Origin of the sequence: Streptomyces sp. NPDC101166 (assembly GCF_044768125.1) — a bacterium.
Taxonomy (GTDB): domain Bacteria; phylum Actinomycetota; class Actinomycetes; order Streptomycetales; family Streptomycetaceae; genus Streptomyces.
Map to the genome: position 1 here is coordinate 1 of NZ_JBIWPF010000001.1, position 113,392 is coordinate 113,392.

Below are 113,392 nucleotides of genomic sequence, written 5' to 3' on the forward strand. Positions count from 1 at the left end.
TGGAACAGCTCCCATAACTCGTCCGGCACCAGCCGCTCAACTATCCCCACCACGGCCGACAGCCTACCCAGGCAACCAAATGAGATGACGTCTTAAGCGGCAAGCCGGCCGCAATTGTTCCGCCGGGATTCAGCCTGTCGGCCAGTACGGGAGATCAGCGTGCCGGACCTGGTATCCGCCCTTCGTGACCGGGGCGAACGGGGCCGGTGCCAGGCAGGAGTTCACCTCGTCCCTATGCGCCTCGGAGCCGGGAGTCCAATTCACCCCGCCGTCCCAGGAGAAGCCCACCCGGTCGCGTGACACTTTTCCGGGCCTGTCCTCGCCACCGTCTTGGACACTGACTCCCAGCCGCATGCCCACCCAGTCCGGGCCACCGGCGCTCACCTCGGTGATGACGGCGGTCAGGGTTGCGGTGCCGGGTGCGGTCACCAGGCAGTCGACCGTGCCGGTGGCCGTGGCCGTCCTGCCCTCCCCGGGTGCGTAGTGGGAGATCCTTACCGTCCCGTAGGCGTCGGTCGGTAACCCACTGGCCGATTGAGGGATCGGCCTGCTGTAGGGAGCGGCATGTGCTTCCACCGTGATCGAACGGATGTGGTCATCGTCCAGATACGGCAGCCGGAACTCGGCGGTCCCGGTCACGCTCGCGTGCAGCGGCCGTTGTGCCGACTTCCCGGCCGCCGTCGCGCCGGTGACGCCGGTGGCGCAGACCGCCAAGGCGGCCGCAGCCGCCATGGATGCGGCCTTGCGTGTCGGGAAAAGTGACCGCACGGGTTTCATGGAGCCTCCAATATTCGTGTCGTGCAGGGGAGGTCTCCCCCGCTCGCATTGATCCTCGGCTTCACACGGTCGCCAGGTCGTCGGTCCTGAGAAGCAACTGCCCGGCGCGTGTGTGGTCCTGTGGTCGAACTCGGTTTCAGGGGGAAGGCCGATGCTCGCGCAGCGGCCGCGAGGTCTGCCAGCAGCTGATTTGCGCCCGATCAGCGACAGCCGCGACGACGGACGTAGGGCTGTAGGCCGGTCCGGGCGCGGGCCCAGGTCTCCGTCGGATCGAACGCGTCCGAGCGCCAGGTGGTGGAGGTCAGGGCACCTCTCCCCCGGTACGCGCGCATGATCTCGACGTGTGGCGGCCAGGCGACGAACCGTTGCAAGGCAGTCTCGTCGCGCCAGACAGCCACGGCACCGCAGCGACGGGCGGTGGGGCGCGCCCAGAGCCACATCCCGTACGCCCCTTCCAGCTCTGGCCAGCCCGTCGCGAGTCTGCGGGCCGCGCGGTGGATCCCGGGCAGGTCCGTGACCCTGTCGAGCCTGAAGTCGGTGACGCTGACCAGGACGGGGCCCCGGCGGTCGTGGTCCGGCCCGGGTATCCATGGCGACCTCAACATATTCGTAAGCATGCGCTTACGATCTACTTGAGCATACGATTTGTCAACGGGCTACTTTCATCCACATGAACGCAGCTCCCGGGAACGCGTCCCGCCTTGACCTAGCCGCGATGGTCGTCCCCCTGGGCCGTGCTCTGATGGCCGCTGAACAGCCGGTCCTCGACGCCCACGGTCTGACCATGTGGGCGTACGCGGTGCTTTCCTACCTCGATGAGACGCCGCTGCGCACCCAAGCCGCACTGGCCGAGGCCATCCATGCTGACAAGACCCGGATCATCGCCGTACTCGACGACCTGGAGTCCCGCGGGCTGCTGACCCGTCGGCTCGACCCCAAGGATCGCCGGGTGCGCCTGCTCTCCCTCACGTCCGAGGGCCGCCAGCTCCGGGACCTCGTCCAAGCCGCCGTCCAGAACCGCGAGGAACGCATGCTCGGACAGATTCCAGCCGCTGACAGGGAGACATTCCTGCGGAGCCTGCGCACACTGTACGAGGTGAGCCAGAGCCGTCCAGGTCGCTGAACGGCACCTCACCCCTACCGCCCAGGTGAAACCGGCCGGGCTCCTTTCCGGCTGCGAGGGCGTCCTGACGCGTCGGACGGCTGCCGTGCTGGTCCAGCCGGATGTCTTGGTGGAAGTTGACGTCGACGTCGCACGCGACAGCGCCGGACGGTTACGGCGAGGTCCTCGGACTCGCCGGCCTTCGTCGGTTCATGGGCCATCCGGTGATTCTCCGCTCGCCCACTGACAACGGCCGTAGGCATCATCAGGGCGTATGACCGGGACTCTCCTGCGGTGATCCGCTCCAGCCCGGTGACCTTGGCAAGGGCATGTCACTGCCTGTTCTCTATCCGCTCGCGTGGTCGGGCAGGTTCGAACGGGGGCCTGGTTCGGGTGAGTTGTCCGGGTCGGGTGCATGAGGGAAGGGCCTCTTGGTAGCTCGCGGATGTCGAGTCCAGCGAGAAGCAAGAGGCCCTGTTGTCGAAGTGTCGCGTGGTCGTGGGCGCCGAGTCCAGTTCGTCCACTCGTGGGTGTGACTGCCTCGCCCACAGGTTCGGGAACGCGGTCGACCGGCCGCAGCGCCGGCCCCGATACGGCTCGGACATGAGCGATGCCGAGTGGGCCTCGGTGAGGGACCTTCTGCCGGTGCCGGGCTGGCTTTCGGGCCGCGGCGGGCGTCCGGAGGGCTACTGCCACCGGCAGATGATCGACGCAGTGCGCTACCTCGTCGACAACGGCATCAAGTGGCGGGCAATGCCCGCGGACTTCCCGCCCTGGCCGCGCGTCTACGCCTTCTTCGCCCGCTGGCGGGACGCGGGACTGGTCACCGAGCTGCACGACCGGCTGCGGGAAGCCGTCCGCGCCGGCGAAGGCCGCAGCGCCGAGCCGAGCGCGGGGGTCGTGGACTCGCAGTCGGTGAAGGCAGACGCCACCGTCGCCTTCGGCTCACGGTGCTTCGACGCGGGCAAGAAGATCAACGGTCGTAAGCGGCACCTGCTCACCGACACGCTCGGACTTCTCCTGGCCGTGCTGGTCACATCGGCGTCCGCGACTGATCGGGACGGCGCCCGGTCCCTTCTGCCAGCGGCGGCCGGCCGCTTCCGGCGGCTGGCCCCGGTCTGGGCCGATGGCGGCTACACCGGGCACCTCACCGACTGGACCAGCCAGCACCTCGGCCTCGTCCTCGACATCGTCCGCCGCAGTGAGGACGTCCGGGGCTTCCAGCCACTGCCCCGCCGCTGGGTCGTCGAGCGGTCCTTTGCGTGGTTTCTGCGCAGCCGCCGCCTGGTCAGGGACTACGAACGCCGCACCGACACGAGCGAATCCGTCATCCGCTGGTCGATGATCGCCCTGATGAGCCGCCGCCTGGCCGCACGATCTCGTCGGCCTGCAGTCCTGACGGCAGGGTGAACCTCCTGGGCTTGGTCTCCACCAGCCAGCCCCTTTCCACCAGCCTCTTCAGCCGTGCTCTCGCGCCCTCGACGCGTGAGGCCGAGGCACTGTCCCAGCCAAGCACCACGGCCGCCCGCCGGGCCCTCAGCCCGTCGTTCCCGGCCTCGGCCGCGGCTGCCATCACCGCCTGGTAGTCCACCGACAGGTCTTCGACCCCGGCCGCGTTCTGGCGATGCGGCACCGCACGGCGCGGGCCCACCGGCGTCCTCGGCGACGGGCCAACGACTGTCTCGGCTGGCTGTTCCTCCTCGGCGAGCGCTTCCAGATACTGCTCGAGGCCGATCGTCCGAAGCCTGAGAACCTCCTCGGCATCCGCCAAGTCTGCCCGCACCCGCTTCAGTTCCGCTTCGAGCTCATCCACCCGCACGGCAGCAGCCCTCCGCCGCGTTTCCAGGACCGCCCGCATCGACGGCATCCGCCACCCCCACCGACTCGATCGGGCCTGGTCGGGTCCTGCCACAGCTATGTCGCCGCCCTGGGCAGGCTGGTTCCGCGGCTACGGGGCCAGGAGTTCACCGAGGACGAGCGCGAGACCGTCCGAAGGGGCATCGCGAAGGTGAGGGCGGCGGCCGACTGGCTGGAATCGGCGGTCGACCACGGCGAGTTCACCCTGGACGAGCAGCTCGTCCAGCTCCTCAAGGGCGAGTAGCCGTGCCCCGCGCGGCACGGCCGCTCGCGGAGCACTACGGCGACCTGGTCCGCGCCTCGCCGATCGAGGCCCGTCCCACCGGGCATCACGGGCACGCTCGATCCGCACCTGGCCCGCTGCCCCGACGACGAATGGGACCAACTCGCCGTCGCCCAGCTCACCGGGGCCCGCGCCCCCCTCGCCCAGCTCACCAAATAGCCGGTTCCCGCCGGCCCGATCCCTTCTACCGAGCCCGACATGCCCACCGCCACGCGCCGCCGCTATCCCTCCAACACCACCACCGCCGAATGGGCCCTGCTCGAACCGCGAGACACCTCGCGGTGGACACGAAGGGCTTCCCCGTCATGATCTTGGTGACGCCCGCCTACATGACCGACCGGAACGCCGCCCGCGAACTGCTCTGGCGGCTGCGTCTGACGCATCCGCAGATCACGCAGGTCTGGGCCGACTCCGCCTCCGCCGGCCAGCTCGTCGACTGGGCCCGCGACTTCCTCCACATCACCCTCAAGACCGTCCACCGGCCCAAGGGCGCCAAGGGCTTCGTCGTCCTCCCATGTCGCTGACGTGTCGAGCGCACGATCGGCTGGACTATGCGGGCCCGCCGCAACGCAAGGGACTACGAACGGCTCCCGCAGCACAGTGAGGCACATCTGCCCTGGTCGCTCATCACGTTGATGACCAGGCGCCTCACCCGCAAAGGCCCCCGCACGGACAGCTGGACGAAGAAGACCCCGGCCACCACCGGCTGACCCCGGGGCCCGGCAGGGCGCACCGTGTCACTCAGCGTCGTCCTGAAGAAGCGGACTTAACGCCCTCTCAGACCACGCAGAACTCGTTACCCTCCGGATCTGCCATCACCACGTGATCCGGCCTGCCCTGCAACTCGTCCTCGCGGACCACAGTCGCACCCGCAGCGGTCAACCGCTCGACTGCCTTGACCACACGCGGCCAGCGCACCTCCCACGGCGTTTCACGGCCACCACCGACTTGCACGTCGAGGTGCAACCGGTTCTTCACCAACTTCGGCTCCGGCACCTTCATGAAGGACAAAGTGGGGCCTACGCCGTCCGGATCCAAGAGATACGCCCCGTCATCCCACTCGTCCTCCGGAACGCCATGGTGCGAGAGCCAGTCCTCCCAACTCCCGAACCCTGCGGGCGCGGGCTTCTCCGCATAGCCCAATGCCAGCGCCCAGAACGCGGCCAGCCTGGACGGGTACGCGCAGTCGATCGTCAAGGTCCACTTGGTCGCCATGAGCCCTCCCCAATCTGATGAACGGATCGTACCGGGCACCTCTGACACCCCCGGCCCGCAACTTCGCGCGTGCCCCCGTGGGTTGACGAACGGCGGCACGGCACACCGAGGAAGACCCTCCGCTTCCCGGTTCAAAAACACCTCCACCACAGCGGAGGCGATCCTCCTCCCACCATCAGCCACGGGGGAAAAGGACGCCTCATAGACTCCCTGACCGGTCCAACTCCGGTGCATGAAAACGACGTCGCCTTCGGCGAAGACGTTCCACTTCTCATCCATGTCCCGGGCTCGACATCCGCGCCGGATCCGGTCCCAGCCCTCGTCAGTCCAGACACGATCCGGCAACTGAGACACCGGCCCTGGGCGCGCTGATCGGGTGGAGGCGTCGGAACAACTCTCGTGTGAGCGGGGCATCGGCAGTCATGACGTGATCCTATGGATGCACCACTCCAACAGGACGGCGGCTTACTTCCAACTGGGCAGAGGCCGAACCTCAGCCATCTTCGGACGCGTCCGCAGCTTCCTGAACAGCGACCTTGCCAGGCAGCTACACCGCTACGGATAACCGCAGGGACTTCGCCCGAGGCAAGCCGGCCGCCTTGATCCTGCCTTCCGACCTGCGGCGGGCACGTTCGTCGCATTCGGCCATCAGCAGTTCGGTGAGGAAGCCGCGGTAGGTCATCTGGTCCTTCATCGCCCGGTCGGCGATGTCGGAGAACTCGTTGCTCGTACGGCTTCCCCCCAGGACCTGATCGACGCTTAGGGCCTGTTGCGAAAGTGGCGCGGTCACCCGAAGGGCGGCCACGCGGCAGGCGCCGCTTCGTATCAGGCTCCGGAGGACCGCTGTCCCTGGGAGCCGTGGGCCGCGAGCGGAAGACTGCGCAGCGACAGTGCGCTCGGCGCTGGCAGCGCTCCGTGGGCCGCCTCGGCGCGGAACGACTGGAGCAAGTACGCCACCAGACGCCGGGACGCGGCACGGTCATCCGGCAATGCGGTGACCAGACCGCAGTGGGACAACAGGGCCACGGCAAAGTCGGAGGGGTGGAAGTCGGCCCGCAGCACGCCCGCCGCCTGAGCCCTGCGGACCAGGGTCATGAAGTCCCGCTCGGCCTGTTCCCGTACCCGCGCGTGTTCTCGCGTGCTGTCCGGAAAGGCCGCGACGAACGCGGCCGGGAAGCCCCGTTCCTCCCGTTGTAGTTCGCAGACCGTCTCGACCAGTCGCTGGAAGCCCTGCCACGGATCGGGGTCGGCCAGCGCCTCGGTGAGCGCCCGAGCGCAGGTGTCCATCTGGTGCGCGAACGCGGCCCGCACCAGTGCGTCCCGCGTCGGGAAACGCCGGTACAGCGTCGCCACGCCGACCCCCGCCCGCCGGGCCACGGTCGCCATGGGCGCGTCGATGCCGTGCTCGGCGAAGACCACGCGGGCAGCCGAAAGGATGCGCCGCCGGTTGCGCCGGGCGTCCGCCCGCAGACTGTCCTGCCCCGCGATCCGAGAGGATTCCCCCACCGCTGTCTCTCACCTCCGGTCAAATGGACGATCTCGTCCGCTTGCCAGCCTACGCTCGGCGCCACGATCCCCCGCACGACCACTGGTGGCGAAGGTGAGAACGCAACGATGGACGACCGCACGATGAAAGCCGTACTGTTCGACCGCTTCGGCGGCCCCGAGGTGCTGTATGTGGGCCGGGTGCCACGTCCCGGACCGGCACCCGGCGAGGTCCTCGTGCGCGTGCGCGCGTTCAGCGTGAACGGCGGCGAACTGGCGGCCCGTTCCGGTCGGGCCCGCCTCATCACCGGCCGGAAGTTCCCGCAGCGCATCGGGCTGGACTTCACTGGCGAGATCGCCGCACTCGGCACCGGCGGGACCGGCCTAGCGGTCGGCGACCAGGTGTGGGGCGTCCTGGGCCGCAGCTCCGGATTCGGCAGCGCCGCCGAGTACGTGACGGTACGGCCCGAGCGGCTCGGCCGGGTCCCGGACGGACTGGACCTCGTAGCCGCTGCCGCGCTGCCGGTGGCCACCACGGCCGTCACGGCCCTCCGCGACAAGGCCGCACTGCGCCCCGGCGAACGGCTGCTTGTACGGGGCGCGGCGGGCGGCGTCGGCAACGCCGCCGTCCAGCTGGGACAGGCGTACGGTGCCGAGGTCACGGCCCTGGCCCGCGCTGCCAACCTCGACTTCGTCCGTACGCTCGGTGCCCACCACGCCGTCGACCACCGGACCGTGTCCCCTGCGGAACTGGGGCTGTTCGACGTGGTCCTCGACACGGCGGGCACCGACCTGCGTACCGTACGGCGGATGCTGAAGCCGGGCGGACGCATGGTCACCATCGCCTTCGACCTGACGCGGCCCGCCGCCTCGCTGGGCTACATCGCGGCCAGCGCCGTCCACGGACGCGGCCGGGTGCGCTTCTTCAGCGGCAACCCCGAACGTGCGCTCTTCGACGACCTCGCCCGCCAGGTGACAGAGGGGAAGCTGCGGCCGGCGGTGGACACGGTCTTCCCGCTGGAAGAGACAGCGGCCGCACACCGGGCGCTGGAGGCGGGCGGGGTGCAGGGCAAGTACGTGGTCAGGGTCGACTAGGGTTTGTTGGAAAGGTGCTGGTCACAGCCACTCGTTGAGGACTGCGACCAACACGGTCGCCTCGTAGCGGACGGCGAGCTTGTCGTATCTCGTGGCCACGGCCCGGTGGCGCTTGAGGCGGTTGATCCCGCACTCGACGACATGCCGCTCGCTGTAGTCGGTTTTGTCGAACTTCGGCGGCCGACCGCCTCGGGCACCGAGTTTCTGGCGGTTGCGGACGCGGTCGGCGGGGACCGGGATGGTCGCCTTGATCCCGCGTCTGCGCAGGTAGGCCCGGTTGCGGCGGGAGTCGTACGCTTTGTCGGCCCGCACCCGGTCCGGCCGCCTGCGGGGCCTGCCCGGACCAAGGCGGGGTACCCGGATGGCTTCCAGGACCGGCTCGAATTGCGGCGAGTCACCCCGCTGGCCGGCTGTGACCACGACGCTCAGCGGCTTCTGCCCCTGCTCGACGGCAAGGCGGATCTTGGTGGTCAGGCCGCCTCGGGAACGTCCGAGAGCATGGTCGGCCGGCTCAACGGCAATGCCGCCGGGCGGTTCCTTTTGCAGATCCCCTTTTTCGAGGCCCCGGCGGCGTGCTGGTGGGCCCGGCAGACGGTGGGGTCGATATTCACGTCCCAGGTGATCAGGCCCTTCGCGTCCGCCTGAGCTTGGAGCTGAGTGACGATCCTGGCCCAGGTGCCATCGCGCTGCCAGCGCCGGAACAGGTCGTAGACCCGTTCCCAGGGCCCGTAGCGTTCCGGCACATCACGCCAGGGAGCACCGGTACGGGTCCGCCACCGGATGCCGTCTATCAGCTGCCGTCGCGTCCACACCGGCGGACGGCCCGGCTTGATGCCCTGCGGCAACAACGGCTCAAGCCGGGCCCACTGTCCATTCGTCAGATCACCACGCCATACAGGGCGTGATCATCCACGGCCAAGATCCACTTTCGCAACAGGCCCCAGTGCTCCAGCTTTGGATTGTGATCTTGATCGGGGCAGCCAGGCCGTGGGACCGTCGTTCGAACGGTGGCACGACGTCTGGCCCAGCCGCTTTGCCTGATCGGTGACTCGTCACTCCGAGCCGTAGTACATCAGGAGGAACTCCTCCATCGCCGCGTCAACGCCGGCGCGGTCACCGGTAGCGAGCAGGTCGAGCAGCAGACCGCGGACGGTGGCGAGTCCCAGCCTGGCCCGGTTCCGGGCCGCGTCAGGCTCCGCCCCCGCACCGACCTCGGCGGCTACGAGCGGCTCCAGCCAGTCCGTCACCAGCCCTTCGAGGACCGGGGCGGCCTCGGGGCGGCCGCGCAGCGCATGCCCGCAGATTTCGAAGAAGAGCCGCTCCTGACCGGCCAGCCGAGGGTCCGTCAGTTGTCGCCACAGCATCCGCGCGACATCGGCGGGCGAGTGACCGGGCTCCAGGCGGAGCCGGGACAGCACATCGCGCTGGCGCCGCTCCGACGTCCGGACGATCTCAACGAGCAAGCGTTCCTTGGAACCGAAGTAGTGGATCAGCATGCGGTGACTGACACCGATCGCGGCGCCCAGCCCGCGCAGGCTCAGGTCCGCTATGCCGTGTGCCGCAACGTGGTCGACAGCCGCGTCCACCAGTTGTGCGCGCCGATCCCCATGCGCTCCTTGCTCGGCCTCGCCCTCAGGGTGCGAGTCATCCATGGTGTCCACGTCACGACTGTACCAATCGGTACATGCCGCATGTACCGTGTGGTACATGAAGCCTGTCACCGTGTCGATCGACGTACCTCAGACTCCCGAGCAGGTCTACGGCTTCCTCGACGTCATGGCCCACCACGAGCGGTTCACCGACCACTACCTGACCAACTGGCGCTACAGCGGCCCCGCCCGGGGCGTCGGATCGTGCGCCACCGTCACCGCCGCGCTGAGCGGCACGAAGACCGATGTCACTATCAAGGTCATCGAGGCCGATGCGCCGCGGCGCATCGTCGAACACAACGTCAGCGCGGCCGGCCGGCGACTGGCTCACGGCACCTACGCCATCGAACCGCTGCGAACCGGTGGGACCCACATCTCGTTCACGTACACGTGGGTGCGCGCCCCTCTCGCCGACCGGCTGCTGGCCCCAGTCGTGCGGCCCACGATGCGGCACGCCAACCGCACGGTCATGCGACGCCTTGCCATCGAGTTGGCTCGCCACGTGTCCGCCGCCGAATCCTGACGGCTGTATCTGCCGCCCCTTCTCCTCAGCGCCGGACTGGCACCCACGGGGCCCTGCCCTCGGGCACAGACTCCTGTAAATGGCACTGCGTCCCCCTTTCGCGTCGCCGAGTTGGAGAACACCGACCTGCCCGACTCTGGCGCCCGCGGGATCGTGTGCGTGGACGCCTTCGGCGGTGCCGCCGACCGCAACGCAGCACTGCGTGAACTGGGACGTGCTCTGGTTCCGGGCGGCCGGCTGGTGATGGCCCGGCCGCGCGACTTGGCACCGCCCCGGCCTGGAAGGAGCAGGCCCGCGCCGCCGGCCTCACGATCGAGCACGTCGACGAGCGGCCCGCCGAACCCGCGCTGTGTTCGTTCAGCAGGCGGCCGAGACAGAGACAAGCAGGTGGTGAGCCCCGGTGCCCGTGGGATGGTCTACAAGATCCGGACCGGAGCCTCCTGGCGGGACCTGCCGGAACGCTACGGACCGCGGAAGACGGTCTACACCCGCTTCCGCCGCTACGCCCTGGACGGCTTGCTCACCCGAGCTCATCGCGCAGATCCAGGCTCGCGCGGACCCGGCCGGGACATCGACTGGCTCGTCCAGATCGACTTCACCATCGTCCGCGCCCGCCAGCACGCCGCCGCGACGGGACGAAAGGGGGGATCCACCGGCCGGACGAATCGGACGATCACGCCCTCGGCCGATCCCGAGGAGGACTGACCACCAAAATCCACCTCGCCTGCGACTGCCGCGGCCGTCCCCTCGCCGTCCTGCTGACCCCAGGCCAACGCCACGACAGCACCTGTGAACGCCCCCTGCTGGAACGCATCCGCGTCCCGCGAACCGGCCTCGGCCGCCCCGCTGCAGACCCGACCAGATCGTGCCGACAAGGCCTACAGCTCCCGCGGCTTCCGCGCCTACCTGCGCAGGCGCGGCATCGCGCGCACGATCCCGGAGAAGAACGACCAGCAGCGACACCGCCGCAACCGCGGCCGCCACGGAGGCAGGCCACCGGCATTTCGACCGGCACATCTACCGTCGGCGCAACGTCGTCGAACGCTGCTTCAACCAGCTCAAAGGCTTCCGCGGCATCGCCACCAGATACGACAAGACCGCCACCTCCTACGAGGCAGCGGTCAGTCTCGCGTCATTCCTACTCTGGGCAAGATCCGTTTGGAAACGGACCCTAGTTGCCGCCGCGGTTCAGCCAGGCGCGGACTGCGCCGCCGTCGTAAACCACCAGATAGTCGGCCTTGCCGTCGCCGCTGATGTCGGCGAACTGAACATACTTGCGCGGGTAGTTGGAGGCGTGGGCCCAGTCGTAGCGGGCCTGGAAGCTGCCGTTGCCCCCGCCACCGCGGTTGAGGAAGGCATGCACCGCGCCCTCCACGCCGACCTGAAGGTAGTCGGCCTGGCCATCACCGTCGGCATCGGCGAACCGGACGGCTTCCAGCGATGAGCCCCGGGTGCCACCGGCCCAGTCGAGCCACAGCCGCCAGGCCGGCGGCTGTGGTCCGCTGCCGACCTGCCCGCTGTTGGGATCCCACATGTTCCGGTACACGTGGACCGCGCCCTGCGCGCTGACCCGCAGGATGTCGTCGCGCCCGTCCCCGGTGACGTCCGCGAAGCGGAGGTTGTCCCGGTTGAACGACTCCTCGTCGAAGGCGGTCCCCGCGTAGACGAACCTGAGTCTGTCGCCCGGCCCGCGGAAGTTGATGTAGGCCCGTACCTTGCTGTCGGAACTGACTACCAGGTAGTCGTCGCGTCCGTCCCCGTTGAGGTCGGCGAACCGTACTTGGTCCGCATCGACGCCGTCTTCCGGGGCGTAGTCCCCCACGTCCACCCAATGGGGGTGTCCGGGTGTGCCGACGGTGTTCACCGACGCGCGGAAGCTGCCGTCCTGACGGACCTGCAGGTAATCGGCCCGCTGGTCGCCATTGAGCTCGGTGATGATCGTGCGGCCTATGGTGTCGCCGTATCCGGGGGCGATCACGCCCAGCTTGCGCCATCCCGAGCCGAGAGCCGTCTCGCCGGACCCTATGGGAGAGTCCCCAGGGTCCGACGAACCGACGGGAGAGTCAGCGGGATCGCAGTCGTCAGGCCCTTCCTCGGGCAGCGGGGTCTGAAGCCAGCCCTTGGCGTTCGCCGCCAGTACGGCGCCGTACCAGGCATCGGCCATCTTGGCGTATCCGGCGTCCGTCGGGTGTGCGTCGTTCTGCAGTCCGTCACTGATCAGCACCCGCTTCATGTCCACCAGGAGCACGTGCCTTCCCTCGCCCTGCAGGTCCCGCACCATGCCGGGCAGCGCCGCGTTGTACGCGTCGATGCGTGGCTGCAGCCCGGCCTTGCCGGTTGGGATGAGCTGTGCGACCAGCACCGTCGCACGTGGTGAGTCCGCCAACGCCTCGTTGATCAGCTTCTTGAGCCGGGTCGGGGCGGACGACAGTTGGTAGTTCTGGTTCATGTCGTTGGTGCCGGCGTGCAGGGTGATCACGTTCGGCTGGTACCGCGGGACGCTGCAATAGGCGAAGGCACCGATCTCGTCGATCCGGTCGCCCGGGTGGCCCTCGTTGTCGCGGTCGCTCATCGAGCCGGCCTTCACCGTCCCGACGAAGTCGACGCTGCTCGCACTGTTCTTCAGGTGGTCGTACAACTCGTCGCGGTATCCGTTCCCGTCGGAGCTTTCCACGCCGTAGGTGATCGAGTCTCCGAGCGGCATCACCCGCAGCGGGGTACGCAGCCCACCCCAGTCCCTCATCGTTTCATTGAGGAGATCCTCCAGCTCCTCGAGCTGGTGACCCAGCCCGTCCGCCTCCTCGGCGATCCCGTTGCCGAACCAGGAGCCGAGCCAGGGCACTCTGCCCCTGATCCAGGTGCCGACTCTCTTGATGGCATCGGCGAGATTCGCCTTCGCCCACGGGGCGATCCACTTCTCCCACACGACGCCGCCGGCCAGTCCGATCAGCCCGGCGATGATGATCTCGCTGGTCGCCTTGGGGGTGCCCAGGGTGTTGTTCAACACGTTCGTCATGAGCGCCCCCATGACGCCGGTGATCGCCCCCTGGATGGGAGTGCACACGACCGGGATGGTGGCGGCACCCACCCCGGTGGCCGTCAGAATCGAGATGCAGATCGCCCTGACCCCGTATCCCGTGGTCCAGGCGATCAGCCCGGCGGCTACGGTCTTCCAGGACCACGAAGTGGTGATCTCCCCGGCCGGAACACTGACGACCAGCCCGGCGTCGTCGGAGGCCAGGTCCACCGTGCCGTCGAAGTTCGGCCACTGCGAGGTGTCGAAGGCGGTTCCGCTCACCTGACCGTCCACGAGCGCCTGCTTGACCGCGGGGCCCAGTCCGCCGTGCTCCCTGATGTCCGCCTGCATCTCCGGCACCATGTCCCGCAGCATGGCGGGCTCCACGCCGAGGTCCGACGCGTTCAGGGTGAAAGTCAGGTCCCGGTCCGCCGCTGACGCCGGGGACGTCAGGCCCGGTAAGAGCGTCACCACCACGGACATGATCAAGACCAACAGGCCAGTCGTCCTTCGAGTGTTCACGCACACCTCCAGATGTGGAGGTTGATCGTTTCCGGCCCAGATGAGTCCGGCATGAACCGCGCGTAAACGGCCGCAGGCATCACACGCACCCTGCTTCAGGTCACGCAGCCCGCCTCCTCGAAGAATCGCTCACGGTCGTCCTCAACGCCGCGGTGGCCGCCATCGCCCGCTCCCGCTCACCGGCCGGGGCATCGTGCTCGTGCCCCAGGGCACGAAGTTCCCCATCACTCCCAACCAGGGCGACGAGGAAGACGACCTGATCGAGGTCCTGATGACGGTCGCCGTGACCGCCGCCAAGGAACCCGACTCAGCAGCGGCCACCGTCCCGATCCTCCTGGAAGTCCTGGCCGACCAGATCCGCAACATCAAGCGGCTGACGTTCGAATCCGACTTGGACCCCCTCGCCATCCAATTGCGCGAGGAGGCCACCCATGCTGTGGGCGCCTTCTCCGGAGATACGGAACGTGTCTGCCGACCGCGCTGGCGGTGTTGCGCCCAGCGGACGGCAGGCGGTGCCGCCAGGCCCGTCAGGGCGAACATAGCACCCACGACGTACCAGCCCGGGCGACCCCAGGTGATGCAGAGCGCGATGAACAGTCCAGGCCCGAGGGCCTCGGCGAGTCCGGCGCCCAGGCAGCGTCTTGTCGATCACGTCTCGAGCCAGATGAGTGTGCTGGCCAGGGTGAGGGCGGCGAGGTAGCGGCTGGGCTGTTTGTCGTAGCGGGTGGCGATGCCGCGCCACTGTTTGAGCCGGTGGAAGCAGCGTTCGACGCCGTTGCGGCGTCGGTAGACGGCTCTGTCGAAGCCGCAGGGCCGTTCGCGGCGCCGTCGTCGGCCCGCGCGAGTTGGTCGACGCGCTCCCAAATGGTCGCAGGGCATTTCATGCGGCTGCCAATGGACCGGACTTGAGGTTCACGAGCGCCCATTGACGGGCGTAGTGAGAACCACCCTTGCAGCGATCATTGCCGGGATGGCGGGGCAGCGGCAGGCTCGAGCTGAGCATCGCCACTGGCGTCGCCAACTGCGCCGGGATGCTTATGCCGCCTTCACAATCAAAGCTGATGGGGGTTCATGGGGCGCTGAGGGGTATCGAAGCCGAGTTGGCCAGACCCGGCCATGATCTTGACGGGCCGCGCGGTGCTCTGGACGAAACCCGCAGATCGATTCGAGAGGATCTGGCCGATGCCCGGACTGCCGTCGAGCTCGAAGGCCCGGAGGAACTGGCTCGTATGGCAGGCGAGTTGACCACGTCGCTGTCAGCCTGCGCAACAGCGATCCAGGCGAGAACGCTTGGCCGAGAGGGCAGAGACGCGCTTGGGGCGAACGAGTCCCATCGCATCCGGCGTTTCCTCAACCATGCGTCGAACAAGCTAGAGCAGTTTGTGAGCCATGCCCGCAAGGCCATCGACGTGTGGGCGGGGGATGCGCCCAGAGGGGGAAGGTCGCTGCCGCGCTGAAGAGGAGTACCGAGCACAGACGCTGCGGGCGGCCCAGGAGCAGGCGAACGACCATGCAGCCCTTGCCCGAAGCTTCTCCATCGTGTCGGCGAGCTCCTCGGCGGTCTCGTGGCAGTTGTCGACCTCGAAGAACAGCAGCGGCACTTGGTCCTGCGGGGCGGTGAGGGCGATGTCGGCCTGGGCTCCGCGTGCGGGGGGTCCCCTTTGTCCGCGGTGTGACCGTGGCGGGTAGCGGACGTGGTTCAAGGAGAAATGCGGCGGTGGTCGGGGCGGTAGCAGAGGTGGACAAGGGGCATGGTCGGGTTCGTGGTCGGGCCGACCCCGGCTGGACAAGGGGGCCGGGTTTGGCCCTTGCGGTCCAGATGTGACTTCGATCGACAGGTGACCCCGCGCCCTCGGGCGTCGACGAGGTCGGCGGGTTGTGAGGATCTGTAGTTGGTTCCCGCGCGGATCGATAGGTGGCTCTGGCGAGCGAGTCCCTGGTGCGGGTCGTTCCGGCCCGACGTTCGGTGGCGGCGTGATCTATTGCAGGTCGATTTTGCTGCCACGCGCCCTACTTGGTTCCGCTCGGCTGTTCGCCGGCGGAGTGCGAGCGTCGATGGGCTGCGACTCGTTCGCGGGTTGCGCATCGGCGGGAGCAGTAGCGGCGTTCCGGGCCGCTGCCCTGGCTGATGAAAACGTTCTGGCAGCTGGGTGATGCGCAAGTCCTGCCGGGCGGGCGCTGGCGGTCCCAGACGAGGACGGTCAGAGCCATGCACGACGAAGCGAGGAGCCAGTCATCCCAGGGCGCGTTGTCGTCGTGATCGAGGTGAGGATGCCAGGGGGTGCTGCCGCCGTGCGAGGTCAGGCGGAGCGGTCCGGTGTGTTTTTGCAGGAGGCGGTTGAGAGTGACTGCGGCGTCATCGGCATGCTCCGCGGCGAAGACTTGCCGCAGCAGGGCGGCGGCTGCACGCATCCCCGCGACATCGCGGGAAGTGAGGTCGATGGGGTCTGTCTCACCGTAGGTGCGGAGCACGTCGGCGACCTCGGCCGGGTCTGGGCAGTCGTCAGCGAGAGCGTTGATCAGGGCGGCGGTGCGCCGCGCCGTGGTCAGCACGGAGTGCCGGGTGGACCAGTCGTCACTGTTGAAGGACACCAGTGGAATGTAACGCATCTTGCTGATTTTTACGTTAGCTCCGTAACGTCTTGCCAATGAGAGAGCGTTACTTACTCCCCTTCTACTTCTCTGGAGCCGTGGCGGCACGTGCCGGGGACGAGATGTCAGGACCGGCGCTGATGCTGGCAGGGTTCGCCCTGGCCGGATCGACCACCGACGCGTCGGCGCTGCTCGCGGGAATAACGATCTCCGCCGCGGTAGGCGGGCCGGTGCTCGGGGTGCTCCTCGACAGGGCAGCACGGCCGGGACGATTGCTGGCTGGGGCGCTCGTCATGTATGCGGCGGGGGTGGGGGCGATTCTCGTGGGTCTCAGCCGGTTGCCGTTCACTGTCACCGTCCTGATCGCCGTGGTGACGGGGCTGCTGGGGCCGGCCCTCTCCGGCGGATGGACATCCCAACTGCCCCGAGTGGTGCATGGCGACCGCCTGCTTCGGGCGAACGCGTTCGACTCCATGACGTTCAGCGTGGCGAGTCTGGCCGGTCCGGCTCTCGCCGGAGGCATGGCAGAGATGCTTGGAGCCTCTACGGCCGTGGTGGTCTCCGCAATGCTCATCACCCTCGCGCTGCCCGCCGCGTGGATGCTGCCCACCCGTCCCGGCCGGGTTCGGGGCGCTCAGACAACTCCGGTGATCAGCGACCTGGTTGCCGGAATGCGGATCATCCTCGGGAAGCCGGCCTTGGCCCGAGCGACCCTCACTTCGGTCATCACCTGTATCGCTCAGGGCATGCTGACGGCGTGCGTCCCGCTCCTGGGCGAGCGTGTTCTGGGTGGGGCCGGCCACGGCGCGATGCTGCTCTCCTGCACGGCGGTCTCCGCACTGGTGGCCAACGCTGTACTCGCCCGGTTCCCGCGTTCGGTCGCCCCCGACACGATCCTCTGGGCCAGTGCTCTCGTCCAGGCTGTGGCGCTGGCACTGGCAACATGGAGTCAACCCGTCGTGCTCATCATGGCCGTAGCCATAGTGGGGATCGGTGAAGGTCCTCAACTGGCCGCGTTGTTCGCCGTCCGTCACCGGGAGGCCCCGGAACGCCTGCGCGGCCAGATCTTCACCACCGGCGCCAGCCTGAAGATCACCGGATTCGCCTTGGGGACCGCGGTTGCCGGACCGGTCGTGGTGTGGTCCCTTCCAGGCGCTTTGGCGCTCGCAGCGGGTGTGGCGGCCCTCGCGGGGCTGGCATTCTTCACGATTCCGTCGGCCGGCACGGCCAGCCCTAAACGATCGCTCGACCTTCGATGACAACGCTCAACCTCCGCTGTGACAGGTCACGGCAACCAGGTGTCAGCTCGCGTCCTCGCGGCTTCCTCCGGCTCGGAAGGGTCTCGGGAGGGCGGACATCATCTGGGTGCGGAGGGACGCCGTGGTTACGTTCGCGCTGCACCACTCCGGGCTGCTCTTGTCGGGCCGGCCCTGCGCGCGCCGACGCAGGTCAGCAGGTCTGAGGGGTGTCGCTGTCCTGATCGGCCGGGTGGAGCAGTTCGATGACGCGTTCCTCGTACCGGACACGGGCCGGGGAGAAGTCGTACGGCATCTTGCCGACGGCCTCCAGTGTGCTCATCGTCGCCTCGGCTTCTTCCTCGCCGGCGTGCTCGTCGTGCTGGTCCAGGAGGTCGTCGAGGGCCTCGTCCAAGCCGGATCTTTCGATGGTGGCTCCCAAGGCGGTCTCATGAGCACACCGCTGGGCGGCCAGGTCTTCGATGCGGGGGTCGTCGGGAGACATGGCGTCGTCCAGGGCCGCCTCGGCCTCGACCAGGCGGTCCTCCTCGGCCCGCAGCTCGGGGTGGGTGGCGAGGACGATGAACCGGTCGGCCTGGACGGCGGCGCCCACCGGGCCGAAGGTGCGCTCCGTGACCAGAAGGGTTTCGAGATCGGCCGGGCGCAGGGCTCCGGGCGGCAGATCGCGCAGGCGGCCGCTGACCAGCGGTGAGAGCAGGCCCAGGGGGCTGCCCACCTCGCGGAGACGGTGCACCGCGGCCCGCTGGGCTTCGAGGGCGGCCGCCTTGGAGGCGAGGGACTCCTCCAGCCGGGCCAGGGACTGCTCGATGCCGGTGGCGCCCTGCTCGATGCCGGTGGCGCCCTGCTCGATGCCGGTGGCGCCCACAAAGCCGGCCCGGATGTCGTCCAGGGAGATACCCGCATCAGCCATCTTGCGGATCCACAGCAGGCGGATCATGTCGTCGTATCCGTAGCGGCGGCGGTCGTCGCTGCCGCGTTCCGGTTCGGCGAGGAGCCCGATGGCGTGGTAGTGGCGTATGGCGCGGGGTGTGGTCCCGGCGAACGCGGCGGCATCGCCGATCTTGACCCGGCGGGGAATCAGAGGAAGGGGCATGCGAGGGAACCTCTCATTGTCGTGCTCGCCGCCTACTGGACCACATGCCGCTACGGCACATGCAAACCCCTCTGCCGTGGGCGTGCCGGTCGCTCCCGCACCAACGTCTCGGAGGGGCAGATTCGGGAACGGAGCAGGGGTACGGGATTCAGTCAACGAGTGCCGACAGGGCGGCGGCGTCCCTGGTCGCAGGTGAGTGGTGATCCGGCCGTCGGGCAGTTTCCGCAGCCAGTCGCGGTCGGCCAGCCTGAGCTGCTTCCCGCGCAACCGCTCCAGCCTGGCCCGCACGCTGACGTCCGCCCCAAGCACCTCGCCCACCTGCCGAGCCATGACCGGCCCGGCAGCCTCCCGCACGATGGGCGGCGTGCGGAACTGGACGAACTCAAAGAACAGCTGGCCAACCAGCTGGCGGATCGTACGGATCGCCGCACGGGCAGAGAAAACGTCCCAGATGAGCAGATTCGGGAGTGATCCGCTCCAGCAGCTCCGGATCCATACACCGGATCGCAGAAGGCCGTCCGCCCGCCGCGAGCAGGAATCGGGAAGGCGCCCTCGGTGTTCCCTGCACGTGAGGCAGAATCCTGCCATGCCCAGTCCAACCGCCAACGGGACGCCCATCCGGGTCCTGATCGCCGACGACCAGGAGATGGTCCGCACCGGGTTCCGCTTCTTCCTCGAGGCCCAGCCCGACATCACCGTGGTCGCTGAGGCCGCCGACGGCGAGGACGCGGTGGCGCTGGCCCGGCGGGAGCGACCGGACGTGTGTCTGCTGGACATCCGGATGCCGAGACTGGACGGGTTGGAGGCGACTCGGCTGCTTGCTGGGCCCGACGTGGCCGACCCCATGCGGGTGGTCGTGGTGACCACCTTCGACCTCGACGAGTACGTGTACGGCGCGCTGCGCGGCGGCGCGTGCGGGTTCCTGCTGAAGGATTCAGGGCCGACGCTCCTCGCTGAGGCGGTCCGTGCCGCCGCGGCCGGTGACTCGCTGGTCTCCCCGTCGGTCACGGTCCGCCTCCTCAAGCACATCACCGCTCCGCAGGCCGCCTCCGCCGCCCGGGCGAAGCCGGCGGCCCCGAACGGGGAAGACCTCACGGACCGCGAACTCGATGTCGTCCGCCTGGTCGCCCTCGGCCGCACGAACGCCGAGATCGCCGCCGAGTTGTACGTCTCCCTGTCCACGGTCAAGACACACCTGTCCAGCGTCCAGCTCAGACTGGCCGTCCGGAACCGGGTCGAGATCGCGGCCTGGGCCTGGAAGAACGGGTACGCGCAACCCGGCGCATGAGACGCCGGTACGATGCGTGCCGACTCTCTGAGGGCAAGGGTTCGGTGGCGTTCTCCGCCTCGTACAACGCCGACCAAGGCAGGCTCGCCGCGGTCGGGGACCCGCTGCCGGCCGCGGCAACGGTGGTCGTGGCGCGCGAGACCACGCCGGGCGTGGGGGCCGCGGCTTCGTAGCCGCTCCAGCCGGTGCGGTCGACGGTGACGTTGACGTTACTGCCGAACGTCGAGGGCACGTGCTGGATGACGGTGTCGACGGAGCCGGAGGTGCCGTCGACCACGCGGATCTCGGATCCCACGAGGCGTTCGGGCAGATCGGGCTGCATCTGGAACAGCCCGATCCCACGAGGCGTTCGGGCAGATCGGGCTGCATCTGGAACAGCCAGTGCCAGTACCCGGAGGCGGGCGAGGCGTCCAGGCGACGGAGCACCTCCCGGGCGGGCACGATGTCGAGTACGGCCAGCCGCTCCACCTGCTCCGGGCGGTCCAGGGCCCAGCGGTGCCCCACCCGGGCACCGCGGTCACCCGTCGTGGGCTTGTCGCTCAGGCCGCAGCCGCGCGGGTCGGGTGCCACGACGGTGTGGTCGGCGACGAGACCCGCCGGCACCGGACGTCAGCACTGGAAGGTCTGGGGCCAGCCGTGGAGCAGAACGAGAAGAGGGGCGGATCCCGCTCGGACAACGTGCAGGCGGACCCCGTCCACCTGTGTCACGCCGGTCTTCACTGTCGGCTGTCCCACTGCTGCTCTCCCTCGACCTGACCGGCCCTCGAGGGAGAGCGGCGCATCGGCATGGGTACCCGTCAGATGGTGGCGAGGTTGTTGAGAAGTTGGCCGAGCTCTGCTGGCGCCTGTATGTGGCCCAGGTGTCCCTGACCGGCAAACTCGTGTACTTCAGCATGAGCGACGCGCTGACGGATGTCGTCGAATGACGTTCCGTACGGGGCTGTTCCGCGGTTGCACTGGCCGATGATCAGGTCGACTTGATCTGCCTGTTGTGCCATCACATCTGGAGGCGGCGCCGCGTTCAGCGCACCGAGCTCTGCGTACAGCGGTCCGCTCAGGCGACGCAAGGCCGCCCAACCGTGACCATCGGCCCGAAGCTCCTCGACATGCGCCGCGGAGAAACCGGAGATCTGCCGATTGACGATCTCGACGCTGCGGTCCCTGTCCGCTGTCTCCTCTGCGGCCCTCAAGGCCGGCAGTGCATGACGGCCGAACGGTCGCATCACCGGCTCGTAGGCGATCACCTGGCGCATCGGACGCTCGTTGGAAGACAGCAACGCGATAACGCCGCCGTAGCTCCAACCGAAGAGCGCCCTCGCGCTGTTGAACTCGTCCAGGACCACGCCAAGGTCCTCGACCTCTGTTCGCAGGGAGTATGAACGGGTCAACGGCCCCGAGGGAGCGCGACCTCGGCGGTTTACGACTGCCACCGAGGGCCAGGCGTCGATGGCGCCCGCAACGCGGCGCCACGTGTGCGCATCGCTCATCACTCCCGGGACGACGACGAGGCCAGGAGCATCCGGCTCCCCGTACACATCGACCGTGACCCAACTGTCCCCGGCGACTGGCAACTTCTTCTGGATCGTTCGCTTCATTAATTTATTATGGAGCGAACGATCTATAATGCAAACGTGACCGAACGTAACCGTGGACGACCACGAGCCTTCGACCGCGACCGCGCGGTCCTCGACGCCGCTCGCCTCTTCTGGCGACGGGGCTACTCCGGCACCTCGACCCGCGCCCTGACCGCCGCCCTCGGGCTCTCCACCTCCAGCCTGTACGCCGCCTTCGGCAGCAAGGCCGGACTGTTCGAGGAAACCGTGCGGACCTATGCCGAGCGGTACCGCGTGATCTACGAGCAGGCTGTGACCGAGGAGGATCTCCGGGTCGTCATAGAACGCATCCTCATCGGCTCGGTCCACGAGTTCACCCAGCCCAGCGACACGCATCCCGGGTGTCTCATCGCCAGCGCCGTCATGACCGACAGCACGAGCACTCTCGATACCAGCGCCTACATCGCCGAACTCCACCGCTCGAACGAGCAGGCGCTCTTGCGGCGCATTGAACGGGCAATCCAAGAGGGCGACCTGGCCGCCGGAACCAGTGCAGTCGTACTGACCGGGTTCGTCCAGGCCCTTTGGCACGGACTGTCCGTACGATCCACCCTCGGCACGGCTCGTGAGGACCTGATCGAGGCAGCACAGCTTGCCCACCAGCTGATCTGCCAACAACTCGGGCCACCAATGTCCTGACCCGCAACATCTAACCCTCTCAGCCGGTCAACCCAGCCGCGCCGGCGCTGATCGCCCAAGACGCCGTCGATCTGCTCGTGTCCGCCGGGATCCGGCGCGTACGCGTCCGCGGCGCGGGCAGGTGCCTGGCGCGACCGCGCTCGGTTCACTCGGCGGGCCTCATACGAAATGCCGGGCCGGGGATGCTCTCGATGTCCTCCGCCTGCACGGCGTGACCCTGTTCGCAGCGGATCTGGGCGTCGACGTGCGCGCCGCATCCACGGTGCCGCGACAGTATGGCCGGGCCCTCGGGGTCGGCGCGGTAGCGGTCACCCCACTGCAGGAGCCCCATCACGGCCGGGACCAGGTCCATCCCCTTGGGCGTGATCACATACTTCGGCCGGCTCCGCGAGCCTGGCTCCTTGTAGGTCTCGGCGGCCAGGATCCCTTCCTCCACAAGCATCTTGAGGCGCGCCGCGAGGAGGTTGCGAGGACAGCCCAGGACGCGTTCGAACTCACTGAAACGGGACGAGCCGTACCAGACCTCGCGCAGGATCAGGATCGTCCACTTCTCCCCCACGACCTCAAGGGTCCTGGCGATCGAGCAGTTCGACGTGTCCCGGTCGAGACGGGGGTCCTTGTCGGCGTCCTGAAGCGTTTCGGTCCTCGCATCCATGCAGCGATACTAGCCTCACCTGAGTTTACTTTTCTATACTCAGACCGTAGCGTCATGACCAGCAGCTCCCCCGGCCGCATGAGAGAAACGGGCGCGCAGGGGGGCTGGCCGAATCACATCGGCACCGAGACACCCACGCAGAAAGGGCGGCCGGCATGAAGGCATTCGTCGTCGAGAAGTACGGCAAGGGCGGCGCGCGCGCCGCAGAGGTGCCCGAGCCCACCGTCGGGGACCGCGACGTCCTGGTCAGAGTGAGCGCCGCCAGCGTCAACCCGCTGGACAAGATGGTCCGCGACGGGGAGTTCAAGCAGCTCCTGAAGTACAAGACCCCGTTCGTGCTCGGCCACGACGTGGCCGGCGTCGTGACCCGGGTCGGCTCCGCCGTGCACGGCATCGAAGTCGGCGACGAGGTCTACGCCCGCCCGCGCGACCTGCGGGTGGGCGGCTTCGCGGAGTTCATCGCGATCGACGTGGACGATGTCGCGCCCAAGCCGGCCTCCCTCACCCTGAAGGAGGCGGCCGCGGTGCCGCTGGTGGCCCTGGCCGCCTGGCAGATCCTCGTCGAGCGCGCCCAGGTGAAGCCGGGCCAGAAGGTGCTCATCCACGCCGGCGCCGGCGGCCTCGGATCGACGGTGATCCAGCTCGCCAAGCACCTCGGAGCCACCGTGGCGACGACCACCGGCACCGCGACCGAGGGACTGGTCAGGAGCCTCGGCGCCGACGTCGTCGTCGACTACACCAAGGAGGACTTCTCGAAGCTGCTGTCCGGCTACGACCTGGTGCTGGACTCCGTGGGCGGAGCGAACCTCGAGAAGTCGCTGACCGTGCTCAAGCCCGGCGGCCTGGCCATCAGTGTCGTCGGCCCGCCGGACGCCGCCTTCGCCAAGCAGCTCGGCGCCCCTTCCCTTCTGGGCCTGGTCATGAACGCGCTCAGCCGTAAGATCCGCAAGCAGGCCAAGGCGCTGGGAGTGCGCTACCAGTTCTTCTTCATGCAGGCCAACGGCTCGCAGCTGCGCAAGCTCGGCGCCCTCTACGAAAGCGGGAAGCTCCGGCCCGTCATCGACAGCACCTTCCCGTTCGACCGGACGCTCGAGGCGATGGCGCACGTCGAGCAGGGCCGCACCAAGGCCGGCAAGGTCGTGGTCTCGATGGAGCCCCACAACGACTGAGCCCGCGCCGGTCGCAGACCCTCTGTCCGGCGCGGTCATGGGGACGACGCCGACGGCGATCCGATGATGACCAGGTCACGAAGAGCCGCCGCTGTTGGTGTTCCCGCGCCCCTCCGCTGGTTCCGGCCGACCTCGCCCACCAGGGTGGCGGCCCCTCGCTGACCTCGGGCATCAAGCGCGGGCCCCTGCAGGAACTCACCCTCAACGAGGAGACCGTCGACCGGGCACCGGTCGAAGGCTGCGTTCCGCATCGGCCGAATGGCTGAGTCGGCGGCGGGACGGGCTTGTCGGTTCGAGGCTCTTGATCCTCCTTTCTCAGGCGGCTTCTCCCTGCAAGTCGTCCTCGGAGCTGACGCAGTGCCATACCTGAGGATGACCAGGTCTGTTCCGCCATCAGCTTCGGGGGGTCGGTACTTCGGCTGATCCGGAGGGAGCGGTGCGGACCGGACGATGAAGGAGTCCACAGCCCGGTGCGGGTCGCAAGCGCGCCGGGCTGTCCGCGCCCTTGATCGGAGCAAGACCTCGTGACCGCTTCGCCGCCCGTTCCCAGCACTCCCCCCGTCGCTGCCCGCGCCACCGAGCTGTCCAAGGTCTACGGGCAGGGTGATACCCGGGTTGTCGCCCTTGACCGGGTCAGTGTCGGCTTCGGGCGGTCGCAGTTCACCGCGATCATGGGACCCTCCGGGTCCGGCAAGTCCACGCTGATGCACTGCGTAGCCGGACTGGACAGCTTCTCCTCCGGCTCCGTCCGCGTCGGCGACATCGAGCTGGGAGCTCTGACGGACAGGCAGCTCACCAAGCTCCGCCGGGACAAGGTCGGCTTCGTCTTCCAGGCGTTCAATCTGCTGCCGACCCTCACCGCGCTCGAGAACATCACGCTCCCGATGGACATCGCGGGCCGGACCCCGGACAAGGAGTGGCTGGACAGCGTCATCCAGATGGTCGGCCTGTCGGGCCGGCTGACTCACCGCCCCGCCCAGCTCTCGGGCGGCCAGCAGCAGCGTGTGGCCGTGGCCAGGGCGCTCGCGTCCAAGCCGGACATCGTCTTCGGGGACGAGCCGACCGGGAACCTGGACTCGCGTGCGGGTGGGGAGGTCCTGGGGTTCCTGCGTGACTCCGTACGGACGTCGGGTCAGACCGTCGTCATGGTCACCCATGACCCGGTCGCCGCATCCTACGCGGACCGTGTCGTCTTCCTCGCTGACGGGCGGATCGTCGACGAGGTGTACGAGCCCACCGCGGACGGGGTCCTCGACCTCATGAAGTCCTTCGACGCCCCCAGGTTCCGGACGAGCTGAGCCGTTCCAGCCGAGCTGGACCGCACCGAGTCGTACGAACCGCCACGCGCCCTGACCGATCCCCGTCTACCCCTCCCTCACCTCGTCAGGACCACACCACCATGTTCCGCACAGCCCTGCGCAACGTCCTCGCGCACAAGAGCAGACTGCTGATGACCGTGCTCGCCGTCATGCTCGGCGTCGCGTTCGTCTCCGGCACTCTGATCTTCAACGACACCCTCAGCGACGGCTACCGCGACCAGACGGCCAAGAGCTACGCCCACGTGGACGTCGAGGTCCGCGCATCCGGCCCCTCCGACCAAGTCCCCGGCATCAGCGGGAAGGCGCTGAACGAGATCGCCCGACTCGACAGGGTCGCCGGAGCCGCCGGACGTGTCGGCGGGATCGCCGGCGTCGCAGACAAGGACGGCGCGCTCATCGGCACTGGCACGCCCGGCATGGGCGCCAACTTCGCGCCCGGGAAGGACGGCGAGGACCCGCTCTACGTGTTCACCAAGGGCAGCGGCCCCAGCCGCCCCGGCCAGGTCGCGCTCGACGAGGACACCGCCGAGAAGGGCGGCTACGAGGTCGGCGACACGGTGCGTGTCGCCTTCAGGGGGCCGGCGAAGACCTACGAGCTCTCAGGCGTCTTCACCACCGACGACACCTGGGTGGCCCTCGGCGACAGCCTGGCGCTGTTCGACACGCCGACCGCTCAGCGGCTCTTCCTCCAGCCCGGCTACTACGAGTACGTCACCGTCACCGCCGCCCCCGGCACGTCGAGCACCGAACTCGCCGCCACCCTGGGGAAGCTGCTTCCGGACGACACGGACGTCAAGACGGGGCAGCAACTCGCCGACGAGAGGGCCAAGGGAGGCGCGAGCGACGCGTCGACACTCAGTGCGATCCTGCTCGCCTTCGCCGCCGTCGCGCTCTTCGTCAGCGTCTTCCTGATCGCCAACACCTTCACCATGCTCGCCGCGCAGCGTACTCGCGAGCTCGCTCTGCTGCGCGCGGTCGGTGCCTCCCGCAGGCAGGTCACCCGATCCGTACTGATCGAAGCGATGGCTGTCGGCACCGTCGGCGCCGCCGGCGGGCTTGGACTCGGCGCCGCCCTGGCCGCCGTGGCACGTTCCACGGTCGGTGTCTTCGGCGCGAAGAACCCGGACGGTCCGCTGGTCGTCACGGCGACGACCGTCCTGGTCGCAGTTGTCGTCGGTGTCCTGGTCACCATGCTGGCCGCCTGGCTGCCGGCCCGCCGCGCCGCGAAGATCCCGCCGGTCGCGGCGATCGGCAGCGCACACCTGCCGGCCACCACCAGGTCCCTGCTGGTACGGAACCTGTTCGGCACGATCGTCACGCTGGGCGGCGCGGCGGTCGTGGTCGCGGGCGCCGGGGCCGGCGGCTCCCTCGGCAAAGGGCTCGTCGGGCTCGGTGCCGTCCTCGTGGTGACTGGTGTCCTCGTGCTGATCCCGTTGCTGTCCCGGCCCGTGATCACGGTCGTACAGCCGCTGCTGCGGGCCGGCTTCGGGGTCTCCGGCAAGCTCGCGGGCCAGAACGCCGTACGCAGCCCGCGCCGTACCGGTGCCACCGCATCCGCGCTGGCCATCGGCCTCACGCTGGTCAGCGCCATGACCGTGCTCGTCACCACCGTCGGCCAGTCCACGGACAAGGTGACGACGGACATCGTCAAGGCGGACTACATGGTCAGGGACAGCGGCGCGGGCCTGGACACCTCGGCGGCCGCCGCGCTGCGCAAGGTCCCCGGCGTCACTGCGGCGTCGGAGGAACAGCAGACCTGGATGCAACTCGACGGCATCCAGGAGGATGTTTCCGCCGTCACCCCGGCGGACTTCGACAAGGCCATCAGCCTCCCGGTCGTCTCAGGCTCGCAGGGCACGCTCGAGAAGGGGCAGGTCGCCGTCGCCGATGACGAAGCGCGGGCCCACGGCTGGAAGGTGGGTGACACCCTGCCGGCGATCTACGGGGACTCCGACAAAAGCCGCAAGCTGACCGTCGGAGCCGTCTTCGAGTCCAACGAAGTCGTCCTGCCGGTCGTCGTCTCCGCGGATGTGATCGATCCGAACTCCGCCTCCACGACTCTCTCGAAGGTCTACCTGAAGACGGATGGCAGCACGCTCGAGAAGGCACTCGCCGACGCCCTCGCCGGGCGCCCGGGGATCAAGATCGATGACCGGCAGGCCATCCGCGACGAGTTCAGCGGAGCCTTCGGCACCGTGCTGAACGTGTTGTACGCACTGCTGGCGATCTCCCTGGTCATCGCGGTGCTGGGAGTCGTGAACACTCTCGCGATGTCGGTCTTCGAGCGGCAGCGGGAGGTCGGCATGCTGCGTGCCGTCGGGCTCGACCGGCGGGGCGTGACGCGGATGATCCAGCTGGAGGCCGTGGTCATCTCCCTCTTCGGCGCGGCGATGGGCATCGCGGTCGGAACCTTCCTGGGCTGGGCCGTCGGCGACATCGTGAAGGCGGACATCCCCGGATACGCGCTGGTGCTGCCGTGGGACCGGTTCGGGCTCTTCCTGGTCCTGGCAGCGCTGGTCGGCCTGCTGGCCGCCATGTGGCCCGCCCGCAGCGCGGCCCGGCTGGACATGCTCACCGCCATCAAGACCGAGTAGCCGAAACGGGTCGCCGTACGGCCGTGGCACACCGTGCCTGCGGCCGTGCCGTCATGGGCAGGGATGGACCTGTTCATCCGGTTCGACTCGGCTCTCCGGCAGGGCGCGCCGGCCGCCTCCGGGTCACTGCGCTCGTCTCATGGCGGGGAAATGGGCCACGACCTCCCAGCCGTGGTCCTTGCGTGGGCTGGTGTGCAGTGTGCCGCCGAGAGCGGTGACGCGTTCGGTGAGGCCGACGATGCCGAAGCCTCCGCCGCGGGCGGCGTAGGGCATCGGGGAGCCTCCGCGGCCGTTGTCGCGCACCGTCACGTGCAGGGTGCCGTCGGTGTGAGCGAGGGCGACGGTGACCTCGGTGGCGTCGGAGGCGTGGCGGCGTACGTTCGTCAGGGCCTCCTGGACGACGCGGTAGGCGGCGGCCTGCACTTCGTGGGGCAGGTTCCGGGGCACTGAGGCATCGCCGTGCAGTTCGGCCTTCGGACCAGCCGGACCACCGAACCCGTCGACCAGGTCTGCGAGTGTTGTCAGGTCACCCACCGGGCGGTTCTCGCCTGGCTCGAGGCGGGCCGTCTCCTGTGGGCCACTGCGCAGGAGACCGACGGTCACGCGCATGGAGTCGAGCGCCTGGGTCGCAGCCTGCTCGATTCCGGCGAGAACCGGGTCCAGCCGACCGGGTTCGGTGGCGGCCATCATGCGGGCCATCTGTGTCTGGACCAGGATGCCGGTGACATGGTGGGCGACGAAGTCGTGCAGGTCGGCCGCCATGGCAAGGCGTTCGGCGCGGCGGGTCTCGGCGACCGCGAGGCCGCGTCTGTGGTCCAGGGTGCGCAGGTAGCCGCCGAGGCCGGCGAAAACGCCGGCCAGCAGCGCCAACGGCGGCGCGAACAGCAACGCGTCTTCCCTTGCGATGACACCGTGGAAGCGCAGCGGCACCACAACGGTCGCCCCGCCTGTGAGGACGGCACACAGCAGCGCCCACCGTGGTGAGCAGGCACGGACGGCGATCAGCAACAGGCAGAGCAGGAAGGCCACTTCACCGGGGCCGAGTGTCCGCACGCGCTCGGTCGTCGCGGCCACGGCGGTCAAGGCCAGGGAGACGCCCGCTGGAACCGCGGTCCGCAGTTGGGGGGTGAGCCAGGCGGGTCGCCGGGCGGGGGGCAGGAGGACGGCCGTGAGGCCGAGCGACAGGAGCAGGAGCACCGGCCAGAGGGTCTTGCCGTTGGCGACGGCGATGAGCACGTCCGCGGCGGCCAGCAGGACCAGCGCGGTGACGCCCGTCGCACGCAGATAGCCCTGCCGACGGGGCCGCGTCGTGGGGATGTCGTCCGTCGCAGGCAGGAGGTTCACATCGGTCACCGTAGAGAGGAGCGGTCAGTTGCGCCCCGGCCGGTCGGCCGGGGCGGACGGCAGGCGCGGGACCGCTTCGCCGGCGGTCCTCGCGCCTGGTCGTCACACAGGTGTGAGCTGTCAGTTGATCCGGACGATCTTCCAGAGCTGGTCGTCGAGGCCGGCGCTGCCCCACTGGACGACGGCTGCCCCGTTGGCGGTGGAGGACTGGGCGACGCCGGCGACGAGGGTGCTGTTCACGTTCCGGAGTTTGTAGTAGCCGCCGCCCGCGTCGGTGAGGGTCCACTTCTGGGAGTCGGCGTTTGAGGCGGTGTTCTGGACGACGGCCGCTCCCGCTGTGGTGGAGGAGTTCTGGATGGCGAGGTTGAGGTTGCTCTTGACGTTCTTGATGTTCCAGGCGCCGCTGCCCGCGGACTGGAAGCTGAAGAGCTGGCAGGCGCAGGCCGTGTTCTGCCACTGGCCTACGGCGGTGCCGGCGGTGGTGGAACCGTTCGGGATGTCGAGGTACTTGCCGCTGTTCTTGTTCACCAGGACGTACTGGCCGGTGCCCAGGGGTGGCAGGGCGGTCTGGGTGAGGTTCCAGCGCTGGCAGGCGCAGGTGGTGGTGTCCCACTGGACGGCGGTGGTTCCGACGGTGGTGGAGGCGCCGGGTATTTCGAGGAACTTGCCGCTGATGCGGTTGGTGATGCTGTACCCGCCGGCCGGGTGGGGCGCGACGGCCCATTCGTGGTCGGGGGTGCCGTTGTCATCCCACTGCAGGACGGTGGCGCCGTCGGCGGTGGACTGGCTCTGGACGCCGAGGACCTTGCCGCTGGCGACGTTGAAGATCTTGAAGTAGCCCGAGGACTGCTGCTCGAAGCGCCACTGCTGGTCGGTGGAGGTGGTGGGGTTCTGCTGGGTGGCGGTGGTGCCGTTGGTGGTGGAGCCGCCGACGATCGTGAGGTTCAGGGCGCTGTTCGCGTTGGTCATGGTGTGAGTGGCACCATCGGAGACGCCGCCGCCCAGGTCGATCGTGCTGTAGGTGACCGGGTTGGAGAGGTTGCTGCCTCCGCGTCCGGCGCTGAGGATCAGCAGACTGTGCCCGTCGGGAAGGGCCGTCATGCCGCGGCTGTAGCCGCCGACCACGTTGGCGCTGATGCGCGTCCAGGTGTTCGCGGCGCCGTTCTGCGTGTTGATGAACAGGTCCTCGGCGCTGTTGGCGCTGAGGGCGAGCGTTCCGTCGGCGCCTCCTGTGGGCAGCCAGGTCAGGTAAGGGGCGCTCTGGGGCACCACGCCGTCCGTCGTCCGCAGCGGGATGCCGGTGACCGAGCCGAACGCCTCCGGGTCGGAGGAGATCTTGTAGTAGACGGAGAAGTTGCCCTCGGGAGCGCCGCCGTACTCGTACGACAGGACGTACTTGCCGTTCGGCAGCTTCGCGACGGTCGGCATACCCGGACGGTTGCTGAAGGTGGGCATCGCCACGTCGTCCACGACGGGGCCCCAGGTACGGGCGTCCGTGGAGACCTGGTGCACGATCTTCTGGCCGTGGCCGGGGTCTCGCTGGTCGGAGTAGTAGACGATCAACTTGCCCCCGGAGACCAGGAAGAACGGCTCCCAGACCGGAGTGTTCCCGTTGGTGTCCCAGGCGGCGCCACCGGTGGCGATGTTGCTGACGAAGCTCCAGGTCTGCCCGCGGTCGGTGCTGGCGTACAGATCGATCTTGGTCGCCGACCGGTCGGAGGGTACGGAGTCACCAGCGGCCAGGATGGTTCCCGCCGGGAAGTCACCTATGGCGGTGGGTAGTTCGAACAGCTCGGGCTGCCAGCGCATGCCCCAGCCGTTCTGCGTGTCGGCGACATCGGAGATCTTGCTCCAGGAGTTGCCGTTGTCGCTGGAGCGGTAGACCGGGAAGACGGGCGTGCCGTTGGTGTACTGCTCGAACGTGGCGAGCAGGCTGCCATTGGCCGACCCGTTGTGCTGCAGGCGCAGCACCCGCGGATACAGCGAACCGGGCGAAGGCGCACCCGACGGCGGGGTGTACATCGTCTGCGAGGGACGCGAGAGGGCCTGCGCCCGCCCCGCGGCCGGCAGCATCATCGTCGCCGCGGCGACGATCAGTGCAAGGAACAGGAGGGTTGTGCGGCGGGAACGCTGAGCGGCGCCGGATCTGGCGCCCGACAGTACAGGGGACATGTGCGGCTCTCAGGACGGAGGAGGGATGGGAGGGGCCGTGCCCGCCGCCCGGGATGAAACCGGGTAGGCGGCGGCGAGCCCGGGGCGCGCGTCCACCGCGCAGGAGGAGCCGCGGCGTACGGCACGGGAATCGGACCGGTCCGCCTCTCGGGTGGGACGACCGGTGCGATGGGCGGAGTTGTGCCCGGGGCGCGATGGGTTCCCTGCTGCCGGGGGCTCTCAGGTGGTGCGCCCGACCGCCTTGTCGGGGTGCGACGGCGGAGGCGCGGTCGAGCCGCGGACGATGAGTTCGATCGGTGGGTCGCTCGCCTGCGGCAGGTCGGTGTCGGGTTTGTCGATCGCGTGCACGAGAAGACGGATGCCTTCCCGGGCCGCGGCCTCGAAGGGCTGGCGCACGGTGGTCAGCGGAGGTGAGACGTAGGCGAAGACCGGGTTGCCGTCGAAGCCGACGACACTGATGTCCTGCGGCACCCGGCGCCCGGCTTCCCGCAGGGCCTGGATGAGGCCGATGGCCATCTCGTCGCCCGCGGCGAAGACAGCGGTCACGGACCTGTCCGCGGCCAGCGCCTGGCCCACGGCATGGCCGGAGGCGGCCGACCAGTCACCGTTGAGCAGCGGCGGCTCGTGCGCGCCCCGCTCCGCGAGCGCCGCCCGCCATCCCTCGATGCGGTCCTTGGTGGCGTACCAGCGCCGCGGGCCGGCGAGATGATGAACGGTGGGGTGTCCCAGGTCCAGCAGATGTTCGGTGGCCGCCCGCGCCAGCTCGTGCGCGCCCACACCCACGGTCACGGTGCGGGTGGCGGTGAAGGCCGGCGGCGCCCCGAGGAAGAGGACAGGGACGTCGACGCGGACGCCGACATCACCCTCCACGATGGGTTCGGAGACGACGACGCCGTCCACCCCTTGTTCGAGCAGTGACTCCACCGCCCCCGCGATACCCGCGGGGTCGCCGTCGGGCGTGTAGACCACGCGGAGCGCGTAGCCCGCGTCGCGCACGGCCCGCTCGATCTGCACGAGCAGCGAAGCGGTCCCGTATCCGGCGGTGCCCAGGGCGACCACGCCGATGGAGCCGGTACGCCCGGAGGCCAGTGTTCTGGCCGCCTGGTTGAGCCGGTAGCCGAGTTCCTCGGCGGCCGTGAGGACCTTTGTGCGCGCCTCCTCGGAGACATAGGGCTCGTTGTTGAGAACGCGGGAGACCGTCTTGCGCGACACCCCGGCCAGGTGAGCGACGTCCGCGCTGCGCGGCACGGAGGAGCCCTCGCTCCGTCCCACCACTGCTGTCATGAGGTCTCCCGACGGCCGTGCTCTGCATTGAAGGAGGTCAACTGTATGACCACGCGGTCTGACCGCGTGGTCATGTCTACGTAGGCGACGGCTGTACGTCAAGGGTTCCCGCAGCATCGATTGCGGTGGACGGCGACGGATCCGATGGCGGGCGTCTGTCGGCGACGAGTTGCGCGGCCACCTTGAGGAGGTCACACCTGTCGGGCAGAAGTGCAGCTCAAACGGTATATGCCCGGTCACACGTCCGCTCATGGAAAGAGGCCGTGACACCCGCCCGAGGGTGGGCCGGCCGCCCTGCCGACATGTGCGGCCGACCCTCAGCCCGGATCCAAGGGTCTTGACATCAGCTCCACGGAGCATTCAGTCTTCCTCGCAACCACCGGTCGCTTTTGTTTGATCGTGTTGAGTCCTGGTCGCGTGGACGACCGCTTCCCCGTCACATCCCCTCGGGTCGACGTGCCGTCCGGGCACGGCCGCCCTGTTCAGGAGCCGAAATGCACTCTTCCTCCCTCGGTCGGCCCATGCCTGCTGCCAGCCGTCGCACAGTCCTGCGCGGTATCGGTGGCGCAGCCGTCCTCGGCGCCGGCATCCCCTTGCTCAGCGCCTGCGGCGGCAGCGGTACGGCCGCCGACCCGAAGACCGTCAGCCTCGGGTCGAACGCGTCCGACGCGGTGCCCAAGCAGGCCTTCGCCGAGATCTACGCGGCGTTCACGAAGCAGTCCGGAATCACGGTCGACGTGAACACCAAGGACCACAACACGTTCCAGGAGCAGATCAACTCCTACCTCCAGGGCACCCCGGACGACGTGTTCAACTGGTTCGCCGGCTACCGCATGCAGTTCTTCGCCGCCAAGGGCCTGGCCTCCCCGATCGACGACGTGTGGCAGAAGATCGGCGGCAATTTCCCCGAGGCGATGAAGGCGCTCAGCAAGGGCGCGGACGGCAAGTACTACTTCGTGCCGATCTCCACGTCCCTCTGGGGCGTCTTCTACCGCAAGAGCGTCTTCGAGAAGTACGGCTACGAGGTCCCCACCACCTGGGACCAGCTCGTCGCGCTGTGCAAGCAGATGAAGAAGGACGGCCTCGTCCCGTTCGCCTTCGGCGACAAGGACGCCTGGCCCGCGCTCGGCACCTTCGACCAGATCAACTTCCGCACCAACGGCTACGACTTCCACGTCGAGCTGATGGCCGGCAAGGAGTCCTGGACGGACGCCAAGGTCCGCACCGCCTTCGACCACTGGGCCGAGATCCTCCCGTACCACCACGAGGGCGCGGTCGGCCGCACCTGGCAGGACGCGGCTCAGACGCTGATCTCGAAGAAGGCGGGCATGTACCTGTTCGGCAGCTTCGTGGCCCAGCAGTTCACGAACAAGGCCGACCTGGACGACCTCGACTTCTTCCCCTTCCCGGAGATCGACTCCGCGTACGGGCAGGACACCGTCGAGGCGCCGACCGACGGTTTCATGCTCTCCAAGGCCCCGAAGAACAAGCCCGGCGCGCTCAAGCTCCTGGAGTTCCTGGGCACCCCGGAGGCCGAGCAGATCTACCTGAAGTCCGACCCGAGCCTGGTCGCGGCGTCCGACAAGGCGGACACTTCCTCGTACACCGCGCTGCAGAAGAAGGCGTACGCGACGATCTCCGGCGCCAAGCACCTCACCCAGTTCATGGACCGCGACAGCCGCCCGGACTTCACCTCCACGGTGATGCAGCCCGCCCTGCAGAAGTTCGTCCGCGACCCCAAGGGCGTCGACAGCCTGCTGGCGTCGATCGAGCGCCAGAAGAAGACGATCTTCGCGTCCGCATGACCGTCACAAGGAACACCGGTACCGGGACCGGCGCCACCAGAACCCCGGGGACGGCCGCATTGCCGCCCTCGGGCAACCCGAAGAACGTGACCGCGCATCAGACCAAGCGGCTCCGGAAACCCCTGGGCCACCGCCGGCTGCTCACCCGACGGGACCGCGTCACGCTCGGCCTGATGGCCGGGGTGCCGACGATCCTGCACGTCATGCTCGTCTGGCTCACGGCGCTCGCCTCGATCGCGCTGGCCTTCACCACCTGGGACGGCATCGGCTTCGACTCCATCAGATGGGTCGGTCTGGACAACTTCCGGGAGCTGTTCACCAGCAACCCGCAGTTCTGGCCGGCCGTCGAGCACAACGTCGTCTGGTTCGTCGTGCTGATCCTGATCCCGACGCCGCTGGGCCTGTTCCTGGCCGTGCAGTTGGACAAGAAGATCCGGTTCAGCAAGGTGTACCAGACCGCGTTCTTCCTGCCCGTCGTACTGTCTATGGCTGTCATCGGGTTCGTCTGGCAGCTCGTCTACAACCCGGACACCGGGCTGATCAACAGCATCATCGGTGCGAACGAGCCCGGCCACTACATCGACTGGATCGGTGACCCGGACCTCAACCTGTGGTCCGTCCTCATCGCCGCGTCGTGGCGCCACACCGGCTACATGATGATCCTCTACCTGGCGGGCCTGAAGGGTGTCGACCCGGCCCTGCGGGAGGCGTCCTCGCTGGACGGCGCCAACGAGTGGCAGACGTTCAGGAACGTCACCTTCCCCACCCTGCGCCCCACCAACACCGTCGTCCTGGTCGTCACCATCATCGAGGCGCTGCGCGCCTTCGACTTGGTCTTCGTCTTCAACAAGGGCGCCGCGGGCACGGAACTGCTGTCGATCCTGGTCACCGACAACATCATCGGCGAGTCCAGCCGGATCGGGTACGGCTCGGCGATTGCGGTGGTCCTGCTGGTGATCTCGCTTGCCGTGATCGTCCCGTACCTGATCGCGACCTTCCGGAAGGAGCGGCGCGCATGAGCACCGTGAGCGCGCTCGGAAAGCAGCGCACCCCCGTCCGCCCCGCCCGGATCCTGCTGCATGTCTTCCTCGCCGGCGCCGCGCTGGCCTGGCTCGCGCCCCTGCTGTGGGCGATGTACGCGGCGATGCGGCCGTATGCCGAGACCAGCGCCAAGGGCTATGTGTCCTGGCCCGACAAGCTGAGCCTCGACAATTTCACCAACGCTTTCCAGCAGTCGGACATGCTGCACTACTTCGGGAACACCCTGCTGGTGGCGATCCCAGCGGTGCTGCTGACGCTGTTCCTGTCGTCGTGTGTGGCCTTCTACGTCAGCCGCTTCGACTTCCGGGTCAACCTCTTCCTGCTCCTGGTGTTCACGGCCGGCAACCTGCTCCCGCAGCAGGTCATCATCACTCCGCTGTACCGGCTCTACCTGCTGGTCGACCTGCCCGGCATCACCATGAGCGGCAAGTTGTACGACTCGGCGCTGGGCCTCGTGCTGATCCATGTGGCGTTCCAGTCCGGGTTCTGCGCGTTCGTGCTGAGCAACTACATGCGCTCGCTGCCGCACGAGCTGACCGAGGCCGCGCTCGTCGACGGCGCCTCGGTGTGGCGCCTGTACTGGCAGATCGTGCTGCCGCTGTGCAAGCCGGCGATGGCCGCCCTGGCCACATTGCTGTCCATCTGGATCTACAACGACTTCTTCTGGGCCATCGTCCTGATCTCCACCGGCGAGAACATGCCGATCACCTCGGCGCTGAACAATCTCTCCGGCCAGTACTTCACTGATCCCAATCTGGTCGCCGCCGGCGCCCTGCTCACCGCGATCCCCACCCTGATCGTCTACTTCGTGCTCCAGCGCCAGTTCGTCAGCGGCCTCACGCTGGGCGCCAACAAGGGCTGAAACACGCCTTCCTGTCGTCCCCACACCTTCCGGAGTACCGCCAGTGACCACCGAACGCCGTCTCCGCCTGCCCGGCATCGCCTACGGCGGCGACTACAACCCCGAACAGTGGCCCGAGGAGGTGTGGGCCGAGGACATGGCCCTGATGCGCGAGGCCGGGGTGACCATGGTCAGCGTCGGCATCTTCTCGTGGGCCCTGTTGGAGCCCGCGGAGGGCGTCCACGACTTCTCCCGCATGGACAAGATCCTGGATCTCCTCCACGAGCACGGCATCGCCGCCGACCTCGCCACCCCGACGGCCTGCCCGCCCGCCTGGTTCTTCCGGGCCCACCCGGAGGCACTGCCGGTCGACCGCGACGGCCGCACGCTGTCGTACGGCAGCCGCCAGACGTTCTGCCCGTCCAGCCTCGCCTACCGCACCGCGGCCCTGCGCATCGCGGGCGCGCTGGCCGAGCGGTACGCCGAGCACCCGGCCGTGGCGATGTGGCACGTTCACAACGAGTACGGCTGCCACAACGCGGAATGCTTCTGCGACACCAGCGCGGCCGCCTTCCGGCGCTGGCTGAAGGCGAAGTACGGCAACGACCTGAACGCGCTCAACGACGCCTGGGGCACCACCTTCTGGAGCCAGTGGTACTACGACTGGGAGGAGGTCATCCCGCCCCGTGCCACCGGCGCCGACCCCAACCCCGCCCACCGGCTGGACTGGCGCCGCTTCTGCTCGGACGAACTGCTGTCGCTCTTCACCGCCGAACGCGACGTGCTCCGCCGCGCCGCCCCTGGCCTCCCCGCCACCACCAACTTCATGGTGATGCACAACTTCGACGCCGTGGACTACTGGCGCTGGGCTCCCGAGCTGGACATCGTCTCCAACGACCACTACCTGCTCGCCACCGACCCGGAGTCGGAGACCGACATCGCGCTCTGCGGCGACCTGGTCCGCTCCCTGGCCGACGGGCGGCCCTGGCTTCTGATGGAACACTCCACCGGAGCCATCAACTGGCAGCCCGTCAACCGGGCCAAGCGGCCAGGTGAGATGCGCCGCAATGCGCTCGCCCATGTCGCGCACGGCGCCGACGGCATCGCCTACTTCCAGTGGCGCGCCGCGAAGGCGGGCGCCGAGCAGTGGCACTCGGCGATGCTGCCGCACGCGGGCACCGACAGCCAGATCTGGCAGGACGTCGTACAGCTAGGCGCCGATCTGCGGGCCCTCGCCGAAGTGGGCGGCAGCACCAGCCCCGCCAGGGTGGCCATCGTCTGGGACTGGGACGCCCGCTGGGCCATGGAGCTGCCCTCCCAGCCCAGCAGCGAACTCCGCTTCCAGGACCTGGTGAGGGACTGGTACACACCGCTGTGGAAGGCCGGCGTGGCGGTCGACTTCGTACGTCCCGACAGCCCGGAACTCGACCGCTACCAGCTCGTCCTCGCCCCCAGCCTGTACCTGGTCGGCGACACGGGCGCGACCAGCCTGGCGGCGTTCGTCGAGCACGGCGGCACCCTCGCAGTGGGCTTCCACAGCGGTGCGGTGGACGAGAACTGCCACGTACGCCTGGGCGGTTACCCGGGCGCCTTCCGGAAGGTCCTCGGCGTCCACGGCGACGAGCTGTTCCCCCTGCTGCCGGGACAGACGGTCGGCCTGGCCGGCCAGGTCCCGCAGCACGCGACCGCCGACCTGTGGACCGAGCGCCTCCGGCTCACCGGGGCGGAGGCCGTCGCCACGTACGCCGACGGACCGCTGGCCGGCGTCCCGGCCGTCACCCGCCACGCGTACGGCGACGGCACCGCCTGGTACCTCGCCACCCACCCGGACACCACCACCCTGGCCGCCGTCCTGGAGCGTGTCTGCCTCGAGGCGGGGGTGCGTCCGGAGCATGAAGTGCCGGCCGGCATCGAGGTGGTCCGGCGGCGGGGCGCCGAGGCCGACTACCTCTTCCTGATCGACCACGCCGGCCACGGGGCCGAGATCCCCGCCGAAGGGGTCGAACTCCTCACCGGCAAACCGGTCGCGGGCTCCGTCACCGTCCCCGAAGGAGGCGTCGCAGTCGTCCGTGAGGCGACGTCCGGGGCGAGTGGTGGGTGAGGTGGGCGGGGCGGCGCACTCACGGCGCCGCCCGTCTAATGCGGGAAGCTGCGGGGTGGGCGAGTGACTATGGATTCGCGGAACTCGGCGATTCTGGAGTGCACTTGGCGCATCAGATGGGTGTCCTCGATCCGATCCAGGTAGAGGCAGCGGGCTGCCAGGCCTGGAAGGTCGAAGGCGAAGTACAGGGACATCAGCGGGTTCACGAACAACTCGCTGTCCCGGGTGCGGTCGGTGAACCGTACGTCACCGAACGAGCCACGCACGGCAGCCGCGATGGAACCGTTCACGATGCTGGGGTGCTCCGGGGTGTGGCGCTGAGCGTGTGCCACCGCCTCGAGGTAGAGCGCGCCCTCACGGGTGGCGCGCGGTATCGAGAACGCACCGAGGTACGCGCCGTCGCGCTCCAGCGCGGCGATGTTCTCCAGTACCTGCACATGGTTGACGCCGTGATAAGCGTCCACACCGAAGCCGACCGACACGACGAGCCGGGTCGGTATGTCGTTCAGCGCGGCCAGCGCCGCCACGCTGGTCAGGTCTTCCTCCGGAGTGCCGAGCCCGGCTTCGTCACCGCGCATCAGAATGTCCGTACCGCCGTCGACCAGCACCACGGCGTCGACGCGGTGCAGATCGATCAGTGCTTGGTAGGCGGCGCGCAGCGGTCGTACCCCGGTCTGGGGAAAGGCGTACACGGTGGACGGGTATCCGTGCCGGCTCAGCCACTGAGCGAGGGTCCGCTCGGGGAAGTATCGCTGGTGCACAGCGGAGTCGGGAGTGACGGCGGCCAGGTCCGGGGCGATCCAGTCCTCGAGCGGGAGGCCGTCGAGTGCGCTGAAGGAGAGGTTCGCGAGGTGCACCTGCTTGCCCTGATGCAGGAGGGAGAGAGCCAGCGGCAGCCCGGAGTAGATGTCGAAGCCGCCTCCCGCGCCCGCGACGAGGATGCGTTCGGCATCGGCGAGCCGGGTGAAGAGCGGGTTGGAGTAGAGGGACGTCATGACCATGATTGTCCGTGGACCCGGCCCCGGGCGCTCCCGAGTTATCGCCGCGACGACGGAGCCAGGGCCACGTCGACAGCAACTGGCAGGAGGGGGCGGTCAGGGCCTGAGCCGGTCAGGTGGTGACCCAGTAGGTGCGTGTGTTGGTGAACTCGCGGATGCCGGCGGCGGCCAGTTCGCGGCCGTAGCCGCTGCGCTTGGTGCCGCCGAAGGGCAGGCGTGGGTCGGAGGCGACGATCGCGTTGACGAAGGCCGCGCCGCTGGTGATCCGGCGGGCGAGGGCGACGCCGCGGCCGGGGTCTGATGTCCATACGCTCAGGCCGAGTCCGTAGGCGGTGGCGTTCGCGAGCCGTACGGCGGCCTCGTCGTTCCGGGCGACGGTGATGGCGGCGAGCGGGCCGAAGGTCTCCTCGTCGAAGGCCGGCATGCCCGGGCCGGTGTCCGCCAGGACGGTCGGCTGGTAGAAGTAGCCGTCGCCGGGGAGCGGTTTGCCTCCGGTCAGCAGGCGGGCGCCGGCGGCGGCGGACTCCTCGACCTGCCGATGGATCGCCGCCCGCAGGTCGTCGCGGGCGAGCGGGCCGACCTGGGTGTCCCGTTCGCGCGGGTCGCCGACCCGCAGGGCTTCGACGCCGGACACGAACGCGGCGGTGAAGGCGTCCGCCACCGGGGCGGCGACGATGAACCGCTTCGCGCACACGCAGCTCTGGCCGGCATTGGTGAAACGCGCCTTCACCGCGGCCGCTGCGGCTGCTTCGGCATCGGCGTCGTCCAGGACCACGAAGGCGTCCGAACCGCCGAGTTCCAGAACGGACTTCTTCGCCGCGCGGCCCGCCGCGGAGCCGACGGCCGCGCCCGCCCGGTTGCTTCCGGTGAGGGTGACGGCGGCGACCCTGTCGTCCTCGATGAGCCGCGCGGTGGTCTCCGGCACGTCGCCGTCGGCGATGACCAAAGTGGTCACCAGGTGTTCGGGGAAACCGGCCGCGACGAAGAGGTCCTGCAGGGCGAGCGCGCTGCCGGTGACGTTGGAGGCGTGTTTGAGCAGGATCCCGTTGCCGGCCACCAGGGACGGGATGGCGAAGCGCATGACCTGCCAGACGGGGAAGTTCCACGGCATGACGGCCAGGAGCAGACCGACCGGCTCGTGGGCGACCCAGGCTTCCGCTCCGTCGATGTCCACATGTTCGTCGGCGAGGATTCGCGGGCCGTGGTCGGCGTAGTACTCGGCGGTCAGTGCGGACTTGCTCACCTCTCCCTCCGCCTCACCGATCGGCTTGCCCATTTCGGTGACGGCCAACTGAGCCAGTGTCGCCCTGTGTTCACGCAGGACGGTGGCCAAGTGATGGACACGGGCCGTCCGTTCGGCGACGGGGACGCCGGTCCAGGCGCGGGCGGCGGCGTGAGCACGCTGCACAGCCGCCTCGATCCGTACGGTGTCCCAGGCTTCGTACTCGGCGAGCGGCTGTCCCGTGGCGGGGTTGACGGTGCGTATGGTGGCACTCATGCGGTGGGCGCCCCTCCCTTGTCGTGCTCGGAGAGATGCTCGAAGGTCTCGCCGGTGGCGGTGATGGTGCGGGTGACGTCCCGGCCGCCGTAGACCCAGTAGATCCGCATGACTCCCTCTCCCCGGTTGAAGAACCGGTGCGGGACACCGGCCGGGACCCAAGTGGCCTGGCCGACCCCCAGGTCGAAGAACTCGCCGTCGATCTCGGCGGTCGCCTCGCCCTCGAGGACGAGCACCGACTCCTCGACGTTGTGGCTGTGCAGGGGCAGACCGGTGCCGGGCTGGAACACCGTCTGGCCGGTGGTGATGACGGCCTCTTCGGAGTTCCACTTGCCGACGTAGGGGACGGTGGCCACTCCGCCGCCACGGTCGAAGCGTTCGACCTCGTCGGGGTGGATGAGCAGATTCGGTGAGGCGGGCCTGGTGCACATGCGGTGGCTCCGATCGACAGGTCAGGAGTGGTGGAACAGGCGGCGGGAGAGCGTGTTGACCTGGCTGCCGGGAACGACGTACTTCGCCGCCGCCTCCCGCCAGACCTTGAAGTGGGGTGCGGCTCGGTGTGCCTCGACGGCGGCCTCGTCGTCGTAGATCTCGTGGAAGACGAAGTGGTGGTCGTCCTCCAGGTCGCAGACCACGTCGAAGTAGCGGCAGCCGGGTTCGTCGGTGAAGGAGCGCTCGGCGTTCTGCTCGATGGCCTCGAGGAAGGCGTCACGGCAGCCGGGGACGACCTGGAGGGACACGGTGAGCGCGATCATGCGGACAGCTCCTGCGGAGTGACGGGGGCGGGCAGGGGTACGGCGGTGGCTTCGGCGATACGGCCGAGAGAAGACCAGGTGTCATCGGCGAGGGTGATGCCCTCGCTGCGCAGGCGCTCGGCGGTGCGGACCTCCGGCTCGCCGGGGACGAAGACCTCAGCCGTGCCCGGAGCGGCGGGGGTGGACTTGGTCTCCTCGACCAGGGTCTCCATCCGTTGTTCGAACTCGGCCGGATCGGCCATCGCCGCGATGTCGACGCAGATCAGCAGGTGGCCGACGCCGCTGCGGCCGGCGGGCTGGTAGGGGCCGACGACCGCCGAGCCGAAGGCGCTGCCGGTCAGCACGCCTGCCAGCACGTCGAGCATGAAGGAGATGGCATAGCCCTTGTGACCGGCCATCGGCAGGATCAGGCCCTCGATGGCACGCCGTGGGTCGGTGGTGGGCACGCCGTCCGCGTCGGCCGCCCAGCCACCGGGGATGGGCTCGCCGCGCTCCTTGGCGTGGTAGATCTTGCCGCGCGCCACGGCGGTGTTGGCGATGTCCATCACGACCGCGCCGTACCGGCCGCCCGGGGCGGCGATCGACCACGGGTTGGTGCCGATGCGCTTCTCCCGCCCGCCCCAAGGGGCCATCGCCGGACTGGCGTTGGTGGCCAGAAGCGCCACACAGCCCCGCTCGGCGGCCTTGCGGGTGAAGTACGCGGCCGTACCGAAGTGACCGGAGTTGCGGACCCCGACCGCGCTGATCCCGTGCCGGCGGGCGCGCTCCACACCCCATGTCACCGCGCGGTCGGTGAGCACCTGGCCGAGGCCGTCACAGCCGTCCACGACCAGGACGGCGCCGCTGTCGGTCACGAGCTCGGGAGCGGCGACGGCGGTGGTCGCGCCGCTCGCGAGACGAGCGAGGTACCAGGGCAGGCGCAGCATCCCGTGGGACGGATGGCCCCACAGCTCGGCGGTCACCAAGGTGTCCGCGAGCAGTCGGGCGTCCGCGGGCGGAACGCCGTGGGCCTCGGTGGTGGCGGCGGCGAACCCGAGCAGGTCGGCGGCGCCGACGGTATGCGGCATGAGACGGCCCCTCGCATCGAAGAATGATGTATCGGCAATACTGTATCCACTTCTGTATACAGTATGGCGGATGCGGAAGCCACCGGCACGGTGGATCACCGGACCGAGAAGTGCGGGCGGTTACTGGCCCGCGACATCCAGGTGGACGTCGGCGCCGATCGCGAAATCCTGGCCGGTCAGGCTGTCGATCAGCGCCTGGAGGGTCTGCGCGAGATGGTGTCGGCCGGCCGCTTCCGCCGCCTGCGCGTCCCCCTGCACGATCGCCTTCAGCATCGCGCGATGCTCCTCCAGCGACGTGAGCATTCGGCGCGGACCGCTGTGCGAGAGATGCCGCAGCCGTACGGTCTCGCTGCGCAGGTCACGGATCGTCCGGGCGAGGTAGGGGTTGCGGCAGGCGGCGATGACGGCCTGGTCGAAGCCCTCGGTCACCTCGTAGAACTCCTGGTAGGACCGCGCCTGCCCGGCGGCGTCCAGGGCACGGAAGGACTCGTCGAACTCCTCCAGCCGCTCCAGCAGTTCACGGAACGGCACCAGCACGCGCTCGTCGAACGCCCCGGCCGTCGCGACCGACGCGGCCGCACGCGGCTCCAGCAGCATCCGGAAGTCGAACAGGGCCCGCACCCCGCCCAACGAGATCGCGGCCACCCGGGCCACCTCCCCCGGCACAAAGTCGACCAGCCCTTCCCGGGCCAGCCGCCGGATGGCCTCCCGCACCGGCGTCCGCGAGGCACCCAGTTCCTCGCCCAGCTGGACTTCGCTCAGCTTTGCCCCCGGCCGCAGCCTCAGCGACTCGATGTCGCTCTTCAGCCGCTCGTAGACCGCCTCGCTCTTACCTGTTGCCCGAGCCACGGAACTCCTCGTCGATCCTGCCGCACACATCTATGTATACAGATTAGCCGCCCAAGGCTTCCCCGCTCCGACCCCCCGATGCCCCGAGTACGTCTCTTTTCAGCCATGCCCCTATAACGTCCCTGCACGGAAAGGTACTTCCGTACCGGAGCACGCGCCTGACATCTTGCATCCACCACTCGTTCGTACGGCCCCGCCGGTGCCCTCAGCACGGTCGGCCCGTCTCCGGAGGACGCATTGATACCTCATATGTCCAGCCGTCCTAGACGCACGCTGGTGCTGGCGGCCACGCTCGGCGCCGCCCTCGCGTTCGGCGCCCCGGGCGCCCTCGCGGGCACGCTCCCCGTCGGCCCCTCCACCGCGCCGGCCGCCAAGGCCCACGCTCCGGCCGCCGTGCCGGCTTCCCAGAGTGCGGCCTGGGTGGCCGGCACGCGTGCCTACCTCGTGATCACCGCCCCCGGTGACAGTTCGGCGGTCCGCTCCGCGATCGTGGCCAACGGCGGCACCGTCTTCTCGAACTTCGACGCGATCGGCGTGATCGTCGCCCACTCGGCGTCCAGCGGATTCGCCGCCACCATGCGCGGCGTCGCCGGCGTGCAGCAGGTCGGCGCCACGCGCACCTCGGACGTCCCGGCCGACGCATACAACCCGGCGCTGCCGGCCAATCCGGCCCAGGCCACGACCCCGGCCGGAGAACCGGTCCGGGCCGACATGAGCCAGATCAAGGCCGACCAGGCCTGGGCCGTCAACCCGGGCTCCGCCTCCGTCACGGTCGGCATCCTGGACACCGGTGTGGACGACCAGCACCAGGACCTGGCGCCCAACTTCAACGCGGCGGACTCGGTCTCCTGCGCCTACGGCAAGCCCGACACCCGTGCCGGCGCCTGGCGGGACGTCGACACGCACGGCACCCACGTGGCGGGCACCGTCGCCGCGGCCAAGAACGGCAAGGGTGTCGTCGGCGTGGCCCCCGGGGTGAAGATCTCCGCGGTCCGGGTCGCCGAGCCGGGCAACTCCTTCTTCTTCGCCGAGAACACCATCTGCGGCTTCGTCTGGGCCGGTGACCACGGCTTCAAGGTCACCAACAACAGCTATTACACGGACCCGTGGCAGTTCAACTGCCCGGACAACATCGACCAGGCCGCCATCATCGAGGGCGTCAAGCGCGCCCAGGAGTACGCCGAGGGCAAGGGCTCCCTCCAGATCGCCGCCGCGGGCAACGAGAACTACGACCTCGCCCACAAGACGACCGACTCCGCGAGCCCGAACGACTCGACGCCGGTCACCCGTACCATCACCAACGCCTGCCTCGACATCCCGACCGAGCTGCCGGGCGTGGTCACGGTCGCGGCCAACGGCACGGGCGTCACCAAGGCCTCGTTCTCCAACTACGGGCAGGGCGTCATCGACGTCGCGGCGCCGGGCAGCAACGTGTACTCCACGGTTCCCGGTGGCGGCTACGGCAGCAAGAGCGGCACCTCGATGGCCACCCCGCACGTGGTCGGCGTGGCAGCACTCATCGCCAGCGCCAACCCGGGCATCACGCCGGCGCAGATCCGTGCCAAGCTGGCCGCCCAGGCCAACGACATCGCCTGCCCGTCGGACAGCCGCTGCACGGGCACGACGGCCGACAACTCGTTCTTCGGCGAAGGACAGGTCGACGCCCTCAAGGCCGTCGGGACCACCCCGCCGCCCGGCAAGTACTTCGAGAACCTCGCGGACTTCGCCGTCAACGACAACGCGACCGTGGAGAGCCCGATCGCCGTCACCGGCGTGACCGGCAACGCCCCGGCCACCCTCAAGGTGGGTGTGGACATCAAGCACACCTACATCGGTGACCTGAAGGTCGACCTGGTGGCGCCGGACGGCACCGTCTACACGCTGCACAACCACGCCGGCGGCGGCGCCGACAACATCGCCCAGACCTACACCGTGAACGCCTCCTCGGAGGTCGCGAACGGGACCTGGAAGCTGCGCGTCAACGACAACGCCGCCTCCGACACCGGCAAGATCGACGCCTGGAACCTGACCTTCTAGGACTTGCCAGGCCGATCATGTTCGGAGCCGGATGACCAGGGCGGCCGCTGTGGCGGTGCCGAGGAAGAAGTAGCCGCGCATGTCGTGGCGAGCGGCGGCCGCCCTGTGCTGCTTCAAGCGGTTTTCTGGCGTCTGGCGTCTGCCGCCTGCCGCCTGCCGTCCGCCGTCTGGCGGGCGGCCTTCGACCGTCTGGAGGGACGGACACCTTGTCCGTCCCTCCGGTGCACCGCTGCGGCGATCAGGCGGTGGTGAACTCGGCCATGTGCCCGTTTCGCAGCGTCAGGTGGGCGCCGTTGAAGCGGGACCTCATGCGCCGGTCATGGGTGACGACTACGACCGTGCCCTGATAGCCGGTCAGCGCCGAGTTGCGCTGTCGACACGCGGAGGTCCTCCTGACGGCCGGCGGTTCCAGGGCCGTGGTGCTGGCCGTCATCGCTGGGGCGCTCCCGATGTGCCGGCCTCGACCGCGGCCGCCCAGGCCTGGAGGCCCTCGTCCACCGCCGCCTCGTCGATCACCAGCGCCGGGATCATGCGCACTACCTGGTTCCAGGCCCCGCACAGCAGCAGGAGCAGGCCCTCGCCGATCGCGGCGCGCTGGACCCGGGCCGCGGTCTCGGGGTCGGGGCTGCCGTCTTCGGTGACGAACTCGGTGGCGAGCATGAGGCCGAGGCCGCGCACGTCGCCGATGCCCGGCGTCCGGTCGGCGACCGCCTCGAGGCCCTGGCGCAGCCGGGCGCCCATCGCCTCGGCGTTCTCGACGAGCTTCTCGTCGCGTACGACGTCGAGGGTGGCGCAGGCCGCGGCGCAGGCGACCGCGTTGGCGCCGTAGGTGCCGCCCTGCGAGCCGGGCCACGCCCTGCTCATCAGTTCCTCGGAGGCGGCGATGCCGGACAGGGGGAAGCCGCTGGCCAGGCCCTTGGCGGTGACGAGGATGTCGGGTGTGACGCCGAAGTGGTCGTGGCCCCAGAAGCGGCCGGTGCGGCCGACGCCGGTCTGCACCTCGTCGAGGATGAGGAGGAAGCCGTGGCGGTCCGCCCGCTCGCGCAGTCCCTCCAGGAACGCGCGGTTGGCGGGGACGTAACCGCCCTCGCCCAGTACGGGCTCGACGATGATCGCAGCCGTGTCGGCGGGCGAGGAGATCGTCTGGAGCGTGTGGTCGAGCTCCCTCAGGGCGAAGCGGGTGGCGGTCTCCTCGTCCCAGCCGTACCGGTACGCGGACGGGAAGGGGGTGACGATCACGCCGCTCATCAGCGGGGAGAAACCGGAGCGGAAACGAGTGCCGGAGGTCGTCATGGAGGCGGCGGCGACCGTACGGCCGTGGAAGCCGCCGTGGCAGACGATGACGTTGGGGCGGCCGCCGGCCTGGCGGGCCAGCCGCAGTGCGGCCTCGACGGCCTCGCTGCCGGAGTTGGTGAAGAACAGACTGTCCAGACCGGCCGGCAGCACCTCGCCGAGCTTGTCGACCAGGCGGCGCAGCGGCTGGTGCATGACGGTCGTGTACTGGCCGTGGATCAGCGAGCCCACCTGTTCCTGGGCCGCTGCCACCACCTTGGGGTGGCAGTGTCCGGTGCTGGTGACGCCGATGCCGGCGGTGAAGTCGAGGTAGCGGCGGCCGTCCTGGTCGTAGAGGTGGACGCCCTCGCCCCGGGCCGCCACCACGGGCGTGGCCTGGCGAAGGTGCGGCGACAGTGCTGTCATGTTCGTCTCCCGGCCTCGGTGTGCGGTCTGCTGCGCTCTCCCGAGCATCTCGGCGGAGCGGGGCCGCGCCAACGGGCGATCCGTCCGGCCGGGGCGCGACATCCGGACGTTGTGTCAGCCTCGTCGGGGTGACGCCGGGAATCGCTCACTCACGGACCGCTCTTGCGCAGGTCAGGGACGCTTGTCACAGTGGCTGGGCACTCCCCCGGGCTCCGGGCCGAGGCGAGCAGGACCCCTTGGAGAGGACCGTGAACGACAACGAGCCGGCCGACCAGGGGTCCACCCGTCCGCTCACCGTGGCCGATGTCCTGGCGCTGCCCGTCCTGGCCGCCGGACGGCCCCAGGTCGTCACCGGCCGGCCGCTCCTGGACCGTCCGGTCCGGTGGGTCCATATCACCGAGCTGACCGATCCCGCGTCGTTCCTGAAGGGCGGCGAGCTCGTCCTCACCACCGGAATGCCGCTGCCGCAGGACGCGGCCGGCGTGCGCCGGTACGTCGACGAACTCGCCGACATCGGGACCGCGGCCCTGGTCATCGAACTCGTACGCCGCTACCACCGCCCGCCGGACACCCTCGTCGACGCCTGCCGCCGCCGCGGCCTGCCCCTCGTCACCCTGGCTGAGGACGTCAACTTCCTGGAGGTGACGCAGGTCGTGCACGCGCTCCTGCTCGGCAACCAGGCGGAGGCGATGCGCCGCACGCAGCGCATCCACGAGGCGTTCACCACCCTGACCCTGCGCGGCGCCGGTCCGGAGGACGTGGTGCGAGCGGCGGCGGAGATGAGCGGCCGCACGGTCGTTCTGGAGAACCTGGTGCACCAGGCACTGATCTGCGAACCCTCCGGGCTCACGGTCGAGGAGGCACTCGCCGACTGGGAGCGGCGCTCCAGGGCGACCGGGCCCGGCGACACCACAGCGACACGCGGTCCGGAGGGCTGGCTCACCGCCGCTGTCGAGTACCAGGGCGAGCTCTGGGGCCGTGTGGCCATGCTCCCGGCGAACGCCAAAGAGGCGGCGTTCGGGCCGGAGGACATCACTCTGCTGGAGAGGACCGCGATGGCACTGACCGTCGCACGCCTCATCCACCCCATCCCGTGGGAACACACCGCGCACCGGAACGCCCTGCTCGACCTCGTGGAGCAGCGCTACCGCTCCGCGGAGGACGCGCGGGCCCGCTGCTCCGCGCTGGGCCTGCCGACCGACCGAAGCCACTTCGTGGCCGCCCTGGTGGAGCTGCGCGCAGGGAAGGGCGGAGCCGAGACCGCGTCCCGTCTGATGCAGGAGTTGAGGACGGCGGGCGTGCCGGCCCTCGTCGGCGAACTGGCCCCCGACCGCCTCGGGGTCCTGCTGGCTCTGCGCGCCTCGCGGACTTGGCGCCCCATCCTCGAGCGCCTGTCCGGCCAGGTGCTGGACCTGGCACCGGGAGCAGTGGTGAGTGTCGGTTCCGAGGTCACGGACCTCACGGACACCGCCCGCTCGTTCCGCGAGGCGGCCCGCGTCGCCGAGGCCACGCCGCCTCACCAGCCTCTCCCGCCGGACCGCTCCTTCCACGAGATGTCCGACATCGGCCTGCGCCGCCTGCTGTACGCCCTCCGTGAGGACGTCCGAATTCAGGAGTACACCGAACGGCAGCTCCGGCGCCTCATCGACCACGACGTCCGACACGGCACCGACCTGCTGACGACCCTGCGCCACTTCCTTGACGCGGCCGGCAACAAGACGACCGCCGCCCGCCAGGGCGGCCTCTCCCGCGAGACCATGTACCAGCGCCTGCGCACGATCGAGCGCCTCCTCGCCCACGACCTCGAATCGGGCGACCAGCGCACCGGGCTCCACGTGGCACTCACGGCACTGGATGTGTGGCGGGCCGACTGACGCGAATCCGGGTGCGCAGTCGTCAGGCGTGCGGGCTGTCGGTCGTGACGCAGAGGCGGTCTCCCTCTCGACGAACGTCGGAACAGGCCGTTCGCTCAAACGCGCCGGGTCGGCGATCGGACACGCCTCTACAGTGAGGACATGCCAGACGACCGGCATCGCGTGAACCGTGGACGACGACCCCGGGTTCCGCACTTCGTCGAGACGATCCTTGTGGTCGGGACCGATCGGGTCTTCGGTTGCTTTCTTCCAGGGGCAGAGGGCGCGTGATGGACATTCGGCAGCTGGAGTACTTCCTTGCGATCGTCGATCGTGGGGGGTTCAACCGTGCGGCCTCGGCTCTGTATGTGTCGCAGCCGTCCCTGTCGCAGGCCGTGCGGGCGCTGGAGCGTGATCTGGGCTCCGAGCTGTTCCATCGCATCGGGCGCAGGGCGGTGCTGACGGAGGCCGGAAGGGCCCTGATCGAGCCTGCCCGGGAGGCCGTGAGGAGTCTGGAGACGGCGCGGGCGAGTGTCGCGGCGGTGCATGAGCTGCGTGAGGGGCGCCTGGATGTGGCATCGGTGCCGTCGCAGGCGGTGGAGCCGCTGACGACCTTGGTGAGTGCCTTCAGCCACCGGTATCCCGGGGTGTCCGTGGCCATCAAAGCCGCGTTCACCTCGCGTGATGTGATCGACATGGTGCGCACGGGTGCCGTGGAGCTGGGGCTTTTGGCGTCTGCCGGTCCCCTCTCCGACAAGGAGGTCGTCTCCCATGCGCTGGGGCGGCAGCGTTTTGTGCTGATGGTGCCGGCCGGCGGCCCGTTCGCCGGCCGGACGGCTGTGGACTGCCGGGAGCTTGCGGGACAGCGGCTGATCGTCGGGCAGCCGGGTACGGGGATGCGCGCCTACGTCGACGCGCTGCGGGAGCAGGGCATCGAGTTCGCCGTCGCCGCCGAGACCGAGCACCGTGTGTCGCTCATGCCCCTGGTCCTCGCCGGGGTCGGGCTCGCGGTGGTCACGGATGCCTGGCGGGACCTCGCCCGGCGGCTGGGCGCCCGCGTCCTGGACATCGAGCCGGAGACCACCTTGGACATCGCCCTCGTCAGCCGCCGCGGCAGCCTGTCGCCGGCGGCCGCCGCGTTCGTGACGGCCGCCACCTCGGCCGTCGACACCTGATAGGGACTGCTTATGAGGCAGATCCGCTTTGCGTCTTGGACGGCCCGCGGACCGCCTTGCTGCAATCGACGGCATGACGACGAACCACCGCATTGCCCTGATCCCCGGCGACGGCATCGGCGCCGAGGTGCTGCCACCGGCACAGCAAGTGCTCGATGTTCTCGGCCGCCGCCACGGCTTCGGCCTGTCCTACACGTCGTACGACGACTGGTCGTGCGAGCGGTACCTGCGGGAGGGCGCCATGATGCCCGCCGACGGGATCGACCAGCTGCGCGACAAGGACGCGATCCTGCTGGGGGCGGTGGGGTACCCGGGGGTGCCCGACCATGTCTCGCTGTGGGGGCTGCTGATCCCGATCCGGCGCAGCTTCCGCCAGTACGTCAACCTCCGGCCCATCCGTGTCTTCGAAGGCATCGACAGTCCGGTGCGCGGCGCACGGCCGGGCGAGGTCGACATCCTCGTCGTGCGGGAGAACGCCGAGGGCGAGTACAGCGAGATCGGCGGACGGCTGAACCAGGGCACGTCCGAGGAACTGGCCGTCCAGGAGGCGGTGTTCACCCGGGCCGGGGTCACCCGGATCGCCGACTACGCGTTCTCGCTCGCCGCCGGCCGCCGGGGGAAGCTCACCTCCGCCACCAAGTCCAACGGCATCATCCACACCATGCCGTTCTGGGACGAGCTGATCGCCGAGCGGGCCGCCGAACACCCCGGGGTCGCCTGGGACCAGGAGCACATCGACGCGCTGGCGGCCAAGTTCGTCCTCGATCCCGCCCGCTTCGACGTCGTCGTCGCCTCCAACCTCTTCGGCGACATCCTCAGCGACCTCGCGGCCGCGGTCGCCGGATCCATCGGCATCGCCCCGGCGGCCAACCTCAACCCCGAGCGGGACTTCCCCTCGATGTTCGAGCCGGTGCACGGCTCCGCGCCCGACATCGCGGGCCAGGGCATCGCCAACCCGCTGGGTGCGATCTGGTCCGCGGCCATGATGCTCGACCACCTCGGCCATCCTGCCGCGGCCAGGGACATCACGGACGCGATCGCCTCGGTCCTGGCCAAGACCGATACCCGCACCCGTGACCTGGGCGGAACCGCGACCACCGCGGAGTTCACCGACAAGCTGCTCGAGCTGCTCTGAGCCGGCTTCCCAGGGCACCGCGCACCGCCGTGCGGCGACCGACTCCCCCCGGGGGGGGACCGGTCGCCGTGCGGCGGTGCGCGTGCCGGCCGGCGTGTCCGTCACGCGCCGGGAACGGACGGTGCTTCTCCCGCGTCCAGGACCAGCACCGCGACGTGCAGGGACGTACGCTCCAGGCCTGATTCCAGGTCGCAGCCGAGGAGCCGCTCGATGGTGTGCAGGCGCTGGTAGTACGCCTGCCGGGACATGCCGGCGCGTTTCGCCGCGACCGACTTGTTCCCGGCCGCCGCCAGATAGGCCCGCAGTGCCGGGAGCAGATCGCCGCCGTTGCGGCCGTCGTGCTCGATGAGGCGGGTCAGTTGCCGTTCCGCGTACCGCTGAAGACGGGTGTCCTTTCGAAGGACGCCCAGCAGCTCCGGCAGCCGGACGTCGGCGGGGACGTAGAACCACCGCTCCGGGGAGGCCGGTGTGATGGCCTCGGCCGTCTGCTCCGCCTCCTGCCACGACCGGGCGATCCCGCCGAGGTCGGTCACCCCGGGGCCGACGGCGACGACTGCCCGTGGTCCGAGCTCCTCCCGGGTCAGGCGGCCGATCCGCTCGGCTACCGGCTGCCAGGCGCTCGCCTGTGCCAGCGCCATGAGTACGCCGATGCGGCCCGGAGCCGTCTCGCCGACCAGGGCGCGGATACCGGTGTGCGCCAGCGCCTTCGCGATCCGTTCGTCGAGGTGTTCCCCCTCGGTGCCGGTGTACGGGTGGCGGATGACCCCGGCGAAGAGGCGGTGTCCGAGGGTGGGCAGTCCCAGTGCCTCGGCGCGGGCGCGGGCGTCCGCGGGAGAGCGGAAACGCCGTTCGTACAGGTCTCGCAGTACGGAGCGGTGGCCCCGGCGCTCCCACCAGGCCTGCCCCGCCAGACGCGCCATGGTCAGCGCGACCGCCGCGCGCTCCAGCACCAGGACGTGTTCCGGGTCGGGCTCGGTGCTCGCCCGGTCCTCCAGCAGGACCAACCGCCCCCACGGGCCGTGATGGTCGTGCACCGGCGCGATCAGCCACCCCTCCGGGCCGCTCGGCGTGATCCTCTCCGGCGTCGGGGCGGCCCGCGAGCGCCGCGACCAGGCCGACACCACCGGCTCGTACGGCCGGCCGAGCAGCTCGCACATCAGGACCCGGTGGGTGAGATCCTCCAGCACCACGGGGGCTCCGGTGAGTTCCGCGGTGGTGTGCACCAGTTCCTCGGGGTCCGCTCCCCGCAGCGTCAGGGCCGTGAAGATGTCCTGGATGTCCCTCCCGCGGCGCAGCAGGGCCCCCTGGGCGTCGAGGATGAGCGCGTGCACCCTCTGCGTGACGTCGATGAACCGGACGCCACGGGCCAGCTCGACCAGCGGTACGTCACGGGCACGGCACGCCGCCACCAGCTCGTGGGGCACCTTCTGGTACCGGTAGCCGAGCTCCACGATCAGGCCCGCCGCGCCGACGTCCGCGAGTTGGTCGACGTAGCCGCGCAGCTCGGAAGCGTCCTCGGGATGCGGCACGCCGGTCGTCAGCACCAGTTCTCCGCCCTCCAGGAAATCGGCGGGGTTGAGCAGCTCGGTGACATGCACCCAGCGCACCGGACCGTCCAGCTGTGACTCGCCGGCCAGCACACGCGGCATCCCTTCGGCGAGCACGGGCAGGCGCAGTACCTCCCTCAGTGTGGGCAAGTGCCCGGGTGCGTGATGTCTGGGCGGCATACGGGGTGCTTTCGTCCGAGGGAATCGGGCTCACCTTCGCATCGGCCACTCATGGTGACAAGAGGGGGGCCGGCATTGGTGCAGCGCGGCCGTCCGCAGTGACAGACCGTCTCAAGAAGGCTCCAAGGCGGAACACAGTGTGGGTTGCCCCGCGGGTTCTCCGGGGCGGAAAGTGAACGCCATCCCCAGCAGGACGCGAACCGGAAAGGTCCGCACGGTGTCCGCACAGGGCTGGGGCCCGACTGCCACCCACCCACCATCGAGAGGAGCGACCTCATGCGCGTCCCGAAGCGTGTCGCCGTGATCGGTGCCGGCAGCATGGGCAGCCAGGCCATGTGGCGACTGGCCGCCCGCGGAGCCGAGGTCATCGGCTACGACCGGTACGCACCGGGTCACGACCGCGGCGCGGCCGGAGGCGAGAGCCGCATCTACCGAGCCGCCCACCTCGGCGAGCCCGGGTACGTTCCGCTGCTGCGGCTGGCGGACCGGATGTGGGAGCAGCTCCAGGCGGAGACGGGCCTGCCGCTGCGACGCCGCAGCGGCAGCCTGGTGATGGGAGAGGCCGCCTCACCGTCCATGCGCCTCCTCCGCTCCACCAGCGCCGCCCATGGGCTGGATCACGAGGTCTTGGACCGGGAGGAACTCGCCCGCCGCTATCCGCAGCACCGGCTCCCGGAGGGACACATCGCCGTCCTCGACCGGTTGGGCGCCGTCATCAGGCCGGAGGCGTCGATCCAGGCCGCCGCCGCCCGTGCCGAGCAGCTGGGCGCCCGGCTGCACCGCTACACCACGGTGCGCGAGGTCGTCCCCGCGGCGGGCGGCGGGGTGCGGGTCGTCACCGACCTGGGCACGGACCACGTGGACGCCGCCGTGGTGACCGTGGGCCCCTGGATCAACACCCTGCTTCCGGCCCTCCCCCGGACCATCGACGTCCGGCGGGTGATCTGCTCCTGGCACCTGCCCACCCGCCACGACTGGTTCGCGGGCGGGGCCCCTCCCTTCGTGCGCGCCGCACCCCACGACTGCTTCGGAATCCCGTCGCCCGACGGCATCTCCGTCAAGCTCGGTCTCTCCGTCAAATACCACGCGCCGGTGCCCGAGCCCGAACGGCTCGACCGTACCGTCCGCCCCGAAGAACTCGGCGTCTTCCGCGAGCTCATCGGTGGACTCATGCCCGACCTGAACCCCGACCCCATCCGGATGTCGGCCTACATGGAGGGCTACACGGAGTCCGGAAACCCGCTCGTCGGTCACCTCCCCGGGGAGGACGACATCATCGTCTTGGCCGGGTTCTCCGGCAGCGGCTTCAAGTTCTCGCCCGCGATGGGAGAGATCGCCGCCGACCTGGCGCTCGACGGCACCACGCAGCACCCCGTCGACTTCCTCGCTCCGGCAGGAGTCGGCGCCGCCTGAGTCCCGGCGATCGTCGACGTCACCCCCCACTCCCGACATCTCTGTCATGAGCATGTCTAAACAGGGTCCGCGCCGGCCCTGACCAGTTCCCCGACGCAAGAAAGCGGAGCACTTCCATGCCCATTCCCTCGTTCCAGTTCCGCCCGAAGTACGTCTCGTTCGACTGCTACGGCACGTTGGTCGAGTGGCCGATGACCCCCATCACGCGTGAACTCGTCGGCGACCAGATCCCGGCCGAGCACTGGGACCAGTTCGTCAAGGAGTTCCGCGGCTACCGCTACGACTCGATCTGCGGCGAGTACTCCCCCTACGAGCAGACGCTGCAGAACGCCTTCGAGGGGGTCTGCCGCAAGTGGGGCATCAAGGCGGCCCCGGACGCGGGCAAGCGGCTCGCCGACGGCGTGCGCAGCTGGGGCCCGCACGCCGACGTGCCGGAACCCCTGAAGAAGATGGGCGAGAAGTACAAGCTGGTGATCCTCTCCAACGCCGACGACTCCTTCCTCGCCGAGAGCGTGCCCCGGCTCGGTGCGGACTTCCACGCGGTCTTCACCGCGGAGCAGGCCGGCTGCTACAAGCCCCGCTACGCCGCGTTCGAGTACATGCTCGACCAGCTCGACGCGTCCCCCGAGGACTTCGTGCACGTCTCCTCGCACACCCGCTACGACCTGATGCCGATGCACGACATGGGCTTTCGCAACCTCGTCCTGCTGGACCGCGGCTGCGACCCGGTCACCCACGGCTACGACTACGTGACCGTCAAGTCCCTGGACGAGCTCAACCAGATGCTGGGCATCTGACGCCCGACGCGGGTCCGCTCACCCAGCACGTTCTTCCCGACACGCCCCCGGTCTCGCGTGGCCGCCCATGAGCCCAGCGTGTGTCCGCCCGCCGGCTGATGAGGTCCCGTCCCCCGTCCGATCCGCACGTCGTCCCCGCAGCACGGATTCCCCGTATCCCAGCATTCTCCAGGAGGCACCGCCATGGAAACCAACCGGACAGGCCGCAGAAACGTACTGCGAACCGCAGGCGCAGTGGCCGCCGCTATGCAGGTCAACAGGCACCTCAGCATCCCGATCGTCACCACCGCCCTGGCCCTCGCGCTCGCCGCGTGCGGGGCGACCGGCACCGTGCAGGACGTGGGGGCGAAGGGCACGACGCAGGGCGGGGGATCCGGCTCCTCGGCCGAGCACACCGACGACATCTCGGTGGGCGTGACGCCGGACCAGAACGCGGTGAAGCTGCTGCCCGCAGCGGTGAAGGCCAAGGGCACGCTCTCGGTGGCCATGGACCTGTCGTACCCGCCCACCACGTTCATGGCATCGGACAACAAGACCCCGATCGGGTTCAACCCGGACATGGCCCGGCTGATCGCTGCCGAGCTCGGCCTGAAACTCCAGATCAACAACGTCAAGTTCGACACCATCATCACCGGACTGCAAGCCAACCGGTACGACTTCACCGCCTCCACCATGGGTGCCACCAGCGACCGGCTGAAGGTGCTCGACATGGTCGACTACGTCAACTCCGGGACCGGAGTGTCCGTCCCTTACGGCAACCCGCAGAAGCTGGGCACCCACACGCTGTGCGGGCACCGCGTCGCCGTCCCCTCCGGCAGCACCGCGGAGCTCCAGTGGCTGCCGCAGCGGTCCAAGCAGGACTGTACGAGCAAGGGCAAGCCGGCCATCAAGTCGGTGACCCTGCCCAGCGTGAACGACGCTCTGACCCAGCTGGTCTCCAAGCGGATCGACGCGGTGATGTACGACTTCGTCTCGCTCGAGTGGGCGGCCCGGCAGCAGCCCAAGACGTTCGACGTCCTCAGGCCCCTGGTGGCCACCAAGCCCGCGACCGTCGCGCTGAAGAAGGACTCGCCGCTGACCCCCGCGGTGAAGGCTGCCATCCAGTCGATCATCGACGGCCCCAAGTACACCCAGGCGCTGGGCCGCTGGGGTCTCGAGGACCTCGGGATCAAGACCGCGGCCATGGCCGTCCCGCAGGACTGACATGTCCACGGATCTGATCGGTACGAAGACCAGGAGCCGACCGGTGTCACAACTGCTGGCCGAAGAAAAGAAGCGGATCACGCCGAAACGACCGCGCGACTACGTCGCCTGGGCCGTCGCGATCGCGATCGTCGCCGGTCTGGTGTGGACCGCGGTGACGAACGAGAACTATCGCTGGCCGGTGGTGTTCAGCTACTTCACCACTGAGACCATCCTCAACGGCCTGCTGATCACGCTCCTCCTGACCGTGGCGAGCATGGCTCTGGGCACGCTGCTGGGGCTGGTGCTGGCGGTGATGCGCATGTCACACCTGCGCCCCGTCTCCGGGCTGGCACAGCTCTACATCACCTTCTTCCGCGGCACCCCGGTGCTCGTGCAGCTGGTCTTCTGGTTCAACATCGCGGCGCTGTACCCGAACCTGTCGATCGGCATCCCGTTCACCGACATCTCCACGCCGGTGAACGTGAACGCCATCATGACGCCGATGACCGCGGCCATCGTGGGGCTGACGCTCAACCAGGCCGCCTACATGTCCGAGATCATCCGCGGCGGGTTCGCCTCGGTCAGTCGCGGCCAGCACGAGGCGGCGGAGTCCTTGGGCATGTCGGGGTTCACCAAGCTCCGGCATGTGATCATCCCGCAGACCATGCCGGCGGTCATCCCGGCCACCGGCAACCAGGTGATCGGCATGCTCAAGGAGACCTCGCTGGTGAGCGTGCTCGGCGTCGCCGACCTGCTGAACAGCGCACAGTCGATCTACGCCCGCAACTACCAGACGATTCCGCTGCTGATCGTGGCCAGTCTCTGGTACCTGATCATGACGCTGGTGCTGAGCGTGCCGCAGTCCATGATCGAGCGCCGTTTCTCCCGCTCGACCCGGGCGCGGCTGACCCCGGCCGCCACGTCGGCCGAGCCGGGGGCGGTCCAGCCAGTTCCCACCACGAGGGAGTCCCTGCTGTGAACGCCGACGGAACGATCGTCGCACGCAAGCTGTGCAAGAGCTTCGGACGTCACCAGGTCCTGCGTGACATCGACCTGACCGTTGCGGCCGGGGAGATCTCCTGCATCATCGGGCCGAGCGGATCGGGCAAATCGACACTGCTGCGGTGCGTCAACGGTTTGGAGACCGTCGACCGCGGAGTCCTGCGAGTCAATGGAGAGGACTTCGGCTACGTCGAGAAGGACGACGCCTACCACGCCGTCCGCCCGCAGCGGCTGGCCGAGCAGCGTGCCCGCATCGGCATGGTGTTCCAGCAGTTCAACCTGTTCCCGAACATGACCGCCGAAAGCAATGTCATGTCCGGACCGGTGCTGGTGCAGAAGAAGGATCGCGCCACCTGCCGGGATCAGGCACAAGAGCTGCTGGCCAAGGTCGGCCTCAAGGGCTGTGGCCACAAGTACCCCGCTCAACTCTCCGGCGGCCAGCAGCAGCGCGTGGCCATCGCCCGCGCGCTGGCGATGGAACCCACCATCATGCTGTTCGACGAACCCACCAGCGCGCTGGACCCGGAGCGCGTGGGTGAAGTACTCGCCGTCATGCGCGACCTCGCCGGCAACGGAATCACCATGCTGCTCGTCACCCACGAGATGGGCTTCGCCCGCGAGGTCGCCGACGAAGTGCTCTTCATGGACGAAGGCATCGCAGTCGAGCGCGGCGACGCCCGCGAAGTGCTGGCCAACCCCCGTGAGAAACGAACCCAGGCCTTCCTCGAAAGGGTGCTGTAGGCAGAGGCACCGACAGGTGGCAGCGGCTCCGGCAGCGAGGCCGGAGGAGACGCTGACCGACTGCGGTGAACGTGACACCCGCGCCCTGCCGGTCCTGGTCTCCAACGCCCGCCGTTTCGACCTCGCCCCGACCGTCACAGCCGTCAGCGCGGTCCTCATCGCCCTGGCGTCCTCGCCCTCGCAACCGACATCGCCGTCGGCCGGGCCCCTGAAGCAGCCCGGCCGCCCCCCTTCGAAACTCCCCGCTAAGGACGCGACATGAAGACGATCCCCTACTGGATGGAAACCGCTGGGGCGTTTCCCGATCGGTCCGGCAAGCCGCTGACCGACGACACAGACGTGGTGGTCGTCGGCGCCGGCCTGACGGGTCTGTCCACCGCCCTGCACTCCGCCCGCAAGGGCGCCCGCGTCACTCTCGTCGAGAAGGGCCAGGTCGGCTCCGGCGCCTCCGCCCGTAACGGCGGCATGGCCAACCTGGGCTTCACCATCGGCGTGGGCCAGGCCGTCCGCCGGTACGGGCTCGAACGGGCCCGCGAGATCTACAACTCCTACGGCGAGGCCGTGGACACCGTCGAGCGGCTCGTGAACGAGGAGTCCATCGACTGTCAGTTCCGTCGCGTCGGGCGCCTGGGCGTCGCGTCCCGTCCCGCGCACTTCGAGAGCAAGAAGGCCCAACAGCACGACCTGGCCAAGTACTTCGGGCACGAGACCACACTGATCGGCAAGTCCGAGTTGCGGTCCGAGATCGGTTCCGACGCCTACCACGGCGGCTTGCTCGACCCGTTCAGCGCCGGACTGCACGTCGGCCGCTTCGTGCGCGGTATGGCCGAGGCGTGCGAGCGCACCGGTGTGGAGATCCACGAGCGCAACGCGGCCATCGGCGTGCGGCGTACCGCCGCCGGCCGGTTCGAGGTCAGCACCGAACGCGGTGTGATCCGTGCCGGGCAGGTCATGATGGCCACCGACGCCTACACCGACAAGAACTTCCCGTGGCTGCGCCGCCGGCAGGTCTGCGTGGGCAGCTTCATCATCGTCACCGAGCCGCTCGGCGAGGAACTCGCCCGGGACATCATCCCCAAGGCCCGCCTCATCGTCGACTCCAACAAGGTCTGCCACTACTTCCGGCTCACTCCGGACAACCGGCTGCTGTTCGGCGGCCGCGCCCGCTTCGCGCCGTCCGACCCCACCTCGGACAAGAAGAGCGGACAGATCCTGTTCCGTGAGATGTGCGAGATCTTCCCCCAACTCACCCGGACCAAGATCGAGTACGTGTGGGGCGGCTCCGTCGGCTTCGCCATGGACCGCATCGTGCACGCCGGGCAGAGCGAAAACGGCGTCTATTACTCCATGGGATACGCGGGCCACGGCGTACAGATGGCCACGCACATGGGGCACGTCATGGCCGAGGTGATGGACGGTCACCCCGAGGTCAGCCCGGTCCGCGACATCGCCCCGCCCCGCATCCCCCTCTACAACGGCACCGCCTGGTTCCTGCCCTTCGCGGGCGCCTACTACAAGACGCTGGACCGCATCCGGTGACCGGCAGCCCTTCTACACCCACAAGGAGATACCCACGATGACTGTCGTCCGTGATGTTCCCAAGCAGCTGTTCATCGGCGGTGGCTGGCAGGACGCCGAGTCCGGCCGGACCCTGTCCGTCGACAACCCGGCCACCGGCGAGGAACTGTGCCAGGTCGCCGACGCCTCACCCGCCGACGGCCGGCGTGCCGTCGAGGCGGCGGTCGCCGCGCAGGCCGCCTGGGCCGCCACCCCGCCGCGCGTGCGCAGCGAGATCCTGCGCCGCGCCTACGACATCCTCATCGCGCGCACCGAGGACCTCGCGCTGCTGATGACCCTGGAGATGGGCAAGCCCCTGGCCGAGGCACGCGCCGAAGTCGCCTACGCGGCGGAGTTCTTCCGCTGGTTCTCCGAGGAAGCCGTCCGTGTCGACGGCGGCATGATGACCGCCCCCGACGGCAGGAACCGCCTGCTGGTCAGCCGTCAGCCCGTCGGCCCCTGCCTGCTCATCACCCCCTGGAACTTCCCCCTGGCGATGGGCACCCGCAAGATCGGCCCCGCCGTCGCCGCCGGCTGCACCATCGTCCTCAAACCCGCGCCCCAGACGCCCCTGTCCAGCCTCGCTCTGGCGGAAATCCTCACCGAAGCGGGGCTGCCGGCCGGCGTGCTGAACGTCGTCACCACATCCGACGCCGCCGGCGTCGTCGCTCCCCTCCTGCGCGGCGAGCGAAGCGAGATGGGGGTCCCCCCGGGCGGAGGCTGGGGGAAGATCCGCAAGCTCTCCTTCACCGGCTCCACCCATGTCGGCCGGATCCTGCTGGCCCAGTGCGCAGACACCGTCATCCGCACCTCCATGGAACTGGGCGGCAACGCCCCCCTCATCGTCTTCGACGACGCCGACCTCGACGTGGCCGTCGAGGGCACCATGGTCGCCAAGATGCGCAACATGGGCGAGTCCTGCTGCGCGGCCAACCGCATCTTCGTCCACACCTCCGTCGCCGAGGAGTTCGCCTCCCGCCTCGCCGCACGCATGGCCGCCCTCACCGTCGGGCCCGGCACCGACCCCGGCACGGACGTCGGCCCCCTCATCGACGTGGCCGGCCGCAGCAAGGCGCATGACCTGGTACGGGACGCCGTCAAGCGCGGCGCCACCGTCCTGACCGGGGGTGAACTCCCCGAAGGGCCGGGCTGCTTCTATCCGCCCACCGTCCTCACCGGCATCGCCCCCGACTCCGCGATCATCGACACCGAGATCTTCGGCCCCGTCGCCGCGATCCGCACCTTCGAGGCCGAGGACGAGGCCGTCGCCGCCGCCAACGACACCGAATTCGGTCTGTCCGCCTACCTGTTCACGCAGAACCTCGACCGTGCGCTGCGGGTCGCCGAACGTCTCGAAAGCGGCATGATCGGCATCAACACCGGACTGGTCTCCAACCCCGCCGCGCCCTTCGGCGGCGTCAAGCAGTCCGGTCTGGGCCGCGAGGGCGGACGCGTCGGCATCGACGAGTTCCTCGAGTACAAATACCTGGCCGTCCCCGTCGGAGCTTGACATGCGCGACCGACTCGTCGTCCTCTACCGGGGCAACCGGCCCCCCGCCGCCGCACGCATCGAAAGCCTCGCGGACACCGTCTACGCCACCGAGGAGGAACTGCCCTACCTCCTCCCCGGCGCCGACGTCCTCCTGGCCTGGGTGACCATCACCCCGGCCATCCGGGAGGCGTGGCCCGATGATCCGCGGAAGGCGCCCCGCTGGGTCCACGCGTCCTCCGCGGGCGTGGACTCCTTCCTCTTCCCCGCCCTGGTGGACGATCCGCAGGTCATCCTGACCAACGCCCGCGGGGTCTACGAGCAGCCGACCGCCGAGTACGTCCTGGGCCTGATCCTCGCCCTCGCCAAGGACTTCCCCGGCACGTGGGAGCACCAGCGGCGCCGCGAGTGGCGTCCGCGCCCCAGTGACGCCATCACCGGACGCACCGTGCTGGTCTGGGGGACCGGGCCGATCGGCCGGGCCATCGCCCGGCTGTTGCGCGCCGTCGGGATGCGGGTGAGCGGTGCGGGCCGCAAGTCCCGCATCGACGACCCCGACTTCGGCACGGTCCACGGTGCGACGACCCTGCGCTCCGCCCTGACGGAAGCGGACTACGTCGTCCTGGCCGCCCCCCTCACCCACGACACCCGACACATGGTCGACGCCCCCGTGCTCGCCGCCATGAAGCCGGGGGCGCGGCTGATCAACGTAGGCCGGGGCGGACTCGTCGACGAGGAGGCGCTGGTCGACCACCTCGCCGCCGGTCGGCTCGCCGGCGCGGCCCTGGACGTGTTCGCCCGGGAACCGCTGCCTGCCGAGTCTCCCCTGTGGAACATGCCCGGCGTGATGATCTCCCCGCACACGGCGGGCGAGACCACCAGCGAGCGGGAGGCGCTCGTCGAGGTGTTCCTCGACAACTTCGCCCGCCACCTCGAGGGCCGGCCGCTGTGCAACGTGGTGGACAAGCGGCGCGGATACGTGGTCGACGTTACGCGCCCCGCCTGAAGGCGAGCAGCCCGCGCCCCGGCCGGTGACTCCTACCGTCCGGGGCGCGTGCTGCCGCACGGCTGAGCCGGGTCTGTGAAACGGTCAGGTAGGTCTTGCGCACGGTTTCGACGGTCTTCCAGGCTCCGACGAAGCCTGGCTTCATGACTCAGGACCGGCGGGTGCGATGAACACGCGTTCGCGGTCCAGGGGTTAGGCACCCCAGGGAGGCCATGAGCAACGCCGTGGTCCTCTTCAGTGAGGCGCCCGTCAGGCAATCAGGTCGACGTAGGTCAGTGCGGTACCCGATCATGCGTTCATGCCTCTGAGAGAGACCCTTGCCCGAGTCGATGCAGACCTGGCCGCCGGCCGGATTCCCGTCGCGCGCCAGCGCCTGCGCGGTCTCATCTCGTCCTTCCCGCACGACCTGACGCTCCGCCGTCGCCTGGCCGAGGTGTACCGCCTCTATGGTGACGCCGCCGAGGCTGGACGCTGGATGTACCTCGAGGAGGACCGGAACGCCGACGAGACCGCTGCCTTCGAGGCGCGGTACGGGTCTCCAGGGTGGCGGATGAAAGCCCTCGCCTGGCAGGGTCCCGAGGCGAAGGCCGGCACCGCTTTCGCGGAGGAGCAGCTGGTCGCGGTGCGGACCGCCTGCGCCGAGAAATTGGGGCACCCTGTCGACTGGGACGACCGGGACGTCCTGGAAGGGGAGCACGAGACGCCCTCCCAACCGTGGACGGTGGGCGGTGTGCTGGCGGGCGTCGGCTGCCTGGTGGCGGTCCTTGCGTTTCTCGCGATCTGGGTGAATGGCCTCGTCGCCCTTTTCGACTGACTCAGATCACCTGGGCTCGTGAGGAACGTCGTTCAAGATGGTTCGGTGAGACCGTCCAGAACCGCGGCGAACGGGGCCTCGGTTGGTCGCCGCGCACTGGCGCGCCACGCTGGCCCTGCGCCATTCAGCGGGCTGAGAGCACGCCAGTTCGGCAAACCGATCAGCGTGCACCGGCGCGAGGGTTGCCCACCTTCTGTCATGCCTTGCGTCTGGCGCTCAGGCAGCGGGCGGCGTGTGTGCGTAAGGCGTCGGCGAGTTCGGGGGGCGTGTCGGCGAGGGTGAAATCGGCGTCGACCGAGGTGGTCATCCAGGCGAGGTCACGGGGGTTGTCGGCGCCCAAGTGCAGGAGGCAGCTCTCGTCGTCGACGGGTTCGACGACGCCCATGCCGGGCCAGATGCGGTCGCGCGGCGCACGACACCGGGTGGAGCGACGGTCAGGGCGACTGGGCAGCTGCCCTACGGGGGACCGTGCCCACCGCCGTGCTGCTCTCCGCCCACGATGTGACCATCCGCCGCTGGGCCGAACGCGACCACGACATCGTGCGGTGGACCGAACTCGAGCGCGGTGGCCACTTCCTCGCGATGGAGGCCCCCGAACTGCTCGTCAGTGACGTCCGCGAGTTCTTCGACAAGATGCGCTGACAGCAAGCGCCCCCACCGCTGGGCGGCTGGGCGGTGCGTCATCGGCAGGCGCTGCCTCATGCCGTGGTCGATGCGAGCGGTCGACTGACCTTCGACCAACGTAGGTGGGCTCGGAGGATCGGCGGTGTCGGTGGCCGAGTCCGGACGTGGTCATGGACGGAGCCGGGCGAGCAGACCATCGAAGTAGCTTCGGTGCACGGCGGTCAGGTTCACCTGCTCGGGGTCCAGCAGCCACAGCAGGTGCGCCCCCTCGATGAAGGCCGCCGCCTCCGCCGCCAGGACGGCCGGGTCCAGGTCCGCACGGGCCGAACCGTCGGCCGCGGCACGCGTGAACAGCGAGACCAAGTGGCTCCGCAGCGCCCGGCCGCGGTCCCGGAACCAGGTGTGGAGCACGGAGCCGGGCTCCAGGTTCTCCGCGGTGAGGGTGGTGTGCAGGGCTGCCAGTTCGCGTTCGGCAGCGGCCGTGTGCTCGGCGTCCCGGAGGAACCAGTCGAACGCCTGGACCAGGGTGGGTTCGTCGCCCGGCCGGGCGGAGAGCCGTTCCAGGGCGCGCCGGTCGGCCTCCTCCAGGACGGCTCGGACGAGTCCGTCCTTGCTGCCGAAGTGATGGATGAGAGCGGAGGGGGTGACGCCGGCGCGCTCGGCGATCGCCGCCACTCCGGTTCCGCGCACCCCCTGCCGTGCGAACAGCTCGATCGCGGCGTCGACCATGGCGCGGCGCCGCTCGACGCCCCGCTTCTGCACCTGTCCCTTGACTCCGGCCATGGGTATCAGGGTGCCCGGACCGGCGGGCACCGTCCAACTCTCGGTTCAGGTCCAAAAAAGCCGGTGCGGTACCGGACCTCCAAGCATTATGTTGAACGACCATGCAGGAAAATGAACTCATGAACAGCCGCACGAACCGGGAGCGGACCGTCCACGCACACGATGTCGAACTGTGGGCGGAGGATTTCGGCGACCCCGGCCACCCGGCGGTACTGCTGGTGATGGGCGCGCAGGCCCAGGGCATCCAGTGGAACGACGGACTCGTCGAGCGCCTGGTCGACGGGGGCCGCCGCGTCATCCGTTACGACCACCGCGACACCGGACGCTCCTCCACCGTCGACTTCGCCGCCCGGCCGTACACAGTCGCCGATATGGCTTCCGACGCGCTCGCCGTCCTGGATGCGTTCGGCACTGAACGAGCCCATGTGGTGGGCGCGTCCCTCGGCGGCATCATCGCCCAGCGGCTGGCCGTCACGCACGCGCACCGGGTGCTGACCCTGACGAGCCTCTCGTCCCAGCCCCTCGGCACGGACACACCGGGGGCGGTGCAGCGCGCCATGACCGGAGCTCCTCCACTCCCCGGCGAACTCCCGCCGCCCTCAGCCGAGTTGCTGGCCGCCCTCGTCTCGTCCCTTCCCGAGCCCGACGCGGACGTGGAGGAGTACCTCGCGATCCGCCTGCCGCTGTGGCGGGTGCTGCACGGCCCGGTGCTGCCTTTCCACGAGGACGAGTACCGCGCGATGGAGCGGCGGGTGTACGAGCGCGCCCGCGATCTCCGAGCCGCGCTCAACCACACGTTCGCCGGGGCCGCCGGCACAGGGTCCACGGAAGACCTGACCTCCGTCACCGCACCGACGCTCGTGCTGCACGGCAGCGAGGACCCGATGTTCCCACCCCCGCATGCCGAGGCCACCGCCGCGGCCATCCCCGGCGCCCGCCTGGTCATGATCGAAGGCATGGGACACACCCTCCCCAGGGCACTGGACGGCCGCCTCGCCGAAGAGATCCTGCGCCACACGGAGGGCCTCTAGTGCCGTGACCGGGACCGTATGCCGGGTGGTCAGTCGTGTGGATGTCGCCCGTGCTGATTGAGGAAAGCGCCGGCCTGGCGCTCTCCTCCGGTCGTGCGTCGAGCGCAGTTCTCCGACCTCGCTCACTCAACCGGATTGCGCTTCTACGGGTTGCCGCAGGATCGTCCTGAGCTTGGCGGGGTCGGTCCTGCGTGGATCGCTGAGGTAGATCTCGTGGTGCAGCCCCGTCTCCCGCAGGTTGTTGGCGGGTAGGTACTCGTGGTGCAGCCTGGTCAGGATCGGCGTCTCGTCGTCGTAAGGGCCGATGTGGAGGACCTGGGCGCTGGTGCCCTCGCGCAAGGTCTCTGACCGGACGTTCGGAATGGCCGGAAGGTTCTTCTTGGTCAGGGCGGTGTGCTTGGCGTCTTCGATCATGTCGCCGGTGATCCAGTCGGGGACGTTGATGAGCAGTCTCCATCGCCAGTTGTCCTTCAGCCTGGCCAGGAAGTCGTCCATGTCGTCCGCCCACCACAGCCCCTCAAGTGGACCCACGACGAAGTCCTTGCCGAGGGCGCCTTTGCTCGCGAACTTGACGGTATAGGCGACCGCGTAGAGCGCCTCGACCGCGCGGCTGTACGCGGCGCTGGTGTTCGGGTCGCCGTGCCCGTCGATGGCGAGGAAACGGAGCTCGGGGATGTCGACGAGCTCCCAGTCAGTGTTCTTGGGCGAGTAGCACTTCTTGAGCTCGCGCTTGACGTCGTACTTGTCGGTCATGCCGGGCTGCCTTCTCGTGAGTAACTGTCATTACGGATCAGGGGGTTGTTCGCGCTGCGGTGACCTCGGGGCGTTCGAAGGGGTGCCCCTTCCTGAAGCGGGTCCCCGCCGCCGAGATCCGCACCGCGCGAGCCGCCGACGTGAATCCCGTCCGTGAACCCTCACACTGCGCCGAGGCCTGCTGCGACACACCCTCTCCCTAAAGGTGCTCACCCACCGGCTCGCCGCCGACTGTCTGGCTTGCCGTCACCGACGCCGGCCCGCCGCTGACCGTCTGGCTGCTGAGTGAATCACAGCGACGGGTAGTGCGCGGGGCGGTGCGCCAGGTTGTTGAACCGTTCGTCCAGGAAGAGGGCTTCGTAGGCGGCACGGTCGGCGACACGGATGAAGTGGTCGGGGCGGCCATACGCGCGGTGGAACTCGACCGAGATCCGCAGGAGTTCCACCGTTCGTAACACCCGTCAGCGTGAGCTTCCGTCTGCCGAGCTCCGCCTCAAGCTGGCGGGCCTGAGAGGATCTCGTGACAAGGGGAGCTCCCGATGGCCGGGCACGAACTTGACCTTGACACGGTGACAAGGTTTTCACTTGGGCGCAGGAGGTGGTCCCGATCAGCGCGATCGATGTAACCCCGCAGAACAGCCGTGTGATCAACGCCCTGGGCGCCGAGGACTCGTCGGTTCGGCTTCAGGCGGCCATGGCAGTCGGCTCGAACCCTGACCCTGTGTTCCTTGAGACGCTCGTCGAGCGGTGCGCCGTCGAACCGGACTTCTTCGTACGGGACATGCTGTCCTGGGCGCTGACCCGTCTCCCGCCGGAGATCACCCTGCCCCGGATCCGCCAGGAGCTCGCCTCCGAGCGTACCCAGGCCCGCAGCCAGGCGCTGCACACACTCTCCAAGATCGGGGACAAGGGCACGTGGAACTGGATCACCCGCGGCATGCTGCGGGACGCCGACGACGAGGTCGCGCGGACTGCGTGGCGCGTCGCGGTCGCCCTCGTGCCCGTGGGCGAGGAGAAGGGTTTGGGCGACGAACTGGTCCTGCAGCTCGGCCGTGGCGACCGAGATGTGCAGCTGAGTCTGAGCCGGGCCTTGGTCGACCTCGGTGACGTGATCGAGCCCGCCCTGGAGAGGGCCGCGGAGAGTTCCGACCCGGCGGTGGCCGCGCACGCCCGCGCCACCGAGCTGCTCCGGCAGAACCCGGAGACCGGTTTCGACGCGGCCCTCGACGAGGCTAAGCGCGTCGTCGCACTCGGCCCGAAACGAGCTGCCGCCGCCGCGGCTGTGCCGGCAGGCACCGAGCCTGCCGAGCCGATGGAGGCCGCGAAGGCTGCAGAGGCTTCGGAGGACGCGCATTGCTGATCGGCGATGTGGCCCGCCGCTCCGGGGTGAGCACCCGGATGCTCCGGCACTACGACGCCTTGGGGTTGGTGCGGCCCACGGGCCGCACTGTCGGTGGCTACCGCGAGTACTCCGCCGAGGACGTCCGCAGGATCTTCCACGTGGAGAGCCTGCGGTCCCTCGGGCTCTCGCTCAAGCAGGTCGGGCGCGCGCTGGAGGACCCGGCCTTCACGCCGTCCGACTTGGTCAGCGACCTCGTCCGGCAGACGGAGGACCGGCTGGCGCGAGAACAGGAGCTGCTCGAGCGGCTCCGGGCGATCGACGCGTCGGCGCCCACCGACTGGCAGGGAGTGCTGCGCATCGTCGAACTCATGCGGCAACTCAACTCGACCAGCGCCGCGCACAGACAGCGGGCCGTTCTCTCCCGGCCGGAGGACGCGCCGGTACCGGCCGAACTACTGGCCGGGGCAGTCCTGACCGAATCCGACCCGCACGTCGCAGGCGCCCTGCGCTGGGCGCTCGCCCGATCGGGCGGCGACGGCGTGGCGACGCTGCATGCCGGCATGCACTCCGAGGACGTCGGCATCCGGCGGCGCGCGGTGCTGGCGATCGCCGAGATTCCCGAGGCTCCGGGTGCTACGGCGGTGCTCACGGACGCCCTCGGGGACCCGGACCCCACGGTGCGCAGGCACGCTGCTCTGGCTCTGGGCAGACAGGGCGTGGCCGCGGCTGTGCCCACACTCATCAGCATGGTGGTGGAGGGCGCCAACGACGTGGACGCGGCGGAGGTTCTGGGAATGCTGTCCCTGGACCCCGGGTGCACGGACCGGATCATGACCGCCTTGGTCGACGAACTGGCCGCGCCCACCGCGGACTCCGCGACGCGGATCCGTCTTACCCAGGCTCTGGTCGAGATCGCGGGGACCACCGCGCAGGAGGTCCTTGGCCAACTGGCCCACGACGAGGACGGCGCTGTCGCCCTCGTCGCCTCGGCCCTTTTCGGGGTTCTCAAAGAGCGGTCCCTTGAGGGCCAAGCTGACGAGCATTCCTGAAAGCGCGCCCTGGACGAGGCATCAGCCGTGGCCTCTCAGTGGAACAGCCTTGTCGTGCGCGGACGTTGCCTAAGGTTGGCCTCATGGCCAGTGCTCACTCGTCCCTGTCCCGCGATGATCGTCGCACCGAGTTGCGGGAGTTCCTGCGCAGCCGCCGAGCCCGGGTCTCGCCTGCCGATGTCGGCATGCCCGACGGTGGCCGACGGCGCACGCCGGGCCTGCGGCGCGAGGAGGTCGCGGTGCTGGCAGGCGTCGGCGTGTCCTGGTACACGTGGCTGGAGCAGGGCCGCGACATCAAGGTGTCCGACCAGGTTCTCGACGCGATCGCCCGGGTGCTGTTGTTGGACTCCGCCGAGCACGCCCACTTGTACCGTCTGGCCGGGCTCAATCCGCCGCAGGCTTCCTCTGCGCCTTCGGCGGCGCCCTCGCCCGAGGCGCAGCGGCTGCTGGACGCCTGGTCGCCGCGGCCCGGCTACATCCGCGACCGCCACTGGAATTTCACCGCGGTCAACGACGCGGCGCGTGTGGTGTTCGGCTACCGCGAAAGCGACCACAACTGCCTGGTCTCCTTCTTCACCAACGTCCGTCACCGGGTGCTGCACCGGCACTGGGCCGACACCGCTCCTGATGTGGCCGCTGCCTTCAGGGCCGACGCGGCACGCTACCCGGACGATCCGGAGTTCGGCCGCATCGCCGCCGACCTCGCCGCGGTCAGCCCCGAATTCGCCGAGTTGTGGGCACGCCACGACGTGGCCGAGCACACCAGCGCGGTGAAGGCGGTCGACCACCCCGAGGCCGGGACGATGATCTTCGATGCCACGCTGTTGCCGCTGCCCGAGCAGCCCGGGCACCATCTGATCCTGCACAATCCGCGGCCCGGCACCGGCACCCGGCAGCGACTGGAGACGTTGATGGACCAGCCCAACGTGGTGGTGCCACACCCAGGATGAACGGGCACTGCCCGCCGTGCCGCTGTGCCCGCAGTATCGGTGACATGAACAACAGCAGCGCGCAGATGAAGGCAGTGACCATCCCCGAGTTCGGCGAAGCCGAGGTGCTCCGCGTCGACACCGTGACGATCCCCGAGCCCGGGCCGGGCCAGGTCGCCATCGACGTGGCCTACGCGGGCGCGAACTTTGCCGAGGTCCTCTACCGGCGCGGCGTGGTCGACGTGCCGCTGCCCTTCGTGCCCGGCATCGAGGTGGCCGGGCGGATCCGAGCCGTCGGCGAGGGCGTCGAGGATCTGGCTGTCGGGCAGCCGGTGGCCGCGCTCACGATCTCGGCAGTGGTGGATACGCCGAGGTGGTGGTCACCTCCGCGGACCTGGTCGCGCCGCTGGACGGCCTGGGCATCGGGATGGGTGTCGCCGCGGCGCTGCCGTCCAACAGCACCACCGCGTTCCTCGTACTCGACCGGGTGGCCCGGATCGAGCCCGGGGCAAGCGTTCTGGTCCATGCGGCGGCCGGCGGCGTGGGAAGCCAACTCGGGCAGGTCGCGCGGATGTTGGGTTCCGGTCGTGTGGTCGGCACCGTCGGCAGCGAAGCCAAGATCGAAACCGCCCGGAGCTTCGGCTACGACGAGGTGATCCTGCGGGACCGGATCGCCGACGCCGGCGAGTTCGACATCGTGGTGGACATGGTCGGCGGCCCGGCCCGCCGAGCGAGCCTGGACCGGCTGGCCCCGATGGGGCGCCTGGTGGTGATGGGCAACGCCTCGGACGCCGAGGACGTCGGCATCGCGGCCAACGAACTGTGGTTCACCAACAAGACCGTCTCCGGCTTCAACCTGGCCGCCTTCTCCGCCGCCTTCCCCCGGGAGGCGGGCCGGGCACTGCGCCGCGCGGTGGCGGCCGCAGCGAAGGGGGAACTGCTGGTGCAGGTTGACACCCTGCCTCTGGAGCAGGCCGCCGAGGCCCACCGCCGCATCGAGTCGGGCACGACCACCGGCAAGCTCGTGCTCGAGGCCGCGGCGCTCTGACTACGGCAGGCTCACACCTTGCCGGGGCCCGCCTGGGGCCTGGTGATCCCGAGAGCGCGGCCGCCATGCTCGCCGCGTTGGCCGCGCTCGTCGAGGGCGCCGACCTTCGTCAGACGACCTTCACGAAGTCGGTCGCAAAGCGCCGATCCGCCGTCCAGAGGACGCCCTGTACGTATCCCGGGCCTACCCACGTGGGCCAGGTGTGGTAATAAGTGTGGCCGGCCCACATGTAGATGTCCGGTGAACCGAAGCCACCCGCAGTCTTCGTGTTCCACCCGAGACGTCCATAGACTATAGGCCCGCCGGTCTTCGTGTAGATGACCTGGACAGCGCCTTGTGCATTGACAGGAGTAATGGCCACGCACAGTCGTCCGTTGCCGATGTCTTTGCACGTGTCCGACGCCTGTGCAGTGCTGTAGCCGAATGTGATGATCCCCGCCAGAACGGTGAGCAGCATGACAATGCGCTGCAGCCATCTCCGTTGCTTCATGTTCGCGGTTCCTCCTTGCTGTGGAATTCGTTCACTGCGCTGAAGTCAGGGCTCAACAGCCCTACTTGACGACACACCACGGGTTGTTGCAGATGACACACCTGCTGAATCATCACTGCGCAGAACTGACTTCCCTGACCGTAGGCGTGATCAGTGCCCCGGAAGCACCAACGCGCGCACGGTGACTCCCCAGTTCGTGCACGGTGCACGATGCGGCGGTAAGGTTTCCGCGCAAACAGGGGGATGGGGGCGAATCGGCATGACAGACCGCAAGGGTTCCCGCTTAAGAGGAACCGAGTCGTTCGAGGCAGTCGCCTCGGCCTTGTTCGCCCCGTTGCGGGTGACCGATCCAGGCCCGCTGGGTTTCGAAGCCGTGGTGGACCACACCGCCGTCGGCCCCGTGGTCGTCGCCCGTGTCCAGGCCTCCGCTGCGACGGTGACGCGGGACAACCACAGCATCACCTCCAGCGACGTGGAGTGGATGCATTTCACTCTGCACCACCAAGGCGTGGTCACGGCGATCCAGGGTGACCGGATCACGAAGGTGGAACCAGGAGAAGTGTTCGCCTGCGACAACACCCGGCCTTACCGGCTCATCGGTGCCGGCTCCAGTGACATGACCGTGCTCTGCGTTCCCCGGGCAAGTCTTGGCAGGCACGCGAACTCCATAAGCCTGCGCACGGCGCTCCCCATACCGACTCAGGGCGGGATCGGCGGACTCATCGGCCACGCTCTGTCCGCAGTGGGCGAGGACCTGCCCTGCCAGGGTGTGGCACGTACGTATCTGGCCGACGCGCTCACCGCACTCCTCCTCACCGCTTTCGCCGACACCACCCCCGAGCGGGCTCCGGTCGCCAGCGATCTCGTCGACCGTATTCGCGCCCACACACTGGCCCACCTTGGCGACTCCCGTCTCAGTGCGGAACGAGTCGCGCGCCAGCACCACATCTCGGTCCGGTACCTTCATGCGCTCTTCAAAGGCAGTGACCTGACCTTCGCCGCGTGGGTCCGACATGAGCGTCTGTCACGGATCCGCCGAGACCTTCTCGACCCCGCCTCCGCGGACATCTCCACAGCCGCGATCGCGGCACGATGGGGAGTACACGACACCAAACACCTCGGCAGGGCCCTGAAACGCGAGTTCGGGGAAACCCTCAACGACCTGCGCCGCGGGCGAAGGGATTGAGCTTGTGGGCACTTCGGCCTGAAGAGTGGCCGTCCGCCGGTTGAGTACGTGGCCCCGGCGATCTGAGTATGCGGACGGTGCTCGGGGGCCGGCCGCCCGGGTTGGCTTGGGGCATGAACGCATCCTCGTCCGCTCCCCCGGCCCCGGTGACACCCTCACGGGATTTCACCCGGCTTTGGGCCGCCCTGGCCGCCCTCCTGTTCCTGCCGGCGGCCGCGGCCGCCGGCGTCCTGACGCTGGCGTCGGAGCGGGCATCGCGCTGTGTGACGTACGGGGAGCAGTGTGCCTCCGGGTTGCCGGGGTGGCTGTTCGACTGGGGGGCCGGGATCGGTGCCGTGGCGCTGCTCATCGCTGTGGCCGCGCCGGACGTGCGGATCCGGCGGGCGGCACTCGCCGTCCAGGTCCTCGCCGAGTGCACAGCCCTGCTGGTCATCGTCAGCTACGCCTGACCTGCGGTCCGGCGGGGGCCGGTAGCACTTCGGCCAGCCGTTCGCCCGGTGCGCGGATGGTGCGCGAGGTGCCGGCCCACACTCGCCGCCAGACTCGTCGACGAGCCGGTCGAGGCCGCGGACGAGCAGGACGCCGCGAGTTGAGCTCGCACCCGACCCTTCCTCGGCAGTCGCCGCATTCGTCGACCGCGGGAGGTGTCACGGTGGAGGCGCCCGCAGGCCAAGCCGAGGACGAACGACCTTGACACCGCCCGAAGGTCGGCCGTGATCACGGCGCCGAGGAAGGGCCCCATCCAGTCGAAGCGATACAAAGACGGCTCAGCCGCGCTGGCCGGTTCGACGCTCGTAATCGGCGAAGCCGTCCTCGACCGTCGGGAGGACCAGCTCCACCCGGAAGTAGGGCACGCTCCACAGAGGGCTGTCGCGAAGACCCTCGAACAGATCGGACCACGAGGTCAGGTCGTTCGTCGTCGCGACCAGGACGTCGGACGGAGCGGCGGCCCATGCTTCGGCGTCGAACCACCGGACCTGGACGGCGTCGTGCTTGTCCAGCAACGGCTGCACATGATCGGCGATGATCTGCTGACGCTCGGGACGCCCCAGCGCGAGCCACGCCGGCAAGGCCGTGAGGTGGACGAATATGGTGAATTGCGGCTGCGGTTGAATGGCACTCATGCATCCCATTGTGGATCAACCGACGTCGGCGAGCACCCCCATTGGAATAGCCGCCCGGCCCATCGTCAAGGCGTCGAAGTGGAATCACCCGGTCCGTAGTGGTGTCAGTTATCGTCGACATTTCGCGGCCCTGCCCTACGACGCCGGCGGCAAGACCGTGCCTTCAGGTTTCCGGCTCGGCGTCAGCACCGGGGATGCCGCGCGGAACTCCACAAGGCGGTGCAGGGCGCGTTCCCGCGCCCCATGCCGACGTCCCCCGGGGCGGATGCGCTCTCCGGCCAGGGCGCAGGCGCAGTACCCGGCAGGTGGCCGAGCTGCTCGGCGCGGCTCATCCTTCACCTGATTGGACCTCGGCGTGTCCGACGTTGCCGAATGCAGCATCGCTTAGTTTGACGCCCATGGGGAAAAGTCAGATGTCAATGAGCATTCGGCAGCAGATCAAGCGCGCCGCCAAGCGTCAGGCGGTCGTTGCGAACAAGGCCTTCTCCCGGCTGGGAATCCTTGTCGCGCCACGTCATTACTATTCCTCCGCTCCGGACCTGCGCGGTCTGGCGGAAACACGTGAGGTGTGGCGTACCCCTTCCAGTCTTCCGGGCCTGCACATCGACCTCGATGAACAGATGGCCTGGCTCGAGAAGACATGTAAGCCGTTCGTCGATGAGTACCGCGGCAACAGGGTGTTCGAGGAGTCGGGCGACCTCGGCCCGGGATATGGCTATATCGAGGCGCAGGCCCTGCACGGGATTCTGCGCTCGCTGTCCCCCCGCCAGTACCTCGAAGTGGGCAGCGGAGTTTCCACGCATATCGCACTGCAGGCACTCGCCCGCAACGCCAAGGACGGCCATCCGGGCACGGTGACCTGCATCGAACCGTACCCGCGCGACTGGCTGTCCCAGGACGCCCGCGTTCGTCTGCACCGCGTACCGGTCCAGACCGTCGACCTGACGGCGTTCACCTCCCTGACCGCAGGTGATGTGCTGTTCGTGGACTCGTCCCACGTGGTGAAGCCTGGTTCGGACGTGAACTTCCTCGTTCTGGAGGTCTTCCCGCGTCTCGCACCGGGCGTCATCGTCCACGTGCATGACATCTACCTGCCGTACGACTATCAATGTGACCTGCTGGACAGCGTGTTGCACTGGGCGGAGACCTCGCTCGTGCGGGCTTTCCTGGCGAACAACAGCCGTGCCCGGATCCTCGCGTGCATGTCCCACCTGCACTATGAGAGGACCGACCATATGCGGGCGGTCTTCCCGGACTACCGGCCGGCTCCGCATCGTGACGGTCTCCTGGCCGGGGAGGGGCATTTCCCTGCCTCGCTCTGGTTCGAGATCTGCTGAGGCCTGTTGCGCAGCAAGACTCGCTGATCACCACGGCCGCAGTGCGCAGCTCACTGCGGCCGTGGTGACGCGCGGAGCGCGTCCGCGCACGAGCAGCAGCCCGGGCTTCAAGGTCTCGGGCCCGCTCTGCCCCCTACCGAAGGCCGGTGGTTCGCGGTGCGCGGCCCACCGCGGTGGGACGCCTCAGGTGCGGGTCCAGCGTTGGCTGCTGCTGTTCGAGCATGAGGAGAGCTGGATCAGGGTGCCGTTGGCGGTGCCGCCCGCTGCGGTGTCGAGGCAGAGGCCGGACTGGACGCCGGCGATGGTTCCGTCGGAGTTGAGGCGCCACTTCTGGTTGTCGCCGCCCCAGCAGCCGTAGATCTGGACTTTGGTGCCGTTGCCGGTGCCGGCGGCGTCCAGGCACTTGTTGCCGTAGACCCTGAGCTCGCCGGCGGCGGTGTACGTCCACTGCTGGTTGGTGCCGTTGTGGCAGTCCCACAGCTGGAGCTGGGTACCGTCGGTGGTGCTGGTGCCGGGCACGTCCAGGCAGCGGCCCGAGCCGACGCCCTTGATCGGCCGGGAATCCGAAGGCGGCGTGGAAGTGCCGCCGTTGAGTGCGTTGAGGACGGCGGTGTAGGCGGGCTTCTTGCTGCCGTCGCGGTTGAACAGCAACGGCGTGTGCTCCGGTCGCCAGGAGTCGCTGTCGCGCACACCCCAGACGGTGATACCGAGGCAGCGCGGGACAGCCAGACAGTCGTTGGTGACGTTGGCGTAGGTCGTGCCCGAGGCTCCCTGGATGTCGAGTTCGGTGATGGCGACGTCGACGCCGAGGGCGGCGAAGCTTTGCAGTGTGGTGCGGAAGTTGCTGTTGTAGGGGCTGTCGTTGTTGAAGTGCGACTGGAAGCCGACGCAGTCGATCGGCACGCCGCGCTGCTTGAAGTCTCGGACCATGGCGTACACGGCCTGCGTCTTGGCCCAGGTCCAGTTCTCGATGTTGTAGTCGTTGTAGCAGAGCTTGGCGGCCGGGTCGGCGGCGCGCGCGCTGCGGAAGGCGACCTCGATCCAGTCGTTGCCGGTGCGTTGCAGGTTGGAGTCGCGCCGGGCTCCCGAACTGCCGTCGGCGAAGGCCTCGTTCACGACGTCCCACTGGACGATCTTGCCCTTGTAGTGGGCCATCACGCCGTTGATGTGGCCGATCATCGCCTGGCGCAGTGTGCTGCCGCTGAGGCTCTGCATCCAGCCGGGCTGCTGGGAATGCCAGGCCAGGGTGTGCCCGCGCACCTGCTTGCCGTTCTGCACCGCCCAGTTGTAGACGCGGTCACCGGCGGTGAAGTTGAACTGGCCCCGCTGCGGTTCGGTGGCGTCGATCTTCATCTCGTTCTCGGCCGTCACCGAGTTGAACTCACGGCCTGCGATCGTCGTGTACGCCGAGTCGCCCAGCCTGCCCGAGGCGATGGCGGTGCCGAAGTAGCGGCCGCTCTGCGCCGCCGCGGCACCGAGCGTGGTCTCGGCGGCGTGTGCGGTCGGCAGTGCGACGAGTGTGGCGACCGCACTGAGAACGCCGACGAGCGGCGTCAGCAGCAGACCGCGGGTCTTCTGACGGACAACGGGTTGGGGAAGGGCGTGCGAGCCCATGATCGTTCCTCCAAGGTAGAAATCCCGGAAGGGCTGACGCGCAGGGGGTGCCCCGCCGGCTCCCACTCGCCGAACGGGCGGGGCCGGCCGGAGCCCCGGCCGCACGCGAAGTACCGGACACCGCGGCCGTGGGACCGGGCTCTCCCACAGCGCGAAGAGCCCGGATGCGCTCGCGCGAAGCTCACCGGAACGTGACGGGGTGGCCCAGGTGCTTCCGTGCGCGAATCTGTCGTGCGGCTGCGCGTGGATCCGCTGTGCAGCACAGATTCCCCTGAGCCGGTTCGAATCTCGGACCATGACCGGTTTCTCAGACAGGGAGATTGAGGTATCCGCGATGCATCGTCAATACTCGCCGCACAGAAATTTCCGATCTCGCCACGAAACTTTCGGGGATCACGTCAACTGGAAGGCGACCCACGGCGAGCTGAACGGAGAGTTCGGGGGCGCTTCCGGACGGCGTGACAGCCCGTCAAGCCCGAAGGGGAGGCGCTGTTTGTGGACAGATCGGTGACAGGCCTTGACCAGAGGGCCCCGCATTCCTAGCTTGTGGCGTCAGAGCTTCCGGGAATCATTCGAAACGTTTCGAGAGTGTCCCTGCCTCGGCACGTTCCCTCAGCGGTTCGGGGTCACCTCACCCCCGCCCCCGAAGGAGGCCCTTGATGCGGTTCCGCCACCCGTCCCCGGTCAGTCCGAGACGATTACTCGCCATCCTCGCACCCTTGCTGCTCGTGACCACCTTCCTCGGCGCCCAGCCCGCCGGCGCGGCGACCATAGACCCCAACGCCTCGTATGTGCTGGTCAACCGCAACAGCGGCAAGGCCTTGGCCGTCTCCGACATGGCGACCAACGACGGCGCCCGCATCACCCAGTGGACCAGGACCGATCAGAACCAGCAGCAGTGGCAGTTCGTCGATTCCGGGGGCGGCTACTACCGCATCAAGTCCCGCCACTCGGGCAAAGTGCTGGACGTCTACAACTGGTCCACCGCGAACGGGGGCTCGATCGTCCAGTGGGCCGACCTGAACGCCACCAACCAGCAGTGGCGGCTGGCCGACAGCTCGGACGGCTATCTGAGGATCGTCTCGCGCCACAGCAGCAAGGCCCTCGAAGTGCAGGGCGCCTCCACCGCCGACAACGCCAACGTCGTCCAGTACGACGACTGGGGCGGCGCCAACCAGCAGTGGCAGCTCGTCAGGGTCGGCGCCGACACCCCAGGCCCGTGCGATCTCCCGTCGGCATACCGCTGGGCATCGACGGGCGCGCTGGCGCAGCCCAAGTCGGGGTGGGTGTCGCTCAAGGACTTCACCGTCGTCCCCTACAACGGCAGGCAGCTCGTCTATGCGACGACGCACGACACCGGGACGCGTTGGGGGTCGATGAACTTCGGCCTGTTCACCAACTGGTCGGACATGGCCTCGGCCGGGCAGAACACGATGTCGACGTCCACCGTCGCGCCCACGCTCTTCTATTTCGCGCCGAAGAACATCTGGGTGCTCGCCTACCAGTGGGGCGGGACCGCCTTCTCCTACCGGACGTCGAGCGACCCCACCAACCCGAATGGCTGGTCGTCTCAGCAGGTGCTCTTCTCCGGCAGCATCGGCGGGTCCGGAACGGGGCCCATCGACCAGACGCTCATCGGTGACGGGACGAACATGTACCTGTTCTTCGCCGGTGACAACGGCAAGGTCTATCGGGCCAGTATGCCGATCGGGAACTTCCCGGGCAGCTTCGGCTCCACCTCGACCGTGGTCATGAGCGACACGACGAACAACCTGTTCGAAGCCCCGCAGGTCTACAAGCTGCAGGGCCAGAACCGCTACCTCATGATCGTCGAGGCGATCGGCGCGCGGGGCCGCTACTTCCGGTCGTTCACGGCCACCAGTCTGAACGGCTCCTGGACACCCCAGGCCGCGACCGAGGGCAATCCCTTCGCCGGCAAGGCCAACAGCGGCGCCACGTGGACCAACGACATCAGCCACGGCGAACTGATCCGCACCGGCCCCGATCAGACCATGACCGTCGACCCCTGCCGGCTGCAGTTGCTCTACCAGGGACGCAGCCCCGACTCCGGCGGCGACTACGGCCTCCTGCCCTACCGTCCCGGTCTGCTGACACTGCAGCGCTGACGGCGTCTCACGAGTCCGACCGCGACGCACGACCGCGTACCCGGTGGGCCCGGCCTTGTGCCGAGCCCACCGCACCGGTTCCTCATGGGCCCGAGGGCCTGAGGTTGCTCACGACCGGTCGTGAGAGCCGATCTCCCGCAGGATGCCGAAGGCCTGCGGCAACGGCGCGGGGCCGTCGTCCGTGATGCCGGACGCGCGGCGCGCGCGTCGCGTCCGCAGCACCGCACGCACCGCGGACAGCGCGGCGCAGGCGATCACTGCCGCCTTGAGGTCGGCGTCCGGCGTGTCCGGAGGCAGTCTGCGCCGGACGAGGGCGGTCAGCCGCTCCTCGAAGTCGGAGAAGGCCTGCACGAGGCGGGACGTGATGACGTTCTCGAGGCCTTCCAGCGGGTGGCTGAGCGCGGTCAGGGTGGACGCGGTGAACGGCTTGACCGCTTCCAGCAGGGCGTTGCACACCGCGTCCAGCGGCTCCTCGTCCGCCGGACGGCGCTCCAGCGCGTTCTCGACGTAGGTGAAGACCTCGAGGCCGTCGGGCAGCAGCAGCGCTTCCTTGCTCTCGAAGTAGCGAAAGAACGTACGGACGGACACGTTCGCGTGGGCGGCGATGTCCGCGACGGTGGTGTCCTCGAACCCGCGCTCCTTGAACAGCCGGGCGGCCCCTTCCAGCAGGAGGCGTCGCGTCTCCTCCTTCTTGCGTTCACGCAGTCCGGCGGGGGTGATCTCACTCGGCATGCATCGAAGCCTCGGCCATGGTGTCGCGCCTGTCAATCGACGCCCGGCGCCCCGCTGAGCTGTGCGGATGCTGGACGCCGCAGAGAAAGTGGCACGACTGACAATTGTCACGCATGCCACTTCTGCTCTAGTGTGCGCCTCGTTGACGACCCCTCCCTGGGAGGCCACCGTGCCCCGACCCGCACAACACCCCTCGGCGCCGACGGCCTCGTCCACCGACACGGGATCACCGGACGACCGCGCTCCGCTGTCCAGCGCACTCGGCCGGCTCGGCGGCTTCTGCGCCCGGCATCCGGCCGCGGTCATCGCCGGCTGGCTGCTGATCCTCATGGCCTCCCTGATGGGGCGGCATCTCGCCTCGCCCACCTTCAGCGACCAGGTCGACCTGCCCGGAACCGCCTCCGACCGGGGCGCCGAACTCCTCGCCGCCTCCATGCCCCAGGCGGGCCGGCCCAACGGAAAGATCGTCTTCCACGCCGGCACCGGCACCGTGGCCGACCGGCGCTCGGCCGTCGACCTGACCCTGGCCGACCTGCGCGGCCTGCCGCACGTCACCGCCGCCTCCCCTCCCGTGACCAGTGACGACGGGCGGACGGCGTACACCACCGTCTCCTTCGACGTGCAGCTGAAGAACCTGGGCCACGGCTACACCGAGCGGCTCGACACCGCCACAGGGCCGGCCCGCGCGGCCGGACTCGGCGTCGCCTACGGCGGTGACCTCGAACAGGTGGTCCGGGAACCGGCCGACGACAGGCTGAGCGAGGGCGTGGGCCTCGCCACCGCCCTCGTCATCCTCCTGCTGGCCTTCGGCAGTGTCCTCGCCGCGCTGCTGCCGTTGGTCACCGCACTGATCAGCGTGGGCGTCGGGCTCAGCCTGGTGGGCCTCGTCGCGGCCGTTCTCTCCTTCGCCACCTCGTCGATGACCCTCGCCGGCATGATCGGCCTGGGCGTGGGCGTCGACTACGCCCTCTTCCTGACGACGCGCTTCCGTCAGGACCTCGTCGACGGGCGCGATCCGATCGACGCCGCGGCCCGTACGGCGCACACCAGCGGGCGCGCCGTCCTCATCGCCGGCGCGACCGTGGCCGTCGCCATGCTGAGCCTGTACGCGTCAGGGCTGAACTTCATCGGCAAGATCGGGCTGGCGGGCACCCTCGCCGTCGTCGTCACCGCCGGCGCCGCCGTCACCCTGGTCCCGGCGGCCCTGGGCCTGGTCGGCAGGCGTATCGATCGGCTCCGGCTGCGCCGTCCCGTCGCCGAGAGCGGCGGGACGCACGACGGCTGGCGACGCTACGCGCACCTCGTCTCCCGACGTCCGTGGACGTTCCTGGTCGCCGGTCTCGCCGTCCTCGGCGTCTGCTCCGCGCCGATGCTGTCGATGCGCCTCGGTCACGTCGACGCGGGCGCGGACCGACCCGGAAGCAGCACTCGGACCGCGTACGACTGGATCACGCAGGCCGACGGGCCGGGCTTCGGTGCGGGAGCGAACGGCCCGGTCGTCACCGTGATCGACGTCAGCGGCGCGCGCACGCCCGTCGCCCGCGTCTCCGCCGACGTGAGAGCAGCCTTGACGGACACTCACGGTGTCGCGTCCTTCTCCCCCCTCAAGGCCAGCACCGACAAGAAGATCCTCCTCACCACCGTCATCCCGGCCACGGGCCCGCAGGACGCCGCGACCGGCGCCCTGCTCGACACCCTCTCCGGGCAAACCCTGCCCAGGACGCTCCACGGCACGGGCGCCCACGCCTACCTCACCGGCCCCGTGGCCGGGCAGGCCGACTTCCGCGACACGGTCGCCGACAGGCTGCCGGTCATCGTCGCCACCGTGCTGATCCTGGCGTTCCTGCTGCTGATGACGGTGTTCCGCAGCGTCGTGATCCCCCTCAAGGCCGTCGTTCTCAACCTCTTCACCACGGCCGCGTCCTACGGTGTGCTCGTCGCGTGCTTCCAGTGGGGCTGGGGCGACTCGCTGCTGGGGCTGTCGGAGCCCGTGCCCATCGAGTCGTACGTCCCCATGATGATGTTCGCGATCGTCTTCGGCCTGTCGATGGACTACGAGATCTTCCTTCTCTCCCGCATCGCCGAGGCCTGGCACCGCACGGGCGACAACCGGCTCGCGGTGGGAGAGGGACTGTCCGCCACCGCCCGCGTGATCTCCGCCGCCGCGTTCATCATGACGGCGGTGTTCCTCTCCTTCACCGCGTCGCCGACCGTGGTCGTGAAGATGTTCGCCCTCGGACTGGCGATCAGCGTGATCCTCGACGCCACCATGGTGCGCCTGGTCCTGGTGCCGTCCGCCATGTTCCTGATGGGCCGGGCCAACTGGTGGATACCCCGCCGGCTCGACCGCGTACTCCCCCGCCTGCACGCCTGACTCCGCGACCCCACCTACCGATCGGAAGCCAGTGAGCCGAGTGACATCTGACCGCCGCAAGACGATGCGCCTTCTCGTCGCGACGGGCGTGGCCCTGACCACCCTCGTCTTCGCGACCGACCTCCTGGTCGAACACCGGGCCGAGGACCGGATCGCCGCCCAGGCGTCGCGCAGGCTGAAGCCGGAGGGGCCGGTGCAGGCCCGTCTCACCACCCCGCTCGCGGGGCTGCGCACTCTCGGGGGAGAGGTCGGGGACGTACAGGTGAGCGCCCACGGCGTGCACCGTCAGCACGCAGTGATGGACGTGAGCATCCACTTGAAGGACGTCACGACGGACGGTGTCAGCGCGGGCGGCACGGGGACCGCCACCGTCGGCTACGACCAGGTCACCCGGCGACTGGGCGCACTCGGTGACGGGCTGACAGCCGGCGGCCAGGACGGTGACCTGATTCTCTACGGCAGCGTCGGCCGTCTGGGACTGCCGGTGAGTGTGCGGGCCGAGCTGTCCACGACACCGGACGCCTTCACCCTCACGCCCAGGACGGTGAACGTCCTCGGCCGCGGTGTGACGGTCGACGACCTCGCCGCTCTGCCGGCCGCCACCGGACTGCGGGACGAGCTCGAACCTCGCACCGTGCCCCTCACCGGGCTGCCCCACGGGGTGGCGCTCACTTCCGCGTACGCCGCGAGCGACGGTCTCGTGCTCGCCTTCTCGATAGCCGCGGGCCCGACACCGGGGGGCCGGGAGGCGACCTGACGCCGAGCACAGGAGGCGGGCGCCCCTCGGTGCCGCGCCTCAAGGGGGTCATCGCGTGCGGAAGCGGCGGTGGAGGTTGCGCGCGACGTACACGCCGGGGCCGCCGAAGCCGACGATGTCGACGCGCCCGTCACCGGTGACGTCGGCCAGGAAGCGGGGGTGACGGTCGACCCGCCAGGCGCCGGCGTCGTCGTCGTGGCCGAACCCGCGGCACACCAGCTGGGCGTGGCCGAAGCGTCCGCCACCCCGGTTGTGTGAGACCCACACGCCCTCGTCGCCGAAGCCGACGATGTCGGGGTTGCCGTCGCCGGTGACGTCCGCGAGGAAGCGCAGGTGCCGTGAGCCCGTCCACCCCTGTGCGTGTCCGAAGTCGTTCAGGACGAGCTGGGAGGGTTCGAACGTGCCGTCGCCGCGTCCGCGTGCGACGACCACGCCCTGCGGGCCGAAGCCGACGATGTCCGCAGCTCCGCCGCCGGTGGTCGCGAGCAGGAAACGGGGGTGCTCCTCGACCGTTGTCCACCCTGGTCGACGCCGAAGTCGTCGAGGACGTACAGAGGCTCGGCGAACGTGCCGTCCTCGTCCTGGAGCGAGATCCAGACGCCGTCGTCGTGGCAGCCGACGATGTCGACGCGCCCGTCACCGGTGGTGTCGACGAGGAACCGGGCATGCTTGCCGGCGGACCGCGTGTGGCTGCCGCGCTGGCAGTGCTCATCGTCATCCCTTCACCGTTCGCTGACCGCCACCGCAGGCGAGGTGTCGTAGGTCTGCCAGGAGTGGCCAGGTGCCGTACTGCCTGCATGGGCGATGGCCGGCATGGTCCTCGTGGCCGGGCAGGAGACATCTCCGGCGCGCACACGAGAAACGACCAGGCCGCTGCTCCCATGCTGGAGGTGAGCTGCCGCCCGCCCGGCCCCTCGGCAAGCAAACCCATCCATCAAGTGATCCGGCAGCACTGCCCGCCGCACGGGTACGCAACGGCGTCGGCGCGCCCCGGCACACGACAGGCGGCCAGACTGCGCCCGCACCCCGGCGCGCGCACCTGAGCGCGGCGGGCAGAGCGGCTCGGCAGCACTCCCCCACCCGTGGCTGCCCCGGCGCGAGACGGCGCTCCTCCGCCGTCCTCTGTCGTCGTCCCGACAGGGTCGGAGTTCGCGAGGAACTGCGCGTTCGCCGACAATCGGTAGTCAGGCGAGGATGCGCGCGCCCGGCTGTTAGCGGTGGCCGACGCGGTGACCGCATGGATGCTCGGGCAGGGCGCTCTCGAAGGACTCCGCCGCGTCGAGCGGCCGGCCCCGGAGGGATCGGTGAGGACAGATGAGCTCGGCTTTCGCCCAGGTCCCGGACCCCGAGCCCGCCCCCTCCGGCAATGGTCCCGCCGTGTCCCGGGAGCAGTTCGACGCACTCTTCGAAGCGGTTCGCACCTGGGGGCGGTGGGTCCCGGCCGACCGTGGCGCATGGAACCGGGTGACCTCGGAGCATGTGCGGCGGGCCACGGCCTTGGTGCGGTCCGGGACCGTCGTCCCGATGGCGCTGCCCTGGAACACCCGGCCCGGCCCCGACAACCGCAGACCGGCCCTGCACCACATGACCGATCTGGGCGAGGTGGAAGCCCCCGAACCCTCCACCCACAAGGACTTCATCGCTGCCGACTACCACGGCAAGGGTGTCACCCATCTCGACGCACTGAGCCACATCGCCTATCAGGGGCGGCTCTACGACGGCCGGACGGCGAGCGAGGTCGTCGACGCCGCCGGCGCCCGCTTCGGAGCGGTGTCGATGCTCGGCCCCCTCGTCACGAAGGGGGTGCTCCTCGACCTCCCGGCCGTCCAGCAGGTCCGTTGGCTGGAGCCGGGACTGGCTGTCCACGCGAAGGACATCATCGCGGCGGAGCAGGCGCTCGATGTGACGATCGGCGAGGGCGACGCGTTGCTGCTGCGATCCGGACAGGTCCGCCGGCGTAGGGAACTCGGCGCCTGGGACCCCGACACGGCGAGCGCGGGCCTCCACGTGGACGCCGTACCGCTGCTGGCCGAACGCGGTGTCGCGATGCTGGGAGGAGACGGCGACAGCGATGTGCGGCCCTCACCGGTGGACGGCGTTCACTCCCCGGTTCACGCCCTGGCCGTGGCCGCGATGGGGGTGCCGCTGCTGGACAACCTCGACCTGGAGGCGCTCTCCGCCGCGACCGCCGAGGCGGGGCGGCATGAATTCATGCTCGTCGTGGCGCCGTTGAACGTCCCGGGCGGGACCGGCTCACCCGTCACCCCGGTCGCGGTCCTGTGACGACGCCGCCGTCCGGTTACTCTGTGTGAGGGGCATCGGGAATCGTACCCCTCTCCCCTGATGTCCCGTATTCTCGTCAATGCCAGATATTTCCGCAGATCAGGTTATTGAAGGCGGGAGTGAGGCGCAGCGTGGTTCTGCCCGGCGGGGAGTCGATGCCTACGGGGCCTGCGATGGACGGCGCAGGGCTCGCTCGTTCTCGTGAGCGGTTCCTGCAGGGAGAGCCGGTCGAGTCGGACGTGCGAGCGTCGATCTTGAACTCATGGCAGCGCTGCGGCTCCCTGGGGCTCTCGCCGGACCAGGACGACCTTCCGTACCGGGATGATCTCGATCCGGACGGGCCGATCGTGCGCGCGGCCGTGCCCGTGCTCGACCGGCTGCAGTATCGGTTCTCCGGCAGGCCGATGAACATTTCCGTCGCCGACGCGAGCGGGACGGTCCTCCTGCGCCGTTTCGGAGACGCGTCCCTGGCCGCAGCGCTCCCGGCGATTCAACGCGTTCCGGGATTCGTGTTCTCCGAGAGGGTCGCCGGCACCAACGGCATCGGTCTGGCCCTGGCGGAGCGTCGGCTCATCCGGGTCTACGGCGCCGAGCACTTCGCCGAGCGTTCCCAGGAGAGCGCCTGCCGCGCACTCCCCGTCCGGGACCTGCTCAGCGGCCGCATCGAGGGTGTCCTGTGCTTCGGTTACCCGCGCAGCGCCGAGGACCCGGCGCTGGCCACCGTGATACGCGAAGCGGCGGAGGCCATCGAGCGGCGGCTGCTCGGGCAGAGTTCCGCGCGGGGCCGCGCTCTCCTGCGGGCCTGCCTGGACGCCGGGGCCGCGAACGCGGCCGGTCTCCCCCACCGCGTCGGGGTGACGGAACTGGCCCTCGAACTGCACCCCCGGGACAGGTCCGTCCTCATGGGGAAGGCCACCGAGCTGATCTCCGGAGGGGATCCGGCCACCGTCGACGTGCATCTGTCCGACGGCCGGCGGGTCACGCTCGTGAGCCGTCAGGTGACGAGTGCCTCCGGAGTGGCGGGCATCGCCGTGGAGGCCCTCCTTCCCGACCGTGTCTCCGAAAGGTCCCGCGCCGCCCCCCATCAGGCCGGCGAGCCGCTGAGCCTGTCCGCCGGGCTTGCCGACGTCCCCGGCGTCGGGCTGTCCGGGGCGCTGCATGCTGCCCCGGTGCCCCGACACGGGTCCGTCGACGCGCCGTCCCGGCATCTGCGCGTGGTCGAATCCGGCCGGGGCGGCGCGGCCACCGACGCCGAGGAAGCGACGGACCCGCGCCCCGGCTCTGCGTACCCGGCGCGAGGGCTTGTGCTGGTGGGGGAGCCGGACGTGGGCAGGCACGCCCTGGCCGCGCGACGCCGCCTGGAGCTGCTCTCCGAGGTCAGCGCCCGCATAGGCACCACCTTGGACGTACGCCGCACCGCCGAGGAACTCGCCGAGACGGCGGTGCCGCGACTGGCCGACTTCGTCACCATCGACCTGCCCGAGGCCGTACTGCGCGGTGAGGAGTCCGCCGACGCGGGCACTGATCTGCGTCGCACAGTGGTCCACGGCGTTCGCGACGGTCTTCCCTTCAGGCCGGTCGGCAAGCGGGTCGAGTACGGCCCGACGACGCCCCACCTACGGTGTCTGACCGACGGACAGGCGGTGCTGGAACCGGACCTCAAGGCCGCCGCGGGCTGGCTCGCGCAGGACCCCGAGCTCACCGAGCAGTTGCTGAGCCACCTGCACTCCCTCATCGCGGTGCCCTTGGTCGCCCGAGGTGTCGTGCTGGGCATCGCCGGCTTCTATCGAGGGCGGGACACCGCGCCCTTCGGCGACGACGATCGCAGACTGGCCCAGGAACTGGCCGCCCGGGCCGCCCTGTCCATCGACAACGCCCGGCGCTACACACGCGAACGAACCATGGTCCTGGCCCTGCAGCGCAGTCTGCTCCCGCACGGTCTGCCGGATCAGGGCGCCGTCGATGTCGCGCACCGCTATCTGCCCGCCGAATCCGACGTCGGCGGAGACTGGTACGACGTGGTCCCCCTCTCGGGTACCCGTGTCGGCCTCTTCGTCGGGGACGTCGTCGGCCACGGCATGCTCTCCGCCGCCACCATGGGCCAACTGCGCACCGCCGCACGCAGCTTCGCCGAACTCGACTTCCCTCCGGAGGACGTCCTCACCCACCTCGACAACCTGGTGGGACGCCTGGACCGGGAGGACCCCGCCTCCGACGGAGGCGGCGTCATCGGCGCCACCTGCCTGTACGCGATCTACGATCCGACCTCGCAACAGTGCACCATGGCCCGCGCGGGCCACCCTCCGCCCGCGATGGTCCATCCCGACGGCACCGTGTTCTTCCCCGAACTGCCCCCCGGAGCTCCTCTCGGTCTCGGCGGCCTGCCCTTCGAGGCCGCCGAGTTCCACCTCCCCGGGGACAGCCGGCTCGTGCTCTACACGGACGGCCTCATAGAGGACCGGCAACGCGATGTGGACGTGGTCCTCGACCAGCTGCGGGGCGTCCTGGCCCACTCGGGGCGCACGCCCGAGGAGACCTGTCAAGCTGTCCTGGACACCGTCGCGCCCGCTCATCCCTGCGACGACATCGCCCTGCTCGTCGCCCGCACCCACGCCCTGGATCCCGACCGGATCGCCACCTGGGACCTGCCCGCCGACCCGGCCCTGGTCAGCGAAGTGCGCGCCGCCGCCGTCCGGCAGCTCGCCGACTGGGGGCTCGACGAGGCCGCGTTCGCCGCCGAACTCGTGATCAGTGAGCTGGTCACCAACGCCGTCCGTCATGGCGCCGGGCCCATCCGGGTACGGCTTCTCCACGACCGCACCCTGATCTGTGAGGTCTCCGACGCCAGCAACACCGCCCCGCACCTGCGTCGGGCGGCCGGCACCGACGAGGGAGGCCGTGGGCTGTTCCTCGTCGCGCAGCTGTCACGGAGCTGGGGTACGCGCTACCTCCCGCAGGGCAAGGTCATCTGGGCCGAGTGCGGGCTCGCCGGTGTTTGACGGCAATGCCTCCCATGCGGTGACCGAAATGTCATCATCTGATCTGTCGGTGCCTCTCATGAAAGTCGGGAAGAACGTGCCAGGCCGAGCCCGGGGAGATGTCCGTGTACGACGCTCCCGACACCTCTGACCCGTCGATTCCGCTCCCCGGAGCGGAACCTCTGGTCCGGATCCGCGGGCTCCGCAAGAGGTTCGGCGGGACCGTCGCGCTGGCCGGGGTCGACCTCGATGTCCACGCCGGCAGCGTCCTCGCCCTCCTGGGCCCCAACGGCGCCGGGAAGTCCACGCTCATCAAGGTGCTCTCCGGCGTCCACCGGGCCGACGAGGGGCAGATCACGGTGGACGGGCATCCACTGGGAAGTCATGGCGCATCGCGAAGCATGTCCTTCATCCACCAGGACCTCGGTCTCGTGGAGTGGATGTCGGTAGCCGAGAACATCGCCCTGTGCACCGGGTACGCGCGCCGCGCCGGACTGATCTCCTGGCGGCGGACCCGTGAGAACTGCACGGAGGCCCTGCGGATCGTCGCAGCGCATCTCGACCCCGACACACCGATCGCCCGCCTCTCCCCCACCGAACGCTCCCTGGTCGCCATCGCCCGGGCCCTCGCGTCGCGGGCGAGGCTCATCGTCCTCGACGAGCCGACCGCCCGCCTCCCGGCCGCGGACTGCACCCGGCTGTTCCGGGTTCTGCACGCCCTGCGCGACCGGGGGCACGCCATCCTCTACGTCAGCCATCGCCTGGACGAGGTGTACGAGGTGGCCGACGCCTTCGCGGTTCTGCGCGACGGACACCTCGTCGGGCACGGCCGGCTCGCCGACCGCAGCCGTGCCCGTCTGGTGCACGACATCGTCGGCGAGGAACCGGCGGAGCGCCGTCCCGTTCGCGTGATCGCCGACGGCCCCGCCGTCCTGACCCTTGAGGGCGTACGGACCGCGGGCGCGGGGCCGGTCAGTGCGGAACTCAAGGCCAGAGAGGTCCTGGGCCTGGTCGGCCTCTCGGGCGCCGGGCAGACGGACCTGGGGCGAGCCCTCGCCGGCGCCCGGCCCGTCCTCGACGGGACGGTGCTCCTCGGCGGCCGACCGTACCGCCCTCGTACGGTCGCCGACGCCGTGGCTCTGGGTGTCGGCCTGGTGCCCGGGGACCGACAGCGGGAGGGCTGTCTCGCCGGGCTGACCGTGCGGGAGAACCTCTTGGCCAATCCCCGTGCAGGCGGTCCGCCGGTACCGCGGTGGATGAGCCCCCCTCGCGAACGCGCCGAGGCCACCGCCCTCATGGAGCGGTTCACGGTCCAGCCCCAGGACTGCGAGGCCCCCATCGCCACCCTGTCCGGTGGCAACGAGCAGAAGGTGATGATCAGCCGATGGCTCCGGGCGAACCTGCGCCTGCTGATCCTCGAGGAACCCACGGCGAGCGTGGACGTGGGAGCAAAGGCCGCGGTCTACCGGTTGCTCGACGAGGCGCTGGCGGACGGCCTCGCGGTCCTGCTCATCTCCACCGACTTCGAGGAGGTCGCAGACGTGTGCGGGCGGGCTCTGGTCTTCGTCGGCGGACGCGTGGCGTCGGAGCTGAGCGGCCCGGACCTCACCGTCGCCGGACTCACCCGGTCGGCTTCGGCATTGCCGCACTCCGGAACCGCGACGAATCCATGACCCCCTCGCCGTCACCCTCCTCGCCCCGGCCCCGACGGCAGCGAGCGCGCGCGCTCAGCCGGCTCGGCCGGCCGGGCAGGCCGAGGCGGACGGGCCGAGGCGGACACCTCATCGGGGCCTACGGCCTGCTGGCCCTCACGGGCGTGCTCTTCCTGATCTTCTCCCTCACCCTGCCGCGTACGTTTCCCACGTCGGCCACCGTCGACTCGATCCTGTCCAACCAGTCGATCCCGGCCGTCCTCGCGCTCGCCGCGATGGTCCCCGTCGTGACCGGCGCGTTCGATCTCTCGATCGGCTACGGCCTGGGGCTCGCACACGTCATGGTGATGCAGCTCGTCGTCGACGTCGGGTGGCCCTGGCCGCTCGCCTGTCTCGCGGTGATCGTCGGAGGGGCGGCCGTCGGCGTCATCAACGGTGTCATCGTCGTGTTCGGCCGGATCGACTCCTTCATCGCCACCCTCGGAACCGGCAGCATGATGTACGCCGTGACGGGCTGGGTCACCGACGGCGGCCGGATCGTCCCCGGAGCGCAAGGCCTCCCCGCGGCGTTCACCGACATCTACGACTCCACGTTCCTGGGCCTGCCGCTCCCCGCCTTCTACGTGTTCACGCTCACGGTCGTCCTCTGGCTGGTGCTGGAACGGCTGCCGCTCGGCCGGTACCTGTACGTCATCGGGTCGAATCCGCGCGCCGCCGGCCTGATCGGCATCCCGACTCCGAGGTACACCGTCTACGCGTTCACCGCGTCGGGACTGATCGTCGGCTTCGCCGGGGTGCTGCTCGCGGCCCAGCAGCAGATCGGCAACCCCAGCGTCGGGCTCGACTACCTGCTGCCCGCCTTCGTCGGCGCGCTGCTCGGCGCCACCGCGATCAAGCCCGGCCGACCCAACGCCCTGGGCACCGTCGTCGCCGTCGCCGTCCTCGCCGTCGGCCTCACCGGCATCGGCCAGATGGGAGCCGACTTCTGGACGGTCCCACTGTTCCACGGCGCCACCCTGCTTCTCGCGGTCGGACTGGCCGGCTACTCCGCCCGCCGTCGACTGCGCACCGGCGCCGCGGCCCCCCGCGCCTCGCCCGCCGGACCGCCGGACCCGCCGTTCCCCCCGACGCAGGACGGTGGCCGTGAAGGAACCGCCACATGACCCACGCCACGGGCGCCGCCTCCGTGTCCGGTCACGTCCTCCCGCCCCTGACTCCGTGAGGAGCTCTCGTGCACCGCATCGGCAACCGCAAGGCCACCATCGCCGGCCACCGGGTACGGCTCGACGCCTGCGCCCTGCTGGCGGCGGCAGCCGTCCTCGCGGGCTGCGAACGCGGTTCGCAGAGCGGAACTGACGAGTCCACCGGGGGCCCGAGCGGCTGTCCCGCGGTCCTCGCCCGGGCTCAGGCCGCTGTGAGCAAGGCGGAGAAGAAAGATGTCTCCTGGAACGGGCCGACCACCGGCCCCGCCGCAGCGCCCGGCAAGACCATCGTCTATGTCGCCCAGACCATGACCAACCCCGGAGTCGCCGGCGCCGCGAACGGGGTACGGGAAGCGGCGCGGGTCATCGGCTGGAACGTCCGGGTGATCGACGGTGGGGGCACCCCGGCCGGCATCCAGGCGGCCATGAGCCAGGCCGTGGCGGTCAAGCCCTCCGGCATCGTCGTCGGCGGCTTCGACCCCGACTCGACCTCACAGCAGGTCTCCCGGGCCGACGCGGCGGGCATCCCGCTCGTCGGCTGGCACGCCGTGGCCGCTCCTGGTCCCAGCCGACGGCCCGAACTGTTCACCAACGTGACCACTCGGGTCGAGGACGTCGCCGGAATCAGCGCGCGGTGGATCATCGCGCACTCCGACGGTCGCGCCGGGGTCGTCGTCATCACCGACGCCTCCATCCCCTTCGCCAGGCACAAGTCGGACCTGATCAGAAAGGAGCTGGCGACCTGTTCGAGTGTGGAACTGCTGGCGTACGAGAACATCCCGATCCCGGACGCGAGCAGCCGCACCCCTCAGGTGATCGCCTCTCTCCTCTCCCGCTTCCAAAGCAGGTGGACCCACTCCGTCGCCATCAACGACCTGTACTTCGCCGACGCGGCCGCCGCGTTCCGCGCGGCCGGCGAGAAGGGCTCCGGTCCGCCGTTCAACATCGGCGCCGGCGACGGCGATCCCTCCGCCTTCCAGCGCATCGACGACAGGCTGTACCAGGCCGCCACCGTGCCCGAACCGCTGTCCCAGCAGGGCTGGCAGATCGTCGACGAGTTCAACCGCGCCTTCTCCGGCCGACCCGCCAGTGGCTACGTGGCCCCCGTCCACATCACCACGGCCGACAACAGCGACGGGGCCACGACGTGGGATCCAGTGGGTTACCGCGCGGCGTACCGGAAGATCTGGGGCAAGTGACGGCGTCGGTCGCGTTCCGCGGGAGCGGCTCGGGCCTTCCATCCACCGTGCCACCGCGCCGACCGCCTCACCGGCCGCGCGACGGCCCACGCACACCGAACCTCAGAGCGCCCGCTCCACCTCGGGGTTCGCATCGGCGGCGCGTACAGCGGACAGGGACTGCCGCTGCCGGCCGTCCGCATCGAAGTTGTCGGGCGAGAGCCACTCCCGGAGCGCCTTTCCGACCTGGGGCCACTCGGAGTCGATGACGGAGTGCCAGGCGGTGTCCCGGTTGCGTCCCTTGTACACCACGGCCTGGCGGAAGATCCCTTCGAAGGTGAAGCCGAGCCGCAGTGCCGCCTTGCGCGAGGGCGCGTTGAGGCTGTCGCACTTCCATTCGTAGCGCCGGTAGCCGAGTTCGTCGAAGACGTAGGACATCAGCAGGAACTGGGCCTCCGTCGAGATCGGGGTCTGCTTGAGCAGGGGCGAGAACGCCACGTTCCCCACCTCGACGACGCCGTCGGACGGGTCCTGGCGCATCAGGGAGAGGGTGCCCACCGCCTTGCCGGTTCCGAGGTCGACGACCGCGTAGTGCAGGGGGTCGTCCGTCTGCGTCATCGCCACCACGTGGCCGCGGTGGTCGTCCCGGTTGTCGAACGGACCGACCGTCATGTACGTCCAGTCCCTGCCGTCCGCCGCGTGGGCGTAGGCGGAGTACAGGTCGTCGGTGTGGCGGTTCGCGTCGAGAGGTTCCACCCGGCACAGGCGGCCGGTGAGGGTGACCCGGGCGGGTGCCGGACGCGCCGTCCAGTCGGGCAGCGGCCGGCCGATGGGCTGACCGTATTCGTTCAGACGTGCGGTCATTCTCTATCTCTCACTTCGTGTCGGTTGCTGCCAGGCTAGGCATTCGGTGGACCCCCGATAAGGTCCACAGGAGAGTCATTCCATAGGTCCACACCGCCCGGCCCCGGAAGGGCGGGCGGCGCACGAGGGGAGACGGGACAGTGCCGGCCGACAGCAGCGAGGGCCTGGGGCCGCAGCTCGACTTCCTCCAGCACGAGCCGCTCTCCAGGACGCGCGGCGGAGAATCCCTGCAGAAGCAGCTCCTGCACCGCATCCGCACCGCCGTCCTCGACGGCCGGCTGCCGGCGGGCAGCCGCCTGCCGGGCTCCCGCACCCTGGCCAGAGGGCTCGGGATCTCACGCAACACCGTGACGCTCGTCTACGACGTGCTGGGCGTCGAGGGCTACATCGAGCTCAGCAGGCAAGGGACGCGGGTCGCCGCGCTGACCCGGCCGGAGCCCGACGGCCGCGCCCACCGCTCCCCCGTCCCACCCGCGTTGTCGCAGCGCAGCGACCGGATCCCCAGGTCCCGCATGGGCGACGTCGACGCCCTCGCCTTCACGCCGGGGGTGCCCGCCCTCGCCCAGTTCCCGCTGGCCGCCTGGCGGCGTTCCCTCGACCGGACACTCCAGGAGAGCGGAACGGGCCTGCTGGGCTACGGCCCGCCCCAGGGGGAACCGGCGCTGAGAACAGCCGTCCTGCGCCACCTCGCGCTGGCCCGCGGCGTGCGCTGCGTCCCGGAGCAGGTCGTCATCACCGAGGGAGCGCAGGAGGCGCTCTCGCTGTGCGTCCGGCTGGTCACCGACCCGGGAGACACCGCCTGGGTCGAGGACCCCGGCTACCGTGGCGCGCAGACCGCCCTGGTCGGCGGCGACCTGGACGTCGTCCCGCTGCCGGTCGACGCGGAGGGCCTGCGGATCTCCGCAACCGACTGGAGGGACCGCCCACCCCGCCTCGTCTACACCACCCCGGCGCACCAGTACCCGACGGGTTCGGTCCTCACCGCGTCCAGACGCCTCGATCTGATCGAGAACTGCCGCGACCTCGGCGCCTGGATCATCGAGGACGACTACGACAGCGAATTCCGCCACAGCGGAGAACCCCTGGCCTGCATGCAGGGCCTGACGCCGAACGCACCCGTCTTCTACGTGGGGACCTTCAGCAAGACGCTGTTCCCCTCCCTGCGCCTGGGATTCCTCGTGCTGCCCGAGGCGCTGGTCGACCGGGCGGCACCGGTGGTGGACGAGATGCTGCGAGGCGGGCACCGCTGCGAGCAACTGGCCCTGGCGCACTTCATGGAGAGCGGCCAGTACAGCAGGCACCTCGCACGGATGCGCCGTCTGTACCGCAGCCGTCGGGACGCGCTCAGGGCGGCGCTGGCCGAACACCTGGACGTGCCGCACACCGTGACCGGCGGCGACAGCGGCATGCACCTGACCCTCCGCTTGCCGGCGGACTTCCCGGATCAGCCGGTGGCCCGGGCGGCCCGGCGGCACCGGATGGCCCCCCGGCCCCTGTCCCGGAGCTCGCTGCTTCCGCACTCCGGCCACAACGGGCTCATCCTGGGATACGGCAACACCCCCGTGTCGTCGTTCGTACCCGGCGTGCGACAACTCGCGCAGCTGATCAGGCAGTCAGGCTCCGACGGGCTTGGCCGGACCTTGGCGCCCAGCAGCTCTTCAGCATCTCACCAACCCTGATCTACTTGCCAGTTGGTGCCCCGCGTTCAGCGCGGACCGCATCGCCGGCACGCGCGGCCACAACTCCCCCTACTGCGACTCGAAGTCGCGCAATCTCAAGGAGGACACTCCGGTGGCCCTCCGGGTCTGCCTGGTGAAGGGCGCCGAGAAGAAGTGCACGCTGCCGAAGTACGGCAGCGCCTGATCCAGGGCTCGCCGGCGCACGATCAAGGGGCCGGCACCATGGGCGCCGGCCCGGCCACGTCCGGCCTCGCGTGTGCGTGGCTGTTCGGCTCGCTGCGCGGTCAGCCTGCGCGCCGGCCTGTGACGGGCTTCGGTGTGGTCACCGCGACGCCGTGTGCGTGCCGTGTGGTCGCCTCCCGGCGGGACTCGGACGGGGTTCGCAGGAGGGCCCGCGTCGCCGAGTGACTCGGATCGGTGAAGACGGCTGCCGTGGGGCCGGACTCCACGGTGCGACCAGCGTCGAGGACCGTGACCGTTTGGGTCCGGTGGGCGATGAGAGGGAGGTCGTGGCTGATGAGGACGAGGGCTGTGCCGCGTTCCTCTCGGAGCCAGTCCAGCAGATCCATGATCGCCTCGGCGGTGGCGGGGTCCAGCGCCGAGGTGACCTCGTCGCAGATCAGCACGTCGGGATCGGCCGCCAGGGCTCGTGCGATGGCGACTCGCTGCCGCTGCCCGCCCGACAGTTCGTGCGGGTAGCGGGAGGCGAACTCCGCGTCCAAGCCCACCTGTTCGAGAAGGCCGGCGACCCGGGTCCTCATCTCACCGGACGCACACCGCCGGTGCAGCCGCAGCGGCCTGCCGATCGCGGCGCCCACCGTGCGGCTGGGGTTGAGCGCGCCCAGAGGGTTCTGCGTGACGAGCTGGACTCGGCGTCGCTGTTCGCGGCCGCGGCCGCGCAGACCGGTGCTGAGCGGTACGCCGTCGAGGCGGACGACGCCGGCGCCGGCCGGTTGGAGGCCGACCACGGCGCGGACAAGGGTGGTCTTTCCGGAGCCCGAGGGGCCGACGATGCCGGTCGCCGATCCGGGGGCGACGGCCAGCGTCACGCCGTCCAGCACGGGGGCGTTCGAGCGTCGGCCGAAAGTGACCTGGAGGTCGCTCACCTCGAGCACGGGTGCGTGGGCCGGTTCCGTCTCCTCCGGCCCGCGCGCCGCCGGGTGCGTACGGAGCGTGTCGGACACACGGGAAGTGGGCGGTCGCGCGAACTGCGTGCGGAGTTCCACCACCTCGTCCGCGATCCGCTCGACGAGTTCGGGGTCGTGGCAGGAGAGCGCGACGGCCAGCTGATGCTCGCGGACCAGATGACACAGCAACTCGCCTATTTCAGAGCGCAGTTCGGGGTGCAGGCCGGCGGTCGGCTCGTCGAGGAGGAGGACTCGGGGGCGGCGGGCCAGGGCGCGGGCGAGGGCCACGCGGCGCTGCTGTCCGCCGGACAGGGCGGCCGGCCGTCGCATGAGGAGGCGGTCGTCGGCCGGGAGCCGGACCTCCGCGAGAAGTGCCCGCACCGCCTCCGGACTGCGGTCCCCGGAGAGTTCGCGCACGAGGGAGCGGACGCGCATCCGGGGGTTCAGCCCCGAAGCGGGGTCCTGGCCGACGTAGGCGAGCCGTTCGCGGCGCAGGGTTCGCAAGTCCCGTTCGGGCAGGGCGAACACGTCGCGGCCGAGGACCTCGACGTTCCCGGACGTGCGCTCGGCGCCGGGCGGCAGGAGCCCGGTGAGGGCGCGCAGCAGCGTGGTCTTGCCCGAACCCGAGGGGCCGGTCAGTGCGACCAACCGGCCCGGCCGCAGGGTGAGTCGAGCGTCCTGGAGCAGGATCCGACCGTCGGGGGCGGCCACGGTGAGGTCCGTGACCCGGGCCGCCGCGGTGGCCGGCGGCGTGGGGGGATCGTCGTTCCGATACCGGTCGGATGTGTGGCTCACGCGACGGTCACCGCCTTCCGGCCGGTCTGGGGAGCGAGGGCCGCCGCAGCGAGGTTGACGCTGAGGGCGAGGAGGCCGATGGCGAGGCTGGGGGCGACGACGGACCAGGGGTTGAGGAGGATGCCGGAGGAGTTCTCGCGGATCATCAGGGCCCAGTCGGCGGCGGGAGGCTGGGGCCCCACCTGGAGGAAACCCGCGGTGGCGACGAGGTAGACGGCTGCGACGAAGCGCAGGCCGAAGAGGGCGAGGAGGGTGGAGCGCAGGTTGGGCAGGATGTCGCGCAGCACGAGATGCCACAGCCGTTCGCCGCTCGCCGCCGCGGCCTCGACATAGCCGGAGGCTGCCACCAGCGCCGCCGCGCCGGCCGCGAGCCGCACCGCGTAGGGCACACCGAGCACGACGGCCGCGGCGATCACGGCGAGCCGGCCTCCGCCCGGCCAGGACAGGGTGACGAGGAGGATGCCGAGCACGGCGGGCAGCAGCATCAGCACGTCGGCGGTCCGTTCCACCAGGCGTCCGACACGAGGGCGCAGGGCGCCGATCGCGCCGAGCACCGCGGCGCTGCCGGTGACCAGCGCCGCGACGAGCAGTGAGGAGAGGACCAGTTCGCGCCCGCCGGCCAGCAGTCTGCTCAGCACGTCCCGGCCCAGTTGGTCACCGCCGAGCAGGGCGTCCCCGCCGGGTTCCGCGTACGGCGCGGCGACCGGGGCGTCGATGGGATGCGGAGCGAGCCAGGTCCCGGCGAGGGCGAGACAGACCAGCAGCAACGCGGGCAGTACGCGCAGGACGGTGGCTCGTGGTCGGGTGCTCATCGGCGTGCTCCTGCCGTCAGGTCCCGTACCAGGTCGGCCAGCAGCAGCACGCCTGTGAGGACCGCGCCCGACAAAGCCGTCACGCCGGCGATGACGGGGCTGTCGCGGTCGGTCACGGCGGAGGCCAGGACCGAGCCGACGCCGGGATAGTTGAAGATCGTCTCGACCACGACGGCGCCGCCGAGGAGCATGCCGGCGGAGGTGGCGAGGCCGGCGGCGATGGTGGGCAGGGCGCCGGGCAGGACATGGTGCGTGAGGACGCGGTGCGGCGGGAGTCCGTCGAGGACGGCGGCCTCCACGTGCGGGGCGCGGGCCTCGTCGGCGAGGGCGGCGCGCACGATGCGTACGTTCCAGCCGGCCTGCGGGATGGTCAGGGCGAGCGCGGGCAGGATCAGCATGGTCCAGTCCGCGGGGGTTCCGTCGGCGCCGGTGAGGGTGACGGCGGGCAGCCAGCCCGTCCACAGCGAGAGCACCAGGACCAGGGCGACGGCGACCACGAACTCGGGCAGGGCGAGGACCGCGGTGGCGGTGCCGGAGATCAGGCCGTCGGCGCGTCCGCCGGGCCGGAGCGCGGCCCAGCAGCCGAGGGCCAGGGAGAGCACGGCGGTCAGCAGCAGCGCGAGGCCGCCGAGCAGGAGGGTGTTGGGGAATGCCGACGAGACCAGGTCGGTGACCTTCTCGCCGCGTGCCGACACTCCCAGGTCCCCGGCGGGAAGGCCGCTCATCCAGTCCCAGAAGCGTTCCGCGACCGGCCGGTCGAGGCCGAGAAGTCTGCGGCGGGCCGCGGTGTCGGCGGCGCTCTCCCCGCGCTCGGAGGTGGCGTCGGCGGCGTCGCCCGGCAGCAGTTCGACCGTGCCGAAGACCAACGCCAGGAGCACCGCGAGCAGCACCGCACGTTTCAGTACGACGAGGCCGACGCGGGCTGCGGGCAGCGTGAGGGGAGCCCGTGCCCGCGGGTTCTTCTCCACACCGGGAGAAGAACCCGCGGGCGCGGCCGTGTCAGCGGTCAACGGGCCAGCCATGCCCGCTCGAGCTGGACCCTGCCGTAACCGGGCAGTGTGGGGAGCCCGTTGACCTTGGCCCCGGCGAGGTCGATGCCGTCGGCCATGCCCCACAGGAGGTAGCCGGACCTGTCGTACTCGATCTGCTGGAGTTCCTTCAGCAGAGCCGTGCGCGCGCTCGCGTCGGCGGTGCCGATGGCCTTCTCGTAGGCCGCGTCGAAGGCCTGGTCCTTCCAGCCGGCCTCGTTCTGGCCGCTGTCGGAGACCAGCGTCTTGCTGGCGAAGAACACCACCGAGTCGTTGGTGCCCCAGTAGGTGGTGTAGAGGTCGCCCTTGAGCCAGGTCTTGTCCCAGAAGGTGGCCGACTCCTGCTTGACGACCTTGACCTTGACGCCGGCCTCGCGGACCTGGGTGGCGAAGAGGGTGGCCGACTCGGCGAGGCCGGCGATGTCCTCGGTGGTGTGGAGCTCGTAGGTCTTGGAGGTGTCGAACCCGGCTGCCCGCAGCAGTTCCCTGGCCTTGGCGAGGTCGCGGGCACGCTGCGGGACGCTTCTGTCGTAGGCGGGGTCGCCGGTGCCGAGGATGTCGTTGGCGACGGTGCCGTAGCCGGACAGGACCTGTTCGACCATGGCCTCGCGGTCGACGGCCAGGCGCAGCGCCTCGCGGACCCGGGCGTCGGCGAAGGGGCCGCCGGAGGTGCGCATGACGAGGGGCATGGCCATGTCGTTGGGGCGGCGGACGGTCTGGATGTCCTTGCGGCTCTCGGCGGTGCGCGCGGCGACGGCGCCGACGTTGGAGGCGAGGTCGATCTGGCCGGCGAGCAGGGCGTTCGCCATGGCCTGCGGACTTTCGAAGATCTTGACCTCGATGGCGTCGAGGAGGACGTCTCCGCCGTACCAGTCGTCGTTGCGTACGAGGCGGGCGTTGCCGCCGCGGTACCAGTCGAGCTTGAAGGGGCCCGTGCCGGGGGCTTTGGCGATGTCCTTGTCGATGGTGCCCTTGGGGATGACGAAGGTGGTGAGCCGGACCAGCAGCGGCAGTTCGGCGTTTGCGTAGTCGGAGACGATGACGACGGTGTCGTCGCCCTCGGCGGAGATGTTCTTCTCCTGGATGCCGGGGAGCCGGGAGGCGCCGGCCGGGGTGGCGCGCAGCCGCTTGAGTGAGAAGACGACGTCCTCGGCGGTGACGGGAGAACCGTCGTGGAACGCGGCGCCCTTGGCGATGGTGAACCGCCAGGTTTTCAGGTCGGCCGAGGCCTTCCAGCTCGCGGCCAGGCGGGGGACGGTGTTGGGCTTGACGCCGGGGACGGTCAGGGTGTCGTAGACGAGGCTGATGATGAGGTAGTCGCTCTCATTGGCCTGGGTGCCGTGCGGGTCCCGGGTGAGGGCGCCGGCGCGGCCGAGTGCGCCGACCCGCAGGGTTCCGCCCTTGACCGGCTTGGCCGAACCGCCGGTGGCGGATGCGGCCGGCTCGTCGCCGCCACCGCAGGCGCTGAGCAGGGTGCTCGCCCCGATGACACCGCCCGCCCACAGCACATGACGTCGCGTCAGCTCCACTTGTCCCTCGTTTTCCCGCAGTTGGCCGAGATTTGCTTAGCCTTACCTATCCTGTGGGACTCCACCATGACAAGACCGTCTCCATGTGGGCTAGATCCTAATTAGGTAAGCCTTGCCTATCATCCGATGGCTGGCTATGTTTTCGCAGGGCCCCGCGCTCCGCTCATGCCCCTCGCTCCGGCGGGCCCTCTCCTCCATGCCCGTAGACCACTGCAACGCGCCCCGCACGCCCCCGCACTGGAACGGACAGATCGCCCATGCCCACGGGAACCGCACCCGTACGCCTGCTCGATCCCGACTCGGCGGCCGAGCTGACCGCCGCCGCCCGCAGCCTCCTCGCCGACTTCGGCGGCTCGTCCACCCACCCCGGACTGTCGGCCCAAATCCCCGCCGTCGCGGCCTCGTTGGGCGACGCGATACGCCACGCCTGCCGACCGGTCGACACCGCCGACGGTCTGTTCGTACTGCGCGGTCTGGCCGTCGACGACACCGAGATCGGCCCCACCCCCGGCCACTGGTCGGCCGCCGGCGACGCCGGCGCCGTGTACGACGTGATCGTGCTGCTGCTCTCGACGGTGATGGGCACGCCCATCGCCTGGGAGGGCCAGCAGGAGGGCCGCTTCGTGCACAACATCGTGCCCTCCGCGGGCCACGAGGAGGAGCAGACCGGCGCCAGCAGCACCGTGCTGCTCAGCCCGCACACCGAGGACGCCTTCCACCCCGGCCGGGCCCACCTCCTGGTCCTCGGCTGCATGCGCAACCACGACTCGGTCGCCACCACCGCCGCCAGCGTCCGCAAGGTCGAACTCGACCCCTCGGACGTCGAGTTGCTCAGCCGCCCGATCCTGCCGATCCTGCCCGACGACGCCTACGAGGAGGCCCAGGGCTACACGGGCGAGCCCCCGGCCGTACCCACGCTGTGGGAGTCGGAGGAGGGCCTCACCCTGCGCTTCGACCCCGCCTACACCCCGCTGCACCGGGCGCCCTCCGAGCACCGCGCGGCCTACGCCCGACTTGAGCGGGAGCTCGCCCGCGTCAGCGTGGCGGTGGTCCTGAACCCCGGTGAGGTCCTGGTCGTGGACAACGACGTGGTCAGCCACGGCCGGGTCCCCTTCAAGGCCCGCTACGACGGCACGGACCGCTGGCTGAAGCGGTCCTCCGTGCGGGTCGAGGGCCGCCGCACCAGGCCGCCCGCCGAGGAGGCGGAGCACGGCTACGGACAGGCCGCCGTGGAGGCGTACGCATGACCCGCATCGACGACCAGGAGGAGGCGTCCGTGATGCCTGACGACAGAACCCTGCGGGTGCTCAGCACCAGCGACGTGGCCGGCATCGACATCACACTGACCGATGTGGTCTCCGTGGTGGAACAGGCCTACCGCACGCTCGCCGACGGCCGCTCCGACAACCCGCGCAAGCTCACCGTGAAGCCCGAGGACGGCCACTCCGTGGCCTATGCGATGCTCGGCCGGGACGGGGAGCGCGGGGTCGTCGCGATCAAAACCTCCTACAAGCACGGACTCCACGAGGACCGCGACAAGCAGCACTACTACACGACCCTGACGTTGTACGACGACGAGACGGGGCTGCCGGTGGCGATGCTCGACTGCGGCCGGATCGGAGCCCTGCGCACCCCGGCGGTGTCCGCGCTCCTGGCCCGGGAACTCGCCGCGCCGGGCAGCCGCAGCGCCCTCGTCATCGGCACCGGCACCCAGGGCCGGCTCGCCCTGCCGTTCCTGCTGACCACGCTGCCGGACCTGGAGCGGCTGATGCTCTTCGGCACCCATCCGGACGGCATCCGCGCCGTGCGCGAGCAACTGCACACGTACTTCCCCGAGCGCGAGCTGGAGGTGGTGACGGACCTGCGGGCCGCCGCCGGGGACGCGGACGTCGTCCTCGCCACCGCAGGGCCCGGCACCCCCGCCTCCGTCGAGGCCGAGTGGCTCAAGCCGTCCGCACTGTCCGTGCTGATCGGCTACGGCATCGCCCCCTCCACCCTGCACACCGCCGACCGGGTCGTCGCCACCAGCGAGGCCCAGATGCGCGTCACGGGAACGGACATGGCCGACGCCGACGGCCGACTCCGTGACGTGCACGCCGAGTTCCCCCAGGTGCTGGCCGGCCGCGCCGCGGGGCGCACCGACCCAGGACAGCGGATCTTCGCGTACAACAGCGGCCTCGTCGTCACCGACATCGCCCTCGGCCACCGGTTCGCGCAACTCGCGCTCGCGCAGGGGCTGGGCACGGCGGTTCCGCTGTGGACGTGACCACCGCCCTCCCTCCGCACACCACCGAGGAGTTGCGTGCGCTTCTCGCCCCGCCCGGCAACGCTCTCCTGCACGAGCTGCGCCACGGACTCGGCGGGCCCTACCACTTGCTGTTCCCGCAGCGATTCGACGCGAACGCCGCCGCTTTCCGGCAGGCGTTCGCCGAGGCGGGCGTGGACGGCCGGGTCTACTACGCCAAGAAGGCCAACAAGGCCGCCGTCTTCGCGGAGCGGGCGGCCGTCGGGGGCCTGGGCGTGGACGTGGCCAGCCACGGGGAGCTGCGCGAGGCGCTGGCGGCCGGGGTGCGGGGCACGGACCTGATCGTCACCGGCCCGGCCAAGGACGACGATCTGCTGCGCGTCGCCGTGCTGCACGGCGCGCTCGTAGCGGTGGACGCCCTCGACGAACTGGACCGTGTCCTCGCGCTGGCGGGCCGACTCGGCCGAGCCGCGAAGACGTTGCTGCGTCGCCTTCCTCCCGGACAGCCGCACAGCCGCTTCGGGCTGGATGACGGCGAGATGGAGCTGGCGCTGCGCCGCTGCCGCACCGAGCAGGTGGTCATGGCGGGCTTCAGCTTCCACCTCAACGGCTACGACATCTGCGAACGGGCCGACCTGGCAGCCGAGTTGATACGGCTGTGCACCCGCGCCCGTGCGCTCGGACTGCGGGCCGACCAAGTCAGCGTCGGCGGCGGCTTCGCGGTGGACTACGTGGACGCGCAGGACTGGCGGCGGTTCCACGAGAGCACCCGCCCCGAGCACTTCCACCAGCGCAAGGCCTTCTCCGGCTACTACCCGTACCACTCCCCCATCGCCGGAGCCGACGCCCTCGCCGCCCTGCTGTCGACGAACCCGGCGGGCGAGAAGTCGAGCCTGGCCGACCTCGTGCGGGCGGCCGGGGTGACCCTGCTCGTCGAGCCGGGCCGGGCACTGCTGGACCAGGCGGGCTGCACCGTCATGCGGGTCCAGGGCGTCAAGGAGCGCGACGCCTACGACATCCTCACCGTGGACGGCAGCAGCCTCAGCCTCTCCGAGCAGTGGTTCGGGAGCGAGTTCCTGCCCGACCCGGTGCTCGTCCCGGCCGACCGCGCGGATCGCGCCGACGCCGGCCCGTACCCGGCCTGCGTGGGCGCCGCCACCTGCCTGGAGTCGGACATGCTCACCTGGCGCAAACTCCCCTTCCCCGTCCGCCCGGCCATCGGCGACCTGCTCGTCTACCACAACACGGCGGGCTACCAGATGGACTCCAACGAGTCGCCGTTCCACGAACTGCCCCTGCCGCCCAAGGTCGTCATCGAGCCGTCCGCGCACGACTCGGCCTCCCCCCGCCCCCGCTGGCGTCTGGACCGCCACCCGTAGGGAGTTCTCAGCCATGAGCCATCTGGACGCCCGTCCCCCGCACCACCCGCCCGTCGTCCGCCGGATCTCCGAACTCATCGGCGGCACTCCGCTGTTCGAGCTGTGCCGCACGGAGAGCGATGCCCGACTGCTGCTGAAACTGGAGCAGTTCAACCCGACCGGGACGGCGAAGATACGCATGGCCCGGCAGATGGTCCTCGACGCCGAGGAACGCGGACTGCTGCGCCCCGGCGGCCGGATCATCGAGTCCACCTCCGGCAACACCGGACTCGGCCTCGCCGTGGTCGCCGCCGAGCGCGGCTACACGTTCACCGCGGTCGTCGACCACCACGCGTCCAAGGACAAGCTGCGCGCCATGAAGGCCATGGGCGCCGAGCTCGTCTACGTCGCCCACGAGGGCGACGAGGACCTCGCCACGGCGGCGCGCGAGGAACTGGCGGAGCGACTGGCCGCCGAGTCGGACAACGCGTACTTCACCGAGCAGCACAACAACCTGGCCAACGGGGTCGGCTACCACCCGGTCGCCCATGAGCTGCACGCCGCGCTGGACGGCCGTGTCGACGTCCTGATCGGCGCCGTCGGCACCGGTGGCGGCCTGTTCGGCACCGGGGGCGAGCTGCGCCGGACCGTGCCGGACGTCCGGATCGTCGGGGTCGAGCCCAAGGGGTCCATCGCCTTCGGACCGCCCGCCCACGACTACCACCAGTCGGGCACCGGCACCCCGGAGGGTGCGACGATCGGCGCCATGGTCGACTACTCGCTGCTCGACGAGGGCGCCAAGGTCGGCGACGTCGAGGCCTTCGCCACGGCCCGGACTGTGGCCCGCCGCACCGGGCTGATGCTCGGAGGTTCGGCGGGCGGGGTGGTGTACGAGGCGCTGACCCGGATGTCCTCGTCGCCGCCGGGGACCACCACGGTCGCCCTGGTCAACGACGGTGGCGAGAAGTACCTGGACACCGTCTTCGACGACGACTGGATGAGCGCCCGAGGCCTGCTCTCCCCCGACGTCGAACGCGAGGTCGACGAGCTGCTCGCCAAACTTCGCCGCGTCGCACCGGAGGCCCAGGGGTAGCACCCCGTCGTACCGCCCGCACCTTCCACAGGAACGGAACCGATGCAGCCCGCCCTCGCCCGCCTCCTCGGCGACAGCCGCGCACTCGCCTCACTGGCTGTGCCATTGGCGCTCACTCAGCTCGCCCAAGTCGCCCTCACCACCACCGACACCGTCATGATGGGCCTTCTGGGCACCGAGGCCCTGGCCGCGGGCGGCCTCGCCATGGTGATCTTCAACCAGTTGCGCACCATGGGCGTGGGCATGGTCACCGCCGTCGGCAACCAGGTCGCGGCGGCCGACGCGCGGGCGGAATCGGCCGAGCCGTCGGGGAGCGCCCAGGAGGAGATCCGAGACCTCGTCCGGGCAAGTCTGCTGCTGTCGACCCTGGCCGGTGTCGTGGGCGCCGTGCTGATGGTGCTCATCGGGTACGCCGTGATCTGGCTCGGCCAGGACCCCGAGGTGGTCGAGGCCGCGAAGCCCGTCCTGTGGACGATGGCGCCCGGACTGGTCCCGTGCCTGTGGTTCCAGGCGATACGGCAGTTCACCGTCGGCATGCGCCGCCCGCAGGCCCTGCTGCGCATCACCCTCGCCTCCATCGCCGTCAACGCCGGCCTCAACTGGGCCTTCATCCACGGCGCCTGGTTCTTCCCCGAGCTGGGCCTGCCCGGCATCGGCCTGTCCACCAGCTTGGTGTACGCCCTGTCCTGCCTGGCCCTGTACCTCTCCGCACGGCGCGACACCCGGCTCGCCCCCGTACTGTCGCTCAGCATCTGGAAGACCCGCCCGGCCACCCTGCGCAGACTCACCGGGCTGGGCACGCCGATCGCCGCCACATACGGCTCCGAGGCGGGGTTCTTCTTCGTCGTCGCCCTCTTCGCGGGCAGCTTCGGCACCTCGGCGCTGGCCGCGCACACGGCTGTCAACCAACTCGTCTACATCGTCTTCCAGATAACCGTCGGCCTCTCCCACGCCGCGTCCATCGGGGTCAGCCGGGAGCTGGCGCTGCACAACCGGGCCGCTGCCCAGCGGCTGAAGACCACGGCCCTGGCCTGCGCGGCGGTCGTGATGGCCGTGGTCGGCCTGCTCTACGTGACCGCGCCCGGCCTGGTGCTGGCCCCCTTCTTCGACAGCGGTGACGACCGGGCGGTCGAGATCGCCACGCAGCTGCTCCTGGTCGCCGCGGTGCTGCAGTTCTTCGACTGTGCCCAGAACATCGGCGTCGGACTGCTGCGCGGCCTCGACGACACCAAGGGCGGCTTCCGCGTCACCCTCGTCGGCTACTGGCTCGTCGGCCTGCCGGCCGCGGCCCTCCTCGGCGTCGCCGTCGGCGCCGACACCCTCGGCATCTGGCTGGGCCTCCTCACCGGCCTCGCCACCACCGCCGTACTCCTGCTGCGCCGCTTCAACCGGTCTCTCGGCCGACTGCCCCGGCAGGCGGAACCGGCACAAGCCCCGCTCTGATCGCCGGGCTCCTGCGTGCCCTGGCCGCCTGCGCTCGCCTCCGACCTCGCAGAACGGTCTGGAAGGGCTGGGCGGCGCGCAGGACGCGCTGCGGAAGGTAGGGGGACTCGACGCGGTAGGCGACGGCGCCGGCCGCGGCCTCGGAGGCGTCCTTCAGGGCGGCCTCGGCTTCCGGCGTGTCGAGCTCGGGCGTCTCGACGGAGAGGGCGCCCAGGTGGTCGAGGTACGCCTCGGCGATCGACTGCCATTCGTAGGTGGCCCTCCGGCCGGCCCGCGACATGGACCGCACCAGACGCCCGATCCGGTTCGTGAAGTCCTCGCACCCCGCCGACACGGCGGCCCCGCCCACCTGATGACGTTCTATCCGCACTGCCCGCCCCTTGATCAAATCCTGGTGACAGCGTAGGCGCAGGGTCTGACAGGCGGTCGAGGTGTCGGATCGGGCCTCGCGTCCCGGAGGCGCCCTCCGGGCCCGCGTTCGACACCGACTTCCCTTTCTCTGGACGAGGTCGGATTCGTACACGGTCACCGGTCGGCCAGCCACGCCAGCAGACGGCCTCGCGACCAGCAGCGGCCGATCGCCTCGGCGGACCGAACCGACCCGTCGAAGAACGCCACGCCGATGATGCTGTGACCGGAGGCGCGGCGATCCCCGAGTGTCGGGATCGTCGGCGCGACGCCGACTCCCTCCGCTGACACCCAGGCCACCGGCCGGGCGGCCGCCGCTTCCACCAGACGCTCCAGGAAGCGCCGGCGGCCGCCGAGCGGGAACTGCGACAGCGCCCACGTCGTGGTGACGACAGGCAACGCGTCCGCGGGCACACAGGCGATGGCGTCGGGCAGAACCTCGACGGGGTCGCCACGCAGGAGCAGCGGAGGGGCCGTCGCCGCCAACGCCAACTCCGCGTCGAGCCTCGCGGCACGCTCCGGCTGGTCCGGTCGGCAGCAGGCACGCAGCCACCGGCTGTCGTCCGCGTCGGTCACGTCCGTGGGATCGCGGTCGACGGCGATCCGGGCCACGATCTCGGGCATCGCGCGCGCCGGGACGGGCCGGTCTCCCACGATCGAAGACGTCATCCGCACGGGAGACGCCGGGTCGCCCAGCGATGGACCGTTGCCGTAGGTGATGCCGACGCGGTCGACACTGAGGTTGAGCCCGGCCGAGCGGCCCACATCGATCAGCCCCGCCGTCTGCGCGCCTGCCCGGCGTGCGGCCTCGGCAACGGCCGGATACAGCACGGCGCAGCGTCCGGTCTCCTCGGGCCGCACCTTGCGCCGCACGGCGATGGCCACGACGTCATCGGTCATGCGCAGCAGCGTGTCGATCGCCGCGTCGGCGGCAGCGTCGGCATCCGCGGCGGCGTAGGCCGCGGCGAGCGCCGGGGCACGTCCGGCGAGGGCGAGATCGTGCAGCGCGGCGAGGATCACCGTGGGATGCCGCTTGGGCGCCGGCGCCGCCTGGATGGCGCGCAGCACCTCATCGGATTCACTCACGGCGACGGCGACACGCTCGTACAGCGGCGAGGTTCCCGCGGCATCGGCCTCGGCCTCGCCGAAGCGGCGGTACACCTGAGCGAGTCTGCTGCCCCTGTCCACGGGTGCAGCGCTCCCTGCGGTCGGTTTCGGCATCTTCACGACCCTACTGGGATCGCGGCCGCAGGGAACCTCCAGGATGCCGGGCTCCGGAAGGGCCATGCCCTATGCATAGCTGTCGTGACCGGGCCGGCCGTTCGGCCGGTAGACACCGACGACGGTGCCGCCCTTCGTCGTCGAGACGCTGACCGGCTCCAGCGCGGTGGGGATCGCTCCGTCGGCGAACAGCCGCTTGCCGGTGCCGATGATCACCGGATGGAAGGTCAGCCGGTACTCGTCGACGAGGTTGTGCCGCATGAGGGTCTGGGCGAGGTCGCCACTGCCGACGACGTTGACGGTGCCGCCGTCGGACGCCTTCAGCCTCCGTACGGCTTCGACGACGTCACCCTCCAGCAGCGTGGAGTTCTGCCACTCGACGGACGTCAGGGTCCGGGACGCCACGTACTTGTGCATGCTGTTCATCCGGGCGGTGAACGGGTTGTCGGGGTCGGCGGTCGGCCAGTACGACGCGAAGATCTCGTACGTCTTGCGGCCGAGCAGCATCGCGTCGGAGTGCTCGTACCAACCGGCGACGGCCGCGCCGACCTCGTCGTCGCTCACCGGCTTCTGCCAGCCGCCGTGCTCGAAGCCGCTCTCGGTGTCCGTCCGGACCGCCCGGCGCCTGCATGACGCCGTCCAGCGTCAGAAACGTGCAAACGATGATCTCGCGCATGGTGCGCTCCCTTCGTCGACAGGTAGACCGCACGGCCGCCGGAAAGTCATCGGCATGACCCTGGGCGGTTTGGACTCGGGCGCGCGCCGCGGGATCGAGTCCGGTAACAAAGGTTTACGTTTCCTGTTGCGGTAACTAAAGTTGTCGCATGACTGCGCACGAGATCACCTTCGAAGAGCAGGTGCAGCTCGACAAGGCCCTCTACGACGCCCTGAATCCCCTCGCATCGGTCCTGCGCGCCAGGACCTCAGGGCTGCCCGAGGAACGCATGTGGGAGGCCGATCCGGTTGAAGTGGCCCTGTCCGTACTGGTCGCCTGGAAGGCGGTGGACGCGGAGGTCAAGCGGTTGACGGCCATCGCGGCGAGAACCGCCGGGTCGTACGGCGCCAGCTACGAGCAGATGGGCGCAGCCTGGGGCATCACCCGCCAGGGCGCCCGCAAGAAGTGGCCTGATGCCGTTCCTCGCCCCACAGCCGCGACAGGGCAGACGATCCCCGTGCTCGAACTGTGCGGGGGTTCCGCCGAGTTGACGCAGGAGCCGTCCTCCGGCGGATGGAGGTGGGTCGCCGAGGCCGCCGACGGTACGCACGGCGCGGCCGACACCGACACCTGGTACGCGACGAGGGAAGAGGCCGCAGCCCATGCGGGGGCCTTCCTGATGGAGCATGCCCAGGTTCGCTCCCAGGACGTGTTTCGAAAGTAGCGTCCCCACCTGACACAGACTCTCGTTCGCAAGGTTTCCACAAGGTCCGTGGCGCACCATTCGGTGGGCGGAGCGGAATGCCGCTGAGCGGAACCGGGATGGCGACGCACTTCAGTCGTCCGGGTCCCGGTCCGGCGAGCGCAGCGGTAGCTCCCCACCCGTACATGTCACTCAACAAAGGAACCCGTGTGAAGAAGTCCCGTTTGGGCCGCGTGGCCGCGGCCTCGGCCGTGCTGATCGGCAGTGGCGCCGCAGTCTTCGTCCCCGCGACGTCGGCCTCGGCCACCGAGGACGACTGCGACGGCATCGCCGTCATCGGCCGTTTCCGCGCCGTCGAGTCCGGAGCCTCGTTCGACTTCCGCGGCCGCCGCGTCGAGCTGCAGAACGAGTCGGCGCTCGACCGCTACAGCCGCGCGGAGATCAAGTCCGGCCGCCAGTCCGGCGACCGGCTGTGGGTCGACCGCAGCTTCCGCTCGTTCCCCGACTTCAAGGGCATCGTCAGCGACCAGCAGGCGAAGCGCGACGGCTGGAAGATGTGCGGCCCCTACACCGGCAGCCGTACGCAGTCGGTCTACAACTCCAACTACGCCGCGCGCGCCTGTGGCGAGTTCGACGGCATCACCAAGTGCGGCAAGTGGTGGGTGGACTGACCTGTCCCGGCGATGGGGCGCCCGAGCGGCGCCCCACCGAATGACCGCATCCCGCAAGGCCGCCGCCCCTCCCCCGTGGACGGGCGGCGGTCTTGTGGGGCGCCCTGCTCACCAGTCGGCGTTCTCCGGTCCGTCAGAACGCGCGCGAGACGCGCTGCACAGCGTCGTCCGATTCCTCAACCGCCGACCATTACGACGTCCACTCGCACCCGCGCGCGCCACGTCCTGCGGCGTTCAGGCTGCGGCGCGGAAGACGTACGCGGTCATCGGGGCGCTGACAGGTCCCGGCCCCAGACGGGCCGTCATCTCCTCGACGACGGTCGCCCGGACAGCCGATGCGTCGCCGCGCGCCTCGACGGCCGCGCGCACCGGTGTTCCGGTGAGGTACCCCGTGGCGAGGTCGGCGATCGACGCCGCCCGGCCCTGAAGCGTCAACTCCTGCTCCTCCTCGACGGCGAGCCCGGCGGCCGCCAGATCAGCGACCACGACAGCAGGGTCCGCGTAGCCGTGCGGAACCGTCGGGAAGAACCGCGGTGGATCGACCGGAAAGGCCCGCTCCAGCCCTGCCTGCAACGCGACCTCGAAGGCGTGCGTCCCGAGCGGGCCCCAGGTGCTGAACAGGAACCGGCCGCCCGGGGCCAGGACCCGCCGGACATCGGTGAAGGCCGCGACCCGGTCGGGAAGGAACATCACGCCGAACTGGCAGACCACCAGATCGAAGCCTCCGCCGGGGAACGGCAGCCGCTGCGCGTCGGCCTGCCGCCACACCGCGCCCGGCGCCCGGGCCGACCCGAAGGCGACCATGGCCTCGTTCAGGTCGGTGGCCGTCACTTCGGGCGCCGACGCGATGTCGAGCAGATGCGACGTCAGGACGCCGGTCCCGGCCGCCAGTTCGAGGATTCGTCGAGGGCGGAGCGCCGCCGCCTTCGCGACCATGTCCTCGGCGAAGGGCCGGAAGACCACCGGTACGAGGTACTGCTCGTAGGCCGCCGGCATGGAGTCGGACCACCGCTGGTCGGCATGGGTTCCCGTCACACCATGACGGTAATGTCGCGTTCGCAGACCTCTGGCCCGCCGCGCCGCCGTGCGCCCGGAGCCGGCCCTACGCGACACCGTGGCCCCGAGCCGGGGTCGCCGACTGCCGCCCTGTACGTGTTCCCTGCCTCGCCCGGGCGTCGGGCCGGCGTCCACTGCGCGTTGCTCCGCGACGCGCCTTCGTCGAACCCCGCACGCCGTGGTCCGGCAAGCGTTCCGACCACCGCCCGGTCAGCTCCTCAGCCGACGAACCGCACATCGGGGTGGAGCAGCGAGGGGCCGTCGAGCAGCGGCTGGTGGCGGCCGCGCAGAGGCTGATCGAAGAAGGCGGTGAGGCAGGCCCGCCGGCTCACGGTGAACCGCGCCGGGTCGACCGTGCCGGTCATCCGGGACGGCAGCCCGTTCGGCTCCTTCGGGGCGGCCGAAGCGCGTGCGGTCGGGCTGCCGAGAGCCGAAGCGGCGCCCAGTGCGGCCAAGGCGCCCGCGCGGGCCCGCAGTTGCCGCCGCGTCACAGGTACGGGCGAGGAATCAGAGGGACCGGAGGAGCTGGGGAAACCGGAAGCGCTTGTGCATCGCATGAGGCAATCCTGGTCGCGGCCCGGGCCCGAATCCATGGGGCCGGCCGGATGGTGTCCGCGGTCCGAACAGTCCCGGAGGCGGCAAGTCGGCGGTCCCGGCCTCCTCCGCCCCGGGGGAAGTGTCCGTCGCCGCTCCACCCATCCAGGGCCCGGAGCCGAGCTGCGCGAACGGGTCGTCCGGGCTGCCGGCGGGCCGCTGAAATCGACGTCGGCGAGGACGACTTGGCCTCAGTCGGCGAGAGAGCGGACGAACTGGAGCGTAGTTATATGCTCGTGGAGATCACCATCGCCAAGCATCAGTTCACGAACATGCCACCCGCTGCTTCCGGAACGCACCGGATGCGGCGGATCCCTCACCGAGGAAATGTTGATGCCACACACCAGACCACTGCGTCTGTCCGCGCTCGCCGCGGTCTTAATATCGGTCCCGATCGCGCTGTGCACCGCTCCAGCCTCCGCCGTGTCCGGCAAGCCGGTCACCTCCGGTGACCCCGCCTACTCCTACACCGCGCAACTGAACGTCGGCGGCAGCACCCGCGGCTGCTCCGCCACCCTGGTCGACGCCGAGTGGCTGCTCACCGCGGCCAGCTGCTTCGTCGACAACCCGGCGACCAGCCTCGCCGTGCCCGCCGGCAAGCCGGCACTTCCGACGACCGCGACCATCGGGCGCTCCGACCTCTCCGGCGCGGACGGCGCCGTGCGGAAGGTCGTCGAGCTCGTCCCGCGTACCGATCGCGACGTCGTCCTGGCCCGACTGAGCCGGCCGGTCACCAACGTCGCCCCCATCGCCTTGGCCGCCGCCGCGCCCACCGCGGGCGAAGAGCTTCAGTTCGCCGGGTACGGCCGCACCAAGACCGAATGGGCGCCCCTGAGGCTGCACACCGGCGCGTTCTCGGTGGACTCCTCGGACGCCACCACGGCCACGGTCACCGGCAAGGACGGCGCTGCCGCGTGCATGGGCGACAGCGGCGGGCCCGTGGTGCGCGTGGCGGGCGGCATCCACCAGCTGGTCGCCCTCAACAGCCGCTCCTTCCAGGGCGGTTGCTTCGGCATCGACCCGACCGTGACCAGCACCGGCGCCATCACCTCCCGCGTCGACGATCTTGCTTCCTGGGTGAACTCCAAGGTCGGGGCGACCCGCGTCACCGACTTCAACTGCGACGGCGTCGAGGACATCGCCGTCGCCGACCCCAAGGCGACGGTCGGCGCCGACGCCGACGCCGGTCTCGTCCGGGTCGTGTACGGCGGCGGCAAGGGCACCGCCGAGATCACCCAGGACCTCGCCTGGGTGGCGGACGCCTCCGAGCCCGGCGACTGGTTCGGTGAGGCGCTCGCCACCGTCGACTACGACGAGGACGGCTGCACCGACCTGGTGGTCGGCACCCCCTCCGAGGACCTCGGCAGCGCCACTGACACCGGCATGGTCGACATCCTGCACGGCGCCCCGGGCGGTGTCGGCACGGGCGCCAAGAAGGACACCAACTACCAGCAGGGCGCCGGCTCCGGCTCGCTGGGCGCATCCGGAAACGAGAGCGGCGACCGTCTCGGCCACGCGCTCGCAGCCGGCACCACCGCCGCAGGCGAACCCTTCCTGGTGATCGGTGAGCCTGGCGAGGCTCTGGGCTCCCTCACGAAGGCGGGCCAGGCGTTCTACGTCCACGGCACGACCAACGTCTCCATCCACCAGGACAGCCTGGACGTGCCGGGCGCGGCGGAGGCCAACGACGGTTTCGGCGGCGCGGTGGCGGCTGACGCCAACCACATCGTCATCAGCGCACCTGGCGAGGCCATCGGTTCGAACGCGAACGCGGGCAACCTGGCGGTCTTCGACCCCAACAAGCTGAACGCCGAGGGCAGGCCGACCCCGCGGTTCGGGCTCGACCAGGAACTGGACACGGTTTCCGACACCGCCGAGGCCGGTGACCAGTTCGGCACATCCCTGGCTCTGGTCCCCTACCGCCCGTCGGGCGCGGCGGCCGCCACCGAATCCATCCTCGCGGTCGGCTCGCCCGGTGAGGACCTCGCCATCGCCGGCGCGACCAAGGCCGACACGGGTACCGTTCAGACCTTCCGTGTCACCGCCTCGGGCACGTACAGCGAGCTCAACTCCTACACGACGGGCACCGCCGACGACGACGTGTCGGGCAGCGCCGAGGCCGGCGACCGCTTCGGTGCGACCGTGACCGCCGTGAACACCGCGCCGCGCGCGGTGAGTACGGCGGCGACGCTGAGGATGGCCGTCGGCGTCCCGGACGAAAAGACCGGTACGGCGGCGAACGCGGGTGCCATCAGCACCTTCTCGCTCCTGGGGACGCCGGGCGCCAACGACAAGTGGCTGGAGCCGGGTGACGGGGACGGCATCCCGGGGACGCCGGGCGCCAACCAGTACGTCGGCACGAGCATCCACTTCACCGGCACCAAGCTGTACGT

Annotated in this window: 98 protein-coding genes and 8 pseudogenes (1 of these 106 cut by a window edge); 62 read left to right on the forward strand and 44 right to left on the reverse strand. The window is 69.8% G+C overall.

The annotated features are described in order from the left end of the window. Window positions 1-129: 129 nt before the first annotated feature. The gene (locus ACIRS4_RS00005) at window positions 130-732 is read right to left on the reverse strand and encodes a hypothetical protein (protein WP_404187628.1); all 603 of its coding nucleotides are present in this window, start codon (window positions 730-732) and stop codon (window positions 130-132) included. Window positions 733-1,447: 715 nt separating this feature from the next. On the opposite strand from ACIRS4_RS00005, the gene ACIRS4_RS00010 reads away from it, so the two are divergent. Then, window positions 1,448-1,900 carry a MarR family winged helix-turn-helix transcriptional regulator gene (locus tag ACIRS4_RS00010; protein WP_404187630.1) on the forward strand — a complete coding sequence of 151 codons (453 nt, stop codon included), beginning with the start codon at window positions 1,448-1,450 and terminating at the stop codon, window positions 1,898-1,900. 582 nt (window positions 1,901-2,482) lie between these two features. Next, window positions 2,483-3,289 (forward strand): IS5 family transposase, encoded by an 807-nt coding sequence (locus ACIRS4_RS00015; RefSeq protein ID WP_404187632.1) that lies wholly within the window; start codon window positions 2,483-2,485, stop codon window positions 3,287-3,289. Here the strand turns inward: ACIRS4_RS00015 and ACIRS4_RS00020 are convergent. Then, window positions 3,207-3,746 carry a hypothetical protein gene (locus ACIRS4_RS00020; protein ID WP_404189698.1) on the reverse strand — a complete coding sequence of 180 codons (540 nt, stop codon included), beginning with the start codon at window positions 3,744-3,746 and terminating at the stop codon, window positions 3,207-3,209. The two genes, ACIRS4_RS00015 and ACIRS4_RS00020, sit on opposite strands and share 83 nt — an antisense overlap. A 69-nt stretch (window positions 3,747-3,815) precedes the next feature. Between ACIRS4_RS00020 and ACIRS4_RS00025 the strand changes: the two genes are divergently transcribed. Together ACIRS4_RS00025 and ACIRS4_RS00030 are read left to right on the forward strand one after the other, a co-directional pair. Further along, a complete protein-coding gene (locus tag ACIRS4_RS00025) occupies window positions 3,816-3,980 on the forward strand; it encodes a DUF6192 family protein (RefSeq protein WP_404189701.1) in 165 nt (54 codons plus the stop codon). 308 nt (window positions 3,981-4,288) lie between these two features. Then, window positions 4,289-4,720, forward strand: a pseudogene (locus tag ACIRS4_RS00030) (transposase); the annotation flags it as partial. A 76-nt stretch (window positions 4,721-4,796) separates the two neighbouring features. Here the strand turns inward: ACIRS4_RS00030 and ACIRS4_RS00035 are convergent. The 3 genes and pseudogenes from ACIRS4_RS00035 to ACIRS4_RS00045 all read right to left on the reverse strand — a co-directional run bounded on the left by ACIRS4_RS00035 (window position 4,797) and on the right by ACIRS4_RS00045 (window position 6,740). Beyond that, window positions 4,797-5,234 carry a VOC family protein gene (locus ACIRS4_RS00035; RefSeq protein WP_404187634.1) on the reverse strand — a complete coding sequence of 146 codons (438 nt, stop codon included), beginning with the start codon at window positions 5,232-5,234 and terminating at the stop codon, window positions 4,797-4,799. A 565-nt stretch (window positions 5,235-5,799) separates the two neighbouring features. Beyond that, window positions 5,800-5,955, reverse strand: a pseudogene (locus tag ACIRS4_RS00040) (AAA family ATPase); the annotation flags it as partial. A 104-nt stretch (window positions 5,956-6,059) separates the two neighbouring features. Continuing rightward, complete coding sequence (locus tag ACIRS4_RS00045) at window positions 6,060-6,740, reverse strand: TetR/AcrR family transcriptional regulator (protein ID WP_030578230.1); 681 nt, start codon at window positions 6,738-6,740, stop codon at window positions 6,060-6,062. A gap of 108 nt (window positions 6,741-6,848) precedes the next feature. Between ACIRS4_RS00045 and ACIRS4_RS00050 the strand changes: the two genes are divergently transcribed. Further along, window positions 6,849-7,814 (forward strand): NAD(P)-dependent alcohol dehydrogenase, encoded by a 966-nt coding sequence (locus tag ACIRS4_RS00050; RefSeq protein ID WP_404187636.1) that lies wholly within the window; start codon window positions 6,849-6,851, stop codon window positions 7,812-7,814. Between the two features lie 21 nt (window positions 7,815-7,835). Here ACIRS4_RS00050 and ACIRS4_RS00055 read toward each other — a convergent pair. Both ACIRS4_RS00055 and ACIRS4_RS00060 read right to left on the reverse strand, forming a co-directional pair. After that, a protein-coding gene (locus ACIRS4_RS00055) for an IS5 family transposase (protein WP_404189704.1) occupies window positions 7,836-8,695 on the reverse strand; the annotation gives its coding sequence in 2 pieces (ribosomal slippage) (window positions 7,836-8,344 and window positions 8,344-8,695; 861 coding nt in all). 171 nt (window positions 8,696-8,866) lie between these two features. Continuing rightward, window positions 8,867-9,466, reverse strand: coding sequence for a TetR/AcrR family transcriptional regulator (locus ACIRS4_RS00060; protein WP_404189706.1), 600 nt, complete (start codon window positions 9,464-9,466; stop codon window positions 8,867-8,869). Between the two features lie 55 nt (window positions 9,467-9,521). Between ACIRS4_RS00060 and ACIRS4_RS00065 the strand changes: the two genes are divergently transcribed. From ACIRS4_RS00065 to ACIRS4_RS00075, 3 genes and pseudogenes are all read left to right on the forward strand, one after another. Next, window positions 9,522-9,986 (forward strand): SRPBCC family protein, encoded by a 465-nt coding sequence (locus tag ACIRS4_RS00065; RefSeq protein ID WP_404187638.1) that lies wholly within the window; start codon window positions 9,522-9,524, stop codon window positions 9,984-9,986. A 111-nt stretch (window positions 9,987-10,097) separates the two neighbouring features. Further along, window positions 10,098-10,172: pseudogene (locus ACIRS4_RS00070) on the forward strand (hypothetical protein); the annotation flags it as partial. 171 nt (window positions 10,173-10,343) lie between these two features. Next, window positions 10,344-11,139: pseudogene (locus ACIRS4_RS00075) on the forward strand (IS5 family transposase); the annotation flags it as partial. A gap of 18 nt (window positions 11,140-11,157) precedes the next feature. Here ACIRS4_RS00075 and ACIRS4_RS00080 read toward each other — a convergent pair. Continuing rightward, window positions 11,158-13,476, reverse strand: a complete 2,319-nt coding sequence (locus tag ACIRS4_RS00080) for an FG-GAP-like repeat-containing protein (protein ID WP_404187640.1) — start codon at window positions 13,474-13,476, stop codon at window positions 11,158-11,160. A 247-nt stretch (window positions 13,477-13,723) separates the two neighbouring features. Here ACIRS4_RS00080 and ACIRS4_RS00085 point away from each other — a divergent pair, with 247 nt between their 5' ends. Beyond that, complete coding sequence (locus ACIRS4_RS00085; protein ID WP_404189827.1) at window positions 13,724-14,224, forward strand: hypothetical protein; 501 nt, start codon at window positions 13,724-13,726, stop codon at window positions 14,222-14,224. On the opposite strand, the gene ACIRS4_RS00090 is transcribed toward ACIRS4_RS00085, so the two are convergent. Further along, window positions 14,173-14,403 (reverse strand): transposase, encoded by a 231-nt coding sequence (locus ACIRS4_RS00090; RefSeq protein ID WP_404187642.1) that lies wholly within the window; start codon window positions 14,401-14,403, stop codon window positions 14,173-14,175. The genes ACIRS4_RS00085 and ACIRS4_RS00090 overlap by 52 nt on opposite strands. A 71-nt stretch (window positions 14,404-14,474) precedes the next feature. Here ACIRS4_RS00090 and ACIRS4_RS00095 point away from each other — a divergent pair, with 71 nt between their 5' ends. Next, complete coding sequence (locus ACIRS4_RS00095; protein WP_404187644.1) at window positions 14,475-14,981, forward strand: hypothetical protein; 507 nt, start codon at window positions 14,475-14,477, stop codon at window positions 14,979-14,981. Between the two features lie 553 nt (window positions 14,982-15,534). Here ACIRS4_RS00095 and ACIRS4_RS00100 read toward each other — a convergent pair. Next, the gene (locus ACIRS4_RS00100) at window positions 15,535-16,134 is read right to left on the reverse strand and encodes a CGNR zinc finger domain-containing protein (RefSeq protein WP_404187646.1); all 600 of its coding nucleotides are present in this window, start codon (window positions 16,132-16,134) and stop codon (window positions 15,535-15,537) included. Window positions 16,135-16,172: 38 nt separating this feature from the next. On the opposite strand from ACIRS4_RS00100, the gene ACIRS4_RS00105 reads away from it, so the two are divergent. Then, window positions 16,173-17,375, forward strand: coding sequence for an MFS transporter (locus tag ACIRS4_RS00105; protein ID WP_404187648.1), 1,203 nt, complete (start codon window positions 16,173-16,175; stop codon window positions 17,373-17,375). A gap of 190 nt (window positions 17,376-17,565) precedes the next feature. On the opposite strand, the gene ACIRS4_RS00110 is transcribed toward ACIRS4_RS00105, so the two are convergent. Beyond that, window positions 17,566-18,465 carry a MerR family transcriptional regulator gene (locus ACIRS4_RS00110; protein WP_404187650.1) on the reverse strand — a complete coding sequence of 300 codons (900 nt, stop codon included), beginning with the start codon at window positions 18,463-18,465 and terminating at the stop codon, window positions 17,566-17,568. Between the two features lie 586 nt (window positions 18,466-19,051). Between ACIRS4_RS00110 and ACIRS4_RS00115 the strand changes: the two genes are divergently transcribed. Continuing rightward, window positions 19,052-19,753: a response regulator gene (locus ACIRS4_RS00115; RefSeq protein ID WP_404187652.1), complete on the forward strand. Its 702-nt coding sequence runs from the start codon at window positions 19,052-19,054 to the stop codon at window positions 19,751-19,753. A 797-nt stretch (window positions 19,754-20,550) separates the two neighbouring features. Here the strand turns inward: ACIRS4_RS00115 and ACIRS4_RS00120 are convergent. Further along, window positions 20,551-21,348, reverse strand: a complete 798-nt coding sequence (locus tag ACIRS4_RS00120; RefSeq protein WP_404187655.1) for an alpha/beta fold hydrolase — start codon at window positions 21,346-21,348, stop codon at window positions 20,551-20,553. A 36-nt stretch (window positions 21,349-21,384) separates the two neighbouring features. Here ACIRS4_RS00120 and ACIRS4_RS00125 point away from each other — a divergent pair, with 36 nt between their 5' ends. Continuing rightward, the gene (locus ACIRS4_RS00125; RefSeq protein WP_404187657.1) at window positions 21,385-22,005 is read left to right on the forward strand and encodes a TetR/AcrR family transcriptional regulator; all 621 of its coding nucleotides are present in this window, start codon (window positions 21,385-21,387) and stop codon (window positions 22,003-22,005) included. A gap of 145 nt (window positions 22,006-22,150) precedes the next feature. Here the strand turns inward: ACIRS4_RS00125 and ACIRS4_RS00130 are convergent, their stop codons facing one another. Beyond that, the gene (locus ACIRS4_RS00130; RefSeq protein WP_404187660.1) at window positions 22,151-22,660 is read right to left on the reverse strand and encodes a winged helix-turn-helix transcriptional regulator; all 510 of its coding nucleotides are present in this window, start codon (window positions 22,658-22,660) and stop codon (window positions 22,151-22,153) included. A gap of 155 nt (window positions 22,661-22,815) precedes the next feature. Here ACIRS4_RS00130 and ACIRS4_RS00135 point away from each other — a divergent pair, with 155 nt between their 5' ends. The 4 genes and pseudogenes from ACIRS4_RS00135 (at window position 22,816) to ACIRS4_RS00150 (ending at window position 27,742) form a co-directional block, all read left to right on the forward strand. Continuing rightward, window positions 22,816-23,829, forward strand: coding sequence for an NADP-dependent oxidoreductase (locus tag ACIRS4_RS00135; RefSeq protein WP_404187663.1), 1,014 nt, complete (start codon window positions 22,816-22,818; stop codon window positions 23,827-23,829). A gap of 98 nt (window positions 23,830-23,927) precedes the next feature. After that, a pseudogene (locus ACIRS4_RS00140) lies at window positions 23,928-24,065 on the forward strand (IS5/IS1182 family transposase); the annotation flags it as partial. A gap of 288 nt (window positions 24,066-24,353) precedes the next feature. Continuing rightward, window positions 24,354-25,127: an ABC transporter ATP-binding protein gene (locus ACIRS4_RS00145; RefSeq protein ID WP_404187666.1), complete on the forward strand. Its 774-nt coding sequence runs from the start codon at window positions 24,354-24,356 to the stop codon at window positions 25,125-25,127. Between the two features lie 101 nt (window positions 25,128-25,228). Next, the gene (locus ACIRS4_RS00150; RefSeq protein ID WP_404187669.1) at window positions 25,229-27,742 is read left to right on the forward strand and encodes an ABC transporter permease; all 2,514 of its coding nucleotides are present in this window, start codon (window positions 25,229-25,231) and stop codon (window positions 27,740-27,742) included. Between the two features lie 123 nt (window positions 27,743-27,865). Here the strand turns inward: ACIRS4_RS00150 and ACIRS4_RS00155 are convergent, their stop codons facing one another. The 3 genes from ACIRS4_RS00155 to ACIRS4_RS00165 form a co-directional block, all read right to left on the reverse strand. Further along, the gene (locus ACIRS4_RS00155) at window positions 27,866-29,095 is read right to left on the reverse strand and encodes a sensor histidine kinase (RefSeq protein ID WP_404187671.1); all 1,230 of its coding nucleotides are present in this window, start codon (window positions 29,093-29,095) and stop codon (window positions 27,866-27,868) included. A gap of 111 nt (window positions 29,096-29,206) precedes the next feature. Further along, the gene (locus tag ACIRS4_RS00160; protein ID WP_404187674.1) at window positions 29,207-31,258 is read right to left on the reverse strand and encodes an RICIN domain-containing protein; all 2,052 of its coding nucleotides are present in this window, start codon (window positions 31,256-31,258) and stop codon (window positions 29,207-29,209) included. A 219-nt stretch (window positions 31,259-31,477) separates the two neighbouring features. Next, on the reverse strand, window positions 31,478-32,542 hold the full coding sequence (locus tag ACIRS4_RS00165) for a LacI family DNA-binding transcriptional regulator (protein WP_404187677.1): 1,065 nt from the start codon (window positions 32,540-32,542) through the stop codon (window positions 31,478-31,480). Between the two features lie 494 nt (window positions 32,543-33,036). On the opposite strand from ACIRS4_RS00165, the gene ACIRS4_RS00170 reads away from it, so the two are divergent. The 4 genes from ACIRS4_RS00170 to ACIRS4_RS00185 are packed head-to-tail and all read left to right on the forward strand — an operon-like array spanning window position 33,037 to window position 38,330. Then, a complete protein-coding gene (locus ACIRS4_RS00170) occupies window positions 33,037-34,347 on the forward strand; it encodes an ABC transporter substrate-binding protein (RefSeq protein WP_404187680.1) in 1,311 nt (436 codons plus the stop codon). Beyond that, entirely contained in the window at window positions 34,344-35,366 is a 1,023-nt protein-coding gene (locus tag ACIRS4_RS00175; protein WP_404187683.1) for a carbohydrate ABC transporter permease, read from the forward strand. The genes ACIRS4_RS00170 and ACIRS4_RS00175 overlap by 4 nt, the downstream gene beginning before the upstream one ends. After that, the gene (locus ACIRS4_RS00180) at window positions 35,363-36,250 is read left to right on the forward strand and encodes a carbohydrate ABC transporter permease (RefSeq protein ID WP_404187685.1); all 888 of its coding nucleotides are present in this window, start codon (window positions 35,363-35,365) and stop codon (window positions 36,248-36,250) included. The genes ACIRS4_RS00175 and ACIRS4_RS00180 overlap by 4 nt, the downstream gene beginning before the upstream one ends. 43 nt (window positions 36,251-36,293) lie before the next feature. Continuing rightward, window positions 36,294-38,330 carry a beta-galactosidase gene (locus ACIRS4_RS00185; protein ID WP_404187688.1) on the forward strand — a complete coding sequence of 679 codons (2,037 nt, stop codon included), beginning with the start codon at window positions 36,294-36,296 and terminating at the stop codon, window positions 38,328-38,330. A 35-nt stretch (window positions 38,331-38,365) separates the two neighbouring features. On the opposite strand, the gene ACIRS4_RS00190 is transcribed toward ACIRS4_RS00185, so the two are convergent. The 6 genes from ACIRS4_RS00190 to ACIRS4_RS00215 form a co-directional block, all read right to left on the reverse strand. Continuing rightward, complete coding sequence (locus ACIRS4_RS00190) at window positions 38,366-39,325, reverse strand: DUF1152 domain-containing protein (RefSeq protein WP_404187690.1); 960 nt, start codon at window positions 39,323-39,325, stop codon at window positions 38,366-38,368. Between the two features lie 115 nt (window positions 39,326-39,440). Then, the gene (locus ACIRS4_RS00195; RefSeq protein WP_404187693.1) at window positions 39,441-40,826 is read right to left on the reverse strand and encodes an NAD-dependent succinate-semialdehyde dehydrogenase; all 1,386 of its coding nucleotides are present in this window, start codon (window positions 40,824-40,826) and stop codon (window positions 39,441-39,443) included. Continuing rightward, complete coding sequence (locus ACIRS4_RS00200; RefSeq protein ID WP_404187696.1) at window positions 40,823-41,257, reverse strand: cupin domain-containing protein; 435 nt, start codon at window positions 41,255-41,257, stop codon at window positions 40,823-40,825. The genes ACIRS4_RS00195 and ACIRS4_RS00200 overlap by 4 nt, the downstream gene beginning before the upstream one ends. A 21-nt stretch (window positions 41,258-41,278) precedes the next feature. Then, window positions 41,279-41,581 carry a putative quinol monooxygenase gene (locus tag ACIRS4_RS00205; protein WP_404187699.1) on the reverse strand — a complete coding sequence of 101 codons (303 nt, stop codon included), beginning with the start codon at window positions 41,579-41,581 and terminating at the stop codon, window positions 41,279-41,281. Next, window positions 41,578-42,648, reverse strand: coding sequence for an Ldh family oxidoreductase (locus ACIRS4_RS00210; protein ID WP_404187701.1), 1,071 nt, complete (start codon window positions 42,646-42,648; stop codon window positions 41,578-41,580). The genes ACIRS4_RS00205 and ACIRS4_RS00210 overlap by 4 nt, the downstream gene beginning before the upstream one ends. A gap of 120 nt (window positions 42,649-42,768) precedes the next feature. Further along, window positions 42,769-43,497, reverse strand: coding sequence for a GntR family transcriptional regulator (locus tag ACIRS4_RS00215; RefSeq protein ID WP_404187704.1), 729 nt, complete (start codon window positions 43,495-43,497; stop codon window positions 42,769-42,771). A 276-nt stretch (window positions 43,498-43,773) separates the two neighbouring features. Between ACIRS4_RS00215 and ACIRS4_RS00220 the strand changes: the two genes are divergently transcribed. Then, window positions 43,774-45,534 (forward strand): S8 family peptidase, encoded by a 1,761-nt coding sequence (locus tag ACIRS4_RS00220; RefSeq protein ID WP_404189709.1) that lies wholly within the window; start codon window positions 43,774-43,776, stop codon window positions 45,532-45,534. Window positions 45,535-45,772: 238 nt separating this feature from the next. On the opposite strand, the gene ACIRS4_RS00225 is transcribed toward ACIRS4_RS00220, so the two are convergent. Further along, window positions 45,773-45,967: a hypothetical protein gene (locus ACIRS4_RS00225; RefSeq protein WP_404189829.1), complete on the reverse strand. Its 195-nt coding sequence runs from the start codon at window positions 45,965-45,967 to the stop codon at window positions 45,773-45,775. Further along, window positions 45,964-47,232, reverse strand: coding sequence for an aspartate aminotransferase family protein (locus ACIRS4_RS00230; protein WP_404187706.1), 1,269 nt, complete (start codon window positions 47,230-47,232; stop codon window positions 45,964-45,966). The genes ACIRS4_RS00225 and ACIRS4_RS00230 overlap by 4 nt, the downstream gene beginning before the upstream one ends. Before the next feature lie 248 nt (window positions 47,233-47,480). Here ACIRS4_RS00230 and ACIRS4_RS00235 point away from each other — a divergent pair, with 248 nt between their 5' ends. The 3 genes from ACIRS4_RS00235 (at window position 47,481) to ACIRS4_RS00245 (ending at window position 51,395) form a co-directional block, all read left to right on the forward strand. Beyond that, on the forward strand, window positions 47,481-49,106 hold the full coding sequence (locus ACIRS4_RS00235; protein ID WP_404187708.1) for a PucR family transcriptional regulator: 1,626 nt from the start codon (window positions 47,481-47,483) through the stop codon (window positions 49,104-49,106). A 269-nt stretch (window positions 49,107-49,375) separates the two neighbouring features. Continuing rightward, a complete protein-coding gene (locus ACIRS4_RS00240) occupies window positions 49,376-50,260 on the forward strand; it encodes a LysR family transcriptional regulator (RefSeq protein ID WP_404187711.1) in 885 nt (294 codons plus the stop codon). Window positions 50,261-50,333: 73 nt separating this feature from the next. Beyond that, window positions 50,334-51,395 (forward strand): tartrate dehydrogenase, encoded by a 1,062-nt coding sequence (locus ACIRS4_RS00245; protein ID WP_404187714.1) that lies wholly within the window; start codon window positions 50,334-50,336, stop codon window positions 51,393-51,395. 101 nt (window positions 51,396-51,496) lie between these two features. Here the strand turns inward: ACIRS4_RS00245 and ACIRS4_RS00250 are convergent, their stop codons facing one another. Further along, window positions 51,497-53,122, reverse strand: a complete 1,626-nt coding sequence (locus ACIRS4_RS00250; protein WP_404187717.1) for a PucR family transcriptional regulator — start codon at window positions 53,120-53,122, stop codon at window positions 51,497-51,499. A gap of 276 nt (window positions 53,123-53,398) precedes the next feature. Here ACIRS4_RS00250 and solA point away from each other — a divergent pair, with 276 nt between their 5' ends. The 10 genes from solA to ACIRS4_RS00300 all read left to right on the forward strand — a co-directional run bounded on the left by solA (window position 53,399) and on the right by ACIRS4_RS00300 (window position 63,126). Next, window positions 53,399-54,535: an N-methyl-L-tryptophan oxidase gene (gene solA / locus ACIRS4_RS00255; protein WP_404187720.1), complete on the forward strand. Its 1,137-nt coding sequence runs from the start codon at window positions 53,399-53,401 to the stop codon at window positions 54,533-54,535. Between the two features lie 116 nt (window positions 54,536-54,651). Next, on the forward strand, window positions 54,652-55,332 hold the full coding sequence (locus ACIRS4_RS00260; RefSeq protein ID WP_404187722.1) for a haloacid dehalogenase type II: 681 nt from the start codon (window positions 54,652-54,654) through the stop codon (window positions 55,330-55,332). 246 nt (window positions 55,333-55,578) lie between these two features. Continuing rightward, window positions 55,579-56,535, forward strand: coding sequence for an ABC transporter substrate-binding protein (locus ACIRS4_RS00265; protein ID WP_404187725.1), 957 nt, complete (start codon window positions 55,579-55,581; stop codon window positions 56,533-56,535). Between the two features lies 1 nt (window position 56,536). Continuing rightward, entirely contained in the window at window positions 56,537-57,496 is a 960-nt protein-coding gene (locus tag ACIRS4_RS00270) for an amino acid ABC transporter permease (protein ID WP_404187727.1), read from the forward strand. Next, window positions 57,493-58,260, forward strand: coding sequence for an amino acid ABC transporter ATP-binding protein (locus ACIRS4_RS00275; RefSeq protein ID WP_404187729.1), 768 nt, complete (start codon window positions 57,493-57,495; stop codon window positions 58,258-58,260). The genes ACIRS4_RS00270 and ACIRS4_RS00275 overlap by 4 nt, the downstream gene beginning before the upstream one ends. A 16-nt stretch (window positions 58,261-58,276) precedes the next feature. Next, a complete protein-coding gene (locus tag ACIRS4_RS00280) occupies window positions 58,277-58,522 on the forward strand; it encodes a hypothetical protein (protein ID WP_404187732.1) in 246 nt (81 codons plus the stop codon). Beyond that, window positions 58,519-59,799 (forward strand): NAD(P)/FAD-dependent oxidoreductase, encoded by a 1,281-nt coding sequence (locus tag ACIRS4_RS00285; protein ID WP_404187734.1) that lies wholly within the window; start codon window positions 58,519-58,521, stop codon window positions 59,797-59,799. The genes ACIRS4_RS00280 and ACIRS4_RS00285 overlap by 4 nt, the downstream gene beginning before the upstream one ends. 37 nt (window positions 59,800-59,836) lie before the next feature. After that, a complete protein-coding gene (locus tag ACIRS4_RS00290) occupies window positions 59,837-61,327 on the forward strand; it encodes an NAD-dependent succinate-semialdehyde dehydrogenase (RefSeq protein WP_404187737.1) in 1,491 nt (496 codons plus the stop codon). A gap of 1 nt (window position 61,328) precedes the next feature. Then, window positions 61,329-62,312: a D-2-hydroxyacid dehydrogenase gene (locus ACIRS4_RS00295; RefSeq protein WP_404187739.1), complete on the forward strand. Its 984-nt coding sequence runs from the start codon at window positions 61,329-61,331 to the stop codon at window positions 62,310-62,312. A 298-nt stretch (window positions 62,313-62,610) separates the two neighbouring features. Further along, a complete protein-coding gene (locus ACIRS4_RS00300) occupies window positions 62,611-63,126 on the forward strand; it encodes a DUF6584 family protein (protein WP_404187742.1) in 516 nt (171 codons plus the stop codon). Between the two features lie 196 nt (window positions 63,127-63,322). Here the strand turns inward: ACIRS4_RS00300 and ACIRS4_RS00305 are convergent, their stop codons facing one another. Then, complete coding sequence (locus ACIRS4_RS00305; RefSeq protein WP_404187745.1) at window positions 63,323-63,511, reverse strand: hypothetical protein; 189 nt, start codon at window positions 63,509-63,511, stop codon at window positions 63,323-63,325. Between the two features lie 83 nt (window positions 63,512-63,594). Here ACIRS4_RS00305 and ACIRS4_RS00310 point away from each other — a divergent pair, with 83 nt between their 5' ends. Beyond that, a complete protein-coding gene (locus ACIRS4_RS00310; protein ID WP_404187748.1) occupies window positions 63,595-63,768 on the forward strand; it encodes an alpha/beta fold hydrolase in 174 nt (57 codons plus the stop codon). 150 nt (window positions 63,769-63,918) lie between these two features. On the opposite strand, the gene ACIRS4_RS00315 is transcribed toward ACIRS4_RS00310, so the two are convergent. After that, entirely contained in the window at window positions 63,919-64,533 is a 615-nt protein-coding gene (locus ACIRS4_RS00315; protein WP_404187751.1) for a TetR/AcrR family transcriptional regulator, read from the reverse strand. Between the two features lie 119 nt (window positions 64,534-64,652). Between ACIRS4_RS00315 and ACIRS4_RS00320 the strand changes: the two genes are divergently transcribed. Further along, window positions 64,653-65,564 (forward strand): alpha/beta fold hydrolase, encoded by a 912-nt coding sequence (locus tag ACIRS4_RS00320; protein ID WP_404187754.1) that lies wholly within the window; start codon window positions 64,653-64,655, stop codon window positions 65,562-65,564. 126 nt (window positions 65,565-65,690) lie between these two features. On the opposite strand, the gene ACIRS4_RS00325 is transcribed toward ACIRS4_RS00320, so the two are convergent. Together ACIRS4_RS00325 and ACIRS4_RS00330 are read right to left on the reverse strand one after the other, a co-directional pair. Next, window positions 65,691-66,317 (reverse strand): GyrI-like domain-containing protein, encoded by a 627-nt coding sequence (locus ACIRS4_RS00325; protein WP_404187757.1) that lies wholly within the window; start codon window positions 66,315-66,317, stop codon window positions 65,691-65,693. Window positions 66,318-66,607: 290 nt separating this feature from the next. Continuing rightward, complete coding sequence (locus ACIRS4_RS00330) at window positions 66,608-66,775, reverse strand: hypothetical protein (protein WP_404187759.1); 168 nt, start codon at window positions 66,773-66,775, stop codon at window positions 66,608-66,610. 263 nt (window positions 66,776-67,038) lie between these two features. Here ACIRS4_RS00330 and ACIRS4_RS00335 point away from each other — a divergent pair, with 263 nt between their 5' ends. The 5 genes and pseudogenes from ACIRS4_RS00335 (at window position 67,039) to ACIRS4_RS00355 (ending at window position 70,685) form a co-directional block, all read left to right on the forward strand. Continuing rightward, complete coding sequence (locus ACIRS4_RS00335) at window positions 67,039-67,677, forward strand: HEAT repeat domain-containing protein (protein WP_404187762.1); 639 nt, start codon at window positions 67,039-67,041, stop codon at window positions 67,675-67,677. After that, a complete protein-coding gene (locus ACIRS4_RS00340; RefSeq protein WP_404187764.1) occupies window positions 67,671-68,708 on the forward strand; it encodes a HEAT repeat domain-containing protein in 1,038 nt (345 codons plus the stop codon). The genes ACIRS4_RS00335 and ACIRS4_RS00340 overlap by 7 nt, the downstream gene beginning before the upstream one ends. A gap of 83 nt (window positions 68,709-68,791) precedes the next feature. Further along, window positions 68,792-69,658 (forward strand): helix-turn-helix transcriptional regulator, encoded by an 867-nt coding sequence (locus ACIRS4_RS00345; RefSeq protein WP_404187766.1) that lies wholly within the window; start codon window positions 68,792-68,794, stop codon window positions 69,656-69,658. A gap of 65 nt (window positions 69,659-69,723) precedes the next feature. Then, window positions 69,724-69,915: pseudogene (locus ACIRS4_RS00350) on the forward strand (NADPH:quinone reductase); the annotation flags it as partial. Window positions 69,916-70,010: 95 nt separating this feature from the next. Further along, window positions 70,011-70,685, forward strand: a complete 675-nt coding sequence (locus ACIRS4_RS00355; protein WP_404187769.1) for a zinc-binding alcohol dehydrogenase family protein — start codon at window positions 70,011-70,013, stop codon at window positions 70,683-70,685. A 109-nt stretch (window positions 70,686-70,794) separates the two neighbouring features. Here the strand turns inward: ACIRS4_RS00355 and ACIRS4_RS00360 are convergent, their stop codons facing one another. Next, window positions 70,795-71,175, reverse strand: a complete 381-nt coding sequence (locus ACIRS4_RS00360) for a hypothetical protein (RefSeq protein WP_404187771.1) — start codon at window positions 71,173-71,175, stop codon at window positions 70,795-70,797. A 259-nt stretch (window positions 71,176-71,434) separates the two neighbouring features. Here ACIRS4_RS00360 and ACIRS4_RS00365 point away from each other — a divergent pair, with 259 nt between their 5' ends. Next, window positions 71,435-72,361 carry a helix-turn-helix domain-containing protein gene (locus ACIRS4_RS00365; RefSeq protein WP_404187773.1) on the forward strand — a complete coding sequence of 309 codons (927 nt, stop codon included), beginning with the start codon at window positions 71,435-71,437 and terminating at the stop codon, window positions 72,359-72,361. A 113-nt stretch (window positions 72,362-72,474) separates the two neighbouring features. Continuing rightward, entirely contained in the window at window positions 72,475-72,810 is a 336-nt protein-coding gene (locus tag ACIRS4_RS00370) for a hypothetical protein (RefSeq protein WP_404187775.1), read from the forward strand. Window positions 72,811-73,128: 318 nt separating this feature from the next. Here ACIRS4_RS00370 and ACIRS4_RS00375 read toward each other — a convergent pair whose 3' ends face one another. Beyond that, entirely contained in the window at window positions 73,129-73,485 is a 357-nt protein-coding gene (locus ACIRS4_RS00375) for a darcynin family protein (protein WP_404187778.1), read from the reverse strand. Window positions 73,486-73,904: 419 nt separating this feature from the next. On the opposite strand from ACIRS4_RS00375, the gene ACIRS4_RS00380 reads away from it, so the two are divergent. Next, window positions 73,905-74,822, forward strand: coding sequence for a class I SAM-dependent methyltransferase (locus ACIRS4_RS00380; RefSeq protein ID WP_404187780.1), 918 nt, complete (start codon window positions 73,905-73,907; stop codon window positions 74,820-74,822). 183 nt (window positions 74,823-75,005) lie between these two features. Here ACIRS4_RS00380 and ACIRS4_RS00385 read toward each other — a convergent pair whose 3' ends face one another. Then, window positions 75,006-76,436 carry an endo-1,4-beta-xylanase gene (locus ACIRS4_RS00385; protein ID WP_404187783.1) on the reverse strand — a complete coding sequence of 477 codons (1,431 nt, stop codon included), beginning with the start codon at window positions 76,434-76,436 and terminating at the stop codon, window positions 75,006-75,008. Window positions 76,437-77,095: 659 nt separating this feature from the next. On the opposite strand from ACIRS4_RS00385, the gene ACIRS4_RS00390 reads away from it, so the two are divergent. Continuing rightward, complete coding sequence (locus ACIRS4_RS00390) at window positions 77,096-78,562, forward strand: non-reducing end alpha-L-arabinofuranosidase family hydrolase (RefSeq protein ID WP_404187786.1); 1,467 nt, start codon at window positions 77,096-77,098, stop codon at window positions 78,560-78,562. A gap of 108 nt (window positions 78,563-78,670) precedes the next feature. Here the strand turns inward: ACIRS4_RS00390 and ACIRS4_RS00395 are convergent, their stop codons facing one another. Continuing rightward, window positions 78,671-79,294, reverse strand: a complete 624-nt coding sequence (locus ACIRS4_RS00395; protein ID WP_404187788.1) for a TetR/AcrR family transcriptional regulator — start codon at window positions 79,292-79,294, stop codon at window positions 78,671-78,673. Window positions 79,295-79,463: 169 nt separating this feature from the next. On the opposite strand from ACIRS4_RS00395, the gene ACIRS4_RS00400 reads away from it, so the two are divergent. Continuing rightward, complete coding sequence (locus ACIRS4_RS00400) at window positions 79,464-81,668, forward strand: MMPL family transporter (RefSeq protein ID WP_404187791.1); 2,205 nt, start codon at window positions 79,464-79,466, stop codon at window positions 81,666-81,668. Between the two features lie 40 nt (window positions 81,669-81,708). Next, window positions 81,709-82,425, forward strand: a complete 717-nt coding sequence (locus tag ACIRS4_RS00405; protein ID WP_404187794.1) for a DUF2993 domain-containing protein — start codon at window positions 81,709-81,711, stop codon at window positions 82,423-82,425. Window positions 82,426-82,473: 48 nt separating this feature from the next. Here ACIRS4_RS00405 and ACIRS4_RS00410 read toward each other — a convergent pair. Then, window positions 82,474-83,099 (reverse strand): annotated as a pseudogene (locus ACIRS4_RS00410) (FG-GAP repeat domain-containing protein); the annotation flags it as partial. 640 nt (window positions 83,100-83,739) lie between these two features. Here ACIRS4_RS00410 and ACIRS4_RS00415 point away from each other — a divergent pair. The 5 genes from ACIRS4_RS00415 (at window position 83,740) to ACIRS4_RS00435 (ending at window position 91,739) form a co-directional block, all read left to right on the forward strand. Continuing rightward, complete coding sequence (locus ACIRS4_RS00415; RefSeq protein WP_404187797.1) at window positions 83,740-84,708, forward strand: cyclase family protein; 969 nt, start codon at window positions 83,740-83,742, stop codon at window positions 84,706-84,708. A 155-nt stretch (window positions 84,709-84,863) separates the two neighbouring features. Then, the gene (locus ACIRS4_RS00420) at window positions 84,864-87,707 is read left to right on the forward strand and encodes a SpoIIE family protein phosphatase (protein ID WP_404187800.1); all 2,844 of its coding nucleotides are present in this window, start codon (window positions 84,864-84,866) and stop codon (window positions 87,705-87,707) included. A 104-nt stretch (window positions 87,708-87,811) separates the two neighbouring features. Further along, window positions 87,812-89,359: a sugar ABC transporter ATP-binding protein gene (locus ACIRS4_RS00425; RefSeq protein WP_404187803.1), complete on the forward strand. Its 1,548-nt coding sequence runs from the start codon at window positions 87,812-87,814 to the stop codon at window positions 89,357-89,359. Next, on the forward strand, window positions 89,356-90,501 hold the full coding sequence (locus ACIRS4_RS00430; protein ID WP_404187806.1) for an ABC transporter permease: 1,146 nt from the start codon (window positions 89,356-89,358) through the stop codon (window positions 90,499-90,501). The genes ACIRS4_RS00425 and ACIRS4_RS00430 overlap by 4 nt, the downstream gene beginning before the upstream one ends. Window positions 90,502-90,599: 98 nt before the next feature. Next, complete coding sequence (locus ACIRS4_RS00435; RefSeq protein ID WP_404189711.1) at window positions 90,600-91,739, forward strand: substrate-binding domain-containing protein; 1,140 nt, start codon at window positions 90,600-90,602, stop codon at window positions 91,737-91,739. A gap of 102 nt (window positions 91,740-91,841) precedes the next feature. Here the strand turns inward: ACIRS4_RS00435 and ACIRS4_RS00440 are convergent, their stop codons facing one another. Continuing rightward, window positions 91,842-92,582 carry a GNAT family N-acetyltransferase gene (locus tag ACIRS4_RS00440; RefSeq protein ID WP_404187809.1) on the reverse strand — a complete coding sequence of 247 codons (741 nt, stop codon included), beginning with the start codon at window positions 92,580-92,582 and terminating at the stop codon, window positions 91,842-91,844. Window positions 92,583-92,722: 140 nt separating this feature from the next. On the opposite strand from ACIRS4_RS00440, the gene ACIRS4_RS00445 reads away from it, so the two are divergent. Beyond that, window positions 92,723-94,261, forward strand: coding sequence for a PLP-dependent aminotransferase family protein (locus tag ACIRS4_RS00445; protein ID WP_404187811.1), 1,539 nt, complete (start codon window positions 92,723-92,725; stop codon window positions 94,259-94,261). A 284-nt stretch (window positions 94,262-94,545) separates the two neighbouring features. Here ACIRS4_RS00445 and ACIRS4_RS00450 read toward each other — a convergent pair whose 3' ends face one another. The 4 genes from ACIRS4_RS00450 to ACIRS4_RS00465 are packed head-to-tail and all read right to left on the reverse strand — an operon-like array spanning window position 94,546 to window position 99,552. Further along, the gene (locus ACIRS4_RS00450; RefSeq protein ID WP_404187813.1) at window positions 94,546-96,183 is read right to left on the reverse strand and encodes an ABC transporter ATP-binding protein; all 1,638 of its coding nucleotides are present in this window, start codon (window positions 96,181-96,183) and stop codon (window positions 94,546-94,548) included. Further along, window positions 96,180-96,995: an ABC transporter permease gene (locus ACIRS4_RS00455; RefSeq protein ID WP_404187815.1), complete on the reverse strand. Its 816-nt coding sequence runs from the start codon at window positions 96,993-96,995 to the stop codon at window positions 96,180-96,182. The genes ACIRS4_RS00450 and ACIRS4_RS00455 overlap by 4 nt, the downstream gene beginning before the upstream one ends. Continuing rightward, window positions 96,992-98,017, reverse strand: coding sequence for an ABC transporter permease (locus ACIRS4_RS00460; RefSeq protein ID WP_404187818.1), 1,026 nt, complete (start codon window positions 98,015-98,017; stop codon window positions 96,992-96,994). The genes ACIRS4_RS00455 and ACIRS4_RS00460 overlap by 4 nt, the downstream gene beginning before the upstream one ends. After that, on the reverse strand, window positions 98,002-99,552 hold the full coding sequence (locus tag ACIRS4_RS00465) for an ABC transporter substrate-binding protein (RefSeq protein ID WP_404187821.1): 1,551 nt from the start codon (window positions 99,550-99,552) through the stop codon (window positions 98,002-98,004). The genes ACIRS4_RS00460 and ACIRS4_RS00465 overlap by 16 nt, the downstream gene beginning before the upstream one ends. Window positions 99,553-99,809: 257 nt before the next feature. Between ACIRS4_RS00465 and ACIRS4_RS00470 the strand changes: the two genes are divergently transcribed. From ACIRS4_RS00470 to ACIRS4_RS00490, 5 genes are read left to right on the forward strand one after another with little or no spacing between them, the layout of a single operon-like run. Further along, the gene (locus ACIRS4_RS00470) at window positions 99,810-100,799 is read left to right on the forward strand and encodes a TauD/TfdA family dioxygenase (protein WP_404187824.1); all 990 of its coding nucleotides are present in this window, start codon (window positions 99,810-99,812) and stop codon (window positions 100,797-100,799) included. After that, window positions 100,796-101,818: an ornithine cyclodeaminase family protein gene (locus ACIRS4_RS00475; protein ID WP_404187826.1), complete on the forward strand. Its 1,023-nt coding sequence runs from the start codon at window positions 100,796-100,798 to the stop codon at window positions 101,816-101,818. Before ACIRS4_RS00470 ends, ACIRS4_RS00475 begins: the two co-directional genes overlap by 4 nt. Next, window positions 101,815-103,176 carry a Y4yA family PLP-dependent enzyme gene (locus ACIRS4_RS00480; RefSeq protein ID WP_404187829.1) on the forward strand — a complete coding sequence of 454 codons (1,362 nt, stop codon included), beginning with the start codon at window positions 101,815-101,817 and terminating at the stop codon, window positions 103,174-103,176. Before ACIRS4_RS00475 ends, ACIRS4_RS00480 begins: the two co-directional genes overlap by 4 nt. A gap of 13 nt (window positions 103,177-103,189) precedes the next feature. Continuing rightward, entirely contained in the window at window positions 103,190-104,248 is a 1,059-nt protein-coding gene (locus ACIRS4_RS00485) for a cysteine synthase family protein (RefSeq protein WP_404187832.1), read from the forward strand. A gap of 42 nt (window positions 104,249-104,290) precedes the next feature. Next, window positions 104,291-105,691 (forward strand): MATE family efflux transporter, encoded by a 1,401-nt coding sequence (locus ACIRS4_RS00490; protein ID WP_404187835.1) that lies wholly within the window; start codon window positions 104,291-104,293, stop codon window positions 105,689-105,691. On the opposite strand, the gene ACIRS4_RS00495 is transcribed toward ACIRS4_RS00490, so the two are convergent. The 3 genes and pseudogenes from ACIRS4_RS00495 to ACIRS4_RS00505 all read right to left on the reverse strand — a co-directional run bounded on the left by ACIRS4_RS00495 (window position 105,633) and on the right by ACIRS4_RS00505 (window position 107,996). Beyond that, entirely contained in the window at window positions 105,633-106,061 is a 429-nt protein-coding gene (locus ACIRS4_RS00495) for a hypothetical protein (protein WP_404187838.1), read from the reverse strand. The two genes, ACIRS4_RS00490 and ACIRS4_RS00495, sit on opposite strands and share 59 nt — an antisense overlap. A 155-nt stretch (window positions 106,062-106,216) precedes the next feature. Continuing rightward, window positions 106,217-107,287, reverse strand: coding sequence for a DUF2332 domain-containing protein (locus ACIRS4_RS00500; RefSeq protein ID WP_404187841.1), 1,071 nt, complete (start codon window positions 107,285-107,287; stop codon window positions 106,217-106,219). Between the two features lie 102 nt (window positions 107,288-107,389). After that, window positions 107,390-107,996, reverse strand: a pseudogene (locus tag ACIRS4_RS00505) (dihydrofolate reductase family protein). 148 nt (window positions 107,997-108,144) lie between these two features. On the opposite strand from ACIRS4_RS00505, the gene ACIRS4_RS00510 reads away from it, so the two are divergent. Together ACIRS4_RS00510 and ACIRS4_RS00515 are read left to right on the forward strand one after the other, a co-directional pair. Beyond that, window positions 108,145-108,699, forward strand: coding sequence for a hypothetical protein (locus ACIRS4_RS00510; RefSeq protein WP_404187844.1), 555 nt, complete (start codon window positions 108,145-108,147; stop codon window positions 108,697-108,699). Window positions 108,700-108,887: 188 nt separating this feature from the next. After that, on the forward strand, window positions 108,888-109,349 hold the full coding sequence (locus tag ACIRS4_RS00515) for a hypothetical protein (protein ID WP_404187847.1): 462 nt from the start codon (window positions 108,888-108,890) through the stop codon (window positions 109,347-109,349). Between the two features lie 234 nt (window positions 109,350-109,583). Here ACIRS4_RS00515 and ACIRS4_RS00520 read toward each other — a convergent pair whose 3' ends face one another. Continuing rightward, window positions 109,584-110,345: a class I SAM-dependent methyltransferase gene (locus ACIRS4_RS00520; protein WP_404189713.1), complete on the reverse strand. Its 762-nt coding sequence runs from the start codon at window positions 110,343-110,345 to the stop codon at window positions 109,584-109,586. Window positions 110,346-110,623: 278 nt separating this feature from the next. After that, complete coding sequence (locus ACIRS4_RS00525) at window positions 110,624-110,896, reverse strand: hypothetical protein (protein WP_404187850.1); 273 nt, start codon at window positions 110,894-110,896, stop codon at window positions 110,624-110,626. Window positions 110,897-111,332: 436 nt separating this feature from the next. Between ACIRS4_RS00525 and ACIRS4_RS00530 the strand changes: the two genes are divergently transcribed. Continuing rightward, a protein-coding gene (locus ACIRS4_RS00530) for a trypsin-like serine protease (RefSeq protein ID WP_404187853.1) crosses the window boundary here: on the forward strand, window positions 111,333-113,392 show its 5' portion. Its footprint extends 157 nt past the window's final position; 2,060 of the gene's 2,217 nt are visible here — the first part of the coding sequence; its start codon is at window positions 111,333-111,335; its stop codon lies off the right edge, out of view.

Bases quoted from the DNA above. Each gene is read 5' to 3' on its own strand.
- ACIRS4_RS00005 (WP_404187628.1), bottom strand. From the start codon at position 732: ATGGCGGCTGCGGCCGCCTTGGCGGTCTGCGCCACCGGCGTCACCGGC.
- ACIRS4_RS00010 (WP_404187630.1), top strand. From the start codon at position 1,448: ATGAACGCAGCTCCCGGGAACGCGTCCCGCCTTGACCTAGCCGCGATG.
- ACIRS4_RS00015 (WP_404187632.1), top strand. From the start codon at position 2,483: ATGAGCGATGCCGAGTGGGCCTCGGTGAGGGACCTTCTGCCGGTGCCG.
- ACIRS4_RS00020 (WP_404189698.1), bottom strand. From the start codon at position 3,746: ATGCCGTCGATGCGGGCGGTCCTGGAAACGCGGCGGAGGGCTGCTGCC.
- ACIRS4_RS00035 (WP_404187634.1), bottom strand. From the start codon at position 5,234: ATGGCGACCAAGTGGACCTTGACGATCGACTGCGCGTACCCGTCCAGG.
- ACIRS4_RS00050 (WP_404187636.1), top strand. From the start codon at position 6,849: ATGGACGACCGCACGATGAAAGCCGTACTGTTCGACCGCTTCGGCGGC.
- ACIRS4_RS00060 (WP_404189706.1), bottom strand. From the start codon at position 9,466: ATGGATGACTCGCACCCTGAGGGCGAGGCCGAGCAAGGAGCGCATGGG.
- ACIRS4_RS00065 (WP_404187638.1), top strand. From the start codon at position 9,522: ATGAAGCCTGTCACCGTGTCGATCGACGTACCTCAGACTCCCGAGCAG.
- ACIRS4_RS00090 (WP_404187642.1), bottom strand. From the start codon at position 14,403: ATGCCCTGCGACCATTTGGGAGCGCGTCGACCAACTCGCGCGGGCCGA.
- ACIRS4_RS00100 (WP_404187646.1), bottom strand. From the start codon at position 16,134: ATGCGTTACATTCCACTGGTGTCCTTCAACAGTGACGACTGGTCCACC.
- ACIRS4_RS00105 (WP_404187648.1), top strand. From the start codon at position 16,173: ATGAGAGAGCGTTACTTACTCCCCTTCTACTTCTCTGGAGCCGTGGCG.
- ACIRS4_RS00110 (WP_404187650.1), bottom strand. From the start codon at position 18,465: ATGCCCCTTCCTCTGATTCCCCGCCGGGTCAAGATCGGCGATGCCGCC.
- ACIRS4_RS00115 (WP_404187652.1), top strand. From the start codon at position 19,052: ATGCCCAGTCCAACCGCCAACGGGACGCCCATCCGGGTCCTGATCGCC.
- ACIRS4_RS00120 (WP_404187655.1), bottom strand. From the start codon at position 21,348: ATGAAGCGAACGATCCAGAAGAAGTTGCCAGTCGCCGGGGACAGTTGG.
- ACIRS4_RS00130 (WP_404187660.1), bottom strand. From the start codon at position 22,660: ATGGATGCGAGGACCGAAACGCTTCAGGACGCCGACAAGGACCCCCGT.
- ACIRS4_RS00135 (WP_404187663.1), top strand. From the start codon at position 22,816: ATGAAGGCATTCGTCGTCGAGAAGTACGGCAAGGGCGGCGCGCGCGCC.
- ACIRS4_RS00150 (WP_404187669.1), top strand. From the start codon at position 25,229: ATGTTCCGCACAGCCCTGCGCAACGTCCTCGCGCACAAGAGCAGACTG.
- ACIRS4_RS00160 (WP_404187674.1), bottom strand. From the start codon at position 31,258: ATGTCCCCTGTACTGTCGGGCGCCAGATCCGGCGCCGCTCAGCGTTCC.
- ACIRS4_RS00165 (WP_404187677.1), bottom strand. From the start codon at position 32,542: ATGACAGCAGTGGTGGGACGGAGCGAGGGCTCCTCCGTGCCGCGCAGC.
- ACIRS4_RS00170 (WP_404187680.1), top strand. From the start codon at position 33,037: ATGCACTCTTCCTCCCTCGGTCGGCCCATGCCTGCTGCCAGCCGTCGC.
- ACIRS4_RS00175 (WP_404187683.1), top strand. From the start codon at position 34,344: ATGACCGTCACAAGGAACACCGGTACCGGGACCGGCGCCACCAGAACC.
- ACIRS4_RS00180 (WP_404187685.1), top strand. From the start codon at position 35,363: ATGAGCACCGTGAGCGCGCTCGGAAAGCAGCGCACCCCCGTCCGCCCC.
- ACIRS4_RS00190 (WP_404187690.1), bottom strand. From the start codon at position 39,325: ATGACGTCCCTCTACTCCAACCCGCTCTTCACCCGGCTCGCCGATGCC.
- ACIRS4_RS00195 (WP_404187693.1), bottom strand. From the start codon at position 40,826: ATGAGTGCCACCATACGCACCGTCAACCCCGCCACGGGACAGCCGCTC.
- ACIRS4_RS00200 (WP_404187696.1), bottom strand. From the start codon at position 41,257: ATGTGCACCAGGCCCGCCTCACCGAATCTGCTCATCCACCCCGACGAG.
- ACIRS4_RS00205 (WP_404187699.1), bottom strand. From the start codon at position 41,581: ATGATCGCGCTCACCGTGTCCCTCCAGGTCGTCCCCGGCTGCCGTGAC.
- ACIRS4_RS00210 (WP_404187701.1), bottom strand. From the start codon at position 42,648: ATGCCGCATACCGTCGGCGCCGCCGACCTGCTCGGGTTCGCCGCCGCC.
- ACIRS4_RS00225 (WP_404189829.1), bottom strand. From the start codon at position 45,967: ATGACGGCCAGCACCACGGCCCTGGAACCGCCGGCCGTCAGGAGGACC.
- ACIRS4_RS00230 (WP_404187706.1), bottom strand. From the start codon at position 47,232: ATGACAGCACTGTCGCCGCACCTTCGCCAGGCCACGCCCGTGGTGGCG.
- ACIRS4_RS00240 (WP_404187711.1), top strand. From the start codon at position 49,376: ATGGACATTCGGCAGCTGGAGTACTTCCTTGCGATCGTCGATCGTGGG.
- ACIRS4_RS00245 (WP_404187714.1), top strand. From the start codon at position 50,334: ATGACGACGAACCACCGCATTGCCCTGATCCCCGGCGACGGCATCGGC.
- ACIRS4_RS00250 (WP_404187717.1), bottom strand. From the start codon at position 53,122: ATGCCGCCCAGACATCACGCACCCGGGCACTTGCCCACACTGAGGGAG.
- solA (WP_404187720.1), top strand. From the start codon at position 53,399: ATGCGCGTCCCGAAGCGTGTCGCCGTGATCGGTGCCGGCAGCATGGGC.
- ACIRS4_RS00260 (WP_404187722.1), top strand. From the start codon at position 54,652: ATGCCCATTCCCTCGTTCCAGTTCCGCCCGAAGTACGTCTCGTTCGAC.
- ACIRS4_RS00265 (WP_404187725.1), top strand. From the start codon at position 55,579: ATGCAGGTCAACAGGCACCTCAGCATCCCGATCGTCACCACCGCCCTG.
- ACIRS4_RS00270 (WP_404187727.1), top strand. From the start codon at position 56,537: ATGTCCACGGATCTGATCGGTACGAAGACCAGGAGCCGACCGGTGTCA.
- ACIRS4_RS00285 (WP_404187734.1), top strand. From the start codon at position 58,519: ATGAAGACGATCCCCTACTGGATGGAAACCGCTGGGGCGTTTCCCGAT.
- ACIRS4_RS00290 (WP_404187737.1), top strand. From the start codon at position 59,837: ATGACTGTCGTCCGTGATGTTCCCAAGCAGCTGTTCATCGGCGGTGGC.
- ACIRS4_RS00295 (WP_404187739.1), top strand. From the start codon at position 61,329: ATGCGCGACCGACTCGTCGTCCTCTACCGGGGCAACCGGCCCCCCGCC.
- ACIRS4_RS00300 (WP_404187742.1), top strand. From the start codon at position 62,611: ATGCCTCTGAGAGAGACCCTTGCCCGAGTCGATGCAGACCTGGCCGCC.
- ACIRS4_RS00305 (WP_404187745.1), bottom strand. From the start codon at position 63,511: ATGGGCGTCGTCGAACCCGTCGACGACGAGAGCTGCCTCCTGCACTTG.
- ACIRS4_RS00315 (WP_404187751.1), bottom strand. From the start codon at position 64,533: ATGGCCGGAGTCAAGGGACAGGTGCAGAAGCGGGGCGTCGAGCGGCGC.
- ACIRS4_RS00320 (WP_404187754.1), top strand. From the start codon at position 64,653: ATGAACAGCCGCACGAACCGGGAGCGGACCGTCCACGCACACGATGTC.
- ACIRS4_RS00325 (WP_404187757.1), bottom strand. From the start codon at position 66,317: ATGACCGACAAGTACGACGTCAAGCGCGAGCTCAAGAAGTGCTACTCG.
- ACIRS4_RS00345 (WP_404187766.1), top strand. From the start codon at position 68,792: ATGGCCAGTGCTCACTCGTCCCTGTCCCGCGATGATCGTCGCACCGAG.
- ACIRS4_RS00360 (WP_404187771.1), bottom strand. From the start codon at position 71,175: ATGAAGCAACGGAGATGGCTGCAGCGCATTGTCATGCTGCTCACCGTT.
- ACIRS4_RS00365 (WP_404187773.1), top strand. From the start codon at position 71,435: ATGACAGACCGCAAGGGTTCCCGCTTAAGAGGAACCGAGTCGTTCGAG.
- ACIRS4_RS00370 (WP_404187775.1), top strand. From the start codon at position 72,475: ATGAACGCATCCTCGTCCGCTCCCCCGGCCCCGGTGACACCCTCACGG.
- ACIRS4_RS00375 (WP_404187778.1), bottom strand. From the start codon at position 73,485: ATGAGTGCCATTCAACCGCAGCCGCAATTCACCATATTCGTCCACCTC.
- ACIRS4_RS00380 (WP_404187780.1), top strand. From the start codon at position 73,905: ATGAGCATTCGGCAGCAGATCAAGCGCGCCGCCAAGCGTCAGGCGGTC.
- ACIRS4_RS00385 (WP_404187783.1), bottom strand. From the start codon at position 76,436: ATGGGCTCGCACGCCCTTCCCCAACCCGTTGTCCGTCAGAAGACCCGC.
- ACIRS4_RS00390 (WP_404187786.1), top strand. From the start codon at position 77,096: ATGCGGTTCCGCCACCCGTCCCCGGTCAGTCCGAGACGATTACTCGCC.
- ACIRS4_RS00395 (WP_404187788.1), bottom strand. From the start codon at position 79,294: ATGCCGAGTGAGATCACCCCCGCCGGACTGCGTGAACGCAAGAAGGAG.
- ACIRS4_RS00415 (WP_404187797.1), top strand. From the start codon at position 83,740: ATGAGCTCGGCTTTCGCCCAGGTCCCGGACCCCGAGCCCGCCCCCTCC.
- ACIRS4_RS00420 (WP_404187800.1), top strand. From the start codon at position 84,864: ATGCCTACGGGGCCTGCGATGGACGGCGCAGGGCTCGCTCGTTCTCGT.
- ACIRS4_RS00430 (WP_404187806.1), top strand. From the start codon at position 89,356: ATGACCCCCTCGCCGTCACCCTCCTCGCCCCGGCCCCGACGGCAGCGA.
- ACIRS4_RS00440 (WP_404187809.1), bottom strand. From the start codon at position 92,582: ATGACCGCACGTCTGAACGAATACGGTCAGCCCATCGGCCGGCCGCTG.
- ACIRS4_RS00455 (WP_404187815.1), bottom strand. From the start codon at position 96,995: ATGAGCACCCGACCACGAGCCACCGTCCTGCGCGTACTGCCCGCGTTG.
- ACIRS4_RS00460 (WP_404187818.1), bottom strand. From the start codon at position 98,017: ATGGCTGGCCCGTTGACCGCTGACACGGCCGCGCCCGCGGGTTCTTCT.
- ACIRS4_RS00470 (WP_404187824.1), top strand. From the start codon at position 99,810: ATGCCCACGGGAACCGCACCCGTACGCCTGCTCGATCCCGACTCGGCG.
- ACIRS4_RS00475 (WP_404187826.1), top strand. From the start codon at position 100,796: ATGACCCGCATCGACGACCAGGAGGAGGCGTCCGTGATGCCTGACGAC.
- ACIRS4_RS00485 (WP_404187832.1), top strand. From the start codon at position 103,190: ATGAGCCATCTGGACGCCCGTCCCCCGCACCACCCGCCCGTCGTCCGC.
- ACIRS4_RS00490 (WP_404187835.1), top strand. From the start codon at position 104,291: ATGCAGCCCGCCCTCGCCCGCCTCCTCGGCGACAGCCGCGCACTCGCC.
- ACIRS4_RS00510 (WP_404187844.1), top strand. From the start codon at position 108,145: ATGACTGCGCACGAGATCACCTTCGAAGAGCAGGTGCAGCTCGACAAG.
- ACIRS4_RS00520 (WP_404189713.1), bottom strand. From the start codon at position 110,345: ATGCCGGCGGCCTACGAGCAGTACCTCGTACCGGTGGTCTTCCGGCCC.